Below are 110432 nucleotides of genomic sequence, written 5' to 3' on the forward strand. Positions count from 1 at the left end.
GACCGGTGGTGGCAGGTCCACACGTAACCCAGCGCGGTGCGATCCTGCCGACTGCGGGCTCCACCGTCGCCGAGTCCTTGGCCAAGAAGCAACGCCCCGCGCCCCGGGGTGCTGTCGAAGCTCGGGTTCTGGCTCAACTTCCGTGGTCTGCGCACGGTGAGCGACGATGTGGCGGTGCGGTCGGCGGCGGGAAGTTGCCTGCCGCTTTGGCGCGGCGGCTAGGCTGCGGAACGTGCTCGTGGCCGCTGCCGTCCTCCCCTGCCTGCCGTTGCTCGCGTTCGAGGCGGATGTGGGCGCGCCTGCGGCACCGGAGCGGCTGCGCGCGGCGTGCGAGGAGGCGGTGGCAGCCGTATTGGCCGAGGATCCCGAGATCGTGGCCGTGGTCGGCCCGAGTGTGCGATCTCTTCTTCACGACGAGGGCGCCCTGGGGAGCTCTCAGGACCTCGAGCTCCCCGTGGGCGTACGGCTCGGGCAGGGCCGGGCCACGGAGGCGCCGGTGAGCGGGCTGCCGATGGCGCTCAGCGTCGGTGCGTGGCTGTTGCAGCAGGCGGGCTGGAGTGGTCCGGTGCGTGCCTGCGAGCTGGACGACGCCCGGAGTTGGCCCACGAACGGCGAGGACGGCGTCAACCTGGCGGGGTGGGCGGACCGCGTCGGACTGCTGGTGATGGGGAACGGTCCGACCCGCGCCGGCGCGGACGGAGCCCGGCGCCCAGACCCGCGGGCCGAGGAGATCGACGCGGGCGTCGCCGCCGCACTGGCCAGCGGTGACGTGGACGGATTCTTCCCGAACATGGACGCGGGCCTTGCTCGTGCGCTGGGGGTATCGGGCCGCTCGCCCTGGCAGCTGCTGGACGGGGCCGACTGGGACCTGACCACCCACCGCCTCCTGTACGCCGAGACCGTGGACGGCGTCAGCTGCTTCGTGGCGACCTGGTCACCCTGAACCGCCGAGCTCGGTAACCCAGCGCTACCGGTCACGAAGGGTGAGTCAGAACACGAATCTCGTGAACATTCCGGCCAGGCCGCGGCCGCCAACTGCCTCCCGAACCGACGTCGAAGTGCTGCCCGTTCTCGTGAACAGAGCCACTGAGAGGGCCTGAGGAGACCGTGGAGGCCCCCGTCACCAAGAGGGGAGCGGGGGCGGGCCGGGATGGCGCAGCGGGGCTTACGGGCCCTCTGGAGCGGTGTCTGAGGCTCCCGTCTCATACAGGGCGCGGGCCTCGGCCACGGCACGCTGCCAGCTGCGCGCCACATCCCCGTGCCCTCGCGCCAGACGCGCAGCCGGCCCCCGACGGGGACCACCTCCCTCGCGCAGCGCGGCCAGCGCCACGCTCACCGCCTGGTCCCGCTGACTCCGGTCGGCGCTGTACCCGCCTTGGCCGTCTCCGGGCCTATGTCCCGCCGCACCCAGTCGGCCCGTGCCGGCCTCCTCCTGCCACGCCGCAGCTCAGGGCGCGTTCAGCCGGTAGGTCTGGCGGCTGTTGTTGCTGGCGCCGGGGCTGTTGATGTTGTTGTTGGTGGTGATGTTGTTGAACATCGGGATGAGGCCGTTGAGGTTGATCGGCAGGATCGAGCCGCCACCGCCTCCGTTGCCGCCGTCGCAGTCGCCTCCGGTGATCGTCGTCTGGTCGCTGTCCGAGACCGTTGCGCCTCCCCCTTGGGTGACCGTGACGGTGTTGGCGACGGAACACGGTGCGTCGGCGGCGACGTCGACGGTGACCTCGAATGTGGTGGAGGCATCGTCGGCGAGACCGAAGCCGTCGCAGTGGAGCGTCGTACCGCTGTTGGTGGCCTCGCAGGCGGACGCGAGGTCGCCTTGGATGTCCGCGACCGTGAGACCCGTGGGCAGGTTGTCCGTGAGCTCCAGCGGCGTGGCCGGCTCGTCGCCGCTGTTGGACACCGTGATGGTGTAGACGCCTTGCCCTCCGCGTGCGAAGTTCCCCGCGTGGCTCTTGTCGACACCCAGGATCGGTTGAGCATGGGCAGGCGTGGCCGAAAGGGCGAAGGGCAGCGCGACGCCCAGCCCCACCACCGTGCAGAGGGCAGACATCCGCCGCCTCAACCCGTGCCTCGTCATCTACGGTTTCTCCTGTCCGTGATGGTCCGCTGCGGTCAGGCTCCGGGAGCGGTGGAGGAGCCGACGTGGGGAATGTACTGACCGGAAATGACCTATTGGTCAGTAAGTCAAAGAGAAATTCCCATTTCACCCGATCGACCCGTTTGTATGCCTGGCATGTCCTGGCGTGCGTTCGCCCCGTCCCCGTCGCTGGGGCTTTCGAGGAAGCCCATTTCGACGCGCACCAAGGCGCGCGGCACGAGCACCTGGCCGGCGTCGAACGCGGGCGGCAGAGCTCGCCGCCGGAGTTGCTGCGGTTGGCCATCCCGATCACGGCCCGCGCCAAGGAGCTCCGGACGCTGCGCGAGGTGGGCAGGGCGATGTCAACGCGGAACTCGCGCGCTCTGACCGCGTACTCGGGCATTTCGGCTGCCCAGTCGAGTCCGAGAGCGGAGTTTGCCGGAGATCAGCTTGGCAGTCCAGCCGCTGGAAGCGGCCCTCCCAACTGCGCGAGTCATCCGGCCGTGTCAGTGGTTTCATCACCTCGTCCGCGTACGGAGCCAACACGATGACCTGCGCGAATCTGCTCATGCCCGAAGTGTCGGCGTACACCGCCCGCCAGAGCCCCTCGCGGCGGTTCTGACGCCTTTGAGCGGGGCCTGGCGGCGCTGACTCAGTACAAAGACCGCACGGGCGCGGTAGGGCATCAGCCGCTCCCACATCGAACGGATCGTGATCGACAGTGAGGAACACGCGATCAAGCTGGGGGTGTGGGTCATGAACCTCAAGGGGCGCAGGGCGAAACTGCCCGCCGACAAGCTGCGAGACACCGCAGCGTGCACTCGCCCGTCACCACGCTTTGAACGGCAGTGAACAACCAGGCCACATACGTGTGGGGGACCTCGCCGTTCGGCCGGAGCGTCCTCGTCCGCCTTTGCGGTCCGGGCAGGTATGGCGCCCGCCGCTCGAACTGGCCCGCCGCTCGAACCGGCCGGCACCCCTCAGGGCCGCGGCGCGCGCGACCGTGTCCGCGCTGACCGTACGGTCAGCGCGGACACGGCCCTGCAGCTCCTCAGGGAGGCGCACGGTCAGCCGGGTACCGGCCCCAGGCCGTTCGCGGCCTTCCCGGACGCCTCCGGCATGGCGGCCCCGGCCGCGGCGTTCACCGCCGCCGGGGCCCCTGTGCCCTCTGCCGCGCAACGGTTCCAGCCCTGGCCGACCGGAGCCCGCCTCGTCCGCGGCCGCGGACAGGGAGCTGCCGTCGGCGCACAGCGTGCCGACGTGGGCGTTGCCGGGCCCTGCGTCAGAAGGTCAGGTTCCAGGCGTCGATCTTGCCTGTGTCGGAGGCGGCGTTGTCGTTGACGCGCAGTTTCCAGGTGCCGTTCGCGACCTCCGAGGAGGCGTTCACGGTGTAGGTCTGGGCGATGTTGTCGGCGCTGCCGCCGGTGTGGTTGTGCAGCGTGTAGACGGTGCCGTCCGGCGCCACCAGGTCGACCTTCAGGTCACCGATGTAGGTGTGCTTGATGTCCACACCCACCTTGAGGGTGGCCGGGGCGTTGCCGGTCACGCCGGTGACGGCGATCGGGCTCTCCACGGTCGCGTTGTCGTTGACGGCGAAGTCCGCGAGATTCTCGAAGTACGCGCCGGGCGGCGGGGTGGTCGCGACGGCCTTGAGGGCGTCGACCTGTCCCTCGCCGAAGAACGAGTTGCTGGCCGTCGTGCCCGTGCAGCGGCTGTCCGAGGGGCAGGCGATGTCGTTGGCCTGGGCGGCCAGCTTGGCCCGGATCTCCGCCGGGGTGATGCCCGGGTTGGCGCTGGCGATGAGTGCCGCCACGCCGACCACGTGCGGGGTGGCCATCGAGGTGCCGCTCTTGCTGCCGTAGCCGCCGCCGGGGACGGTGGAGTACACGCTGCTGCCCGGCGCCGCGATGTCGATGACGCCCTGCCCGTAGTTGGAGAACGAGGCCTTGGTGACGCCCGTGCCGTTGGCCGCGACCGTGACCACGCCCGGCAGCTCGGTCGGGATGTCGAGGCAGGCGTTGGTGATGGTGCGGGTGACCGGCGTCGAGTCGTTCGGGCTCGCGGAGTCGGTCGTCTTGTGGGCGAGGTCGTAGTTCTCGTTGCCCGCGGCGGCGATCTGGAGGGAGCCCTTGCCCTCGGCGTACTCCTGGGCGCGCTTGACGCCCTCGATGATGGCGGCCTGGTCGATGTTGTCCGGGCAGTTGAACTGCCACGGGTCCGTGTAATAGCTGTTGTTGGTGACCTTGAAGCCGTGGTCACCGGCCCAGACGAAGCCGCAGATGGTGTTCTCGGCGAAGAAGAAGGCGTTGCCCGGCTCGGCGACCCGGACCGCGGCGATCTTCACCCCGGGGGCCACGCCGACGACGCCCTTGCCGTTCTTGGCCGCGGCGACGGTGCCCGCTACGTGGGTGCCGTGCGTGTCGACGTCCCGCCAGGCGCCGGCACGGGTGTCGGGCTTGCCGTAGGCGCAGGAGACCGAGTCGGTCGCGTCGAAGTTGGGCGCCAGGTCCTGGTGCCGGTCGTCCACACCGGTGTCCAGGATGCCGACCTTGACCGAGGCGGAGCCCGGGTTCACGGCCCAGGCCTGGTCGGCCTTGATCTGGCTCATGTCGGCCCGGACCGGTTCTCCGGCCGGCGTCGAGGCCTGGGCCGGATCGGCCGGGAGCGCCGGGTTGTAGGCGTCGGCCGGGACGTCCGAGGTGCGCGTGGCGCCGACCTGCTGCACGCCGGCGACGCCGCGCATGGTGGCGGCGAACCCGCTGGACGCCGAGTGGGCGACGATCACGCCGATGGCGTCGAAGTTCGAGAAGACGGTGCCGCCGTTGGCCGCGATCGCGGCACGGACCGCCGAGCTGTCACCGGGGGCGGTGATCACGAGGTAGGCACGCGTGCCGGCCACCCAGGTCGCACTCCGGGAAGCCGGCACGGCGGCCGGAGCGTGGGCCTTCGCGGCAGACGCGGTGGAGGGGGCTACGGGGAGCGTGCCCGCGAGGGCGCCCGGGGCGCCGAACGCGAGGACGGCGCCGAGCGTGGCCGCCAGCACCAGCGTGCGTCTAGGTCGGCCGGATATGGGGGGTATCAATGCGTCCTCCGGAGACGGCCCGGCCGCGCTGAGGGCACCGGCGGGGCCGTAAGAAACGAATGGTGGATGCAAGATGTCAGGTGCATGCTCCTGTACGGAAGTACCTTTCCGCGCAGGGACGTCATAGGGGCATGGCTGAAAAGAGACGCACTCCGGGCATCGAGGGGTCGAGACCCCTCGGGAACTGGGCGAAGCCGACCGCGCCCTGGCATACGCCGCCCACCTGGCGTCGGCCGTGCTGCCCGCACCAGAGCCGGACCCGACCCGAGGCGCTCCCCGGCCATCGCCGCCTCGAGGCCGTTCTGTACGAAGGGCCTGCGGCCCGCATCCGAAGTGATTGCGATCTTCGGCGCCGGCCCTGGTCTCGGCGCCTCCATCGCCCGACGCTTCGCCGCCGAAGGCTTCCGTGTCGCGCTGCTGGCGCGTCGCAAGGGCCCGCCTCGACGCCCTGGTCGACCAGCTCAGTGCCGAGGGCATCGACACGGCTCGCTTCACCGCCGACCTTTCCGCACCCAAGGAGATCCCCGCCCTGATCGAGGCCATCCGCGAGCGGTTCGGCCGGATCGACGTGGTCGAGTACGGCCCGGTCCCCAGCGTCCGGTTCACCCCGGCCGCCGAGCTGGACCCGGACACCCTGGCCGAGGGCATCCCGCGCCGCGTTCATCGGAGGCAGCTAGGCGGCAGAGGCGGCTGGCGCGTCGGAGCTGGTGGCCGCGTTCCCGGTCGTCGACCCGGCCGACCTCGCCGCGCTCTACTGGGACATGTACACCAAGCGCGACCACATCGAGGAGGTCCATCCAGCCCTTCAGGCCGGCTGACAGGCGGGCCCCTCGGCGGTGTGGACCGCACGTGCGGTCCACACCGCCGATCCATGCGATGGAGTTCTCACAAACGGTGGCATGCTCATCGTCGAGGCTGTCACCGAGGGCCTCAGAGAACCGACGCGCAGGGTATTGCGCAGCTCGTCTCTGCGAGTGCCTTCAGGCCCAGGCGACGGCGTCCTCGACGGATACGCGGGGCAGCCGGGGGAACCACGGGTCGGTACCGGGGTGACCGATATTGATCACCAAATGCGATCGCCAGCTGGTACCGGCGAAGAACTCCTCGTCCACGCCGCCCCTGTTGAAGCCCGCCATGGGACCGGCCGCGAGTCCTGCCGCGCGCACCGCGAGCAGGAAGACCCCGGTCTGCAGTGCTGAGTTGTAGGCGGCGATGCTCTCGCGCTTCTCGATCTGGTCGGCGAACGCGACTCGCAGCACCTCGCCGCGGGCCGGGAAGACAACCGGCATCTGTTCGTGGAAGTCGACGTCGTACGCCAGGACAGCCACGACCGGCGCACAGAGTGTCTTGGCCCTGTTGCCCTCGTCGAGGTGGGGGATCAGGCGTTCCTTCCCCTCGCGGGTGCGCACGAAGAGCACACGCAGAGGCTGACCGTTGGCGGCGCTCGGCGACCAGCGGGCGAGGTCCCAGATCAGGGCGAGTTCGTCGTCGTCAACGACTGTCGCGGCGAAGTTGTTCACGGTGCGGGCTTCGGTGAAGAGCAGCTTTTGCCCCGCGTCGTCGAGGACACCGGGGGAGTGCGGTACGCGGTCGATGATGCTCACGGGTTGTCTCCTGCGTAGTTGTGCGGATGGTGTGGTGCCGGTCGGGATCTCCGCCCTGGCGCCACGCGGCGGGGCGGGTGTTGCGGGCCGGGTGGCCACGGGTTCCCGTTGTTGTCGCCCGTGTCCCCGGGCTCCTGGCCGACGGTCATGTGGAGCGTGTCGACTGCCTTCGTCGCTCCGGGCCCAACAGGGCGTAGCGAGCGACCAGTTCGGGGCGGTCGAGTGCCGCCGTGCTGAGGGCCCGAGGACGTTCTGGAGTCGGCGATGCGCACGAGGTCCCGCGGCGCCCGCTGCCCGGCCTCGGCGGACCGTCAACGCTCCTTCGACTCGTGCAGAATGGCTCGGACCTGGAGCGCAGCGGTCTGTGGTGGTACGCCGGCGGCGACAAGGAACACGGTCGCAGCCGCCTCACCCGTGGGATCCGTCCAGGTGGATCCGGTGTTCTCCTCGGCGAGGGCCAGCATCAGTGCTTCCAGCGCCTGGGCGAGGACAGGCGAGGGGACGTGGCTTGCGAACACGCCTTCATACTGGCCTCGTCGTAGGGCCGCGACGGCTTCATCGCGGGCCGGTTCCAAGGCGGCGCGGATCGCCTCCTGCTTTCCCGGAGCGCGGCGCCCCAGGGAAATGAGCGTGCGGTACTGGTCTCCTACCGCCCATGCCGCCAGAACCATCCGTGCCATGGCCTCCAGCGGATCAGCACCGGGGATACGGGCTGCTGCGAACGCCTCGTGAAGCGCTTGGCCTGCTTCCTGCGTCAGCTCGGCTATCAGCGCTTGCCGGCTGGAGAAGTGTCCGTAGAGAGTGCGCCGCGTGACGCCGGCCGCCAGAGCGATGCTGTCGAGACTCGCGTCAGGGTTGTCCCGCAATTTCTGCCGAGCCGCCGTGAGAAGGCGACGGCGGTTCGAACGAGCAACCCTGTGCTGCGGAGGGCGGCCCAGGGTATCGGTCCTCTGCATGGTCACGTCTCCACGAGTTCTGGCTGCCGGAAACTGTGGGCGCCGGTGCTTCCTCGAGCGCCGGCGCCCACTCACGCCGCTCTGAGGTGGCCTGTTGTCCCGCTGACAGGCGTCAGGGGACGAGGATGAGGCGGATCGGGTCGCCGATCTTGTTCTCGAGACGGTTGACCGCGTCGGCGGCGTCGGCAAGCGGGATGTGGTCCGTGATGGACGGGGCAAGGTCGAGCCGGCCGGCCGCAGTCAGCCGGACCAGCTCCGAGACGGACTCGGGGGAGCCGCCGTAGTGGCCGCGTACCTGCTTCTGCATGTAGTTGAAGGTCAGGCCCTCGGTGATGGTGAGCGGCCTGGGGCTGATGCCGACCAGGATCAGGGAGCCGCTCAGGCCGAGCACGGAGGCGGCCTGCTCGCGGACGGCGGGCACGCCGGCGCAGTCGAAGGCGAAGTCCAGGCCCTTTCCGGCGGTGGCCGCGCGGACCTGGTCGGCGAAGTCCGCAGCGGCCGGGTCCAGGGCGTAGTCCGCGCCGAAGGCCAGAGCACGCTGGCGGGCGCTGGGCAGCGGGTCGACCGCGATGATCGGCGCGGCGCCTACCAGGCGGGCGAGGCGCACGTTGTGTGCGCCGACTCCGCCCACGCCCCACACGCCGACGGACTGGGCAGGACGGACGCCGGCGGTGGCGACGACGGCGGCGTAGGGGGTCGAAACCGCGTCGGGGATGATGGCGGCCTGGTCGAAGGGGAGGCTGTCGGGGATGGGGATGAGGGTGTCCTCGCGGGCGACGGTGTACTGAGCCCAGCCGCCGTCGTAGTCGATGCCGGCGGTCCGCATCTGGGTGCAAGGGCGGTGGCGCACGCAGCCGGCGCACTGACCGCAGGTCTTGCCCGCCTCCAGGGTGACGCGGGTGCCGGCGGGCAGGTCGCGCTTGAGGTCGGTGCCGAGCGTGTGGATCACCCCGGACATCTCGTGGCCGACGGTGATCACGTCGGAGGTGGCGAACAGCGGGACGAGTGAGCCGTCGATGAGGTGGACGTCGGAGAGACAGACTCCGGCGGCCTTGATCTCGATGAGGACCTCGCCCGGCCCGGGCACGGGGACGGGGACCTCCTCCACGACGAACTTCTTGCTGTCCAGGTGGAAGCGTCCGGCGAGCATGGTGTCCATGGGGATCTGCTTTCTGTGATGGGCACTCCTGTCGGCTCGGGCCGATGGGTGCCGTGTGGTGTCGGGCGGGCTTGTGGTGGCCGAGAGGCGTGCGGAGTGACGGGGACGGGAGCGGCCGCACGCCTCTTGGGACTGGGGGGGGCAGGCACGCGCCGGTCAGGCGAAGACGTCCTGCTGGTAGCGCTCGTCGGCTTCGAGCTGCGCGAGCCACTGCTGGGCGGTCTCGTCGTCGCTGCCGGTGCGCTGGCGGTAGATCGCTGCGAGGGCTTCGCGGACGGCGGGTGCCATACGGCGGCCGTCACCGCAGACATAGATGTGCGCGCCGTCCTCGATGGCCTGCCATACCGTGTCGGCGGCGCCCGCTATGGCGTTCTGCACGAATCGGGCCGGGTGGCCGGGCACCGCGGAGTAGGCGGTGTGGACCTGGGCGATCCCGGCCCGCTCCCAGTCCTGCATCTCCTGCCGGTAGAAGTAGTCGTGCTCCGGGTGGCGGCATCCGACGAAGACCTGGGACAGTCCGACCCGCGTGCCGTTCTCGTACTGCCAGGCCCGCTCCTCCAGGAAGCCGCGCAGCGGTGCGATGCCGGTGCCGGGACCGATGAGGATCAGCGGCGTGGCCGGGTCGGCCGGCGGGGCGAAGGCCGGGGAGGGCACGCGTACGTAGCCGTACACGACGTCCCCGGGCTCCAGGCCCGCGATGTAGGAGGAGCAGGTGCCGCGGTACTGGCCGTCGCCGGACAGGGCCGGGCCCTCCAGCAGGCCGACGGTCAGGCGCACGTGGCGCGGGTTGCCCAGGGGGGCGGAGGAGATGGAGTAGAAGCGGGGACGGATCGGCCCCGTCATCTCCAGGAACACCGCCAGCGGCAGCTCGATCGCCGGGAAGCGCTCCAGCAGGCTCAGGACCGAGATGCGCTTGCCGAGGACCTCCTTCTGGTAGCGCTCCTCGGCCTCCTCTGTGTCGGCCGTGTAGGCCTGGAGCTGCGGCCGGGTCCACGGGCACTGGGTGTACTCGGCGAGCACCTGAATCTGGGAGCGGGTGGCCACGTCCTGCAGCTCCAGGAACTCGGTGAGCAGTAGGCCGGCGGTGACGGGCGTGCCGACCGGCAGGTGGGTGCGGCCACCGGCCGGCTGGTCCAGGCGCAGGGCCTGGTCGCGGTCGACGCCGAGGCGGGTGAGGGCGCGGTCGACCAGGGCCGGCTCGTTCTTGGCGAAGACGGCCAGGTGGTTGCCGGTGTCGTAGGTGACACCCTCCGGGAGTTCGACGGTGATGGACTTCGCGGACGGGCGCGGCGGCTCGATGCTGAAGTCCCACAGGCCCGTCGCGTCGGCCACGAGCTCCTCGTTGGCCACCACCGTGACGGGGTAGGCCTGCTCGGAGACGATGGCGGGGCGCACGTCCGCCTCGGTGAGCAGCTGGACCTGGTAGCGCGGGCCGCTCGCCTCGGAGGTGTCGGCGGCGTACTCCTCGGCCAGGGTGGCCCACAGGGTGTTCATCCAGCGGGTGGCCATGCCGTCGAAGTCGCCGGCGGCATCCGCGATGCCCCGCTCGATGACCGGGGTCGCGCCGGCGGCCAGCAGACCTTCCTCGATCCGCTTCGGAAAGGCCTGGAAGGTGGCCACCCACTGTGTGTTGCCGGCGCCCAGCAGGGCGAACCGCACGTTCGACAGTGAGCCCTCGGGCAGTCCGGCGGCGAGCAGATCGTCGAAGCGCTGCGCGTTGTCGGGGGCCTTGCCGTTGTAGCTGGCGGCCACTACGGCGAGCAGGCCCTCGGTGGGCAGATCGTCGCCCAGCTCGTCCAGGCTCATCAGGGTGGTGCCGAAGCCGGAGCGCTCACCGCGGTCGGCGATGCTGCGCGCCAGGTCCTCGCACGCGCCCAGGCTGGAGCCGTATGCAACGGTGAGGCTCACGCCGACGCCACTGACCGCGGCCTGCGCCTGCATGTCGTCGGTCCGCAGGTCCGCGGCGCCGAAGACGGTCCGCTGGTGCTCCTGGCGGCGGCGGACGATCAGTTCGAAATTGCCGGGCTTGCGCGTCAGCGCCTCCTTGACGTCCATCTTGTAGTCGGCCGTGTCGGCGAACCTGAACTTCTGCAGCACCAGCGCCAGGGCAAGACGGGCCTCGGTGAGTGCGAACTGCCGGCCGATGCAGGCACGCAGGCCGTTGCCGAACGGCTTGTACGCGTGCGGGTGCTGCTTTGCGCGGTTCTCCGGCAGCCACCGGTCGATGTCGAACTCATCGGGCCGTTCCCACGCCTTGGGGTGAGTGTGCAGAGGCCCTTCGAGGATGTTGACCCGGGTGCCCTTCTTCAGCTGGTAGCGGCCGCCGATGACGGTGTCCTGCGACGGGGCCTTGCCGAATGCCGGGATGGGAGCCCACAGGCGCAGGGTCTCGTCCAGGATGCGCGGGATGACGTCCAGCTTCATGATCGTGTCGTAGTCCGGCACGGTGTCGCCGGGCAGTAGCCGGTCCACCTCCGCGTAGGCCTGGGCCAGGACGTGCGGGTTGCGCATCAGCGAGTACGTGGCGAACGACAGCAGGCCGCTGGTGGTCTCGTGACCGGCGATCAGGAACGTCAGCACCTGGTCGCGGACGTTGTCGTCGGCCAGCAGCTTGCCGGTGTCCGGGTCGGTGGCCTGAAGCATCAGCCCCAGCAGGTCTTCCTCACTGGTGCCGTTCCCCTCGCGACGCCCCTTGATCACGCTCTCGACCAGGTCCTGCATCTGCCGGATGTTGGCGCGGTACTTCTTGTCGTCCGCCTTGCGGAGCTTGGTCATCATCGGCAGCTCCTGGGAGCGCCGAAGCGACTCGATCAGCGACTCCAGCAGCGCGTTGAGGAACGGGTGCAGGTCCTCCTTGTCGAAGGACCGGAACCGGTAGCCGAACCCCGACAAGGCGATGGTGTCCAGCGTCAGGCGGGTGTAGTCGTCAGTGATCTTGACCGGCTGCCCCTCCCGGCGCTCCCACTTGCCCACCAGGTTCTGGGCGATCTCCAGCATCTGCCCGTAGTAGGCCTTCATGGCCCGCTGGCTGAACGCCGGCAGCAGGACACGGTGCGCCATGCCCCATTCCTCTTCGTGCTGGTGGGCCGTGAACAGGCCCGCGCCGGCGAAGTCCCGGACGTAGTGCAGCGGCGTCTTCTCGATCTGCTTGAAGAACCGCGTCTCGTCGGAAACCTCGGCCACCAGGTCCGGGTCGTAGACGAAGACCTGCTCGATACCGGCGATGTCCATGCCGTAGATGCCCTCGGGAAACTGCTTGGACAGCTCGCCGAAGTACTCCACCGGGTTGGTGGCGGGGATCTGCGGCGTGTGGCCGAGGAGGGGGATCCCGCGCGGAGACCGGATGGGGCGAAGGTCGTTCGCGGAGTGCGTGGTCATGGCTTGCTCCTTTGTGCGGAGAGGGAAGGGCAAGGGCGCCGGTGAATGCCGCGGTGACAGAACCATACGTTGTATGGAATTCGAACCGTACGCTGTACGGAAACCAGATCGCAAACCCGCCGCCGCGGGCGGCCGCCGCGACGAAGCACAGTTCCGTACGATGTATGGAACTGATACCGTACGTGGTATGGAAAAAGTGAGGCGTCCCCCGCGAGGGACAAGGAAGAGAGATGTCCCTCTGACCGAAGCCGGGATCTACGCAGCCGCGCTGCGGCTCATCGACGCGGACGGGGTCGAGGCGCTCACCATGCGCAAACTCGCCACCGCGCTCGATGCGAACCCGATGTCGCTGTACCACCATGTGCCGAACAAGGAAGCCGTGCTGCGCGGCGTCACGAGAACGGTCGGCGCCCAGTTCCGCACCGTCACATTGGAGAACGCCCCCTGGCAGGACCGCATCCGCCTGCTCGCCACGGATTTCCGGACGCTGGCACACCGTCACCCCAAGCTGCTGACCTACTCGTTCAGCCACCAGCCCGACTTCATCCAGCCCGACGACCCGTTCTGGAGTGCGCTCACCGCGATCGTGGCGGCTGCCGCCGTGCCGCAGTCCGAGGTTCCGGAGATCGCCGCGCTGATAGTCGCCGTCGTCATCGGTGTCCTCACCGCCGAACTCAACGGCTCACTCCACCAGTGGTCGAACCTCAAGCCCCCCGGCCCTGATACCGGCGAAGACCGGCCAGGGGACGCTGGCCCTGACCCGACGGACGCAGCCACTGCAGGCCCTGATCAGAACCGCATGTTCCACCTTGCGATGGACACGCTGATTGCGGGCCTGGAAAGCCGGCTCACTGCCCGTGACAGGCAGGACGCCGGCCACCGTTGAGTCCGTGGTCCTGAAGCGTCGTCGCCCGGGACTCGTCCGCCGCTGGGCGAGCGCAGGTTGCTGCGCCAGCCAGGAACCCCATCTCGGAAAGGGCCGTTTCGATGCAGGCGCTGCCGGTCGCGGTGTGCTGCGGCTGGGGCGAGCGACCGATCTGTGGCCAAGCCGGCGCCAGGTGTTCTGCACGCGATGGCCGTGCCGGCCTGGTACTACCGCCGCGCGCCGAATCGACTCGAGGGTGTACACCATCGGAGGGCATGCGCGCCCCGCGGGGCGCGCACCGAGCGGGCGCTGGCCCCGCTGCTGCAGCGGGTGCGGAGTATCCCCGGACAGGTGGCGTGATCGCCACGCCGCGCACATCAACCATTGGATGCGGAACGGCCGCGACCCCCTGTTCTGGCTGCACCGCGCCCGCTTCGGCTGGTCCCCGGCCGGCGACGCCGAAGAACTGATTCCCGGCGTGGCTGGTGTTGATCCTGCGCGGCATGCCAAGGGGACGCTCGCCGGGACTGCAGGAGGGCGTTGACGAGGAGCCGCACTCAGGCGTTGCGCAGATTCCGCTGGAGAGGCCCCCGCCGGGCGCGCCCGGCGATACCGTGGTGTTCAGACGACCTGGCATGCCCGTGGAGGCCCTTGGTGAGCGAACAGCCGAACACCACCGACGCCGCCCGGCAGCAGCTGGAACCCGCGGCCGCCGACGCAGTACGCGCCTACGCGGCCAAGACGCGGGCCGACGCCGACCGGTTCGCCGCCGTCCTGGAAGACATCGCCGCCAACGGGCTGCCCGCGGTGGAGACCTGCACTCCGTGGGAGGAACTGCGCGAGGCCCACCTCGCCCGCCTCACCGCCCAGCGGCAGGCCGTCGCCTGATGACACAGCCGCACGGCCCCCGCCGCGCACGCATCGCCTTCTCCGACGCAGCCGCCAAGCAGCTGGAGACCATCACCAGCGAGGCCGAACTCCACGCCCTGGACCGCGCCCTGGTCGTCATCTCCGTCGACCCCGACCTCGGCGACGCGATCCCCGGCGACACGACCGGCCCCCGGCTGCGCCAGTACACCGACGAACTCGAGGCCGTGCGCATCCTGTACTTCGTCACCGCGCTGCGCACCGTCGTGGTCGTCGCATACCTCGAGGTGTAGGCGTCACTTCGAGACGACCTGGACGCGATCGAGACCAAATAGGCCCAGCGCGGCAAGACCGTCGAGATCATCGGCCTCAACGACCCCAGTGCTGACCTCCACGGCAAGGTCATTGGCGAACTCACCAACCATTGACCTCACCCCCTGTGACGGCCGCCTGGGAGGCGTCACCACTCCTTGGGCGGCCAAACGCCGGGAGCAGGACCTGAGCTTTCGGACAATCCGGCCAACCGGCTCAGGGAATGGGCCCCAGCCTGCCAGGGGCAGCCCGCTGCTGCAGAAGCCCTGGCCATGGCTGCCGGGTAGTCCGGCAGGCACCTCTGGCTGGTCACATCGCCAGGTCTGTTCGTCGCCCCACTTGGTGGGGAGTCCGACGGAGTGCGGAGTGCCGACCAGCGCCGCGCCGATGTCGAGCCTCGATTCAGACTACAGATGCTCGCCGGGGATCAACCGGGTCGATCTCCAGGTCCTCGAATCGGCTCTCCAACGCCTCCAACCCGGCCTCCCGCCGGAAGTCCTTCTCCGCCTTGGTGATCGGCAGCAGCCACAGGATCCGGGCATGGGCGCCATCGCCCCACTCACAGATCTCGAACTCGGGGCCGAAGGGATAGGGCAGGCTCACCAGGTAGTGATCACAGTTCGAGTCGTCGAGCCAGGGTCTGCCGATCGGCACAGTGTGTCCGACATCGAGTCTTTGGTGGGCCGGCCCACAGTGGTAGTACGCGTTCATCGTGACGCTCTCCAGGTTGAGCCACTCGTCGCGCGGTGCCGCGCGGATGAACTCAGCTCCATGGCCGTCGCGCTGCGTGGATTCCCAGCATCCGGACGTCACGTACAGCCACCAATCGCCGGGGTGAGCCGGGTGGACCCGGAACACCCGAAATCCGGGCGCGCGGTCCTCGATCGGACCGTCGACCCCAGGGACCTCGTCGATGACTCGGCCCGGTAGCGTCTTGCGGAGATGATCGAGTACAACGGTGTTCGGCATCTGATCATCTTGCCTCAGACCCCCGGCACCCCAGCAGATGGGCTCCAGGGCCGGCAGTGACCACAATCCCCTCAGGGGTACGTTCACGTAGTTCCCCACCTGGTCTGCTGGCGTGGGGCCTGGAGCACAAGGGGCCGTCGGCTGGTCAGCGGCCTCTGGCAGACTTCGCCGCATGGGATTGTTCAAGCGGGCCAGGAAATCGGAGAGCTCTGCTCAGGGAGTGGATCCCGCGGACCTGAGCACGCTGCTCTTGCAGGGCGAAGACATCATCGACCAGCTGGCTCAGGCGCACGTGTCCTGGGGGCTGGGCTCGGCGGACCGCTGGGGTCTGGATCAGAGGACGGGGCTCATCACCTGGACCTTCCCCGAGAAGACCGCGACGGCGCCCGCGCAGATCCTGGCCAGCTTCAGCCCTTCGTCGGGCTCGTGGCTGTGGGCCTGGGCGAACGAGAGCATCCTGCCGGAGATGAGCCGCGACGCCCATACCGTTCGGGACTGGGCAGAAGCACATGGCCATCACGCTCTGACCCAACCTGAGGTCGGCGCCGACGAGCAGGCTGCGGCAACCCTCGCGGCTCTGGCTGTCCGTATCACCAGGGCAGCCGGCTTCTATCGGGGCCCGGGAGCCAACTCCGTCGCGATCATCACGTTCGGGCCGGTCACGCTGACCGCCGCGGATGGCAGCACGTCCACCTTCAGCATCGACATCGACTAGCGGAACCGGTGCCGCGATGCCATGACAGAGGTGTCGGGCTCACCCTGATGTGACCTGCGTCGGTCAGCCGTCCATCAGATCCGGGTAGGGACAGAGTTCCAGCGCGGAGGTCGGACGGTTGGCCCACTTCCACCAGTCGTGTTCGTCGGGGCAGTCCCAGACCACAGGCTCTCCTGGGCACCTTCCTGGCCAGCATGTCGGCGCGGAACTTCCCGGCGCCTGTGGTGACTTCGTGCGAGCAGGCCACCGCGAGGACGTAGCCGGTGCCACGTTCCTCCAGCGCGGCGGGCAGCCTCGGGTTGCCGCCGTAGACCTCGTCTCCCGCGACCCAGGCGGCCCCGTGGCCGGCGTCGAGGAATCGGGTGACCATGCGAGCGGCCAGCTCCGGCTTGGTCGCGAACTCCGTCTTGTCGCCAAGGCCGGCTGCCCGGCAGCGGTCGGGGTCGGAGGTCCAGGAACGTGGAACGTACAGTTCCCGGTCCGCCGCGGCGTGCCCGCGGGCGCCGGCGTAGACCAGATAGACGGCGACCTGGGCGTTCTCGATCCTGACCGCGGTGCCGGTGTACTGCCGCTGAGCACCGACAGTGTCGGTGCCCTTCTTCACGTCGCCGGTCTCGTCGACAACCAGGACTGCCTCGTCGTCGTGCAAATGCTCGACCACGTAGGCGCGCACCTCGTCGCGGACCTGGTCGGCGTCCCACTGGGGCCCGCCCGAGCAGGTGCCGCATGCCGTCCGGGGTTTTGTCCCCGGCCCACTCGGCGATGGTCCAGCAGTTCTTGCGCGGCAGGTCGGACAGCAGGCCGAGTACCAACTTCCGGGCCCGGCGCCGGGATTCCACCCGCGTGAACCGTCCCGCTATACGGTTCATCAGGCCCTCGAACGCTTCCTGCCAGCGGGCAGGGTCTACGCTGTGACCTACGGCCACCGCATGATCGTTTGTCTTCACACGCCGATGATCAACGGTGGCCGCGCCCGTCTCCACAGCGCGTCAGGGTCGCGCAGCGTCTGCCTGCCGTCCTGTATTTGGAGGACTTGTGCAACGTGGCGAAGTCTGGTGGGTTCAGTTCGACGAGCGGAGGTTGGTCGTACTGCTGTCGGGAGAGGACACGTCCGGGATCCGGGTGATGCAGGTCGTTGCTCCGGCGGGCGTCGACATCAGCGGTCTGGGCATCGAAGTGATGGTGGGCGCCGGTGAAGGGCTGCCGTTCGAAGGCGTGCTGCGGCTCGCGTTCCCGCGTCCAGGCTTCACCCCGTGCACGTGGCTGACCACTGTGTCCCGGGACGACCTGATAGAGCGGGAGGCCGTCCTGTCCTCCCTGAAGCTCAGCGAGATTGACGACGCCCTCCGACTCGCTGAACAAGCGCACGAGCGTACCCCGGCAACGACCGCGAAGCTCAGCGAGATACGGGTCGCCCTCCGTCTCGGTGAACTCGGGTAGACGAAGAAGGAGCCGACGCCCGTGACGGCGTGGGCGATCTCGGGCGAGATGATCCACGCTGGCCTCGGCGCCCCTCACCATCGAGATCACGATCTACGGCTGGAGTACCAGTTGTCACATGGGCAGGCTTGCTGTCGCTGTCGCTGTCGCTGTCGCTGTCGCTGTCGCTGTGGCCGAGGCGGCATGCGTTGGACTTGACCAGCTGAACACCGATGCCACCGAAGCTGGTTGAGACGGCCAGGGGTTGTCAGTGGCTGGTGACAGGATCACCGGCATGGCTTTCGTACGTACTACTCCGCCGCGGCCCGTGGACGTGACCGCGGTCTTCCCCGAGCTGGCGCCGTTGGCACGTCCTGCGATTCGGCTGCACCCTCGTCCCGGTTCGCCTTCGGTCGGGGAGAGCTCGGTCGGGGGGCCGTTGCTGTGGCCGGTGGAGGAGCCATGGCCGCACTGCGAAGCCTCGCACCTGCACCGTGACAGTGGCTTCCGTCAGTCGCCGGCCGAAGTGCGGCTCACAAGGCGCATGCGGGCCCGGTGGCACGGTGATCACGGTGGTCGTGGTGGGATGACGCCCGAGGAGGAGGCGGTCAAGGAACGGAACGCCGCGATGCTCGCGGAGCGACTCGACGCCGGCCCTCCGTTGCCCGCGGACTGCCCGGTCCCCATGCTGCCCGTGGCCCAGCTGTATCTACGCGACATACCCCTGCTGCGGCCGCCCGGACAGGCCGATCTGCTCCAGATTCTGTGGTGCCCCTACGACCACGTCCCGCATTGGAAGCCGTCGACCGCACTGTTCTGGCGGTCCGCCGCGGAGGTCGTCGACATCCTCGCCACCCCGCCCGAGCCGTACGAGGTGAACTATGAGGGCTATGTGCCGGAACCGTGCGTGCTGGCACCGGAAGCGATCACCGAGTACCCCGACAGCCTCGATCTGAGCCCGCAGATGCTGCTGATGGTGGAGGACTGGAGCAGATGGCAGGCAGCCGGCGCCGACGTGGACAGCTCCTACGCGGACTGTCCACGGGACTTCTATGACATCCATCTGGCAGACGCGCCCGGATGGAAGGTCGGCGGCTGGCCTCCATGGGGCCGCACCGACCCCAACCCCCGATGCTGCACTGTCTGTGATGTGCAGATGGTTCCACTGCTGACCATCGCCTCCGGCGAATGGGACGGCGGTGAGGGACACAGCTGGGCACCTTACGAAGAACAGGCCGCCGCCTACGCCGCCAACACCACCGGCCATTGCTGTGGCCAGGACCCCTCGCAGCCGACCAAGGCCGAAGTCGGCAGCACCGACAACATGCAGATCTACGTCTGCCCGACCTCTCCCGAGCATCCGCACACCGACCTGATCCAATGAGCTGTCGAGCCGCAACGCACCAGGCTCCTGTGCCGTTGGGGGAGGGGTTCGAAGTCTCAACCCGTCGGCACAGGAGCCTCGTTGGGTGCGGGTCCTGCCGCACTCGACCTGCCGCACGCGCTGGTTGAGTGGGTCACCATGCTCATCGTCACCCGTGAGAGTGACCGCCGCTGCAAGCTCCCACCGCACCAGCGCGCGCTGGTCGCCTTGGTGTACCTGCGCAAGCACGACACGCTCGCGCAGATCGCCGCCGGCTTCGGCATCCCGGTGGGTACCGCCCACGCCTACACTCACACGGGCCGGACCCATCACCTGACCGCGGCCCGCACCCACCGGATCATCCGGTCTGCGAACGCCAAGGCGTCCCGATCCTTACCGACCGCGCCTACATCGGTGCCGGACCGTGGGTCACCACACCGGTCAGACGCCCACCCGGTCGCGACCTGTCGCCAACCCAGCACACCGTCAACCGCGCGCTCTCGGCAGTACGGTCACGGGTCGAACGGGGCGTGGCCCGCCTGAAGTCCTGGCGGATCTTCCACCACGCGCGCTGTAGCCCGAATCGAATGTCGTCAATCACCGCTGCCGTCCTCACCCTGGAGCGGCAACTGAAATAGCTCAGCGATGTCCCCGTCCTCCGCCACTGAGCCTTTCCAACCTCGCACTGAAGCTGCGAGGTGGAGCGTCTGGACGAAAACCCCTTGCGGCCAAGGGTGGTGATCGCTCTACGGTTGCTGCCCGTGACCATGCAGATGCCCTACCAGCCACTTCCGATCGACCAGTCCGACGTGCGCTACATCCACGGACCCGATTCCGCTCTACAGCCGGGTGTGCCCGCTGGTGAGACGGTCGAGCTCGAGTGGAGGGGCAGCGAGATCTACCCGGGAACCTTCCGGAAGTTCTGGGTACACGTGCCTGCACAGTACGACCCAGCGGAACCGGCATCCTTGATGGTGTTCCAGGACGGATGGTGGTACCTGGACCCCGCAGGGGAGGTGCGCGGCGCGATCGTCCTGGACAAGCTCGTTCACCGTGGCGACATCCCCGTCACCATCGGCGTGTTCGTCGATCCTGGCGTCTTCCCCGATGCGGAGAACCCGAAGAACCGCAACAAGGAGTACGACGCCTTCGACGACCGGTACGTCACCTTCCTCCTCACCGAGATCATCCCGCAGGTTGCGGAGCGCTATACCATCGCCCATTCACCCGAAAGGTGGGGCATCTGCGGCGGGAGCAGCGGAGGCAACTGCGCCTTTACCGCCGCATGGCTGCGTCCGGACAAGTTCCGCCGCGTCATCGGATACCTGTCCAGCTTCGCGCAGATGCCGGACGGCAACCCCTACCCAGACCTCATCTCCCGCGTCCCCCGCAAGCCGCTGCGCATCTTCACGCAAAGCGGCCACCGCGACCTGCACTGGAATGAGCCACAGTGGAACTGGCTCGCCGAAAACCTGCGCGTGGCAGCCGCTCTCGCTGACGCGGGCTACGACTTCCGCCTTGTCCTGGGAGACGGCGGACACAGCCCCAACCACGGCGGCGTCCTGCTGCCGGACGCTCTGCGCTGGCTGTGGCGGCCCAACGAGGATTGATCGATACACACATCATCAGACCTGGCGCCGGCTGCGGTGAGGCGGGCTGCGCCCAGGGCCTCGGCGTAGGCGTGTGATGTCTGGCTCGTTGCCGATCCGCCAGCTCGGGCCTCTGGAACGCAACAGGCACGGGCTTCCAAGATCATGGAGTTCTCCACGCCCCATGACCCCCACCGACAGGTATGGGGCGGCGACGGCGCAAGCGTGGGACCGGCTGCATCCCCGGCTCACCCGCCGGGCGGCATGGGGCGATCACGAAGGGCCGCTGCCGATCATTGAGGGCACCGTTCCGCCTGTCGGTCGAGAAGCTGCCTAGCGGCGGTGTGAGCAAGCCCGTCTGGCTGTGGTGGCCGGGCACCGGCGCCGATCCCCAGGACGTCGACCGCTGTTGGCAGGCGTTCCTTCGCCGGTTCGACGTGGGGCACACCTTCCGACTGCTCAAGCAGACTCTCGGCTGGACCCGGCCCAAACTGCGGGACTCGCAGGCCGCGGACCGCTGGACCTGGCTCGTCCTGGCCGCGCACGCTCAGCTCCGCCGCGCCCGCCCGCCCGCGCGGGATCTGCGCCGGCCGTGGGAGCGGCCGGTGGAACCGAACAGACTCACCCCTGCCCGCGTCGCCCGCAGGTTCAGGAACCTGCGGGCAAATACCGGCACCCCAGCCGGTGCACCGAAACCGACCCGCCCCGGCCCCGGCAGGCCGCCCGGGTCAAAGAACCGACAGCCCGCCACCCGGTACGACGTCGGACGCGTCCTCGCCACTGGCGAGTCCTGTACGCGACCCGCACACCACAAGGTCGGCACCAAACCCCGACGCAGCTCAGAACCGAGTACAGCAGCGTGAATCTCCGGGCCGGCAGCATGGAGATCGTGCGACGATTCGTCGGCCAGCTGAGCCGCGAGGAGGGATGAAGGACGATGGAGTACATCAACCTGGACGCACAGGTCGGCAACCTGTCAGGCGTCATATCCCCGGCTCTGTACCTGGAGCATCTGCCCTCGCTGGCTGACGATCTGCCGATCGGGGCCCGGGGCTTCGCGACTGCCCCAGAACACTACGACTTCTCCAGCAAGCGGTGTGTGAAGGACCTGGAGGTCCAGCACGTCCGCGGTCTCGGAGCTGATGACCAGCAGATGGAGATCGAGTTCAGGCACAACTGCTGGAAGCACGACGAAGACCTGGTCATCAGCTACACAGGGGTGTCCAGCTTCGATGGCGGAAGCATCGGGGACAACGACTGGTCGACCGTCGGGACAGTAGTCCTCGACGAGGTTCTGCCCCACCAGAACGGTTGCAGTCACGAGATCGCGCTCTGGAACGGCTCGTTCACCATCGTATGCCGTGATCTCGTCGCGACCTGGACCGAGGCTGACTGCCCCGACAACTCATAGACCAACAAGTCCTCCTCACGCACAGCCAACCCGCTCGCCGAGGTTGAACGGCAAGCTAAGGGCGTTCAACTACCCCCGAAACTCGACCAACGGAAACCCTCTCATCACGGTTGCACAAGTCACTCAGTGCGGCGGCGACGTCAGGCGGGGAAGGCCGGTGGGGGAGGGGTCGGAGCTGGCGTGGCACGAGCGTGCGGGGTGGCCCCACCGGCCGGAGGCATCGAGGGCGACGTCGACGCCGGCTTCCACCACCAGCTCAGTTCCACCAGAAGTGACGTTCAGCGTCTCCCGGCTGCCCCGCCCGGCGGAGAACGACCAGCCCGTCCATGGATGACCGCGCCGCGCCGGGGCGAGCGGTCCGGCGATCGATTAGCTGCCGTATGGGCAAGGGTGGTGGTGCGGCCGGTGTGCCGCAGGAAGGCCATCGTCGCCGAAGAGACCGGTGGGAGCGGCCGGGGAGCCCACCGCGCCTACGACCGCCTGGTTCGTCTCGCAGACCTTGTACTTCCGCCACCCGCGCAGCGGAGCCGCTGGGCCGGGCACTGGACCCGGCGATGCAGCGGCGCAAGCCTCGTACAGAGGCCATGGACCGGCCCGAGGAGAGGCGGTCAGGCGTTCAACGCCTGCTCGACGGTGGGGTGGCACGGGATGAAGGTGTCGACGCCGATCATCTGCAGCAGACGGAGGACGGTCTCCTGGGCGCCGGCGATGCGCAGCCACCCTTGAGCCTGGCTCACTCGCAGGTGGGCGGTAATGAAGACGTTGATCCCGCTGGAGTCCATGAAGGTCACGCCGCTGAGATCCGCCACGATCCGCAGGGGCGGCGTCATGCCGTCCTCCAAGGTCAGCACCAGGCTGAGGGCGTCCTTGACGTTGTGGTCGATCTCAGCCGTCCTCGGCCTGGGCGGACTCCATCTGGTGCCCTTAACACTGCTTTCGAGGCCGATTGCCTCCCCGTCGGGCACACAGAAAATCTGTGCTGGCTGGAGTAGACATTGGGTGGCGGCATGGTTATGGTTTCTCTCGTAGCCCAGAGAGACAGCAGGGCCTGGCAGACACGAACTGCCGGGCAGCAGTACGTAGTTGCAGTTCGCAGGACGGTGCGGTGGTGGAGTTTCGAAGCCAGGGTTGTCGCAGGACGGCGACGGGGCTGACGACCGGACCGGGTGGCCCGCAGTGATCAGGGGCCGCCGTGAGCAGTGCCGCAGTGGCAGTACCCAGCAGTGCAGTCAGTGAGCGGTACCTCGGTGAAGGCGTCGGCTGCGGGCGCGCGCACCGGGAGGTTCGGCAGTGGGGTTCCAAGCCAGAGCAGACGCAGGACGGGCGAACGGGGCTGGCTGCCGAAGAGTGGCGCTGTGACAGGCCACGGAGCAGGTCGCATCACCAGCAGTGCGCAGGAGAGCAGTACCAGCATCGAGGGAATGAACGGAGGAAGTGGACGCCATCAGGATCGCCCGGGCGGAAGTATTGAGTCCGGGTACCGCAGGACATCGATAGTGAGGTGGTCTCCGGTCGAGCAACCGCGATCCCAGCATTCCCGGCAGCATTCCGGCCGGGTGTGCGGAGATAGAAGGCCGGCGCAGTAGAAGAGCCGGCAGATGGTGTAGCAGTTCCTTCGGGGCCCTGGCGGCAGTACGGCGCCAGGGCCCCTCCACGCGTTCCACAGAGAGGTGCAATGACTGTAGACGACACGTTCGGCCGTCTCGATGACGACGACTACCCCGCTTACACCATGGGCCGGGCCGCCGAGATACTCGGCACCACCCAGGGCTTCCTCCGCGCCATCGGCGAAGCCCGCCTCATCACCCCGCTGCGCTCCGCAGGCGGACACCGCCGCTACTCCCGCTACCAGCTGCGCATCGCCGCCCGCGCCAGGGAACTCGTCGACCACGGGACCCCCATCGAGGCCGCCTGCCGCATCATCATCCTCGAAGACCAGCTCGAAGAAGCCCAGCGCCTCAACGCCGAACACCGCCGCACCGCAACCCCGCACCCGGCCATCGTCTGACCCGCACTCTTCCGCCGAATTCAAGAATATGAGCGGATGATCGCCGAAGATGCCCAGCCGCCGGTACGCGGCGGGTGTTCGAGTCCCGTCCCGGCACTTTGCCCGACACCCTGCGTAAAACCGCGACGGATGCGTCAACACCGTCAGGTGGCTGCAAGGAGGATGGCGGTGAAGGCGGCGATGGTCGGAGCCGTTCTGGCCTACAACCTGAACACCTACGTGCTCGACGACAACGGCAACGAGAGCCAGCTGCGCGCCTGGAACGCCACCGAGGCGTACCGGCTGATCGACGGCGAGTGGCGCATCGTGCACTCCAACTGGGCGTTCGCCCAGACCGCGACAGGCGCGATCGCGTCCTGACCGGGGACTCCAAGCAAGCGACCGAAGGAGAGCGGTCGGCCCCGGCCCGCCCCTCGCTTCGGATGCGATCAAGGCCGTGGCGGCCGTGGGGATGTGTGCTTGTGCCGCACCCGCCTCACATGCCGGTCCTGGCTTCGCGGGCCGCGAAGGCGGCCGGGGCGAGACCGGTGTGGCCACGGAAGAAGCGGCCGAAGTTCGCGGGATCGGTGAACCCGAGATGGACGGCCACAGCCCGGGCGTCCCAACCGGCACCTCCCAGCAGGCGCCGCGCTTCGAGCAGCCGCCGCTCGTCGATGACCTCACGCACCCCCTTGCCGGTGGCGTCCCGGGCCGCGCGACTGAGGGTGCGAACCGAACAGCCGAGCAGCCCGGCATAGTCCGCGGCCCGGTGCAGTTCCCGGAAGTGCAGCTCCAAGGCGTCCACGAACCGTGCGTACGTGTCCCTGCGGCCCGTGCCGCCCACCGCCGCGCCGGTGGGGGTGACATCGGGGGAGTTGGCAAGGCGCAGCAGCAGCGATTCGAGCAGGCTGCGCCGCAGGGCGTGGTGGACATCGAGGCGACGCCGCCCCAGTGCACGGTGTTCGTCCAGGAGCTGGAGCGCCGTCTGCCCTAGCCAGGCCGCGTCATCGGGGTGCGGGCTCAGTACGGCAGGGGCCTCGTGCGCGGTGAGCGGGGCCAGCAGACGGGCGGCGTCGGACGTCAGCACGTCCGGTTCGAACAGGATGAACAAGCCGCGTGCGGCACCTGGCGGATGCCAGCACTGCGCATGCCCGGGACGCACCCACAGCCACTGGCCGCAGGCGACGGTCCGCGTGACGTGGTCGACATCGTGGAGCAACTCACCCTCGGTGACGAGGATCAGGTAATGGAAGGTGGCACGGCCCGGACGGGGCGGATTCCACGGCCAGTCGTCGTGCTCGGCAAAGAAGTCCTCGACGGTGCTCACCTCCAGGCCGTACGGAGTGCCGACCGGGGGCTGGAAACCGTACAGCGGAACCGTGGCCTGCTCGGCCTGCACGCTGCGTCCGACGCGCGGAGACCGCCTGGGGTGTCGCTTACCGACCATCACGTGTCCGCAGTTTACCGCCCCTCTTGCCTGCGTCGCTGGAAAGGATGGGGGCGTGCGTACGCGTCCTTGGCCGACGCCCCTGCCCGCCACCACCCGAGGAAGGAAAAGACTCTTGAACGGATCGACCCTGCAGACGTTCGCCGCCGAGTGTGCGGAGGAACTTCCCGGAGCGCAGTTGGAGCATCCCTTCGGCCCGGACTGGGAGGTCTTCAAGGTACGAGGCAAGGTGTTCATGCTGATGACCGAGGTCCCCGGGCGCCCCGTCGTGATCCTCAAGGCGGACCCCGACGAGGCCCACGCTCTCCGAGAACACAACAGCCACATCACCCCCGGCTACCACATGAACAAGAAGCACTGGATCACGCTGGAGGGCGGGACAGACGTCGACAAGAAGCTCGTCAGGGAACTCGTCACCGACTCCTACCTGCTCGTCGTCGCCCGTCTGCCCAAGGCCGAGCGGCCCGTCGACCCGCGCACCTACGGCACCAGCACGCAGGCGACCCGGTGAGCGCGGCCGGTGACCGCCTCCAGGACACCGCCCGCCAGGCGGCCCTCGTCCTCCCCGACGTCAGCCACGGATACCCCTTCACCCCCGGACTCGACGTGTACAAGGTCGCGGGCAAGGTGTTCCTGATCGTCACCGACGACCCGGAGGAACAGATCATCACGGTCAAGTGCGAGCCCGAGCACGCGCGGGTACTGGAGCGCGGATACGCCTCGATCGCCCCCGGCCGCTACCTCGACAAGAGGCACTGGATCTCGCTGGGGCCCGGGCCAGGCATCACGAAGCAGCTGATCAACGATGCCGTCGAGCACTCCTACGACCTAGTCGTCGACGGTCTGACACAGAGCGAGCGCCCGCCGCGAGCCCCGGGCCCGGACACGACCGCCAGGTGAACGCTGGCCGCGCCCCCCTCGGACACTGGCTGGCCTCAGGTCAGCCGGGCAGCTCTGGGAGCTGCTCGATGACGCAGCCTCGTCGACGGTCACCACTGGCTTCCACTATGACTCCAAGGGCAACCTCGAGTGGGCCCAGGGGCCGGTACCGCTAGGGAAGACGACGTACACCTACGACGAGCTGGGCCGCACCCAGATCGTCACCGACGCGCGCGGCGTCCCGTCGCTTACACCTACGACAACCTCGACCGCATCCGTACCGTCACCTCGCCGAACACGGTGAAGGTCGAGTACTGGTACGACGGCGACGGGAATCCGACCCAGCGCTCGGACGGCACAGGGACGGTCAAGTACGAGTTCGACCCGCTCCAGCGCGAGACGGTCCGCCACCTCCAGGACGGCTCCCAGACCCTGCGACTACACGGCGGCAGGCAACGTCGGCTACTACCCGGACACGCAGGGACTGCGGACGCGGTCCTGTTGGGCGTCGCGCTGTACGAGGTCGCCGTCCTCCTCCGACGGAGTGGACGAGGAAGAACAACACGCCGGCCACCGCCTACGCACGCTACGCACGGTGTGTCGAGGGGCGGCCGCCTGACGTGAAATGGAGCCTGGAGGCCAAGAGGGTCTCCGCGAGTCGGCCGACGTGAGCTGCGGCTTCTCACCAGGAATTTCGACACGTATGCGACAGGGCCACCCGCGAAATCCCGGTGACAGCCGGACAGCCCCGGAACCTCCCCATGATCCTCGGGGGGATTGTCCAGGGCCGCGCTGTGTCGCGTGAAACATGCTCTGAACAGCAAAAACGCCCTCCTGGAGGGAGGGCGGAGACTTGTGCCCCCGGCAGGACTCGAACCTGCGGCCAAGCGCTTAGAAGGCGCTTGGCGGGATCACCGGCGCATGCCCTCTGGCCTCGTGTTCTTCGGCTGACGACTGCGGACGTGAGGTGCCTTCGACACGCATTCGGCAGAGGGGCGCGCGACGCGTGTCGGCTGAAGCCGCACGCCCGGGGTATCCGCCTGAACATGCTTGCTCTGATTGCCTACCGCTCGTACCACGGCGCAACGACCGTGTGGGCCTTCGTCGTTGCCATCCTCATCGTGCTGGTGGCTGGTTGGTACGTCCGACGCCGAAGGTAGTCGCGACACCCGCAGGAATGCTTCCGCGGGTCCGGCAGGCCGCTATGGACGGTTGATCGGGATCTCGTAGACGATCTCGCAGTGAGCGGCGGGCACCACGATGTCCGCCGTCTCCACGGGCCGCCCCTCGTTGCTGTAGTACGTCCGCCGGATGTGCGTGACGAGCGCGGCCTTCTGAACGCCCAGTAGCGACGCCTCCTCGGCGGTCGCCTGCCGCGGCTCCGGCTGCTCCACGGCATGGCTGACGGTGATACCGATCGCGGCCATGCGGTTCACGACACCCGCCCCGGCGTGCGGCCCTCCCTCGGAGGGGACGACGAGAGTGCCGGTCGTGAGGTCGTACGGCTCCCAACTCGTCGACAGCTGCACGGGCTGCCGTCCGCCAGGAACTCGTACGTCGTAGGGACGCACAGCTCGCCCTCGGCGATGCCCAGCCGTGCCGCGATCTCCACCGGTGCCGGCACCTTGGCGTCGGTCCGGCTCTCCCAGTCCCCTTGTCTGCCGACAGCCTTCATGTCCGCACGGAAGTGTGACCCGTTTGGCTGTTCGCGCGCCGAAGAACGGACCACCCGCATGGGCTGGCGGGGCTCGGCGACGTACGTGCCTGATCCGGCGCGGCCCTCCAGCACGCCCTGGGAGATCAGCAACTCCTGCGCCCTGAGGGCCGGTCGCAGACCGGCCCCTGTGTAGTAGCGCGTGCGCGGCCCGCGCTGACCTCACGGCCGGCAGGGCAGCGGCAGGGAGCGCAGCGGTCAGACAGGGAGGAGGGAGTCGTCCTCGGTGCGGGCACCGGGCAGTTGGTGGCGTGCGGCGATGAGGGCGGCGTCGATGTCGCGGGTGCCGGTCGATACGCACAGGGTGTAGGCGACGTCGTCCATCCGCTGGCGTGCTTCAGCGCTGCCGTTCTCGGCGTGCAGGATGCGCAGGGTCTCGTACTGCTCGATGAGGTTCTTCAGTACGGCCGGGTGTGCCATGAGCATCGGGAGTCTCCCTGGTCGCCGCTCTCTTCGCATGGGTCATACACGCACCCGTCTGCCCCAAGGCGTTTCGGCCATTCCACCCGCTTTGGGCGGGCAGCCGGGGGCGGGCCCGGGGCGGCGGTTGGTGGTACGGAGCGGGTGTGAGGTGGCTGTGGGAGCCACTCGGCGGAGGAGGGGTTGGGGCGACAGCCTCTCGGCTCTTCGCCGACGACGGACGGCGAAGAGCCCGCCCACGGGCCATGTCATCTTTGTGTCACGTGGGCGTGTCTTGCGGTTCTGGTCATGATCCTCGACACCCTGAGGACGACCCTGGTGCCCCCAGCCAGCATGAGGGCGTTGAGCAACGTGTGGCCAGCGATTGCGGGACAACCCTTTAAGGTTCGCGACCATGGGCAGAGTCGACCTTGAGCACCGCCGTCGCACGTACGCCGGCTGGATACCGCCCACCGTCGCCGCACTCCTTCACGAGCATGGCCATCACGACGTCCTGCGCCAGGCGGCCACCCACGATGACTGGTTCTGTGCCCGCAGGCTTGCCGAAACCGCTTCCGCGTCCGGCCCGGAGGGACAGGCGACGGCGCTGGCATTGCTGGAGCCGTTCGCGGCCACCGGCTGGTGGCCTGCCGTCGACACGGTCGCCGGGCTGCTCACCGAGTGGGAGCAGCACGAGGAGGCCATTGTGTTGTCTGCGCAACGCGCTGACCTGCGATGGTCGGCCCTGGGGGCTGGATTCGAGGGATCGTTGCACCACGCGGTGAGTTGATCAAGCGCGAGCAGTGTAAGCAGCTGCGGGGTGGTGACGGTGCTCTCTGGTGACCGCCGGCTGAGCAATCACCAGAAGTCACCGCCTGGCCGCGCTACTCACCCTCGGGTGACCAGGCCAGAATGAAGCCTTATGAACGACGGATCGAGCTGGCCCGTGGACAAACTGAGCGCACTCCGCCTCGGTAGAAGGCTCGTTGCGGAAGTCCCAGCGTCGCGGCCGGGCCGCCGGGCATTTGTGGACGTCCGCCCCAACAGGAGCGAGCCCGACGTCCAAGCACAGGGCGATGGATGGGTGCGCAGCGACGCTGAACGCAGCTTCCGCCTTGAGCACTGGGAGTACGACCGCGATCGCATCGACGGCTTCGACTACGACATCGGAGCAGTCCTCATCGGGTCCGCTGACGCCACGGACGAGTCCGAACTGATCACTGTGCTCCATGCATGGGGCGCCCGGCCTGGCCTCTTCGTCTACCCCTGGGAGAGCGCGGACCCCAAGTAATACGACGGAGAAGCCGTCAGCTCGTGCAGACGATCAGCTGGCGTTGCCCGACCGAGCGTCTTGCGAGGGCGACTTCCGCTGGAGCAGTCCCCGCCGAGCCATCCGGCCCGTGGTGTTGAGATGACCTGGCATGCCAGTGGCCCTGGTGAGCGAACAGCCGAACTACGCCGGCGCCGCCCGGTAGCAGCTGGAACCCGCGGTCGCCGACGCAGTACGCGCCTACGCGGCCAAGACGCGGGCCGACGCCGACCGGTTCGCCGCCGTCCTGGAAGACATCGCCGCCAACGGGCTGCCCGCGGTGGAGACCTGCACTCCGTGGGAGGAACTGCGCGAGGCCCACCTCGCCCGCCTCACCGCCCAGCGGCAGGCCGTCGCCTGATGACGATGTCGCACGGCCCGCGCCGCGCCCGCATCGCCTTCTCCGACGCAGCCGCCAAGCAGCTGGAGACCATCACCAGCGAGGCCGAACTCCACGCCCTGGACCGCGCCCTGGTCGTCATCTCCGTCGACCCCGACCTCGGCGACGCGATCCCCGGCGACACGACCGGCCCCCGGCTGCGCCAGTACACCGACGAACTCGAGGCCGTGCGCATCCTGTACTTCGTCACCGCGCTGCGCACCGTCGTGGTCGTCGCGTACATCGAGGTGTAGGGCGCCCGCTTCCTCGAGACGACCTGGACCGCTCCTCAGCACATGGTCAGCTGCTCGTGTTCGGGCAGATCGAGGTCTGTGACCCGCCCCCCCGGCATCACCGCGGCAAGCTCCCGGGCCTCTTCGGAGCTCCGTGCGAAGACGTGCAGGCGCGCCAATGCGGGTGAGGAGGCGACCAGGCTGGGGCAGGGCATTACGACTGCGTACAGGGGCCGTTGCTTCCCCAGCGCGTACACCACCACCCCGTAGGCGTACTGCGACGACATCAGCGGCTTCTCCGTGATGTCCACGCGCAGGTTCGACTCGCGCCACGCATATTCGGCGACAGCCAGCGAACAGGTCGGTTCTCTGCTGCGGCGACAGCCGACCCCACCACGTCCTTGCCGTCTCCACGGCCTGCCGCTGCCCCTCTTCCTGCTCGGCCTGCACCTGGGCGAGACGCGCATCCTCCTGTGCCTTCTCCTTCCGGGCGGCCTGCCCGCGGCACTCAGTTCGGGTCGGCGTGCCCGGCCACCACGTCGACGGCGTGGCGGCGGTGTGCGGCGAAGAGGTCGAGCGCGGTTTCGGTGTCGCGGGAGCGCAGCGCGGTCACGAGCCCGTGGTGTTCGCGCGGGATGCAGCCGAGGTACCCGTCGGTGCTGAGGTTGATCCGGGTCAGCAGGAACAAGTGGACCTGGCACCGGATGCCGTCCCAGGCGTCGGCGAGGCGCTGGTGGCCGGCGGCGGCGAAGACGGCGTCGTGGAAGGCGATGTCCAGTCGCACCATCTCGTGGGCGTCCGTTGCGTGCTTCATGACCTCGGCTGCCTTGGCAAGGGACGCGAGGTCCTCGTCCGAGGCGCGCGTGATCACTTGGCGGACAGCCAGGTCTTCCAGTGCGCCACGCAGGCTGTCGAGCTCCGCGACATCCTCAGCAGACACCGTCGTCACTGTCGTCCCGCGGTGCCACGCGCAGTGCACCAGCCCCTCGCGCTCCAGGACGCGCAGTGCTTCCCGTACCGGGCCGCGGCTGACGTCCATCGTGGCGGACAGTTCCACCTCTCGGAGCTGGGCGCCGGGGGCGTAGACCCCGCTGAAGATGGCCTCCCGGATCCGGTCTGCGACCTCGTCCGACAGGCCACGGCGGCGGGCCGGGGACACCTTGCCGTGATCACTCATGTCTGATTTGCACCTCCTCAGGCTACGTCCTAATGTTAACATCAACGTGTTGTCTCATTGTTAACATTAGGACAATAAAGCGTTGGACCCACTCTCGGAAAGGCAGGACCGTGACTGTCCTCGACTCCCCGATCCCCCGGTTCCACCTGGCCGTGCCGGTCGATGACCTGTCCGCTGCGCGTCGCTTCTACGGCGACGTGCTGGGCCTGGAGCAGGGCCGCAGCGCGGACACCTGGGTGGACTGGAATCTGCACGGCCACCAGTTCGTCACGCATCTCGCACCGGAGCGCGCGCAGCGCGTACACAACCCGGTCGACGGTCACGACGTCCCGGTGCCGCACTTCGGGGTGATCCTTTCGATCCCCGAGTTCCAAGTCCTCGCCGACCGGCTGCGTGCGGCGGGCACCGAGTTCGTCATCGAGCCCTACGTCCGCTTCGAGGGCCGGCAGGGCGAGCAGCACACGATGTTCCTCCTCGACCCGGCCGGCAACGCCCTGGAGTTCAAGGCGTTCGCCGACGACTCCCAGGTGTTCGCCGCCTGACCGGCGGACACCGCACCCCCTCTACTCACCACTCGAAAGACGGGATGAACTCATGAAGGTATTCCAGATCGGCGCGGCCGGTGGAGTCGGCCGCCGCGTCACCCAACTCCTCGCCGCTCGCGGGGACTCGGTGACCGGCATGCATCGCGGGCCCGCTCAGGGCGAGAGCGTGCGAGAGGCCGGCGGGACACCGGTGATCGGTGATCTCATCACCGATGCGGTTGACGACCTTGCGCAGAAGATGAGGGGCCATGACGCGGTGGTCTTCTCGGCCGGCGCGCACGGCACCGGCATGGACAAGACGACGCTGATCGACGGCAAGGGCCTTCAGAAGGCCGCCGACGCGGCCGTGCTTGCCGGGGTGTCGCGGTTCGTCCTGGTCTCGGTGTTCCCCGACGCGCTGCGCGGCGGCGAGGCCGGTGAGGGCTTCGAGCACTACATCAAGGTCAAGAAGAGTGCCGACGTGTACCTGACGCGCACGGATCTCGACTGGCTGATCGTCCGTCCCGGAACCCTGCTGGACACCCCCGGCAGCGGCCGGGTCACCGCCGGGTCCGCTGTCGAGTACGGCGACGTGCACCGCGACGATGTCGCCGCGTTCATCGACGCCGCCCTGCACGAGCCGCGCCTGAGCCGCGTCATCGTCGAGCTGACCTCTGGCGACACCGCCGTTGCGGACGCGGTAGCCCGCCTGGCCGCCTGAGCCCGGCGCCCCCACTCACCCCTGCATCCCCCACCGGAGAAGGACAACCACCATGACTGCGATCGATTCCTACAGCCACGGCGTCTCCGGCGAGCGCGAGTTCGGCTTCGCCCAGGCCATCAAGGTCGACCACACGATCTACCAAGCCCTGGCTGTCCGACCGCTACCTGTCCGAGGACGAGAACGGCTGGCAGCCCGTCGCCCCCAGCCCGGTCGCCTACGACGGACTTGCTGTCCCGCACGAGCTGACCGTGGACGAGATCCGGCAGCTCGTACGTGACTTCGCCGACTCCGCCCAGCGCGCACTGGCCGCCGGCTTCCAGGTCGCCGAGGTCCACGGAGCCCACGGCTACCTGATCAACTCCTTCCTCTCCCCGGTGTCCAACCACCGCACCGACGCCTACGGCGGCAGCTTCGAGAACCGCATCCGCTTCGCCCTGGAAGTCGTCGACGCCGTCCGCGCCGTGTGGCCCGAGGACCTGCCGGTCTTCTTCCGAGCCTCGGCCACCGACTGGCTGACCGAGAACCCCGAGGACACCCGCAAGGGCTGGACCGGGGACGACACCGTCCGCCTCGCGAAGGAACTCCAAGCCCGCGGCGTCGACCTGCTCGACGTATCCACCGGCGGCATGGTCCGCGACGCCAAGATCGTCGCCGGACCGAACTACCAGGTTCCCTTCGCAGACCAGGCCCACAACCAGGCCGGTATCCCTACTGCCGCCGTCGGCATCATCACCGAGCCGCAGCAGGCCGAGGACGTCATCACCAGCGGGCAAGCCGACGCGGTCTTCCTCGGCCGCGAACTGCTCCGCAACCCCTACTGGGCCCAGCACGCCGCGCTCGCACTCGACACCGAGCCGACCTGGCCCGACCAGTACGCCTACGTCGTCAAGCGCCGCAAGCGCTGACCTCCCACCCGTACAGGCCCGGCCGCCACCCGCACACCACACCGACTTCCATGGCGGCCGCCACGGCCCCCGGTGGGAGGGTGCCCGCACCATCTGGGGGACTTCCTTGTCCGCTTCCTCTTCTGTCACCGCCCGCCGTCTGGCCGCCGCAGCCCTCGCCGCGTGTGCTCTGGCCGCGGTGGCGGCGCTGCCGGCCACCGCGGCCGACCACGCCCGTCCCAGCCGCCCGGTGGTGGAGATCTCGAAGGTGCAGTACGACTCCCGGTCAATCTGGCCGCCTGGACCCTGAGGGACGAGGCCGGCCACAAGTACACCTTCGACGGCTACCGCCTGGCCGGCCGCGCCACAGTGCGTATCCACACCGGTGAGGGCGGCGACACCCGCACCGACCTCTACCAGGACCGCCGCGCCTACGTGCGGAACAACGACCACGACACCGCGACCCTGCGCAACGACCACGGCCGCTTCATCGACGACCCGTCCTGGGGCCACCGCCCCGGCGGTGGCCCCAGGACCCACCCACCCTCCTGCGGGTGAGCGCCGCCCGGTGCTATGTGCCAGCCGCGCTGACTGCGGTACCTGCTCGTAGGCGAGGTGGGTCTCAGAGCGTTGCTCGGCCGGGTCCGCGGGCTGAGTGTGACCAACTGCAGCGCGGCCAGATTGTTGCGCCACCTGTTCAGCGGACGCCCGTGAGCACGATCCCGTCGTTGTGGACAGTGTGATGGTGCGAAGCGGACATGGTGGAGGCAAGGCTCTGCACGCTAGCCCGCAACCCAGGGGCGGCGGGTTCTACGAAGGGGATCAGCCTCGTCAGGCGCTGCGACTGTGGTTGGAATCAGCAGCTGCAGCCCGTCTGGGTATCAGTCCCAGCACCCGGACCCGCGCCGGGTGTGGCGACCCCATGCTGGGGTCGATCGGGCCCCGCCGTAGCCTGCGGTCATGACTGAGGCACCGCCCCTGACCCCGTCCGAAGCCGTCGAACTGCTGCTGGCCGGCAACGAGCGCTTTGTTGCGGGCGCCCCGCAGCATCCGAACCAGGACGCCGTGCGCCGCGCCGAGACCGCACCAGGACAGCGGCCGTTCGCGGTGCTCTTCGGCTGCTCCGACTCACGCCTTGCCGCAGAGATCATCTTCGATCGGGGCCTGGGCGACCTGTTCGTGGTCCGCACCGCAGGCCACGTGGCAGGGCCCGAGGTCCTGGGCAGCATCGAGTACGGCGTGAGCGTGTTGGACTGCGCGCTCGTTGTCGTGCTGGGCCACGATTCGTGCGGCGCCGTCGCCGCCACGCGGACTGCCCTGACCGACGGCCTGGGCACCGCCATCGGATACGTACGCGACGTGATCGAACGCGTCACACCCAGCGTCCTGGCCGCCCAGGCCGCCGGACTGACCTCGGATGACGACATCATCGCCGAGCACGTACGGAACACTGTCGACCTTCTTCTGGACCGCTCCCGAATCCTCGCCGACCAGGTCAGCAGTGGGCGGACCGCCGTTGTGGGCCTGTCCTACCGGCTGGCCGACGGCAGCGCCCGTCTCGTCACCACACGCGGTCTGCCAGTCGATGCGATCGTCCCCGGCTCCACCACCTGAGCAGCGCACAACCACCGACGAAGGCTGGTGTGCCGATCGATTCAGGGATGGGCAGCGGTACGTAGCCGCGTGAACCCGCGGAAGGGGTGAACTCCCGGTCCGGTATAGGGCGTGTGTGTCTGCTCGAGGCCAGGCTGTTCTGGCTTCCGGCGGGCAGAGTCTGCCGGCGCCCGGATCGTCTTGCCCCCGTATGTGCGCCAGGCGCCCCAGCTGCGGCTACCGCCCCCGCCCCACTCCCCGCGACGACGGGGCCCCGAGGCTTGACTGCCGTTTCTGAAGAAGTGTCGCTGTCACTGCTCCTCGGCGGGAGGGGGAGTGCGCAGCGCGATCATGGCGACGTCGTCGTCGTTGTCGCTGGGTCGGACCTGGTCCAGCAGGGAGTCGCAGAAGGAGTCCAGGGGCCGGTGGGCGAGGGCGGCTGCGTGTCGGCGCAGCCGGACCAGCCCGTGGTCGATGGAGCGCTGCGGAGATTCGACCAGTCCGTCGGTGTAGAGCAGGAGTGTGGCCCGGGGCGGCAGGACGGTGAGGGCATCGGGGCGGGCTCTGGTGACTCCGGTCCCCAGCAGCATGCCGTGGGCTTCGTCAAGGTAGCGGGCCTGGCCGTCGTGGGTGACGAGCAGGGGTGGCGGGTGGCCGGCGTTGCTCCAGTGCAGGCGCCACAGGGTGTCCTCGCCCAGGGTGAGCCTGGCAAGGATCATGGTCGCCATGGGGACCTCGGCTACGTGCATCACGGCTTCGTCGAGCCGGGTGATGACCGTGCTGGGGGCGGCCTCGGGGTGGGACCAGGCGAAGGCGCGGAGCATGTTGCGGACCTGCGCCATACCGGCTGCGGCGTCAAGATCGTGTCCCACGACATCACCGATGACCAATGCGTGCGCGTGGTCGGCCAGAGCGAAGGCGTCGTACCAGTCGCCTCCCACAGAGGAGGCGTCCGGAGCGGGCACGTACCGTGCGGTCATCTCCAGTCCGGGAAGGACGGGGAGCTGGGGCAGCAGGTGGCGTTGCATGGTTTCGGCGACTTTGCGCTGGCGCTGGTACAGGCGCGCGTTGTCCAGTGCCAGTCCTGCCCGGCGGGTGAGATCCTCCAGCAGCGGAAGATCGGCAGAGGTGAAGGCGTCGTGGCGTTGTGCGCGGCCCAGGGTCAGAGCGCCCAGTACGTCGCGCAGACCGCGAATGGGAGCGATGACGGCAGAGCGCATGCCCGTCTCGGTGAACAAGCGCTGCTGCTCGACCGCGATGCCTGAATCGGGCGGGCCCTGATACGTCGCGGGACCGGCGAGGGAGGAGGCTGCGCCACGTAGGGCCCGTGACAGGGGCATCGGCGATTCCTCCGGCACGGGAGGCATCGGGCCTTGCAGGTCGTCCCGCTCGACCAAAATGCCGTCTTTATGTGTGGCTACCAGAACGCGTCGTACCTCGTCCCGTTCGGTGAGGAGGTCGAACACTGCCCAGTCGGCCAGCCGCGGCACGGTCAGGGCGGCCAGCCTGTGCAGCGCCTCGTCCACGTCCAAAGTGGAGGTGAGCTGCGTGGTCGTCTCCGCCAGCAGGGCCAGGCGATCCAGCTCCGTCAGCGGTGCGGAATGCCGGTCATCGCTGGGATCGACGTTTTCCTGCTTCGGCTCGTACAGCATCGTCAGCGCACCCGTCACCCCCGGCCCGAGCGCATATGGCGTGACCAGCCAGAACAGCAGGACCAGAGTGCCGTCCCCGCGGGCGAACCACTCGGCGTCGCCATGCGTAGTCTCCCTCGCAAGAAGCGCCTTCCTTATCGGACAGCGCGTACGCGGCATCGAGTGGCCGTGCTTGTCCCGGTGCAGCAGGTCGTGGAAATCCTGGCCGATGAGCTCCGAGGGCTTCCTGGCCACCAAACTCCGGGCTGCGCTGTTGGCTGCGACGATGAGGCCATCGTCATCGACTGCCACGGCAGACGCCTGCAGGCTTTCCAGCGCTTCGTCGAGCAGGACGCCAGAGCGCGCCAGACGCCCGGACACGGCTATACCTTCCCTGCCGGGAGCGGCGGTGTCGTCCACGTCCCTCCTCCATTCAGACACGAATTCATCCGCCTACCCAGACCGGACCACACCATGCAAACAAGGGCACGCCGCTGTGAACCGCAGCAGCATCGGCAGCGACATGCTAGTGCCGCATCAGGCAACGTTTGCCCTGCGGTTCTGGGGTGGTCACTGCCATACTCAGGGGTATGGGGAGAGCTTTGAGCCGCACCCGATCGTGGGGGCAGGGTGATCTGACCGGTGGGCTGGTCGATCAGGTTTTCGCACAGGTGCGTCAGGCTGTGCCGGGTGTGATCATCGAGCGTCTGGCGGTCACGCGCGCCAGTGACGACGACAACGTGTACTTCCTGGGCGTCGGGGCGGTCCTGGACCGCGTCCAGTTCGATAGTGGTCCGGGCGGTCAGCCGCCGTTCTTGGTCGAGGCCGATCGTCGGGTGGTGACCTCGGACGTCGCCGATGCGGTAGCGGCTGTTTCCGCGGGGCTGGGGTCAGGCAACGTTGGTTCTGGCGACGATCTTCCGTAGGTGGTTGTCGTTTGGCGTGGCGGTTTCGCCAGATGATGTAGCGGCGGATCATGCTGCCCTGCTCCTTGTGGCTGGCGTGATCGGTGCCGTCGAGGGTGAAATACCGCAGGGCGGTGAACTGGGCCTCGATGCGGTTCAGCCAGGACGAGTTCGTTGGGGTGTAGGCGATCTCGACGTTGTTGGCGTCGGCCCAGTCCGCCACCCGGCGGCACCGTTTCGTGGTCAGGTGCGGTGAGTAGTTGTCACACACGATCGCGATGCGTTTCTCGGCCGGGTGCAAGGAGCGCAGGTAGCGGCAGAACTCCAGGAACTTCGAGCGATTCTTGGTCTTCTTGAGTCCGCCCGAGCGGTCGGGAACGGATTTGCTTGAGAAAGGGCCTGTCGAGACAGTACCGCTCAGGCAAGAACGCTGTACAACACACCGGCGGCACTCACTGCTCGGGGGAGGCGCGTGGACAACCTCCCCCTGACCGGGCACCTCGGCCCCGGTGGCAGAAACGAGCGAGGGCCAGTATCCATCTATCGCGACCAGCCACAGGTGTACGCCTGTGGTCCATGCCGCGTTGTTGGTGGTCGTCAGCCGTACAGCCACTGCTGCCATGCTTTGCGGCCGGCCAAGGCGGCGACGGGAATGCCCAGTTCGGTCAGCGCGCCGGGGTACATGCGCTCGTAGGCCGTGTTGTAGGTGCTGGCGAGGGCGGCGTCGCCGAGCAGCCACGGCGCGGGGGCGTGATCGAGGTCGAGCACGGCGAAGGCGCCTTCGTAGCCGATGCGGCCGTGGAGGAGGCCGCGCTCGAGCAGGGTGTGCCAGCCGCGTCCGACGCGCTCGACCTCGGTCATGCCCTTGGCGGTGTCGATGACGGACGCAACGTCGAACCGACGGGGTGGGATGCGGGCATACAGCTTCGCGATCACCCAGGGCAGGCCCAGGATCCGAAAGAGGTGTGTGCGATGGGCGCCGCCCGTTGAGACGTTGTAGAGCGGTCCGGCCGGTCCGTTGATGACGCCGAGGGAGATTTCGGGTGCCTCGGCAAGGTGGTGGCGGAGGAACGCGGCGAGCTGCTCGGGCTTGGTGGCGAGTAGTTCGCGGGTGGCGCGGGGTATCCAGCTCGGGCCGCGAGACGCCTCGGACCGGTCGAAGTCACCCCAGACCTCATCGATGGCGTGCACGATGGCGTCGGTACGCACCCAGGCGGCGCTCTCGCTGAATGCCCAGTAGTGCTTCCGCTGGCGGTTGTAGAGGTTGAAATACGGCGACTGCGGCGCACTCGTCTGGAGCTGGGTGGTGGCCGCACGCACCCGATCACTGATCTCGTGCTCGGGCCAGGCCCACTGGAGTTGGGTGATGGCGGCGACGGTGGCATCGAGCGCGGCACGGCCGGCATCGAAGGCGCGCAGGACATCCGCCCGACCGATACCGGGTACGTCACTGTCTGTGGCGGGGGCTTCTGGCCGTTCGCCGTGCAGGGTCAGGGTGATCTGTGGGTGGTGGCGGCTGGTGGCCTCGAACGACTGCAGGGCTTGCCCGAGAGCATCCGGGGTGGCACTCCAGCCGCGCACACAAAGCCCGTCGTCGCGGTGCGCGGTCAGGGCACCGTCGCTGTGCCACGCCGCTGCCCAGGTCCCGCCGGGCCGGTCGAGGTGCATGGTCCGGCGCGCGAGGTCGGCTTCAAGTCGCTGAAGGTCGCCGCGACACCGGGCACGGGCGAGCAGGCTCGGCGCGGGGCGCAGCACACCCGCCAGAAGCTCTTCGTCGAGCGGATACTCTGCGCGCTCGCTGTGCCATTCGTGCAGGAGTTCTCGTGCCTGGGTGATGCGGTGTGCGGCCTGCTGGGTGGCGTCGCGGAGCTCGTCGCCGTCGAGGTGGCCCTCGACGGCCGCCGCCGCATGCAGGCCAGCTGCGGCCACCACCTGGTCCCACAGGTACAGCTCGCCGGTGGACTCGTGCCACAGGTAGTCCTCGCGGGCGGACGTGTCCGAGTCCTGGGCCGTGGTGAGGGACCGTGCGATCTGGGCGCGTTCGGCGGGTGGCTGGCCGCGGCCGCGGCGTACGGCGAACTGCAGCAGGGTCGAGGTGAAGCGGCGGGCGAGGTGCGTGGGCCGGGGGTGGCCGTCCTTCGTGGTGCACGTCTTCCTGCGCGAAGCCGCGCACGTGGGGCATGTCCAGTCCAGTGCGCCCCAGTCGGCCGCCACGCATCGGTCCTCTCGTCGGCGATCTGCTGACCATCCTTGGCTGCGCACCCTTGTCGATTTCTACTGATCCACGAGGTAGGCCTTCTCCCCCATCATCAGCGGGGCGTCGACGGGGCCCTTGATGTAGGGGCCGCGCCAGATCACTCGGTGTTCCTGACGGCTGGGGTACCACTGCCTCACCTTGTGCATGCGCACCGGCCAGCGGTGGTGATACACCCGCTTTGCCTCCCCCGCCGGATCGGACGGCCGGGGCGAGGGCGCAGCGAGCCGGATCACCCGTACATCGGGGTCCCGTGGCACGGTGGCGTCACCGCTGCCGGAGGCCTCGCGAGCCCCGGTGGTCTGGGGCGGCGCAATGGCCGTGACACCCTGGGTGATCAGGCGGAAGAAGGCGAACATGTAGCGGGCCACGAAGTCGTCGTACGGATCATCGACGCGGCCGCCGTCCCATTCTCCGATCTCGGGAACTGGCTCGGCACGCCACTGGGAGGCCTGGGCACGTGCCTTCTGCATCCCGCGGTAGAGATCGGAGAGGTTCTCGAGCATCTCGGGACTCTCCTCTGCCAGGCACGCGTCGCCGCGCATCCCGTACATGCCGTCCGGCATCAGCGGCGGCAGTGGGCTGCGTGAGGCGCGCGCCTGGGAGACCGCCTGGCGCCATCCAGGCGGCTGTACCGGCCCGTCGCGGTCCATGAACGTCGTCACCTGCACGCCGGGGTACTGGGCGGCGGGCAGGATCTGGTGTTGGGTAATGAACTGCCAGCCGAACGCCTTGATGTCCGACAATGAGCCGGTGGGGTTGACGACCACGACCGGCTCGGGCAGCACCAGCAGCCCGGCGGGCACCAGGACGTCGCGGTCACGGTCCAGGGTGCTGACGTCGGCCGGCTCGAGAGTGGAGGTCGCCGCCATAACCGCGGCGTGCGCCGCCGGGGAGACGACAAGAACCTCCGCACGCCGCAGCAGTCTCCCGATCTGCTGGATCTCCCACTCAGCAGCCTCCCCGGCCGCCCGGGGCCACGGCGGTCGATGTCCCTGTTTGCCCAGCGTCATCGACCACGCCGCATCCCGTGCAATGCCCTCGGGCTTGTCCGCCATATCGGCAAGATCGCTGTTGAGTAGCACCGCGTACAGCTCGGTGACGACGTTGTTGATGTTTGAGGCGAGCATCGTCTGCACCCACGGGTTACCGGCCAGAGACCGCCTGGTCTGCTCCAGCAGGCGGCGCGCCGCCCAGGCAGCGCCGGCAGCCGTCCATTGCTCTGCCTTGTCCCTGCTCCGCTCCCTCTTGCCCCGGCTCGCCTTGCCCACCCGAGAACCTCCCCACCGCCACGGCCAGATACCGAAGCCGTACCCGACCCCCATGGGCAAGACACGACACGATCCAGCCGATGACTGGGTAATGTGCCGGTCGGACTCCGCAGGCCCTCCCGTGTGTCAGGAGAGGTAGAGCTCCTCCCAGCGGCCAGCCGTGATCGGCCCTGTCGACGACGGCTGAAAAGTGGACCAGGGGCGGCGCTTGAAAGTTGACCCCCTCTAGGGGTCTGGCTCGTTGAGCCAGGCCGGGAGGAGCGGTGATCAGCGTGGAGGACTGGGCGGAGATCCCTCGGCTTCACCGTGCCGAGCAGATGCCGGTTCGGACGATCGCAAGGAAGTTGGGGATCGCGAGGAACACTGTTCGCAGGGCGATCGCGGACGACGCGCCGCCGATGTACCAGCGGGCACCGAAAGACTCGATCGTGGACGCGGTCGAGCCGCAGATTCGTGAACTGCTCGAGCAGCGGCCGGAGATGCCGGCGATGGCGATCGCCGAGCGGATCGGCTGGGACCGGGGCCTGACGGTGCTCAAGGACAGGGTCCGGGACCTGCTGCCGGCCTATCGGCCTGCGGATCCGGCTTAGCGGCCGGCCTATGAGCCGGGCGAGATCGGCCAGTGCGACCTGTGGTTCCCGCCGGCCGACATCCCGCTCGGCTTTGGGCAGGTCGGGCGGCCGCCGGTGCTGGTCATGGTCGCGGGCTACTCATGATGGATCACCGCCCGGACGCTGCCGTCCAGGTCTGCGGCCGATGTGATCGCCGGGCACTGGCGGCTGCTGACCGAGCTGGGCGCCGTTCCCCGAGTGCCGGTCGGCTCCTGGCGGTCCGGCGGACCCCAACTCACCGATGACTTCGCTGTGTTCACCGGACTGCTCGGCGTCAGGTTCCTGCTCTGCAAGCCGCGGGATCCCGAGTCCAAGGGCCTGGTCGAGCGGGCCAATGGTATCTCGAGACGTCGTTCCTTCCCGGCCGGGTGTTCACCTCACCGGCCGACTTCAACGTCCAGCTCGCCGACCGGCTGACCAACGGCCTGACCTCAGGCGCCGGACATCGGCCAGGGGCGAGCGCCTCTTTGATCTTGTCCTCGGACACGTCCACGGGATCCGGAAAGAGTTCGGCAGGATCGCGGATCTTGTCGGGCCAGTGCTTCGCGTCTAGGGAGACGTGTCAGGGTCCAGGAGTGTCACACCGGTCGCCAACGCCGTTGAGGATTGACCGGGTTGCGGGTCGGGTAGGTCGTACGCGGCATCACAGGGCCCCCACCACAGGGCCGAAGAAAAAACCCCTCTTAATGTCAATCGGACGAGATTTTGGGACGTCCGAGAGGGGTTTCACTCCGCTTCGGCTCGCTGTGATATGCGGGCGACGAGTCAGAGGGCCCCCTGTGATCACTGTCCAGCTTCCTGTCGTGAACTGTCTCGTTGTGCTGCTAAGCCTGGCCGTCGGTCATTTGGTATACCGGCGCACCAATAGTGTGGAGTCAGCCGTGGCTGTCATTGCCGCGTGTGTGCTGATCTTCGCGTTCCTGTTCGGTCTGGGAGACGGTTCCACCCACTCAGCGCCGCCCGCAAGGCAACCCTGGACGGCGGCCACCCGGCCAGCCACGGGGCAGATGACGCCGTACGGCTTCAGGCCGACGTACACCGGGACACCCATGGCGAAGGCGGGTGTGCCGTGAGATGCCACGCTTTCCGCGCCGACCGCCACATCCCGAACGTGGTCCCGCCCAGCAGGTGCTGCACTTCCATCCTGGTCAGATAGCTGTGGCTCACGCCCATACCGCTGCTCCTCACCGTCCCCGGGCCGATGCGGCCCCAGGCCAGAACATGGGACAAACCAGCAGGTCGACGCCCGGAAAGCCCGTGCCGTTTCCCCACCCGCCTTGGCCGAGAAGGCGCTGTTGCCGAGGCCGGATCGCCCGACGACCGGCCGGGTACCGCGCCTGTGCCCGGTACGGTGCCCCCGAGCACAGGCGACGGCAGAAGGGGTGGAAGGTGACGGCAGGCCCAGTTCCACGGCGCGGAGATGTGCTCGGCTTCGGAGCGGCGGTCGTCCTCTGCCTGGCGGGCACGGGCCTGACCCTGTCGGAGTGATCGTCAGAAGAAGCCGAAGAAGCGAGCCCACCAGGTGGGCCGCTGAACATGCGAGGGCAGTCGGCTCGGCCCGTCGTAGTCGCTCTCCAGCAGTTCCTCGGCAACTACTACATAGCCGAGCTCGACCAACGCCCGGTTGACCTTGGCAAGGTCAGCGCCGTCCAGCTCGCCCTCGGACTGAGCTTCCTCCGTTCCGAGGAAGGCGCCCGGGTTGTCCGCGCAGACCAGCGCCAGTGAGCCGAACTTGCTCACGCAGACGACGATCCGGCTTCCGCATACGGTCGCGTCAGCCGGCACGACGACGCGTCCGTACTCGCTGGAGTCCTGGGTGTCCTGCTCATCCGTGCAGCGAGCTGAGAAGTCGCCTTCGAGTCGGGTCAGCAGACCACCGAAGCGGGCTGCGGTCTCGCCACGGTCGTAGTGCTGCGGCCACTCCAGCCGCTCCGGATCATCAAGCACGCGCAGTAACGCCAGCAGATCCGCTTCGCTCTCGGTCATGCGCTCATCTTGCCGAGCCAGCCACAGGCGGAGCGGCCGGGGTACCACCACTCTCCCCGTCCCCGACATCACCCATTCAAGTTCAGTAGCGGACGCCAAGGCCGCACGCACCGACGCCGAGCGAATCGCTGTGTCGAATGGGCTGTCAAATGCCCTTACGAAGCTGCTCGGCAAGGCCGACGATCGGCAGGCAGCGGTCAACGACGCTGCTGCCGAAGCGTGCCTTGCCCCAGTAGCGGCGCGCGGTGCCCTGTTCGTCTGTGTCGTACCCGCCTAGCAGTCCCGCGCCCACGGCCGCAGCTTCTCCGGGTTGCGGATCACCCAGATACGGGTGACGCGCCCGTCGGAGACGTCGAACGCGGCCACGGTCATCACGACACCGGACCGCTGGGCCACCAGGCCCGGCGCACCATTGACCGACCGTTCCAGGAGTTCGAGCCCGGGAGCCTTGTCGGCGATGGCGACCATGTACTCGGCGATACGCGCGCCGCCCTCGACGGGGCGCAGGGCGGTTCCGACCATGCCGCCGCCGTCGGCGGTCATCACGGCGGCCGGGTCGAGGAGAGCGACCAGGGTCGCGATGTCCTTGCTCTCCCACGCCTCCTTGACGTGCCTCACCACGTCGGCCCGGCCGGTTGCCGGCACCGGAGCGCCCGCGGGGCTCACCCGCCGCCGGGCCGAGGCCGCCAGCTGCTTGCAGGCCGCGGGGGTCCGACCGAGCACGTCGGCGATCTCGGCGAACGGGTACCGGAAGACGTCGTGCAGGACGAACGCCACCCGCTCGGCGGGCGTCATCGACTCCAGGACGACGAGGAAGGCCATGGCCACCGATTCGTCCAGGACGATCTGGTCGGCGGGGTCCGCGGGGCCGGTGGGACCGCCGCCCGCGTGTGCCCACTCGGTGCCGTCGGGCAGCGGCTCGGGCAGCCATGCGCCGACATAGCGTTCACGGCGGGCCCGCGCCGAGCCGAGCAGGTCCAGACAGATGCGGCCGGTCACCGTCGTCAGCCAGGCGCCGGGGGACAGGATCTCCTCCGGCCAACTCGGGCCGGAAGAGTGGGGCCGGTTCAAACCCTTAACGCCAGCAGGAAGAGGTCAGCCGTGGATGAGCAGGAAGAGGCAGCAGATGAGTACACCGAGGACCGCTTCGCGGAACTGGCCCGGTTCCTCTTCGCCCGCACGGACCCTCTATTGCTGATCCGCCCTGAGGCTCCTGACACGGACCGAGCTGTGCAGGCACTGAATGACACGGTGCGCGTACTGCTAGGCCAGGCGAGGGCGTTTCGGGAGTGGGGCAATGAGCCTGCCCTCGTAGGTACGTGGGACGCCCTCACCACCATCGCCCGGCAATGGCGACACCATCCAGACTTCCTCACCATCGGGGAATGGGAATGAGCCGACCGCACAACCCGGCACTGATGGCGCAGCTCACCCCCGTCATCCTTCATCCATCCCCCGATCACACCCCCAGGAGGGTTAAGGATTGGGCTAAGTTTCCGGCGACTTCGGTGCCGCCGATGGCCTCGGCGGTGTCGCACCCCGCCTTCCCCAGCCGCCGGCGAACTGCGCGGCCGTGCGGTTCGCCTGGCCGGAGAGCTCGGGGTGGCGGTGCAGGTCCCGGTAAAGGTCCTCCAGGTCGGGGACCGGGAGGACGGCGGTGAGGTCCAGCGCGGTGCGGGCCGCGGTGGAGGTCATGGAGGGCAATCTATGCCGGGGCCCGCTGTGGAACCTTTTCGGGGGCGGGGCCGTTCCCAGGGTGAGATCGATCAGACGAGTACCGAGGTGACGGCAATGGCACTGTTCGACCGGCTCAAGGACCAGGCCAAGAGCTTGCAGCAGCAGGCGCAGGGCGGGCGCGGCACGACCGGGGGGCATGGTCCGCAGAGCGGTTCGCGGACGGGCTCGCCCGGTGGATCCCGCGCCCAGCTGGTCGGCTTGCTAAAGAACCAGCTCGGCTCGATCAAGACCGAGCTGAAGAGCGGTGCCTACCGGGACGCGAGCATGGCGATGTGCGCGCTGGTCGCGGCGGCGGACGGCCATGTGGACGCGTCCGAGATGCAGCAGATGGAGTCGATGATCCTCAGCAACGAGGTGCTGCAGAACTTCCCGCCGGAGCAGCTGCGTCAGCGCTTCCACAAGCACGTGGAACAGCTCACCCGTAACTTCCCGCAGGGGAAGGCCGAGGTGATGCAGGACATCGCCAAGGCCGCCAAGAAGCCAACCGAGGCCCGCGCGGTGATCCAGACCGGCATCGTCATCGCCGGCGCCGACGGGCACTTCTCGCAGGCGGAGCAAATGGTCCTTCAGGAGGCTTGCGTGGCACTGGGGCTGAACCCCGCGGAGTTCCAGCTCTGACAGTTCGACAGCTCTGAGAGGGAAGCGGGTCGCCGACGCAGGGCGGGAGTGCGTCGACGGCCGCTGTCCGAGTCGTTGTCGAAGTACGGCTGGCACTTGGCCTGGAACGTGCTGCCGTTGTACGGCAAGGGGTCAGAACACCCGCGTCGGCGCTGCCTGCCAGGAGATTGGCCCGCTTCATCCCGCGCGGCCGCGGCCCCGGCCGGCGCGCGAGTTCAGGGGACCCGCGCTAAGCCTCGCCGACCCTGGTAGGCGGCCAGCGGGTCGCCAGCGATGGGGCCGGTCTGAAGGCAACCCCTATAACACCCCAATCGCGGTAGCGGTCATGTTGCGGCGGGGGCGTCACCTCCCGCCGCCAGATCACCGGCGTGCCGGGGAAACACCATGCGCACTCGACTCCTCACCCTCGTCACTGCCGCAGTCGCCTCCATGACGGTCCTGGCCGGCACCGCCTCGGCGGCCCCGGCGGACCTCAACGCCCCCTACGCCCGGGCTGCCGCCAAGGTTGGCGCGGACGGAACTCTCCTGGCCACCAAGAACGTCGCGTCATCGGAGCAGTTCAACGGGCAGCCCGCGGGCTACTACTGCGTGCGGGTCTCCGACCCCACCATCATCTGATGCCGGGGGGATGGTTGTAGCGGGCGGCGATCTCGCCCAGCGGGTGGACACACTGTCCGGAGGCGACCAGAGAGAGAATCTCGTGCAAAGTCCGCGCGGCGGGCCTGCGCGGGATTCGGCGGTCGAGCGGCGTACGCGTGGGGACCATCGCCGTGACCCAGTATTCGGGGGGCGGGGCCGAAGTCGACGACACGGTTGTCGCCGAGGTCTTCCAGCGACGCGGTGTGCCGCGCTCGGCCAGCGGATGGTCTGCCGCCACGGCGAGCACGCGGCCTCCGGTCAGCACGGTCGGGCCGACCGTGCTGACCGGTTCGGCCACCGGAAGCCACAGCACGTGCGCGTCGTGCTCTTCGGTGAGCAGCGCGGTGAACGGGTCGCTGCCAGCGATTCGGCCTGTGACATCCCGAGTCCGGTCAGCGGAGAGACGTGGGTCACACCGCGTCGTGTCACAGGCGGGAGGGCCGCCTCGTCTCGGGGGTGAAGGCATCGACGAACGTGGAGGAGCACACGATGGACGCGCGATTGAACTACTTCGCCAGCCCGACCGCCGGCAAGGCGCTCAAGTACTTCATGTCGGTCGGCCGGGTGCTGAAGGAATCGCCGCTGCCGGCTACGACGCAGGAGTTGGTAGCGCTACGCGTGAGCCAGATCAACGGCTGCGCGGTCTGCATCGACATGCACACCAAGGAAGCCGCCGCGGCCGGCGAGAGCCCGGTGCGGCTGAACTTGATCGCGGCTTGGCGGGAAGCAACGGTCTTCACCGAGGCTGAACGCGTCGCGCTCGCATTGGCGGAGCAGGGGACCCGGGTCGCGGACGCGGCCACCGGGGTCAGCGACGAGGTGTGGGCGCGTGCCGCCCAGCACTATGACGAGGAGCAACTCGCGGCCCTCGTGCTGCTGGTCTCGTTCATGAACACGGTGAACCGGCTGAACATCATCACCCAGCAGCCGGCCGGCGATTACCAGGTCGGCCAGTTCCACTGAACCCGCCACCGCACCCCGGCCGGGTCAGGCCTGCCGGGACCGGGACGCCATGCTCAAGGCCATGAGGTCGTCCGCGGGCGCGGGCGTTGTCAGGTCCGCTCACACATCGGATGGTCTTCGAAAGATGCCTCGTCGGCACGGGTCCGGCCGGGCACACAGACCGCAGAGGGGGAGTCGGCGTGGGCAAGGTCGAGGAGTTCGAAGAGCTGCGGCCGCTGCTGTTCTCGATCGCGTACCGGATCCTGGGCAGCGTGGGTGAGGCGGAGGACGCGGTACAGGAGACCTGGCTCCGCTACGACGCCTCGAGAACCCGGCCCGTGTCGGCCAAGGCGTTCTTGTCAGCCACGGTGAGCCGGATCGCGATCGACGTGCTGCGCTCCGCCCGGGTGCGGCGGGAGAAGTACGTCGGACCGTGGTTGCCCGAGCCGCTGCTGGACGATCCGTACGAGGACCCGGCCCGCGCGGCGGAGCTGGCCGACTCGGTGTCGATGGCGGCGCTGCTGCTCCTGGAGCGGCTCAGTCCGCTCGAGCGGTCGGTGTTCGTGCTGCGGGAGGTCTTCGCCTTCGGGTTCGCCGAGATCGCTGCCGCGGTGGGGCGCTCGGAGGCCGCGTGCCGACAGCTGCTCGTACGGGCACGCCGTCACATGCACGAGGGACGGCCCCGGTTCGAAGCGGACCGCCAGGAGCGGCAGGAGCTGGCGAGGCGGTTCTTCGAGGCACTGACGCAGGGAGACGTGGACGGACTGCAGAATCTGCTGTCCGCCGACGCCCAGCTCATCGGGGACGGCGGTGGCAAGGCACCGCAGCTGGCCAGGGCCGTCACCGGCGCCGAGAACGTGGCCAGGCTGCTCGCTACCGTATACCCGCTCATGGCCCGGATCGACATCACGTTCGAACCGCACGAGGTCAACGGCCAGCCGGGCGCGCTCTTCCGCGACCGCGACGGCAAAATCCTCCACATCCTCGCCCTCGACACACTCGACGGGCAGATCCAGACGATCCGCGCGGTCATCAACCCCGACAAGCTCAGCCACCTCGGCCCGGTCGCCGACGCCTGGGCCGTCGACCAGGAAGTGAAGCAGACCCGTAAAACCCAGTGATCTCCCGACCAGCCTGACAGGGCAGGACCGGAGGTTTCAGTGCCGCATGCCGATGACCCTGGCGCACGGCTCGCCCGTGACGTCTTCCCACGATACGAACCGTGATCATCCACCACGCAAGATCGCTTATCGACACACCCACTGGGGGTTCAGTCATGATCCTGATTACCGGAGCCACCGGCGTCGTCGGCCGGGAAACCGTCCGCCTCCTGGTCGAGGGGGGAGCGAAAGTCGCCGCGGTCACCCGCGACCCGCACGCCGAATTCCCCGCCGGTACACAGCTCGTCCACCCCACGAAGGTTCCCACCCTCGGCGGCGTGGAGGCCATTCTGCTCAGCCCGCGTGCTGCCGGATCCACCGCTGTCGACCTGTTGGCCCGCGCCCGCGAGACGGGCGCGGCAAGAGCAGTCGTGCTGTCCGCCGTCACCGTGCAGTACCCGGCTGGGCACGCACGCTTCCGGCAGCAGTTCCACGCTGCTGAGAAGGTCGTCCAGGGAAGCGGCCTGGACTGGACGATCCTGCGCTGCGCCGATTTCGCCGCCAACACCCTGGCGTGGGCCGGGCAGATCCAGGTGACCGGGACCGTCCGGGGGGCGTACCCGCACGCGAGGACCTCGACTGTCGACGAGCGGGACATCGCCGAGGTGGCCGCCCTTGCCCTGACTCACCCTCAGCACCACGGTCAGACCTACCTGCTTACCGGAGAGCAGGCGCTGAGCCAGCCGGAGAAGGTCGCCGCGCTCGGCGCGGCGCTCGACCGGTCACTGTCCTTCGTCGAGGCCGCACCGGACGAGATCCGCCGCGGCATGCTCGCCGCCGGCCTGCCCGACGAGGTGCCCGACCGGCTGCTCGGCTCGCTGGCCGACTACGCCCGCGAAGCCGGGCCCACCACCGACACCGTACGGCGGCTGCTGGGCCGCCCGGCACGTACGTACGCCACCTGGGCGAAGGACCACCGCGCCGCCTTCACTACAGGAGGAACCCGATGAAATGCCGTCCCTCCTGCATCAGTTGCTTGACGGTGGCCCGTCCGCGCACACCCGCAGGCCGGTCACAGGCGGAGCATTGCCTGACCTGTCGTGTAGACGAAGTCACCGTGTCAGACGTTATGCCTTGGCCTTGGGCCGCTTCCTCGACTGGGTGAGGGAGGTGCCATGCTCGCGCGGATCACCTCGTCACTGAGCCGGAGGGCTCGGAGCAGTTGAGCGCGATGAGGGGCGGGCAGGTCGCCGCTGCCGAACGCGCATGCGCGGACAAGTTCGCGGATCCCGCAGCGCCGACCCGGTGCACCCGCTGATCCACAGTCGCGGAGTGTCCGGCCGGCGTCGGGGGCCGGACAGCGCGAGAACCTAGATGGCGTCGCCGCAGCATGCCGAGCCGTTCGCGCCCAGACCACGCGTACTTGGCGAGGGCCACCCTCGACGAGCGGGCCAGCGCCTCGCGGAGCAGCTTGTAGGGCTTGGTCGCGACCTGGCCGTCCGGTTTACCAAACGCTCGATCAACCGGGACGTCCGCTACCTTCGCTGACGCGCCACGTTCGTGTCAGCAATGGGAGAGTCGTGCACGATGGCTGCGCGGCAGAGCGCGACCAGTTCCGATCGCCTAGTTGTGGCCCCGTGGTGGACGCGAAAACGCGTGGGCTGACTGCCTCCGAGGTGCGAGGATACGGCTCTTTCCCATGCGGAGGGCCTTTGTTCGTTTTCGTCTGTGCGAGGTGCGATGCCGAGCTGACCGTCCCGTTGTCCCAGGTCTCCCTTCCTGCCCACGCCCGTCAGAGTTACGGGAACGGGGTCCAGCTTCCGGTGCTCATGGAATCGGGGACGTTCGCCGTAGACCCGGACCCCTGGGGACGGCCGTGGCGGATGTGGGACGAGATCGATCCGGGCGAGGCGGAGGCACGCGGCATCTACGCGCCGGTTTACGCCTTGTCCGACAGCGCGCCCGACGCGACTGTCATCGCGCCCGGTGATATCCGCGGCACCCGACTGATCCCCGAGAAACGCGGCGGTGCCTGCTGTGGCCTCGACGGGGCTGATGGCCCCGACTTGGCCTGCGTGGCGTGCGGCCTGCCTGTGGCGACCAGGATCGACGACTGCTCGCTCTGGCAGGCACTGCGGCTCAGCTCAGATGCCGTGTACCGAGTCCTCCTTGACGGTGTCGACGCTGCGCCGCTCTCTTGGGAGGAGCTGACGGAGAAGGGGGAGGGCACGCCCCCGTTCGAGCAGATTGCCACGTGGAGAGGAGGACGGCTCGGGTCGAGCCACTACAGGTCGTGGAGTCCGCAATGGGAGGCGGCAGCTGGCCAGGCGCTCGCCCACCTACTGGTCGCCTCCGAAGGACAACCGGTGAGGTCCCGGCCGGTCTGACCGCGGACGTGTTCCAACGCGCGCTCGACGCCCTGCTGCCCGCGGGCCCGCCGAAGCGGCGCGCTGTCCTGGCGGGACCGGGACGGCCCGCTCCCGATGCGGGCGTCGGCATTCTCCTGGTACCGGTCCATCCGCAGGCGGGTCAGACCTGGACCCCAGCCAGCCCGGCTGCATCGGCATACCCGGTGCCGCTGCCGCTGGGAGTGTGGCTGTGGTTGGCTTTCTCCCCGCCGTACTTGCCGGTTCCCGCGTCGGGCGGCATGCCCCGGGACGTCCTCCGCGACGACCCGCTCCCGCCGCACCCCAATTACCTGTTCCGGGCCGACCGGGGAACGTTCCAGCACACCCTGGTCCGGCTACCCGCTGTTCGCAGCCCGTGTGCTGCGCGAGATCCTTGCGGACCTCGCGCAGCACACGTCCGCTGGCCTTTTCTAGCGCCATCGAGACCGAAGTCGAGGAAGGCGCCAAGTATCTTCCTCAACTTGAGTTTTAACATCGACCTTGAGATCGCTGCCGCCCTGGGTGCTGCGTCCAGCGTCTTTCGCCCGGACGAGCGTCAGGGCATCCGTCGTTCGAGGATCTGGGCTTCGAGGTCGGCGATGCGCCGGTCGGCGAAGCGGAGGTTGGAGCGGGCTCCTTCAAGGCGTTCCTCGAGCTTGCGGTGTTCCTGACTGAGCTGGTGGACGCGCTGTCTGAGGGTGGTGTTTTCGGTGCGGAGTGTCTGAGCGGAGTGTCTGAGCGGAGTCTCCGGGGACCATCGTCTCGGCGTCGCGGGCCCGGCCCATGAGTTCCGCGATGCGTTCACGCTGGGCAAGGACTTCCCTCTGTGCCCGATTCAGTTCGTTCTCGGCGTTGAGGGCCCGCTCTCGCCAGGTTGCTTCGACGCGGTCGTGTTCTTCGAGGCTTGTCCGGTCACGGCTGCTGCGGCTGTCGGCGACCGCTTGGCGGACAAGTGCGCGGGCGCTGTTGTTCTCGTAGCAGAAGGTGGCGGAGACACCGGCCCGCTGTGCGATAGCCCGGACACTGAGGCGGCCGCCTTCGCGGCGGAGCTGGGCGATAGCGGTTTTCATCCCGTCGAGTTTCTGCTCGGTCAGTTGCCTGCGGGCCGCGATGGCGGCCTCGGGTGCGGTCGGCTTCACGGGGTGGTCTGCTCTTCCTCGGCGTCGTGTCGGCTCAGCTCCTGGGCGGGGAAGGCGGTGGCCCAGACGCGTCCGAAGTAGTCCTGAGGCCGGCGAAGGTCCAGGGAGAGCGCGTCGTCGAGGAGGCCGACGGCGTCGAGAGCTTTCTCCAGGCCGGCGATGGCTTGGGCGGTGGGTTCGAAGATGTCGTGGAGGAAATCGGCCGTCGTGCTGTCCGGGGCGCGTTCGGCGAGCGCGTGCCATTGTTCGCGTTTGCGGTGCCAGTAGAGGAGGTCGGCGCCGGACAGGACGAACTTGTCGCAGTTGTGGCAGTTCAGGTTCCAGGGGCAGGAGTCCCCGTTGATGGCGGGCTGGAACGTGCAGAAGCCCCCGTCGGCTGGCGTGGAGGTACGGGCGAGATCAATCGCCAGTCCTGCCGCTTCCTCGGGCGTCATGGGTCGGCCTGAGGACAGGAGTATGCCGGGCTCGCTGGCCCCGGGGTCGGTGACCCAGACGGCATGCAGGGCCTGTTCGAGCCGCGGGTCGGTGTTCGCGAGGTGGACGTAGTGCTCGGCCATCGTGTCCGAGACCTGGCCCAGGTAGCGCTTGACGTGAGCGAGGTTCGCTCCCTTTTTGATCAGGGAGCGGATCGAGTGGTTCTCGGTGGCGGACTGGACGTGGATCGGGACGGTGACGAGGCCGAAGCTGATGGTGCCGTGCCGGACCAGATGGTTCGGGGCATGGCCTACCTCCGCGACAGGCCCCGAGCAGGAACAGCCTACGAAGGGTGCGCGGTGCCCGCACCAGCTGGTCATGGCGGGGGAGTCGGGGGTTCGGCCGGCTGCTGTGTCTGTGCCGCGGGATCCGGTGGTGGGGGAGCACTGACTTGCCGGATGCGGGCGATGTAGTCCAGGCCCCTCGTGTAGTCCTCGGCTTGGCAGGCCTTGCCGAGGAGGGTGTCTTCGTGGCGGCGTCGCATGGCTTCTGTGCGGGCGGTGGTGCAGGTGGTGACGAGGGTGGTGATGGCTGCGGCGGCGGTCGGAAGCAGGAGCGGGGCCACGATCCACCAGGGGGCGTTGGCGAGGGCCGAGGTTCCGGCGGCGAGGCCGGAGAGAAGGCTGGGCAGTGTCGGGGTGTTCATGGTCGGCTCCTGGCGGGGTGCGGTGAGCAGGGCGTGGGTGTGTCACCGCTTGTGGTGGTGGCGGGGGACAGCACCGGATGCGGCAGCGGGCGTGGCAGGCATGGTGGCGGGGGCGGATGGTTAGCCGCGCAACCCCGCTCGGTGGGCAGCACTTTCGCTTGCTGTGCAGGCGTATTCGATAGCTGCGAGCTGCAGCTTCCTGGCCGCACGGGATCTTGAATCCGTGTTCTGTGACGGATGGGGGAGTCGGTGACCTGCCAGCGGGGCCGGCGTCGAAAGCAGACGCGGGGACGGCGGCGCCTTAAGCCCTCACGCGGGGTCTAGTGAGTCGATTGCATGCCGGTTCGTGAGGGCGGGGTGCATCTTCCACCGGGGCCGGCTTAGCTCCGCAACCCCGTCTTTCCAGCTGTGGCGGGCGGTGCCGGGGGTGTCGCTTGGCAAGGAAATCGAACAAGCGATCTAATGCTGGTATGGACGGCACCGACTTCCCCGACGACCTTCTGCAGGCACAGCAGGCCTGGAACGCGACCTACCGCGCGCTCGCCGCGCCCCGGCCCCGCAACGTCACGGCGCTGCGCCGCCGTCTGCTCCGGCTGTCCGTACGCCTGTGGTGGCACCCGTACTGGACGCATGGACCGGCAGGCCGGGAAGAGCTGCGCCGCCGGGGCCGCGTTCTGGAGCGGCAGCGGTGAACCGGCGGCCGCAGCACCTGACGGCGCGGGAGGAAGAGATCCTCCGCGCGATCCGCCACTCCATCCGGGACCGCGGCGAGGCGCTGTCGGTGCGGGAGCTGGCGCGCGAGCTCGGCCTGCGCAGCCCGGCGTCGGTGGCCTATCACCTGGCCAACCTCGAGGAGCGCGGCGCACTGATCCGCGACGGACGCAGCTGGCAGAGCTGCCGCCTGACCGGCTGACGGGAACGGCGCACGGGACGCGAGGCGGTAAGTGTTGCGGTTACGCACCTTTGGGGCGGACGACGGCAAGGCGGGTACCGCAGTACTCGCCCTGTCGATGCCCGGACGCGCGCCACCGACAGCCGTCAGTCGAACAGCCGCGTGGCCTCCTGCGGAGAGCCGTGAGGCGCGGTAGGCCCTGTCGTCCACGGGGGACGGCAGGGCCCGGCGAAGGGAACTCGCCAGGGGGAGCGCGTCCTGCCGGCTGCTTCCCTGGCGCGTCCTGCCTCACAGCTTGAGGAACAGCATCACGAGCCCGGCCACGGCCACGGCGACGGGCAGGGCCGGGGTCGCTGCCGGGTACGCCACGGAGATCAGGCCGGCGAGCGCCGCTGCGATGACGATGAGGGGGACGTTGCTGCGGCCGGTAGGCATTAGTCCTCCTGGTGTCGGAAAGAAGTCCTCCCTTCCCGGACAGGACGGGGCAGTCGTGACGGTGGCGGAGCGACGGCTAGGTCTGCAAGTCCTGCGGCGCAGGGCGTTTACGGCACGACAAAGCCCTCACCGAGACGGCGAGGGCGGGTTGTCGGCGCCACCGATCAGAGCTGCTGGATCTGCAAGCCGTGGAGTCACGGCCTCTACCTGGTTATGGGGCGGAGAGAGCCATTTGTGAGGGTCGACCAGCAGATTGGTTCCGACCGTGTCCCTCGGATTCCGAGAGGGGGCTGGAAGCATGGCCGTCGGCACCCCTGGCGACGCTCGCTCCGCTACGGATCCGGCGAGTTGATTGCCCGGATGAATCGAAGAGAGCCGTGCGGTTGCAGTCAGTGGCTGCGCAATCGGCCCGGTCGCCGATTGCGCAGGACCGGGCGGTGGGCGCCGGCCGTGCTCAGCCGGCTGTCCTGCGTAGTCGGCAGGGTGGTGGCCGGGCACTCCTCTTCTGGCTCTCTGCGCAATGGTCTGCGCAATGCGCTGACCTGCGGTGATCGGGCCTGTGGTCGGGTCCCGGATCGTGGTTGGGCCTGTGGTCCGGGGCATTGCGCAGACCACGAACAGATGCGCAATCGCCTGCTGCACATCACGGGGTTCCCTGCCAGTGCAAAGCAAGTGACAGGGTCACGGGCCGCTTTGGCCGCCCGACGAACAAGACGGCATGGCGCATGATCAACACCCTGTGCTCCGTGGCAGTCTGCGGGCCAGCAGCATGACGTGGAGCCGGAGGTACACCGCTCGTGGCGGCGAACATCAACCCCACCGTCAGGAGACGCCGTCTGGGAGCCGAGCTGCGCCGGCTCCGCCAGGCCAGTGGTTTGAAGGGCACGGAATTGGCCGAGCGGCTCATGGTCTCCCAGCCCAAGATCAGCCACTTGGAGAACGGTCGCCGCGCCATCAGCCCTCGTGATGTGCGCGACCTGTGCGCGCTCTACGGGGTGACGGACCAGCAGGTCATCGACTCGCTGATGGAGATGGCCAGGGAATCCGGACAGCAGGGCTGGTGGCACGCCTACATGCCCGGGACTACGAACGGCTCGTCCAGCACTCAGAAACCCTGATCACCTGGGCCGCAATCACCCTCATGTCCAGGCGCCTCGCCCGGAAAGGCGCAACCCCCAGCCGGCCGCGGAAACCGAGCCGGCAAACGGCTGATCGCGGTAGCGAGGACGAGATGTCGTTCGATGCCAGGAGCCAGGCACGGGCGCTGATGCCTCAGCTAGCGAGCAGGGCCTGCATCCACTGGTCTTCGCGTTGCTCGATGTATTCGGCGTCGTTTCGCCAAGCGTCGCCGTGGCCTTCAGCCCACAGCCTTGCCCAGGGCTGGGCTCCTTGGGCTGCCTGGTCGCGCAGGAAGTCGTGCATGGAACGCGTACGGCGCCCCAGTAGAGGCACCAACCGACGGCGTTCGGACTCAGCCAGACCGTAGGCGTCGGCGAAGACTCGCAGTCGGTCCGCCGCGTCCGGGCTCTGCCAGTCCGGATGCGCGGACAGCGGGATGAACCCGTGAATGGCGTATGCGACATCCCACAGGCGCGAGCCGGGACCTGCAGCGTCCCAGTCGATGAAGGCCCACCGCGCCTCGTCTGCGACCACGAGGTTCCAGGGGGCCAGGTCGTTATGGGCGATGATGTCACTGCCCTCAGCGGGGATCAGCGTCTGCCACCGCGCATCGGAGGGCGCCGTGAAGTCCTGCACGGCGTCGTGGAAGTCCCGGATCAGCCGTGCCACGCGAGCCAGTTGTCGAGCGGGTTCCATCAGCGAGAACCGGTCGGGCCAGACCACATCTCCCGGCATGAAGGTCAGGACCTCACGCCCCTGATCGTCAATGCCGAGCGGACGAGGCGCCGCGCCGAATCCCACCTCGTGCAGGTGGGCAAGCAGGGCATGCACAGCGGGAGTCCATGGTCCGGTCGGACGGCGAACGGTGTCCCCGACGCGAACGACACCATCACTGACGTTGCCACCGGACAAAGGCTGTTCATCATCGTTCCGCATCGAACCAGTGTGTCGGATCAGCTCGTCATGATCACCCCATTAGGGGGAGCGTCAGAGTCGGGACGGAGGTTAAAGAACAAGCTGAAGGTCTCTATGGCACCAGCTGGTCCATCCAACCAACCCGTTGTTCCGGGTCCCGTAGAGGGCGCCACACAGCCGCGGTGGGCCCGTGCTGGAGCAGGTCGGTCATCGGGGCGGCCAGCACGGTCACCGCACGCAGGAAGCGGGCCACCGCGGGGTGGACGTCAGCGGCGTGGAGTGCTCGGAGACGGGTGTCGATGCCGGAGGGGCCGGTGCCGTCCAGGACGAACAGCAGCCGTGGGAAGAGCGGATAGTGCCGCCGCCATTCCTCCTGGACCTCCTGGACCGGCTCCATCGTGCGGCGCCGGCCGACCGGCACGGGGGTGTAGTGGTGGAGGCGGGCGTATGCGCGGAGTTTGGCGGCGAGGCGTTCGGGGCCCATGGTCGCCGGTGGGAGCGGCGAGGCCGTCATCCCGGACGCGCTGATCTACTACCAGCGCGAGCGCCGGAACGGTGGCGGGGGTGACTGGTCGATGCTGCGGGCGTTCCTCGATGCGGCACCGCGCGTCGACCGAGCGCACCAGCCGGCTCCGACCACACCACCAACCATCAGGACCCGACCACGGTCACAGTGCGACAACACCGCCCCTGACCACGCCGATATCCCCGCCGGTATCCCCGCCCACAGCAGCACCTGCACCGGCGGCCTCGCGCCATCACCGCAGCTCACCACGGCAAGAACCGTGCCACCCGTACCGGCGACGCACGCGACTGAGCCTCCGCCAACTTGAAGTTCCAGGTCAAAGTGCTGGCGTGCTGGTCTGTCGGGTGTTCGCGCTGGTCGTGGGCGGGAGCCTGCGGAGTAGATCATCTGGCGGGGTGTCTCGGGGCGGATCAAGCGCGTCGGGACAAGCTATGAGCGTGAGAGGTAGCGATAAGACAGGGTGGAGGGATGCCTGAATCGTTCTTGCCCGGGGGTTTCGTCAATGCGGTCGCTCGAGTCGGGGACACGGTGCGCCGCCCGGCTTCGGCGAAGTTCGTGGTTGATCTGCTGAGGTTGCTTGAAGCCAGTGGCTGGGGTGGTGCTCCGCGGTATCTCGGTGTGGACGACGAGGGCCGGGAAGTCCTCAGTTACCTCGATGGCCACGTGGCATGGGAGCCGCGACAACCTGCTGCTGTGTCATCGGAGGAGAGTCTGGTGACGGTCGCCCGGCTCGCGCGTGAGTTCCATGACCTGACGGCCGGTACCCCGCTGGCCGGAGATCAAGAGGTCGTGTGTCACAACGACCTGTCGCCCAAGAACACTGTCTATCAGCTGTCCAGTGGCGAGCTTCGGCCAGTGGCATTCATCGACTGGGACCTTGCGGCACCGGGCGCGCGGATCCACGACATCGCTCATGTCTGCTGGCAGTACCTCGCTCTGGGCCCTTCGGTCACCGACGTTGAGAAGGCGGCCCGACGGATGAGGCTGATCGTTGACAGCTACGAGTTGTCTGACCGGCAACGCCTCGTATCCACGATCCTGTGGTGGCAGGACCGGTGCTGGCGGGGCATCGAGACCCAGGCCGATGCGGGTGACCTCGCCATGGCCCGGCTTCGTGAAGCAGGGGCGGTGCGGCAAGTTCAGTCGGCCTATCAGTGGGTTTCAGATCATCGAGATGCATTGGAACGCTCAGTGCAGTGAGCGCGTGGGTAACGGCCGAGGTCGGTTCGCCGGTTCCTTCCCGTGGTGGTCGGACGGCCTTGATGCGGCCCTGCGTGTACGGCCGAGCGCACCAGCCGGCCCCGACCACACCACCTGCGCCGACACCCCCGGGCGGCATCTCCACAGGTCACCACGGCATTCCTATGTCCACGTGAACGAGTCGGCAATGGAGTAGTCACATGATCAGCTGGCCAGCAACAATCCTTGCTGGCCTCGGCCACCGGGCCGCGTGGTCGTCGCTCTGAACGGCTGACAGCGCTGGGCCCCGTCGTTTGGATCAGGCCGTGGGGTGGCGGCGGGCGCGGAGCCAGTGGACACCCTTCACGGCGTAGACAGCGGTCAGGAGCGGGAAGCCTGCGAGGCCGAGCCAGAACCAGGATTCCCCCACCATGAAACTCAGCAGCATGCCGCCGAAGAGCAGCAGGGAGCCGACGACCTCCAGCAGGTCAAGGCGCGCCTTGAAACGCAGCGCGGAGTTGGCTTCCCGCAGTCGATGGATGACGGGGAAGAGACAGAGGACCTGCCAGAAGAACACAACGAGAAAGAGCCAGACGAACCAGCCGGGTATGCCCACGGCGCGCACTCTATCGGCCGCCTGGAACCCTCCGGGGGAAGATCCAAAAGAAGCACCCTAGCTAGGTGAGCGGCCCGCGAGCCAGACCGTGATCCGCTCTTTGAACTCGCGGTTGACGTAGGGACTGTCGCGAAGAGTGACCTGTTCCAGGTACTGCAGGATGTTCTCCGAGCGGTCCGGGTGGCGCACCGCGAACACGTCGACGCCCCTCTCGCCCGTCGAGGCAATGATGTACACGCTGCTGTCGAGAGCCATCAGGGCGAAGCCCGGGTGGCCCGCGTGTATGCCGAGGAACGCCGATGCCGCGCCCCGGCCCATGATGTCCCAGTGGTCCAGGAGCCGGACCCGGGTCCAGAGTGCCGGTGCGGCGCTGTCGCCGTGCAGGTTGTGCAGAGCGGCTCGGTGCGTGCGGGTGCCCTGTGGAAGCTGGACGAGGAACTCACGCCGGTCATCGAGAAGGCCCGAGGAGACGGCGAGGTCGTACCAGTCTTCATTGAGCCGCTCGACGAGCCGTGGGGTGTCGTACCGGTGGGAGAAGGCGCCGGCCACGTCCTCGGCACGATAACCGGCGACGAACGGCATCGTGCCGTCCGGAACGGCGTCCGGGATCACCTCAAGGCCGGCCCGCCGCAGCGGCCGGTACACCTTGCGGTCGCGCTCCTGGGTACCCACCGGTCACTGTTTACCAGGCCAGCGCGCCACGAATCCTCCGGCCCGTCGCTTCCCCGTTTCCAGCCTCACGGATCGGACCGGCGTCCGGATCAGCCGAACCTAGCGGGCAGGATGCTGTGAGCCTGAGATCTCGCACGAGGGGTCTTCGCAGTGCGTGATGTACACCCCTTGTATCAGCCTCTCGAGGCGGTGGCCGGAGAAAGACGAGAGACCGCGGTGCCCACCGACCAGCAGGGCCCGACCACGGCCACGGTGCGACAACACCGCCCCCGACCGGGCCGATATCCCCCGCCGACAACCCCGCTCTCAGCGGCACGTGCACTCGTGGCCTCGCGCCTGCATCACTGCAGGTCACCACAGCATTTTCAGCGTGGTCGGCACCCCGACATCGTCCTCAGCACACCCCAACGCCCCGGTCCAGGAACAGAAAAAAGAGAAGCGGGAAGGGGCGGGTGGGTGGGCGCGCGGTCGGGGGATCGGGGCGGCTGGAGGTTGGTTGCGCGTCGGCGGGGGCTTCCGCGCACGGTCCTAGAGCGGCGCCGAGCGGGCCTAGAGGGCCCATGGCGACCGCCCCCGCCAGCCAGTGGCGCAGCGGGGCTCACATGCCCTCTGGAGCACGCCACAAAGTGTTACCGGCTTCCCTGAAGGGTGTTGCACAAGGCCATGTTCGGGCAGGTCAGGGCCCGTGATCGCGGACTTCTGGTCATGATGCGAGCGCGAGGTTGTGCATGAGGGCGACGGCCTGGACCGCGTGGTGGAGGCCGTCGCCGCGCTGCCGGCAGTCACGGAGGATCTTGTAGTTCTTCATGCGGCCGATCACATGCTCCACCCGTGCACGCACCTTGCGGTGGGCGGCATTGTCGTCCTCCTCGCCTGGCAGCAGAGGCCGGTGCGGGCGTTTGCGGTGCGGCACGACCATCCCGCAGTTGAGGTAGGCGCCGTCGCCCAGGACGGACGCCCTGGGAGTGCTCGGCCAACCCTGAGGCCCGCCAGGCGTGCGCGTCCGCGGTGGTGCCCGGCACCGGGCGTGCGGCGGCGATCACAAGGCGGGTGTCGGCATCCACGATGACCTGCACGTTCGCGGAGAACCGGTAGTTGCGTGACGATGAGCCGACGTTCCGGTCGCGGACCGGGACCAGGGTGCCGTCCACAATCCACAACCGGTCCGCCGCATCGGACTGGCGGCAGACGGGCTCGAGCGCCAGCAGCGGACCAAGCCGCTGGATGACACGGCACACCGTGGAGGAAGAGACGCCGAACAGCGGGCCCAGTTGCCGCATGGTCAGGTTGGTGCGGTAGTACACCGCGACCATCAGCACCCGCTCGGCCAGCGGCAGCGACCATGGCCGGCCCGCAGCGTGCCATTGCCGCCCCGCTCCCGCACCACCTTCAACAGACCCGAGAACTGTGTCACCCGCAGCCCCGTGAATGTCGCCACCCACACCCGCTCAGCACGTAAAACCCCAGCCATACAAGGGAGATGCCCAGCTCGGAGTCTGTGCAACACCCTTTAGCCTAGGGAGTACGCACCCGGGTACAGGTTGCATCAGCGTTAGGTGCGAGGCGGATCTCCAGATAGATCGTCCCTGTTCCATGTTTGGTAGACCGGTCGCGAGTCAGTCCGGTCAGGATCATGACTCTGAATAGCCCGAAGTGCCCGCTCGTGTGTGTCACCTAGGGAGTCACGCACACGAATTCTTACGTCCAAACCGTTAATCCGCGTGACACTTTCGCGCGAGAAGGCGGCGATCAAGAATCCAGCGGCTGGCTTCGAAGCAGGGACGAGAGGGATTCCGCGGCCGAGAGAGGAGAGGTGATAGTCACTCTGGTCAGCGAAGCCAAGGGCAGCGAGGTGGCGTCTGAATTGGTACTCGTCCATCCATGTTGGGCTTGAGGGGTGCGGTTCGGAGCGCGTGTTTATGGCGTAGGCGATTGATTCGAGCACCGCTGGCCCGGGCCCGCCATTGTGAACGTACACTTCGCGAGCCCCTTGTTGCTGAGGGAGAGCATTAGAAAACGCCGGCTCGTCGCTGTAGCCAATTGTCGGCCGGAAGGTTTTCTCCAGCTGGAGCCGGACAAGGATCAGTCCCGCGAGGACGCCCAATAGACCAGCTGCTGGATCGACCTCCAACAACTGAAGACGCCAAGGCCAAGCATTGCGTGCGGCTTCAGAAAGATTCTTCCGAATGCTCTCCCATAGTAAGTCGCAGACCAGAATCGCCATCAGCACCGCAGGCAGTCGGACCAGAGTTTTGGATCTGTTGAGCAGCCGCTGTTGGCCGTATTCGCTACTTTGTGAGCGGTGGCGCATGGGTCGTGGGTACACCTCGGCCTCCCCTGAGTACCTGCTGCGGATCTGCTTACCCAACGGTTGTTGTCCCGCACGATGAGGCTTCCCGAAGAGTCTCGGGCCTAAAGGCTGTTCGGTAACCGCTGATTGCGGCAGGCACCGAGCTGTCTCCTTGTGCCGGGCACCACTGAGCGGTGCAGGCGTTGCCAGTGGGCGAGGGCACACTGACGGCATGAGCGCCTCTTCGTCCACCGCAGCCGACGCGTCCCACCCCTCTCCTGTCTGGGTGGAGTCGACGGGCGGACCATTGATCGTCATCCCCGGGTCCGCGCTTTCTGCATGGCGCAGGGGACGGAGACCGCGTCCGTCGAGGCGGAGGGTGATCGTGCGGCCGGCGAGAGCGAATCCGACCGGTAGCGGCCGCCGTCCAGGCTGACGAGTCCGTCGCGATGGACCTTGCGGTCGACCTCGACGGGTTCGCCGGCGGTGAGGATCGCCGTGCCGCTGCGAGCCCTGGGCAGAGCCGCGGGTGCGGGCTCGGGACCGGCCGGCCGGGCGCCGTAGCACGTAGTCAGGTAGGCGAGATCCTGTGGCCGCAGCCGGGATGGGACCGTGGTGACGAGGTGCCTGTCGAGGAGGAAGTGGACGCTGCGGTGATTCGCCCAGATTGTCTGGGTCCTGCCGGCCAGTGCCTGGTGGATGAAGGTCTGAGCGGTCCAGTGTGGCCGACCTGAATGCAGAGGGCACGCCCAGTTTCACGCAGGCTGCGTACAACGGGTAGTACAGCCGGTCGGTCTCTCGGAGTGCGACCAGTGCTGGCCAATGTACCGACAGTTCTGGCCTGAAGCTGCTGCTCATGTGCGGCCGGCCAGGCAACTGCATTGTGCTGCGCGCCACGCCCAGGTTGCTGGGAAGTCGGGGAATCGGGTTCCGCCCGGTGTGCCCGAGCCGGGATGGGAGCTCGGAGGCCGGGGCCGGTAGGGGTACGTGAGGGAATCCTTGCAACCCATACCGCTATGGGGCGCCTGGTCGGCTTCTTCAGGAGGGGAGGGCGGCCCGGAGCGTGGCATACGTCGGCATGAGGTCGTCCAGGCCGACGATGTGCAGGAGCCGTTGTATAGGTGCGGGAACGTTGGCCAGGCGGAGCCAGCCGTCGCTGTCCTGCGCGGCATGGTGGGCGTAGACGAGGAAGGAGATGCCGCTGCAGTCCATGAACGTGACGTGTTCGAAGTCGATGACCGTGCAGGGTGCGCATTTCTCGCCTGCGCCGCTGTCGAACGCCCAGCCCACGAAGGGCACGCTGCTGCGGTCGATCTCCCCGCTCAGCGTCAGGACGTGCACGCCTGCAGGGGTGGTGCGCTGGGAGACGGACAGGGGGGATACGTCCATGGGACCACCTCGTTCTTCCTCCGGAGATCCATGCAACGGAGTCGGTGTCCTCCCCCACGCAAGCGCATGAGCGGTTGCAGCGTCAACAAAATCCGGGTTCGTATACCGCGCCGCACCGCACCGCACCGCTCCAGGGGAAAGCGGAGCCGGTGAACCGGGCCGTCGGGTCCTCACCTTGCGGGGGCGTTCCCCGTTGATCAAGGACGCGAGGGCCTGCCCGACGATGACGCGTCTGCTGGGTGGCCAGGCCGGAAGCACGGTGGCCGGCGCCCGCGGCCAACAGCACCCGTGCAACCCGACTGGTGGCCGAAGCAGCCGTCGACCGCGTCCCCGACAAGGCCAGCCCCGCCGCCATCGGCCGCGCTTCGTGATCCCACGCGCTCGAGTGCAGTCGGCCGGGGTGAGGTCCTGGGGTGTGGCTGGGGTCCGGTGGTTGGAGGGCAGGTTCCGCTGCTTCACCGGGCCCCAGCTATGGGGTCTGGTGCCCGGGAAGGTGTTGGTTACACGGTTTGTCGGAAGGGACGTCCTGAAGTGAGACATGCCTGTGGGCCCCCGAGTGTCCCCGGGGGCCCACAGGCCGGCTGCTGTTGGCTGGGTTACCAGCGATACCAGCGGCCCTTGCGGCCACCGGTGTCCGCGCTGCGCATGACGAAGCCCAGCAGCCAGACAACCAGCACGATCACGGCGATCCACCACAGCGCCTTCAGCGCGAAGCCCGCGCCGAAGAGGATCAGAGCCAGCAGAAGGACGAGAAGCAGGGGAACCATAGTTATCAACCTCCGCTGCTCCTGATGCCCGGCGAATCGAAGAGCACACTGCTGATACACCTGGTTTCTTCACCACTCTTGCGGGCACTGGAACCGGATTCTCTACCGGCGCGGCACGCAGATGACGGTGACGTTCACGCCCCGTCAGGCTGCTGCTGGCGGTTCCACAGCGCCGCCAGGTCGTCTTCCGTCAGCTGGCTGGAGCCCCAGGTGGGGGCCATGGTTGTGTCCCAGGCACATCTGCCGTCAGCATCACCCCGGTGGCGAAGTGGGTGGCGCAGGTATAGACGGTCTGCCGGGTGCCCTGCGCGTTCAGGTGCCGCCTGAAGCGCCACTTGATGTCCCCGTCGGGGACCTGGACGACGTCGTCGAGCATGTCGAGCATGAGCTGCCCCCACGCCTCACGGTCCCCGACCGGGAGGCTGTCGAGGTCGGCGAGGACCGCCTGGCGGTCGGCCCTCCGGCAGCGCACTGAGGATGAATCATGCGCGCCACCAGGTGCGCGCGGGTGCTGGTGGCGGGGCCTGCGGCAGCAGCGGAATCGAGTGCAGCCGCCCAGGCCGACGAGGTCGGTGTCGATCTCACTGGGCGGGGCGGCGACCGCGGCGGCGAACTCGTAGTAGCGCACCGGTTCGTCGTTCAGCGAGATGCCGGGCATGCCAGCGGCGCGGAAGAGGTAGTCGAGCACGGCGGCACCGGAACGCAGCTGGTCGAAGAGGAAGTCCCAGTCGCGCCGGGTCATGCCGATCGGCGTCCACGACTCCGCCGCTGCGAAGGAAATCCTCTTCCGTCTCCGCCGGGTGCGCGGGCTCCAGCTTCCGCCGGAGGCGTTCCCGGACGTGTCGGAGAAGCGGGTCGGCGGCCTGGCGGGCGCGAGCGCCGAAGGAGTACCCCTCGGACCTGCGGGCGGCGGCCGGGCCGGCGCACCGCGCCCGAGGCGGAAGACGCCCGATCGGCGTCGGAGGGTGCGGCCTGGGCGACGTCGCCGGGTGAGGGCCGGCGGACCGCACCCAGGGGTCATGCGGGTCCCAACTTCTGCGAACGCCAGGGTGGCATTAACGCTCCGAAGCGGCCCCACTCTTCCGGTCCGAACTGGCGCCAATTCGACGGCTGGAGGGGTGGAGTTCCGGCTTGGAACGGCCCCGGGTTCCGGCCTGGGCTGGCCCCGACTGGTGGTTGCGCGATGCAGCTTGTGACTAGGCAGCCCTCTCGGCTATCTGCTGAAGGCGAAGTGGCGAGTGCGAGGCTTCGCCGGTGCCTAGGTTGTGCGTATGGAGATCGTTGAGCTGTTGCCAGAACTGCATCTGCTCCGTTTCCACGTCGGGCAGGCATATCTGTGGCGCGACGCGGATGGGCTCACGTTGATCGACTCTGGGGTTGCGGGGGCTGGTCCGGCAATCGCCGATGCGATTCTGAATGTCGGCTCGAAGCCCGGGGACCTGCGGCGTGTTGTGCTCACTCACTTTCATGAGGACCATGCTGGCGGTGCTGCCGAGATCGCTGCGTGGGGTGGGGTCGAGGTGTTCGCGCACCGTTTGGAGGCCGGGGTGATCCGTGGGGAGTCACCGGCTCCGCCGCCGGTCTTCGCGGATGCTCCGGACTGGGAACGTGCCTTGTTCGAGAGCAAGCCGGAGCTGCCACCGGCACCGGCGGTGCCGGTGGACCACGAGGTGGATGATCGAGATGTGCTTCCCTTCGGTGGCGGGGCTCACGTGGTGGCTGCGCCGGGTCATACTCCGGGCAGCACGGCGCTGCATCTCCCAGCCTTCGGGGTGCTCTTCCTGGGCGACGCTGCAGCGAACGTGGGAGGCAAGACCATGGTTGGCGTGTTCAACACAGACCGGGCTCGTGCGCTGGAATCCTTCCGGACCCTGAGCCGACTGGATGCGGAGGTGGCCTGCTTCGGCCACGGCGAGGCGATCGTGGGATCCGCCTCGACAGCTTTGCGTGCTGCGGCACCGTCCTAGAGCGACAGGCCAGCAGGCGGCGGGACAACGGTGGATCACTTGGTTGCGCGTTGCTGCCTGGCTTTGCCCTCGCCCGCTACAGCGTGAACGCCTGGCGCATGCTTGCCCCCGAGGTCCACCCGGCGCCGAAGTCCACCAAGTGGCTGTGTCTGTTTCTTCGGGAGTCGTTTGATGGTGACTTCGGGAGTCACCCAGGGAGGCGTCGGCTTGATCAATGTCAGTGACTTTTGATGTCGCTCGGCTAAGGCGTGTCCGGCGGATCATGCTGCGATCGGCACGGTAAAGCAGGCCATCGCACTACGATCACGGGATGTTCGAGTACCACGGTTGGCTCACGGTCAGGGAGACCGCAGCTGATGACGACGATGAGGCCCGTCTGCGGCAGATCGTCGATGAGCTTCGGCTTCGCATCGCCCAGATGGACAGCCCGTACTTGCTTGACCTCAGGTGGATGAACGGCGAGCCGTTCATCCACCTCGGCGGCCACTCCAATCACCGCCCCTCGCCGGATGTTGTCGAACTGTTCGAGCATGTGGCAGTGGTTGCCCCTGGTTCCTACGGGCTCCTCCACATTCGCGATGACGAAGAACCGGACCACGAAAACGAGGTACGCGTGCTCAGGCCCGTTCGGGGCGTGGTCACGCAGCACACGGAGGCGCTGTTGTCTCCGTGTATCCCGACAGTGGAAGATCCCTGCATCGACTGAGGCGTCTCCCGGCAAATCATTGTTGGAGCCAGAGTCGGATTGCGGCTAGGGCGACGGTGCCGTGGAAGACGTAGGCCCGCTTGTCGTAGCGGGTCGCGACGGCGCGAAGGCTCTTCAGGCGGTTGATCGTCCGCTCGACTTCGTTGCGGCGCTTGTACTGCTCGTTGTCGAAGCCGGCGGGGCGTCCGCTTCCGCTGCCACGGCGCCGACGGTTGGCCCTCTGGTCCTTCGGCTCGGGAATGGTGTGCTTGATATGGCGTCTGCGCAGGTAGCGGCGGTTCCTGCGGGAGGAGTACGCCTAATGAGACCTGTGCAACATGAAGTACGCAGGTCACGGGTCTGGTGTGCGGGGCGGGCGGGGTACTCGCGCTGGTCGTCGGCGGGTGTCCAAGGTGAAGATCGTCTGACCCTTCGTCAGGGCCGTTGTCGGGTTCTGCTGCGCCGAACGCCACGCTCGCTCGTGTCCGCTCTCGATCGGTCGTGCGCACGGCCGAGTATGCCGACACACATGGCAGGGGCCGATGTGGCGAAGTGATGTCGGACAGTGTCGAAATCGACTGGCTGCGCGCCTAAGGATGGAGGGCTTTTCGTTGGCCTGTGGCGGCGGAACATACGATCGCGTCAAGGAGTCGGTGGCGCTTGACGGCGTGGGTGAAGTCCGGGGCGACAGCCGTTCCGTGGATGAGATCGTCCCGAATCGCGGCGTAGCCGAGCCAGGTAGTTCGAGTCTCAGCGACGGTCCTACGGAGCGAGGAGGTCGTCGGGGGAGCTGATCTGCTTGGGCAGAAAGGCGTCTGCGTCGGACGACGCTGGACCGATGGCCCAAGAGGTGGGCCAGATGGTGAGGACAAGCCGGGGGCTCAGCTCTGCCGTGTTCGGCTTCGTAGACGATGCTTGCAGTTCGTCCAGTGCCGGCTGGGGGATGACCAGCCGTTCGCTACAGTCGACTTCGAACTTTCTTGATCAGATCCGCCTGTCACTCGCACTCCTTCGCGGAGCCACTCATGCCAGCGGTTAGTGCCCTTGCCCTTCCCGACGGGCGATCGCACATTTGAACTGGCGGCGGACGAAGTCGACCATGCCGACGTGGGCGGCGACCCAGGGGCTCCTGCTCGTGGCGAAGCCCATGATCAGCGTGGCGAACCCGTTCTCGCCGATGGACTCCACGATGACCGGGACGTTCTTCTCGAAGAGTGGCATCTCGCGGATGAAGTGCTTCCCCGTGTGCTTCCCCCCTCCGCCCCCCACACGCCCGAGACCAGGAAGAAGGGATAGGAACGGACGGAAGGCGGGGCGGGCGGCGCCGCAGGGGACCGAGCCCGCCATATTTGCGCTCTCGTGTCAGTCGTCGCTGTCACACTGCAACCATCCCCAACCCTCAGGTCGTCGCCTCGGTGGACCAGGTCGAAGGTCACGAAGTGCGCCGGCCACTCCCGCGCCGCCTGAGCGGCAGGCGCCCCGCGGCGGGCGAGCCGCTGCTGCAGCCGCTCGAACGCCAGCCGGTCCCGCTCCCACACCACCGGCTCGTCATCCAGCCCAGTGTTCTCCGGCAGCTGCGCCAGGGCCGCCGCCCGGATTTCGGGGAACGAGGCCGTCATGTCCGTGCCGCGCCGTGAGCGCAGCAGCACCCGCCCGCCCGCGTACACGGCGAGTTGGGCGCGGTAGCCGTCCCACTTCGGTTATGCGCTGTTGAGCTGTCCGCGGGATGTCGTCCGGCGCCATGTCGATCACTGGATGGCGGGTGAAGTGCACCCGCCATCCAGTGATCGACATGGCGGGCGCACTTCACCCGCCGAGCTGATGTGGCCGCGGGATGCGTGTGCCCGAGGGGCAGCCGTTCCTGATCAGGCCGGTCGGCATGTACGACGTCGAGTCGAACCGGTACTTCTCGGTGTGGCCGGCGTCGTCGCCGTGGAACACACAGGCCGCGCACCCCGGGATCTGCCTTCAGCGGGGCGGGGCGGACGTTCCCCGGACGACAAGACGGGGGGTGATGACTTGTTCCCCGGCGGGGATCTCCGCGCCCTCCAGGCGTGCGACGGCCCGCCCGACGGCGAGCCCGGCGAGGCGTGCGATGTCCTGTCCGACGGTGGTGAGGTCGATGTGGGCCAGGCGGGCCAGATGGCTGTCGTCGAACCCGACGACGGAGATGTCTCCGGGGACCGCGACGCCGGAGCGGAGGAAGAGGTCGAGTACGCCGGTCGCGCAGCGGTCGTTGAAGGCCAGTACGGCGGTGGGGCGCGGGCGAGTGGCCGACAGGATTCGGGCGGCCTCGGCGCCTTCCTCCTCAGTGAGACCGCCGGGGAGAATGCGGATGTAGTCGCCCAGGCCGTGGCGGTTCATGGCGGTGCGGTAGCCGCGGCGCCGGTCGGCTGCGCCCGGTGCCCGGCCGCCGTCGATGTGGGCGATGTCGCGGTGGCCCAGAGCGACGAGGTGGTCCACCGCCTGGCGGGCTCCCTCGTCGTCGGCGGTCCGTACGACCTCCAGGCCCGGGACGGACGGCCGCAGCCGGCGGGCCACGGAGACGACCGGCAGTTGCCCGGCGAGTTTCGCCAGCCGCGCGGCGGGGGCCTGCGGGCCGAGCAGGATCAGCGCCTCGCAGCGGTCGTCGAGCAGCGTCTCGACGGCGCGCTGCTCGCCGCGCCCGGCGGCCACTGCACTCAGCGCGATCTGGTACCCGGCCGGTTCGGCCGCCGCGTAGATGCCCTCCACCAGGTCGGAGTGGAACGGATGCTGGAGGCCGAACTGCACCCCGAGCAGATGGGAGCGGTGGCTGCGGAGCAGCCGGGCCCGGGCGTCGGGTCGGTAACCGATCTCCCGCGCGGCCTGAAGGACGCGCTCGCGGGTGGCCTCGCCGGCCCCCTTCGCGCCGCGCATCACGATGGAGACCAGCGCCGTGGACACCCCTGCCCGTGACGCCACGTCGGCGAGCGTCGGTCGCTTTCCGTTGGGGACCGCTGGGGTCGCCGGCAACCTGTCCTCCCTGGTCGGAGTCGTCTCCTACGGAGTCGACTATAGAACGTTCTAGCTTTCACAGGCCACCGGAGCCTTGACAGGGGAGGGCGACAGCTGGCGTACTGCTGCTCCACGGAGTTCTAGAACGTTCTAGTTCCTTGAACGTTCTAGTCCGAAGTCACGGAGAGAGGTACGTGGCGATGTACACACTGGCGGCCTGCGCCGAGATGGTCTTCCTGGATCTGCCGATCGACGAGCGGGCACGGCGCATCCATGACGCCGGTTTCCAGGTCGAGATCTGGGACTGGACCCGGCACGACCTTGCCGCTCTGGCCCGGACCCCGGCCGACTTCTCCTCCATGACCGGCTACATCCGCGGCAGTCTGACCGACGAGGAGGGCGCGGCCGAACTCCTGAGCACCGCCGAGGAGTCGCTCAAGGCGGCCGAGCAACTGGGCTGCCCTCGCCTGAACCTGCACGGCACCGGACTGGACGGCCAGGGCCTGCCGGTGGTGCCGGTGACCGGTGAGGTCACCGGAGAGATGTGGATCGCCGCCCACCGCACGCTCACCCGCCTCGCCGAGCTGGGCGAGAGCGCCGGGGTCGTCTTCACCCTGGAGAACCTCAACACCGCCGTCGACCACCCCGGGGTGCCGTTCGCGACGGCCGCCGACACCCTGGCCCTGGTCGCGGCCGTGGACCGGCCCGGGCTGCGGATGAATCTGGACCTCTACCACGCCCAGATCGGCGAGGGGAATCTGATCGAGCTGGTCCGCAGGGCCCATGCCCTGGGCCTGATCGGCGAGATCCAGGTGGCCGACGTCCCCGGCCGCCGCGAACCAGGAACCGGGGAGATCAACTACCCAGCCGTCGCCCGCGCCCTGGCGGGCCTCGGCTACGAGGGCACGGTCGCGATGGAGGCGTGGGCCTCCAGCGACAGCGAGCTCGCTCTGGAGCGCTTCCGCTCCGCCTTCACCGTCTGACTGTCTCCACAGCCTGTACCTACCCTGACGACGACGTACGGAGCACCCGCATGACCACCCAGCAGCCTCTCGCCGTCGGCCTCCTCGGCGCCGGACGGATGGGTTCGTTCCACGCCGAGACCCTCGCCCACCGCCTCCCGGGCGTCCGGCTCGTCGCCATCGCCGACCCCACCCCGGGCGCCGCGCGGAGCCTGGGCGACCGGCTCGGCTGCGCCACCGCCTACACCGACATCGGTGAACTGCTCGCCGACCCGCACATCGACGCGGTGGTGATCGCCACCCCGGCCCGTACCCACGCCGACCTGGTCGAGGCGGCCGCCAAGGCGGGCAAGGCGGTCTACTGCGAGAAGCCGATGGCGGTCACCCTCGCCGAGGCCGACCGCGCCATCGCGGCCGCCGCGGATGCGGGCGTGCCCCTCCAGGTGGGCTTCAACCGCCGCTACGACGCGGGCTTCAGGGCCGCCCACGAGAAGATCGCCGCCGGCGCCATCGGCACACCGCAGCTGTTGCGCTCGCTCACCCGCGACCCCGCTCTGGCCGACCCGGCCCGCATACCGCCGTGGACGATCTTCCTGGAGACCCTCATCCATGACTTCGACGTCCTGCGCCACCTCAATCCCGGTGCCGAACCCGTCGAGGTCTTCGCCATGGCGGACGCCCTGATCCGCCCCGACTTCAAGGACCGCGGCCTGCTCGACACCGCCGTTGTCACCGTCCGCTTCGACAACGGCGCCCTCGCCACCGCCGAGGCCAGCTTCCAGGCCGTCTACGGCTATGACGTACGCGCCGAGGTCCTCGGCTCGGCCGGGATGCTCACCATGGGCGACGTCCGCCGCACCCACCTGACCGCATACGGCCCGGACGGCGTCGCCGCCGAGTGCGTCGCCTATGACCAGCACCTCTTCCACGACGCCTATGTGGCCGAACTCGCCGACTTCACCGACAGCGTCCGCACCGAGCGCACCCCCTCCGCCACCGGCGAGGACGCACGCGCTGCCCTGGCCATTGCCCTCGCCGCCATCCAGTCCGTCACCACCGGCGGTCCCGTCCGCGTCGACAAGCTCCAAGACCTGTGAAACACGGGTCTTCGGCCGCAGCGCGGACCCCGGCGCCGTGCGACAAGTACGGGGTGACGGCCAGGTCAGTCCAACATGCGACACCCCCGCTGCTCGAGTGCGGCGCGGGTGTCGGTGACTTGTAGACGTCTGAAGAGGGTGAGCCGACGGACAGGGCAATGACGGAGGCGATCAGTCCACCGACCCCGACACCGACGAGTGCGGCGATCCGTGCGAGTGGGCCAGCCGCCCTTCATCGTCCTGACTTGGGCCATGGACAACGGGCAATGGCAAACCCTGTCCATGACTTCGGTTCCGCGGCCCACCCAGCGGGCAGGACAGGGCTGTCCACGGCCACTGTGAGCATCGGCTCGGGCAAGGACCACACGTTACTCTGGGCCGCGGGCGCCGGCAGGACATCTTCACCGGGCCGCTCGACACCAGCAGGCCCTACATCACCTTCTATCCACAGGGTTAGTGATGAGCGAACAGGAAATCTCGGCCGCAGTCCTGGCAGTCTCGGGCATCTATGCGGTGGTCCGTCTGCCTAACCGCGTGTATCCGGCACTGGCTGTACAGGGAGACTCCCTGAAGGTCCTTCAGGAGGCCGTCGACGAACTGGCCGAAATCTGAGTTCAGGAGACCTCGAAGACGCGGGTTTCGTCCTCACACAGATCCACGAGACGGTCGGGTCGATGCTGTCGACATATGAATCGGTTGCGAGCGAGGTCGGATTCGACCTCCCCTACGTGCGCTGACACAGGATCCGCCAGTCACGGATGCCTCGCCGGACTCCTTCCAGCGAGGCATCCGCGGCTTTCGGCGACGGTGGTGTGGAAAGGGGACACGTTTGGGTGGCCCGCCCTGATCAGATCCAAGGTCTCCTGCTCCTCGGGGGTCCGCTCGGGTGCCTCGCGGTCGAGGTGAAGGCGCTCGGCCGCTGCGGCGAGGACGCGGCGCTGGAGCCGGATGTCGTCCGGGGAGTTGATCCTGAGCGCCGTATGCCTGTCGTGCGGACGGGCTGGGCGGAGTCGGCAGGAGCACTCTGGCCGCACCCTGGGCCGTCGGACCGGCTCCAGCGCCGTCAGCGGAATCGTCAACGAATGACTACCCGCCGCCCCTGCACTGATTGAAGAGGCGCCTTCCTGCCGCAGCCGTTCACTGTGGATGTCATTCGCGCTGTTCAGGGCCTCGGCTGTGTGGTCCAGGCGGTCCAGCTCAGCATCCGCCTGGGTGGCGTCGCCGTGGGCAAAAAGATCTCCGACCCGTCTTCGCAGGCCGTTTCACGCGTCGGTGCCTGCGGCCTGGACCACTGCGGTGCCACCAGCCAGTGCCAGGGCCGTCAACGACTCGACCAGCATGTGATCACCGCTCTCCGCAGGTGGGCCATGTCCTGGTCTCTCATCTCGGGCGGCCGGGCATGTCACCAGCCCACACATCCAGCGAAGCCCACACCTTCCGATGCCGCAAACGCGCTGATTGCCCGCTGCGCACCCGTCTACGGAACCAGCGGGTCCATCCCGCCGACCCGCCGCTCGGGGTGCCATACAGCTGCGGCGGGTCCGTGCTGGAGCAGGTCGGTCATCGACGCGACCAGCACCGTCACCTCCCGCAGGAGGAGCGCCACTGCGAGGTCCACGTCAGCCGCGTGCAGCGCACGCACCCGGCTGTCGACGCCGGCGGGGCCGGTGTCGTCCAGGACGAACAGCAGCCGCGGGAAGAGCGGGTGGTGCCACCGCCACTCCTCCGGGACCGCCTCCACTGTGCGGCGCCGGCCGACGGGTGCAGGAGCGTAGTGGTGGAGCCGGGCGTAGGCGCGGAGTTTGGCGGCGAGGCGTTCGGGGCCCATAGTCGCCCGGTCGACCTCGAGGAACGTCCGCAGCATCCAACCCCCGCCACTGTCCCGGCTCCGCTGGTAGTACAGCAGCGCGTCCGGGATGACCGCCTCGCCGCCTCCGATGGGGTGGCACTGAGCGCACCAGCCGGCCCCGACCACACCACCGACCACCAGGGCCCCACCACGGTCACAGTGCGACAACACCGCCCCCGACCGGGCCGATATCCCCGCCCACAGCGGCACGTGCCCCGTAGCCTCACACCTGCATCACCGCAGGTCACCAAGACGTTGCAGCGTGGTTGGGACCTCGACATCCCCCCCAGCACACCCCAATCCCCTGTCCAGGAACAGAAAGAAGAAGCAGGAAGGGACGGGCGGGTGGGCGCGCGGTCGGGGGATCGGGGCGGCTGGGTTTGGTTGCGCGTCGGCGGGGCCTCCGCGCGCGCCACACCCATAGCTCCCGAGACAGCATCAGACGGCCGCAGAGCGCCGACGGGACGGAGCACCAGGAAGGCACCGCTCGGTTTCGGCTGTGCTCGGTCAGCCCCGGCCGTTCTCCATCCCTTCCGTGAGCAGATTGCTCGGGCCTGCGAGCGAGCGGTGCATCAACTGCCTGAAGCAGTGGCGAGACATCGCGACCCGCTACGAGAAGCCGACCCTCTGCCTCACCGGACTTCCCATCGCTGAAATCTTCCTCTGGCCCGCCCGGTGATCCAAAGAGAATCGGCTAGGCGCGCGAGCGACGCCACAGACGACCCTTCCGGTCGGCTGACTCCTCGCTTTCCTGGGGAGCAGGCGGCTCATGGACCTCGACGAGTTCGGCAACTGACACGCGGAAGGACTCCCGGATGTCGCCGTACTCTGAGCGAAGAACCACCCTGAGTACACGCTCGGGGGTTCGGTAGATCTCGCGGGCGCATGCCGTCCGCGAGCCTGGGACGCGCTCGTGCGTCCGGGCGGCCTGGAGTGCAGCATCCCACGCCTCTTCAGCGCCCCCGTCGATGGGAATCGTCTTGCTGACAACGAATTCGCTCTCGATGCTGTCAGTCTCCTCAATGAGAACGAACCATTCTTTGGACGCGCTCAACTTGCCCTCCAGTGCTGACGGTTCGCCGTGGTCGGAGTCAATATCGCCCAGGTCCGCGGCTGCTGGAAGCCAGCACTCTTCCTGCGGTCAGATAGCCAGGGGCGCAACGGTAGGAGGCATCGGGGCCCGACCACCGGCCTGAGGGAGCTGGTGCGCCGTACGCATCTGACAGGCATACAGCCGCGGGCACATCCAGGAACAGGAAAGAAGAGAAACGAGAAGGGACGGGTGGGTGGGCGCGCGGTCGGGGGATCGGGGCGGCTGGAGGTGGGTTGCGCGTAGGCGGGGCCTCCGCACCTCCACGCACAGCCTCGGCGGCCGTGGACGACCGCCACCAACACCCAAAAAGTGACCCAACCGGCCGGAGAGGGCGCAGCGGGGCCTACAGGCCCTCTGCAGCGGCTCCTGAGGCCTCCGCTTCACACAAGGCACGAGCCTCGGCCACGGCACGCCCGCGTCCTGGCCCCTTCCAGTCCCGAACCAGGTCTTCTCGCTGAGCGCCGTGGCCAGCCAGACGGGCCAACCACGACGCTCAGTCATAGGCGCCGATACTGCACTCGTCCGCGTTCCTGCCGGCAAGAGGGCTTCGGCGGGGTTGGTGGTGCCGTTATCGGCCTCGCTGTCAGAGAAGACAAGCTCAGGGACGCACGCCCGGCTCGTTCACGGCAGCCGCGAACCTCTGCACGGCTGAGACGCTGATCAGGGTTTCCTCTGTCGTGACCTTGGAGTCGATCATTCCGCCGACGAGCATCATCGTGCGTTCACCCCGGTACTCGTAGGTTTCTGGATCGAGGAGCAGCTCGTCCCGGCGGTGGGTCTCCCTGGTGAACGGGTTGTCGTCCGAGGGGTGGACGGCCAGGGCAGGCCTGCCCATCGCGTCCTCGACGAGCTGCGGACGGACCACCACGCCGGGGATCGTTTTGAGCGCGCGGAAGAGTGACAGGCGGACCCCGGACGGAATGGTGTCCGTGCTGGAGAACGTGTACTGGATCCGCTGGTAATCGCCCCCGAGGCGGGACACCTCACGGAGGGACCGCAGCAGCTGCTGCGGCTCGCTCGGCAGTTTCTCCACCTTCTGACGCAGCTTCTTCGGCGATTCGGTGTTCGCCTCGCCGATCACCGAATCCAAGGCGCCGTCTGGCAGCATGCGGCGGCTCTTGCCACTGCCGTACTGCGTCCAGGTCTCCTGCGTGAACTCGCTGTATGCCGGGGCGCCCTTCTCGGGAACGGGATTGAGGTCGTCGCGGAAGTTGAGTGTCGACTGCCGCGTCAGGATCTTCTCGTAGAGCCACTGACCGTCGGTGGGTTCGGGAGACGTGGTGTGCTCGGCCTCCACCTGGTGGGTGTCGGTCGTCGGCGCCACCTGCGCCACCTGCGCCACCAGCACTGCCGCCACCGCCACCCCGGCGGCAGCGCCCGCCGCGGCGAGCTTCCAGTCGGCCCGTGGCCAAAAGCGGCGGCGCTGCCTCCGTTCGGCGGCGGCTTCCAGCAGCCTCTGCCGCCCAGGCGCCAGCCGTTCCCGGTCAGCAGCGGGCGCGTCCGGCCGGAAGTTCTTCAGCGTCGTCATCTCATCCATGGCCAGCCTCCGGGGCGAAATCCTGCACGAGAGTGGGGTCGTCGCCCAGCGCGGAGCGCACCTTCCTGCGCGCCCGGTTGAGTCGGGACCGGACGGTGCCGACCGGGATGCCGAGCGCCTCGGCGACCTCCTGATAGCTGAGGTCCGCCCATGCGACGAGGAGCAGTACGTGCCGGTCGCCGCCGGACAGCGAGGCGAGCGCGCTAGCGAGGAGGCGGTGGGCGGCCTGCGCGGTGACCCGGTCGTCCGCGTGATCGACCCAGGACTCGGTGACCGAGTCGTGGCCGGTGCGGGCGAGCGCCCTCAGGGCGCGCTCCTCGGTACGGCGCTGCTTGCTGATCAGGTTGGCGGCGATGCCGTAGAACCAGGGCCGGGCGTTCGTGCGGGTCAGGTCGTAGCGCGAGCGGGCCCGAAACGCCGCGAGGAAGATGTCGGCCGTAAGGTCGTCGGCGGCCGCGTCGCCGAGCCTCCGCATGACGTAGCGGTGGACATCGGCGGCGTACCGGTTGTACAACACGGCGAAGACCTCGGGCCGCCACAGGGACTGGGCAATGGCGGACGAGTCATCGTGCTGGTGCTCGTGGTCGTCGTGCCCGACGTCCGGTGGGCCGGTCACGGGGTCTCCGTCTCTGACGTATATGGTCACACTCTCTGTTCCCCGGTGGGACCCGCCGAGTTCACGCCGGATGTCGTGTCTATGCCAGGGCTGGTCGCTCAAAGAGCGTTTTATCCCAGCAGGGCTGTGTGGTAACTCGGCCGACGAAGCCGCTTGGGTCAGGTGATCGCGCGTGTAACGATCGTGTCGTGTGGGCCCGTTGGCCTGCGGTTGCAGGTGGGATCGTCTGTAGAGGCAAGAAGGGGTGGTGCCGGGAATGGTCAATCGGGGGAACAGCGCGGCTGCTGCTCAGCAACGGTGGTGAGGCCGCGCTGGAGCTGATCGTGGAGCCCTGGGCGGAAACGCACCAGATTCTCCCGAAGCAGACGTGGGTCGTTGTTACCCACTCGCCTGCAGCAGATGGATCATGGTCCGGGACTCTGCGCGGGGATGAACCGTTCCAGGTCGACCATCGGCCCGAATCGGTCACGGTGTGGGTCAACGGCAACTGCTTCCACCTCAGCGACATGGAGGGGAACGTGATCGACTCGGCCGACTGGCAGTGCCCCACTCGGAGTTCTGCCTCCTGACTTGGGTCTCAGGAGTAGCGCCAGTTCGGTGTGGATTCGTGGGTGAGCCGTCGGCTTATGAGGTCGACCATGGCCACCTTGATCATGGCTTCGGAGCGGTGGGGGTGGGTTTCGTAGTCGCGGGCGAGGCGGCGGTGGTTCATGAGCCAGCCGAAGGTCCGCTCGACGACCCATCGTCGCGGAATCACCTTGAAGCCCTTTTGGGCGGGGTCGCGGTGGGTGACTTCGACATCGATGCCGAGGCGGGCGCCGTGGTCGATGACCTTGGTGCGGTAGCCGGTGTCGGCCCAGGCTTTGGTGATGTGGGGGTGGCCTTCGGCGTCCGACGTCCTGTCCTCCCACGGTGACGCCCGGCAGGATCTCCGTTCCGGTCTCGTCGCGCAGCAGCTCGCGCACGGCGGCGTAGTGGCGTTGCCAGCCGGCCGGCCAGGCGGGGTTCCAGTCCGGGTCGATCGCCTCGAGCGCGGCTGCCCATTCCGGGTGCCCGTCCAGGGCACCGGGCCGTCGAAGATTCGCCAGCCACATCCCCAACGGCCGGTCCAGCACCGCGGCCGTCCGCGGAGCACAGAGGGTCCAGTGATCCGTGTAATACGCCTTCGCGGCCGCCAGATTCTCCTGGAACCGTTCGTCGGCCGGGGACCAAACCATGCCGAGCTGTTCGAGCCGTCGGGCGCGCTGGCCGGTGTCGCGGGTCGTTCTTTCTGCGTAGTGCGGGTGTTCTGGGCTGGTGGTTTCTCAGTTGTAGCGGTTCGTTTCGTGTTGCTGGGGGGGGGGCGGTTGGTGGCCTGGTGGTGGGGGCTGCGGGCTTCTGGCCTGGGGGTCGTGCAGGTTGCCTGGGTGGCTTGCAGGTTGATTGGGCCGTTACTTGAGAAGCGGCGTGCGGGCCTCGGGCTGGGGGGTGGTCATGTGGTGGTGCCGGAGTCTGAGGGCGGGGTCTGGCCGGTGGTGGGGCGGTGCTCGCGGAGGGCTTGCACGATGTTGGCCTGGTGCTCGTCGGCGGGGCCGTTCCCGGCGGAGGCGTGGGTGAAGGGCTCGAGGTGTGTGTAGAGGTCGTCGAAGCCTCCGAGGCTCAACCGGCCCCGGAGGCTTGTCCCTTGCTCCCCGGGCCCGTTCAACGAACGGGCCCCGCCAGCGTCACGCCACGGCGGCCTGCTTCGCCAGCGCCGCGAGCGGGGAGCGCCGGCCTTTCTCGCAGCTGCTCCCAGTCGACATCGGTCCGCGCGGCGAGCGCGTCGACGGATGCCGTGGTGTAGAGCGCGACGTCGACGGCCCCGGCCCGGGAGGTGCCGAAACGCACCTCGATCGACTCGGCGGGCCTGATCCACTTCAGGCGCAGCATCCAGTCGAATTCGACCCTGCGGACCCCGAGCCGCTCGGCTGCCTGCTCCGGTCCGAGCGGGGTATCGGCGGCGACCAGCTCCGCCAGGTCCTCGCGCCGGCAGACCTCCGCGACCTGGCCGGGGTGTACCAGCGAGCCGTCGGGGTTGGGGTATCGAGGTAAGCCCAAAAGGGGCCGCGGGATGATCTTGAGGCTGCGGGATCCCTGCGGTCGGTGCGACATCCAAGACGCACCCACCTCTGTCTCCAGGGGCAAGGTGACTGTCTGCGTTACTCATGCCAGCGGGGGCCTGACCGCACCCTGGTGCACAGACAGTGCTTCCCGTACAACGAATCATGGCCAACCGTCTGGAGCCCGACGACCTGTCACCGCCGGAAGAATGGAGCGCTCCTGAGCGCCGTCTGTGGGCCGCTTTCCGCGACGGCAGCATGTTGGACCTTCGTACAGGAGTGGCGACAGGCGACGCGCCGGCGGGTGGGGCAGAGTGGGGCCCAGAGCGGCAAATCAGAGCCCACGTAATCGCGCTCCTGCTTCTCGATGGCCCGCCCGCCACTCCCGGGAAGGTTCGTGCGCTTCGTGTTTCGGGCGCACGAGTGACGGGTGAACTCGACCTCACGTCAGCGACCATCGACTGCGAGATCGACTTTGATGCCTGTTCCTTCTCCGATGTTCTGAGCCTTCGGCATGCTGCGACTCTCGCCATCTACCTGCAGGGGTCGCATCTGCCTGAGCTCAGCGCGGAAGCCCTGCACTGTCCAAGCCTCGACATGCGCGACGCGGTCGTCGAGGGGAACGTATGGATCCAGGCGAGCGATTTCACGGTCGACCTCAACCTTGATCGTGCGAAGGTTGGCGGTTGGATCAACGGCAACGTCCTCACGATCGGGACATGGTTCAACGGCCGATTCGGCTTGTCCGTAGGCAAGTGGCTCTCACTGGCCAGCGCCCGGATCGGAGGTGTCGACCTGCGCCAAGCCGATATCGGACTTTCCGGAGGCACCGAAGAGGCACTTGGCGCCCATCTGCTGGCATGTGACACCTTCTGGGCCTCGGACATTCGGGTGGCACACGGCATCATCCTGAGCGGCGCACAGATCAATGGCGAAGCAGTTCTGTCGAAGGCCGTTGTGTACGGAGCTCCCGCGGGCAAGCCCGCAATCCGGCTCGATGAGATCCACGCGCGACGCCTGGAGATCGATACCGCAAGAGAGGACGCGGAGTCCGTCTCGCTGCGGGGAGCCACCATTGGCAAGCTGATTGACCGTCCTCAAGGAGGTCCGCTCCTTGAAATGGACGCGCTCACCTACGCGCGACTCGAACCGCTCCCGCCTCGTTCGACCCGCATGCGCCTCGCCTGGCTCAACGAGAGCCTCGGTGACCGGTACATGCCTCAGCCCTACGAGCAACTGGCGGCAGCCTATCGAGTCCTCGGCCGTGACAGCGAAGCCCGCAGCGTCCTGCGGGCGAAGTACCGCCACCACCGCTCAACTCTTCCGTGGACAACCAAGATCTGGGACTGGCTGCAAGATGTTGTCGCAGGCTATGGCTACCGCCCCGCCCTGGCCGGTGGGTGGCTCGTCGCCCTCACACTCCTCGGCACACTCGTCTTCAGCATCAACGAGCCACAGCCCTCCGAACCAGGCCGCGGCCCGGCCTTCAACCCCACTGTCTACACACTCGACCTATTGCTGCCCATCATTGACTTCGGTCAGGAAAAGGCGTTCGTGTCGGCGAGCGGACAACAGTGGTTCGCCTATGTCCTCATTGCCTTGGGATGGATACTCGCCACCACGCTTGTCGCTGGCCTCACCCGTGTGCTGGGGCGCTCCTGATACAAGTGACCCGTCGGTGGGTTCTCGCGGTTCACCGACGGCGGCGGGCTGCCGGGTCACGCCCGGCGACGTGCGCGGCGACCGCGTCGACGCCGGGCCGGGCGTACCGCTCCAGAGACCGTACGGAGGCGTGGCGAGAGCGGGCCAGCAGCATCGGTGTTGAGGTGCCGTCTTCCGCGTCGTGGGTGAGGGCGCTGTGGCGGAGTCGGTGGAGTGTCCAGCCGTCCAGGTCCTCGATGTCCTCGGGTGAGGCGAGGGGGTTGGCCAGCAGGCGGGTGTTCTCCTCGAAGATCTCCTCAGCCCGGCGGTAGGAGAGCCGGGCCCGGCCGGTCTCCGGGCACACGTCGAGCGTGGGTTTTCCGGCCGGGGCCTTGCGGTCGGCGAGGAACAGCGGGCCGCGGGTAGGTCGGGCGATGAGTCTGGGCAGCAGCTGGGCGGTGCCAGACTGCCAGTGCACTACGTCGCTACGCAGGGTCTGCGGGCGAAGTACAGACCCGTGCCGTCGTCTGTGGCGGCCCTGCGTCAGGTCTGCCGATGCCCGGACACCGTCCAGCGGACTCGCTGGCCGGGGTCGTGGACGGGACGCCACACGGGTGCGGAGGGGCCGTGCTGGAGCAGGTCGGCCAGCGGCGCCACGAGCACGGGGACGTCGTACGGAAAGCGGGCCAGCAGCCCGGCCCCCGCGCGCAGGGCGCTGACCCGGTTCTCGACACCGGCCGGTCCGGTGCTGTCCAGGACGAACAGGACGAACAGGACGCGCGGGAAGAGCGGGTAGCGCCGACGCCACTCCTCAACCGCCGCCTCCTGGACGGTCGGCCGGCGCCCCGGGACCGCAGGTACGTAGCGGTGGAGGCGCTCGTACGCGGTCAGCTTGGCGGCGAGTCGTTCGGGACCCATCGTGGCCCGGTCGACTTCCACGAAAGCCCGCAGCATCGACCCGTTGTCCCCGTCGACGGGACCGCGCCGGTAGTACAGGAGCGCGTCGGGGATGACGGCCTCGCCGCTCCCGATCGGGTGGTGGACCTCGAAGATCCAGTCCAGCGGCCGGAACAGGTCGCCGTGACGTCGGGCGTCCTCGAGGAAGGCGAGGGCGGTCTCGGTCAGTGTGTGGCCGGCCTTCAGCCGTACGGCGGTCGGATCGGACACCGTCCTGGAGGGACGGTGCCCGCGCATCTCGGGCCACTCGCATACGAGTTGCACGCCGTAAGCGGTGGGGAACCACCCCCGCATCCGTCCGGCCTGCGGCAGGGTGATGCGGTCGACCAGCCCCTCACCGCGCAGTCTGGCCAGCCTGAGCCTGGTCTGCTCGGTGGTGGCCATCCGGTACTGCGTCAGCACCGCCAGCGCCAGCCGGTCTCCGCTGCCCGCGTCCACGCCGATCATCACGGATCTGCTCCCTTCCCGTCCGGTGCGGCGCCGTCCTTGCCGGGCGCCGCGCGTACCGGTCACAGCAGCACCCGGCCCCCACCAGAACCCCGACCACGAAGGCCCGACCACGGTCACGACGCGAGAACGCCTCCGTGGACCAGGCCGGTATCCCCGCCGACAACCCGGCCGACAACCGTCTGCACCTTCAGCCGCGCCTGCCTGCGAACCTGCAGGTCACCATGCTGGTCTGGCCGTGGTCGGGAGGACGACATCCCCTCTGCGCCCCCGAGTCCACGCCCCACAGCAGGAAGAAGAATGAAGTGGGTGGGACAGGTCCCGAGCGACGGGCGAGGGGATCGGGCGCCGCTGGTGTTGCTCGCGCGCGACGGCGGGGCCGCGCGCGACGCCGTCCAGGTGGGGCGATCGTGATTATGGCTCACCAGGGGCGCAGTTCTCTAACGGTGGATCGGGCACACGGGCCCCACTGATTGGTCTGGAAGGTATGCCGTTCGTTCTTCTGAGGTGAGGTCGCGTTTGACGGCGTGGCAGATCCTCTGGCTCGCCGCGGGGGGTTGGGGGAGGACAACGTTCCAGAGGCGCGCTGTCTTGTCGGCGCTGCCGCTGGCGAGGGTGTGTCCGTTGGGGGTGAAGGTCACCGACCACACCGTGGCAGTGTGGTCGAGGAGGGTGGTGCGGGTCTTGCCGGTGGTGACGTCCCAGAGTCGTACGGTGGCGTCGTTGCTGGCGGTGGCGAGGGTGTGTCCGTCGGGGCTGAAGGCCACTGACGACACCGCGTCTGCTTGCTTGGGCAGGGTGGTGCGGGTCTCGCCGGTGGTGACGTCCCATAGCCGACGGTCTTGTCGGCGCTGGCGGTGGGGCGCGGGTCTATCCGGTGAGGCCGAGGAGCAGATGGTCTGGGACGTTCTTGACGGCGCGGCCAGCAACCCGTGGGGCTTCCTGCAGTGGGACGCCGACGACCCCGAGGCCCAGGACGTACGGATCACCGACGCAGTCGACGTCCTGGCCCCGCTGTGCGATGCGATCGGGGAGGAAGGCGAGCTCGTCCTCGCGTCCCGCCGCTACGCGATGTCCGGCGACCATCGTGCCCTGCAGGGCACCGTCCTATGACCGCTGCTGATGAGCGCGGCCGGGGGACGCCGACTACTGCCGCTGCCTGGCCAACTGGATCGCCTCAACCGCACCCTTGCCGTTTCTGACCGCAACTACGTGCTCGACGACGGCCAGGCGGGCTTGGCCTATGACGAGCTCTTCGAGCGCTACCTGGAGTCGGACGATGTGGTCGTGCCTCCGGCGCCGCGCATCGTGGCTTACGTGGAAGCTCTCGTAGCGCGATACCCGGACGACAGCGATCGCAGTGGCGTATGGGCGTCACCGCCGGTCACCGATGAGGCATCGGGCCCGATCGTGTACCTGCTGATGTCCTACGGCGAGGCTGAGGAAGTGTCTGAGTACGCCGCTGCGCTGGCTCGCGAGCACGGACTCGTCTGCTTCGATCCGCAGGAAGAGCGTCTGCGGCCGTGAGCCGGCTGTTCTTTCAGCGGGCGGACCAGAGGAAGATGGCCGCGATGAGGAGTCCGGCGCGGTGGCCGGGCGGCCGGGGGTTCGACCTCGCGCTGCTGGTATCGGGCGCCCACCAGCGCCACGCCGCTGCCGTCATCGCCCCGCTGGAAACCCTGGGGCAGGACTGCGACCAAGCCGTGCAGCGGCTGCTGCACTTCGGCGGTGTGCAGCGCCGCACGACCCCGGGCCGCGGAGATGGCCGGGGTGCTGGTCTACGACCCCTACGCCCACCACCCCGACGAGGTGAGCGAGGACCTCGCAGCCGCGCGCTCCCTCGTCGGCCAGGGCGGCCGGGTGGACCGAGGCGGCGCCCTTCGTCGTTCTGTTCATGACCGGGGTTGCAGCATGCGGTAGATGAGGTTGCGTGTCGCTCGTCCACGCGGTGGTCGTGGTGGGCCGGGTCCTGGAGTGCGAGGGGCCAGTGGAAGGTGCCGGCGACGAAGGCGAGTGTTCCGTTGTCGTGTTCGCACAGGCTGGTGTTCTGTTCATGACCGGGGTTGCAGCATGCGGTTGATGAGGTTGCGTGTCGCTCGTCCACGCGGTGGTCGTGGTGGGCCGGGTCCTGGAGTGCGAGGGGCCAGTGGAAGGTGCCGGCGACGAAGGCGAGTGTTCCGTTGTCGTGTTCGCACAGGCTGGTGTTCTGGATGCGGCGGCCGCGCCCGCCTCCGGGGCCGAAGCTGTCGCCGTAGGGGAACTCCGAAAGGAGCGTCCGGCCAGCGCCTGTCGGGACCGGCATCCTGTCGTCGTAGCCGTCGGCTTCGCCGTCGACCAGGTCGTGTATCTCCTCGCCGTCCTTGAGGCCGGTGCCAGCCCAGAACCAGTGGTCCGGCTCGCGCACGACCAGGGGCGCGGGTTCGGACAGGATGCCGTTGTACTGCACGCCCAGCAGCCCTTGTTCGGCACGGCCGTGCTTCTTGCCGTGCGTGTGGTCCTTCAGGTCGCGCCAGCGGTCGGTGGGACCGTGTTCGTCCGGTGCGGGATCCTCGGTCTGCTTGTAGCAGACGACGGGGCCGGGAACCCGTGCCGAGGCCGTCGACTGGCTGGACGCGAATCGGCCCGGGCCCCCTTCGGGCCTCATTCTGAAACGATCAGTAAGGCGGCGTCGTGCCGAACGGCCGTCGCGGGAGCGTCACAGCTCGGCTGGATCCGGCGCGTGCAGTCCGCGTGACGACCAGCGCACCAGCGAGGGTGCCCCTGGGGGCTTGTTTTGCTCTACTGGGCGGGGCAACGGAAGCTGCTGGCGAGCGGTGTGCGCACGTCCGGTACGGTCAACGCGGTGGTGTCGGCGCCAGCCTTCTGGGCGGCAGCCATCACGGTGGCGATGTCGCCCGTGGCCAGTGTCTCGGCGGGGCACTGCCGGCACTCTCCTTGCGGCTTGTGCCCTGGCTGAGCGTCAACGAGCGCCCGGACGTGGCCGAAGGCGTCCAGAGCCCGGTCGACCCGCACCGCGTACCACGTCCCCCGCTGCTGCTGCGCTGAGAGGCCGGTTGCGACCTGGGGATGCACGGGCAGGTCCACCTGTTCGTTCACGCAACGGACGAGGACGACCTGGTCGAGGTAGTCACACCGGTCGGGCCCGGGCCGATTCGCGTCCAGCCAGTCGACGGCCTCGGCACGGGTTCCCGGCCCCCACAGATACTCGGACGGGAAGACGGTCGTCGCGGCCCGGGCGTCGAATTCCATCAGGCCCGGGTCGTCCACCACGGCACGCACCAGGATGTAGGCCAGCGGCTCCTCGTCCTGCACCGAAGCCAGATGTTCGGCCAGACTGGCGAGGATCGTGTGCCCGCTCTTGCTCCAGCCGATGGCGATGATGTCCCGCTTCAGCGGCGCCGGGTACAGCCGTCCGCCCGGGGTGGGCTGCCCCCACAGGTGGTTGATGAGCTCGGCGAGGTCGGACAGGGTGCGGGCGGCGTCCACCGGGGAGTTCAGATGGTAGGAGCCGTGCGCGGCCATGTTGCGCATCTCCCTCTGGACCGGCTCCAGGCTTCGGGGGCGCTGCCCACGGAGCAGACCTTCGCGACGCGCCCACCGCAGCAGCCCGCCGAGCATCCCGTTGAAGTGCTCCCAGTCCCCGGCAGCGCCCATCCGGATCTCGGTGCCCTTCACGTTCCGGAACTGCTCGTGGAAGGCCGGGTAACTGGTCATGGCGACCTGGTGTTCCCGGCCCCGGCGGTCGCGCACGTCAACGATGCGATCCTGGTAGCGAGCCACGAAGCGGTCCCGCAGGGCCTGCTCGAAGGTGAGACGGGCCGCGTCCTCGACCAGGGAGAAAAGCTCGTAGCACAGCACCCCGTGGCTGAACCCGGCCCGCAGCTGCTCGAACTTGTTCCGCGTCGATTCGGCGACCTCGTCCGCCAGCTCCAGCCGGGCGACCACCCGCTGCTGGAACTCCGCCGAGTCCTCCGCATGCAGCCGGCCGAGGCCCCACGGGGTGAAGCGCAGCGTCCGCTCGTCGACCGCCTGCAACTGCTCGAGCGTCTTGATCTCCATACTGGGCCGTGCCTGCCTTCCTGATACGGCTGTCGGTCAACCAGCCAGGATTGGCTCAAACCCCGGATACCGCAACCGAATTGACCCCGATCCTGACATCCACACCAGCCGTTCCCTCCGCGAAGGGCTGCGTGAGCGCAACCGTGGTGGCGCGCCCACACCCAAATGACCGCCCACATCGCCGAGCAGCAGGCGGCCTCGCCGCCAGGGGGACCGGCTGGGGCGTTGATCGCACATGCCGGGCCGGGGGCGCCGGGGCAAGGGCAACGCGGTCGCCGGGCTGGGCAAGGAACACGGAATCAAGTGAAGTTCACGCGGGTTCTCGAGACGTACCGCGGGCGAATCAGCGAGCGCACGAGGTTCTCGACCACGGGCAGATTCCGCCAGCTGAGCCGGGAACCTGCCCGAGAGGGCGGGAATCCGGAAGTCGCGCGTCAGCCAATCCACGCCTCGCCGTGTCGATGCCGGTCCAACCCCACAGCTGAGAACTCGTCTTCGCCGGCGGTTGCCACTACGCCCAACCGCCGCAGCGCTTGAGAGATCGGACTGCCGGCCGGCGGGAAGGGCTGGCCCTCCTCCACATGGAGCGGGCCCAGCACGATGGTGCCGCCCTCCCACACGGCAGCCCGCTGCTCGCCCACGCCGCCGAAGTACTCAGCTTCCACGTAGGCCACCGGCCCACCAACTGACCAGGCAGCGAGGGCCTTCTCGAACCCTCCTGGCAACCGCCAGAACCCCAACGCGCCTACGCCGCTGCCGACGACGGAATCGAACAAGATGTCCGTCATCGGCATCAGCGACAGGCCCTGTCCGATCGACGCCAGCCGAGCGGCAGGTAGCTTCCGCGCCACACCCCGCAGCGCCTCCCCTTCAGCGATCACTGCGTGCAGGTCGTAACCCATTCCAACACCCCCTCCAGATCGGAGGCCCCATCTTGTCCCAGACGGCGAAGGCGAACCCGCGCGGCACTCCCTCTCAGGACCACCACACCCCCAGCCGGTTCTCGCCGGAGCACCGTCCCAATCACCTCTAACATCCACCCGCCGCCGGGCTCTCGTGGTCTGCTCGAGGACGCGGGTCCACCGGGAGGCGAGGCGGCTGCCTGCACCCTGGCCGCTCCCGCCCACGTACGGCCCCCAGTGGGGCCCGGTTGCCCGGGAGCCGGGCGGTTGCAATCGACGAAAGGCGTCAAGTCAGCGTCGCAGTCCGGGACCGACGCGCTCGTAGGTGCAGCGCTTGGTGACCGGGTTCAGGACGGCGACTTTCAGCGGGCTCTGAGTGGCCGCCTTGATACGGGAGAGCCAGGCCTGCCCGGGGACCAGGATCGTCAGATCCGCAGGCCACCCGGCGAATGCCGAGGGCTCCGGGCAGACCACACCGGCCAGTTGGAACGCGCTGCCCTTGCGCGGACGGCTGTAGAGGAGCAGTCCGTTTCCGTGGGCGGGGCTCTGGGCGCCGCACTCGACGGCCTTGCCGGAGGTGGAGCGCACCATGTGCATGAACGCGGGCCACAGTTCGGCGTCCATGCCCGCGTGCTCGAAGAAGGCCGTCAGCCGCTCCTGCTCCGCCCGCTGTTCCCTCGCCTGGTCCTCAGCGGCCTGTCGGCGGTCCTCGGCGGCCAGCCTGCGCTGTTCGGCGGCAGCGGCCCGCTGCTCCGCGGCCTGCCGGCGTTGTTCGGCGGCGGCCGCCTGCAGGATGGCTTCGGCGTCGGCCTCCAGCCGGGCCCGGTCGATGGCCAGTTGGACGTAGGAGCGGGCGGTCCACCACACCGTGGCGTCCGGGCCGGTATGGGGATGCACCCGTCCCTGAAGAATCCACCGGATCGCATCGACGAGGGAGCAGGAGACATGGGTCCACGCCGCCTTCGTCCTCAGCGTGTGCGGCGCCGCCCAGGTGTAGCGCGCCATGCCATGGCGCACCGTCCATGCGTCTCCGCGGTTCCTGGGGGGCGCTACCCGCAGGGAGGGCACGCCGCGCTCCCACGGCCGCTTCTCCACCGCAATCCAGCACACCGCCACACCGTCCGCCGCGTAGCGATCGGTCCGCATCTGCGCGTCCTGCGGCGTCATCGGTGACAGCTGCGCCTCCAGCGCCATGAACGGCCGGTCCTGCCGGTCGAAGACCAGCACGTCGGCACGCCAGGTCCGGGCCTTGTTGCCGACCTCCAGCTCGGCTCTGAAGCCCGCTGCCCGGGCGGCGGTGGCCAGCTCCAGCTTCAGCAGGTGATGCTCGGGCGACTCGTTCGCCAGCGCGCAGTCGCGGGGCCGCACCTGGTGGTAGAAGTGCCTGGCACGGTGGGGGGAGATGCGCGCGAACACCCTTCCCCGGCACTCCGGACACGCCAGCTCCAGCCCTTTCACGCGGTGGACGTCCGCCCAGGACCGGCCGCACCCGAGATCGTCCGCCGACGCATCCAGCCGGCCCCAGTCCGCGTGCACGGCGGTGTACCCCATCGGCCCCCCAACCTGTGCCCCGACAAGGACAGCATCCCCTGTGCCCGCAATGGCGATACACCCGGTTTCCAGGGCACGGCAGGAAGAAGACCGAGACTCTGGGAAGCGTGGTCTGCGTGGCACGCTGTGACGAATCGAGGAGAGGAACACCTCAGGTTGGTGGCCGGCCAGGTGTCTACAGGGTGGCTGACCACCGGCCGCGTGAGAGCGTGGTCTGTCCGTCGGGGGTGATCGTGACGCGAGCCCGGTCACCGGCAGTTCCCCGCCGATGATGAGACGGTCGAGGACATCGGTCAGCAGGTCCCACAGGCGGCGGGGACCGCCTTGGTGGACCGTCGGCAGGGCACGGGACTTCGCGGCGCTGGCGCGAGCCCAGGAGCCGTCGGGGTGGACCTGCTTCAGCCGAACCGGGGCTAGGGCGTGTATCGGAAGTGGATCTTGGGCGTGGAATGATCTTGGTTCGTGGCACGTGGAGATCTGACGGATGCGCAGTGGGCGGTGCTGGAACCGCTGCTGCCGAAGGGCAAGAAGCCGGGCCGGCCGCCGACATGGCCCCGGCGGCAGCTGATCGACGGCATACGGTGGCGGACCCGGACTGGGACGCCATGGCGGGATGTCCCAGAGCGGTACGGGCCCTGGGGGCGGGTGTATGACCTGTTCCGCCGCTGGCAGCGGGACGGCACCTGGCAGTGGATCTTCACCGCCCTGCAGACTCGGGCCGACGCCGAGGGTCTGATCACCTGGGACATCAACGTCGACTCCACAGTCTGCCGGGCCCATCAGCACGCCGCCGGGGCGAGAAAAAGGGGGACCTGCAGAAGGAACCGCCCGGCGGCCTTGCCGCCGAGCCGGACGACCACGGCCTTGGACGCTCGCGCGGCGGCCTGACCACCAAGCTCCACCTGGCCGTCGAGCAAGGACAGAAGCCCATGTCGATCGTGATCACAGCAGGGCAGCGCGGGGACTCCCCACAGTTCGAGCCCGTCCTGGACAAGGTCCGCGTGCCCCGCATCGGGCCGGGCAGGCCCCGCACCCGGCCCAATCGTGTGCGCGCGGACAAGGCGTACGCCTCCCGCAAGAACCGCGCCTACCTGCGCCGCCGCAGCATCCGCTGCACTATCCCGGACAAGGCCGACCAAGCCCGCAAGCGCAAGAAGCTCGGCTTTCGTGGCGGCCGGCCGCCGAAGTTCGACAAGACCGACTACCGCGAGCGCCACGCGGTCGAGTGCGGGATCAACCGCCTCAAGAGACACCGGGCCGTGGCCACGCGGTACGACAAGCTCGCGGTCCGCTACGAGGCGACCGTCCTGGTTGCGGCCTTCCACGAGTGGCTGTGACCAGCACGGTCACAAAGCGACTAATCGTCGAGTTCGGTGAAGAGGGTCAACTGAAGAGCGCCCGGTGCCTCGAGCCGGGAGTTCAGGGAGTTCCACGGCGTGCGCGTCGGTTCGGCGACCACCTGGGCTCCGGCTGCGGCCAGCTTCGATGTGGTGGCGACGGAGTCGTCAACCTGGAAGGCGACCCGGACGTGGCCGGCTACTCGCCGCCCGACCTCGACTTGGTCGATGAAGGCAGCGTGGTTTGGGTCGGTCAGCTCCAAGGTGGCTCGGCCGGCGTCCAGGATGGTGACTCGTCCGTCGGGAGAGGTGAACGCGCCGCGTTCACTCAGGCCGAGGACGTCGCGGTAAAAGTGCAGCGCCGCATCGTAGTCGGCTGCCGTGACCACTAAGCGGAGTTCGCGGACGGCGGGTTCGTCGGACATGTCGGCTCCTAGGAGATCTTGGGTACCGACTCGTCAACCCCGTCCTGGACCGGACAATTCCCGTGCCGCACCGGTTGGATGACCTCACACCGGCTACGGCATGCCCGCGCTGGTTGTAGCCGTTAGCGAGTCGGTGTTACCAGTGCTTCCGATACACGCCCTAGAGCCTGTCCGGGCGATCTTGTCTGGTGGTTTCTAGTGGCCGAGAGAGCCGATGAAGCGGTCCAGCCGTGAGACGACTTGCCGCAATACGTCAACGGATCCCGTGGCGTCGTTCGCGAGCTCCAGTGCGTGATCCGCTGAGGGAACTTCCAGGGTGCCATCTGCTGACCACAGCCGATGGCGCTCATAGGCCGTCTTCCACGGCCCGAACCGCTCAGGCAGATCCCGCCACTGCACCCCGGTCCGCACCCGGTGCAAAATCCCGTCGATCACCTGTCGGTGATCCCCCCACCGGCCACAACGACAACGCCCATTGCTGACCGGCAGGAACGGCTCAAGCCGCTCCCACTCGGCATCCGTCAGATCACCTCGCCCCATGTCCCGAACAACGATCCGACACGACGCCAGTCACATGATCAGCTGGCTAGTAGCCTGCGGCCATGCCCGATCCCTCCCCCTTCGCCATGCCCACTCGCTTCGATGGTGCCCCTGACCGTGTCGCAGTCGTCGTTCCGGGCGTCGGTTACTCGCCCGCCAGGCCACTGCTGCACTTCGCTCGCGGCGTGCTCCTCCAGCGCGGCTGGACGGTCCAGGAGTTGTGGTGGCAGATCCCAGATGACTTCTCGCAGTTCACCGTGGACGACCGGATCGCGTGGGTGGAGCGGCATGTCACCCAGGCCATCGACGCCGAGGCAGGGGCCTGTCGCCTCCTTGTCGGCAAGTCCTTGGGCTCACTCGCCTGCGGCATCGCAGCCGAGCGAAACATCGCAGCGGCCTGGCTCACTCCTGTCCTGACCATCGACCATGTGGCCCGTGCTCTCCAGCGAGCCCAAGCGCCGACCCTCCTCATCGGCGGCAGCGCCGACAAGTTGTGGGACTCACGGATCGCCGAGTCCCTACGACATGACGTCCTGGAAGTTCCCTCGGCGGATCACGCACTGGAGCTCGCGGACGACGCCACGGGATCCGTTGACGTATTGCGGCAAGTCGTCTCACGGCTGGACCGCTTCATCGGTTCTCTCGGCCACTAGAAACCACCAGCCAAGATCGCCCGGACAGGCTCTAGCCGGGACAACCACTCACATCGAGACCGTCCCCCTCGACATCGACCCGGCTGCCCTCACCCAGCGATAGTCGGCAGAGCAGCTGGTACGGATCATTCGGCGGGTGTCCAGGGCGGGTCCGGGGTGATGTTGATGACGCCGCAGTACCTCTTCCTAGCAGGACCAGGACAACGCTGGTAGCGGCCCCGACACGGCTGCTCGTTGATCGGGCATGAGCGCCCAGGTGCAGAGGAAGCGCGGTGACAAGCCCAGCCAGCCTCATGAGGCAGGCCCGCACCGTGTGGCCTGGTGGGCGGTGTCGAAGACGTTGATGCCGAGGGGGCCCACACCCCTACGGCTCCGAGGATCCATGGCGTCGACCCTGACTACGCGTTCCTGACCTAGGGGCCGGTTACGCGATCAGGGCCACCACCATGGCGATCAGTCCGATCGCTATCAGCGCCACAACGATCCTGAACACCGGGGAACAGCGGGCCTGGGCCTGGCCCCTGCCCGGCGGAGAGGCCCAGTGGCTCCGCATCGCACACGAGGTGACCGCCGGCCAGAACTGGCCCTGTTACCTGGGTCCTGCCGAATCCCTCCCGCTGGCCGTCACGTCCGGGCGTACCCCCATCCGCCAGGTGCAGCTGCCCGCCACCTCGGTCGGCTGCCCGACCGCGGTGGCGGGCAGCGCCGTCTCACCGCAGGCCACTGCCACGACCGGCGCGGAGTCGTGATCCCGCACGGGGAGGGTCTCGTGACCGTCCACCCCACCGCGGTCGGTCGGCTGACCGCCACCTTGCGGATGGAACAGACAGTGCTCGACCGCCACCCACGGTGTGCCGTCGTGCTCGCCTGTGGCAGCGGCCTGGGTCTCGGCCTGCTCCTCGGACCGAAGGCGGCTTCACTCCTTCGGCTGCGCCTGTGCTGTGCGCAGGTAGTCCAGGCCGGCGTGATCCGTCACGTCGGAGTCACCGCTCAGACGGTGTACCACGGTCCAGCGCCCGTCCGGGACGGCGCCGGCGAAGACGGATGCCGTGCCTGTCGCTCCGTTGTGCCAGACCACGGGCAGCGGTCCCGTGCGTTGCCATCCGAGCCCCGGGTCTCCAAGTGAACGATCGAGCACGAGAGCCGTCAGCACGCGTGCCAGCGTGCGGGGAGTCGCCCACAGGCCGCCGGCGGGCAGGACTGCGCCGGTCATGGTCCACGGTTTCACCGTGCGGCCGAACCACCTGGTCGGCAGCAGCCGGCTGTGCTGCGGCGGTGTGGCGCTCATGGCGTGCGGCGGCAGGCCAAGGGGTGACAACACGAGTCCGGCGACGAGTTCCTCGTACTCCTGCCCGCTTGCCGCTGCCAGCGCCGCGCCGAGCACGGCATAGCCGAGGTTGGAGTACTCCTGGCGTTGTCCCGCGGGGGCGACGGCGAGCAGGTCGAGGCCGGCGAGCAGCTCGCGCAGCCGGTCGGCGGTGAACGTCCGGTACGGGTCACGGCGGGACGTGCCAGGGGGAAGCCGGGGCAGACCTGAGGTGTGCTCCGCCAGATGACGCAGGGTGATCCCGGTTCCGGCCGGGGCGCCGAGCCATCGCTCGACGGGGTCGTCAGGCGTCAGCACCCCTTGTCCGGCCAGTTGTTGGAGGATGGTTCCGGTGATGACCTTGGTGAAGGACCCGACCTCCACGTATTTGTCGGGGTCGTGTGCGCCGGTGACAATCGGATTCTCGTCGGCGCTGCCGAGGATGCAGGTGGGGACGGTGCGCATGGCTGTCAGTTCGCTGTCTGGGGAACGGGGGCATCGACTGTGCGGTCGCTGTCCGGCGCGCCCCCCTCGGTGACGGTCCGGACGCCTCCGGGCTGTTTCGGCGTCCAGCGTGCTGTGATGCTGCGTGCCGTCCGGCGTGCACGGGCCAGGGCCGACGAGAGGAAGATCAGGTCGCAGGCGATCATCGTCAGGGCGAACGCGGTGAGTCCCATGAACACGCCGATGGACACATGGAAGGCGATGGATGCCGCCGCCGTCCACGGGCGCAGCCTCGCCACCAGGATCCCCATCGGGAAGTACACGAGGAACAAGGTGGTGCTGTAGGTGCCGAGGAAGACGAGGACGTCGTTGTCGTAGACCAGGCTGGACCATCCCGGCAGCTCGAACTCGGGAACGCGCATGATGTAGAAGAGCGCAGTGCCGTCCTGCCACACCTCTCCCTGCACCTTGTACAGACCGCTCACCACGTACACGAGGCACATCTGCAGGGCGATCGCAGCCACGCCGAGATTATGCAGGGGGACGCGGAGGCAGCGCAGGCCTTCGGGGAGTCGTCTCGTGACGCGCTGGGCGAGTCCGCTCGAGAAGGAGAAGTGCCGGTAGCAGTCGGTCAGCAGCAGCATCGGGATGACGAGTTGAGCGAGGTTGTCCCCGCCGTCCAGGAATGCCGACTGCCGCTCGTAGAGCGACCACAGCAGCACTCCGTGCGCCGCGAGGACCATCCGGCCCCCCACGCCGAAGGTGACGGCCACAGCGGCGAACAGCCCGAGGTGGAAGACCACCTCGAACCAGGCGTGGGAGGTGGTCCACGCGTAGAGGCTGAAGCTGCCCTTCTCTTTGATCTCTTCGACGAAGAGGTGGTGGGGCAGGACCGAGTCGGCTCCTGGGCCGAACAGGTAGCTCCGGTCGCTGTAGTGGCTCACGTAGTACATGAGGCCGACGAAGCCCAGCAGCGCGCGGGTCCCCGACACGCCCAGCGCGGCGATGGGGCGACTGGCGGCGGCGTCGATCGCTTCCTTGATCCTCATCGAAGGTCCACCGCCTTCTTCCACGGCAAGTCGTAGAGGTCCACTTTGCTCTTCGCCTCGGCGTTCTTCCGCTGCGACCAGGGAGGCAACGTCTTGATGTACATGCGTACCTGGACAGCGGTCGGCCCTGTGCCGTCGGGGCAGACGTCGTGCATCCGGGTCAGCGAGAAACGGGACAGCGATCGCTCGGCGTCTTCGTGCTGACTCTTTTCGTACGGAGTCAGAGGAATGACGTGATCACGCTTTCCGTCTTTTGCTGGCGAGTCCTCGGTATTCTTCTCCTCCTCTTTCTGACGGAGTCGCAGCAGCAGGTCGTCAGAATCGTTCAGCTGATTTATCCCGTTGCTTACGAGGCGTACTGTGCGGGAGGGGAAGAATCGGTCTTCCTGGGTCTCCTTGATCAGGGGTCCGGTCACGTCGTAGAAATCTGTGACGGAACCGTCGGAACACTTTGCGCGAGCTATTATCCCTTCGTCGTCCTTTGTCGGATTCGGAGCGAAGAGACTCCAGTTCTGTGTGAAATACGGCTCCAGGTAGCCGCTGATGAGCCCGTGCAGCCTGATTTTGGCGGGGCTGAGCGGCGCCTGGGAGAACGCCGCAAGAAAGAAATGGGCGCCCAGGAGGGCGGCACCAGTCAGCAGTGCCGCCCTCTGGATGCGCCGATGGCGCGCGATCACCTGTCGAAAGCGGTCGCCGCAGCGGAGGCGCCGTCGACGGACACCTTCGCAGGCGCGCTGAACAGGCTGAAGTTGTTGGCCACCTCGGACGCCTGGTGTGCGACGGAGCCGGCGGCGGCCCGTGCGTGCACGGTGGCGCGAGCGGCGGCCCGCCCGGCCGCCGCGGCAGCCCGCGCGCCGGCGGCGGCGCGCGGGGCCACCGGAGCGCCCTCGCTTGCAGCCTGGGTGCTCAGGCTCACGTCAGCCTGCTGCGGGGTGGAGGCCTGGGCCGAACCCTGCATCGACACCGTCAGGAGCGTGCCCGCGACGGCCACACCGAAGACGACTGCGGCATTCTTCTTCTTCATTGTTTCCCCTCTTTTTCTGGTCGTCCGGGGAAGACGACGGCGTGCCGGAAATGTTGGTCAGACATTCCCGACCGCTCGCCCCCGTGAGCTGACCAGGTTTTCCGACGGAGACGGAGAATGTTCGCGACGTGCGCCCCGTATGCCCGCTTGCATCTGCAAGTGAGCCCTCATGCCCGCCGCGATTCCTGATGATCTTATGGAGATCATCAAGGCCATCTCAAGGAGTGATCATGTGGTGATCATCACAGCGCCGTGTTCGCGCGCCTTCGCCCCTGAGTGGTTCGCGCGCTATTCGGTTCCCTGGGGGCTGCAATCGGTCAGCGATTGACCTGAATCCGTTGAACGGTGAAATGGTAGCGTTCCGGCCCTGAACGCTCACGGAGGATGTATGGAACCAGATGCGATCGTGGTGGGAACCGGGCCCAACGGCCTGGCGGCAGCGGTCACTCTCGGACGCGCGGGACTCAAAGTCGCACTGTACGAGGCCCGGGAAACCATCGGCGGCGGGCTGCGGACGGAGTCGCTCTTCGACTCCGAGATCGAACACGACCTGTGTTCCGCGGTTCACCCCATGGCCGTGGCGTCCCCCTTCTTCCGTCGGTTCGACCTGGCGTCCCGGGGGGTGACGATGCTGTCCACGCCCGTCAGCTACGCCCACCCTCTCAAAGACGGCCGCGCCGGCCTCGCCTACCGGGACCTGGAGGCGACCTGTGAGCACCTCGGCCCGGACGGCGAACGTTGGCGCCGCCTCATGCAGCCGTTGCTCGAACGTTCCCAAGAGCTGGTCGACTTCATCCTCTCCGGACAACGAAGCCTTCCCCGCAGCCTCTCGGTCCCCGCGCTGCTGGCTTCCCGCATGCTGGTGCACGGCACCGCGTTGGCGCCCCGCCACTTCAGCACCGAAGAGGCCCGCTCCCTCCTCACCGGGGTGGCGGCCCACGCGGTGGGCAGGCTGCCGTCCCTGGCCTCGGGCGCGGTCGCCGTGCTTCTCGGACACCTCGCGCACGCCGGCGGCTGGCCGGTGCCCGAGAGCGGAAGCGCCCGCATCGCCGACGCGCTCGCCGCCGACATCGTCGCCTGCGGCGGAACCTTCCACACCAGCCATCACGTGACCCGCCTCGAGGAGCTCCCCCGTGCCAAGGCGGTGCTGCTCGACGTGAGCCCCAAGGCGTTCGCCCGGATCGCCGCCGATCGGCTGCCCCTCCGCTACCGGCGAGGCCTCGCCCGGTTCCGGTACGGGCCCGCGGCGGCGAAGGTCGACTTTCTCGTCTCCGAGCCGATCCCCTGGGCCAATCCCGCCGTAGGACAGGCCGCCACCGTCCACCTGGGCGGGACCCAGGCAGAGATGTACCGGGCCGAGACAGCGGCGGCGGCCGGCATCCGGCCCGAGGAGCCGTTCGTCCTGCTGGTCGACCCGGCCGCGGCCGACCCCGGCCGCGCCAGAGCCGGACGACGTCCCGTATGGGCCTATGCCCACGTCCCCAACGGTGACGCCGTCGACCCGGCCGCGACGGTCACTGCGTGCATCGAGCGCTATGCGCCGGGATTCACCGACACGGTCATCCACCGGCGGGGGATCAGCGGCGCACAGTACGAGGAGTACAACCCGAATTACGTGGGGGGAGACATCGGCGGGGGAGCCATGACCCTCTGGCAGTCCCTCATGCGTCCCGTGCCCCGCTTCGATCCGTACCGCACCCCGCTGCACGGTGTGTACCTGTGCTCGGCGTCAACGCCGCCCGGACCGAGCGTCCACGGCATGTCGGGACACCTTGCCGCGCTGTCCGCCCTTCGCCGCGAGTTCGGCGTACACGCTGCTCCGGACATCGGACCGCGGTGAGCCGTCCGCACGCGACCCGCCCGCGCAGAGCGCTGCTCACCCCGCGCTCTCCGCCACCTCGTCCGCGGACGTGTCGGGGAAGATCAGCCGCACCCCGCCGCCGATCACCAGGAAGCAGGACAGCAGGAGGGCGAAGTGCATGAACTTCGCGGCACCCTCCCAGTCGGACGAAGGCCCCAGGACCAACCAGAAGGCGAGAGCCATCCCCGCCAACACCACCGTCACGCCAAGCAACCGACGCACTCCATGATCCCTTCTCAAAATGACCTTCAGGCAACCGTCCTACTCTACGCACCGGTAACTACGGCTCGGCGCACGGCAGATGAGCAGCTGGCCGAATCGCGCCGCACGCAGGCGCGGCGCCACCCTCATGAAGGCCGCGCGGGGCGGGGGAGAGCCCCCGCCCCTGCGAGCGGGCGACGCCGTATCCCTGCCCGCGCCGCGCCGGTCGACGAACGCAGCACGCGCCCCAGTTGGCCGAACCTCGGTCACCAGGCCGGTACACGACCAACGCGTCCGTGCTTTCGGACATCGCCGTAACACGTCCGCTTCGAGCGCATGGATCGTCGAAGCCGAAACGGCGGAAGCCCCGCTGTGACTCCTCGTTGTCCAACCTCTGCCGATCCGGCGCCCTCGACGGCCACCGAGACCGAGCTCGAGGAGATCGACCCGCACTGGCCCGGATTCAGCAACAACCCCGGCCCGGTCGAGCGCCGTGAAAGGTCAGTAGTCGAGGTCGCGGTAGTCGATGTCGTTGAGAGTGACGTCGGAGAGTCCTGTGGCGCGGCCTCCGCCGTCTTGAGCAGATCTCCTTGAACCCTTCGGCGATGATCTGGCGCATTTCCTGGTCGTTGGCGCCCTGGTCACGGGCGTCGAAGAGGCGTTCTGGTCACGCCTTGGGCGGCCGCGTGGAGCCTGCGGCCTGAGGTGCGTAGGCCGGGGCGAGGTGCACGGTGAGGCGTCGGAAGCGTTCGTCGTCGGTGGTGCCGACCGGTGCGGTGTACCCGAACCGGGCCCTCGTCTCCACGGTGATCCCGGCCGCGGACAGATCCGCCGGAGCGCGGCGTGGGCCTATTGCGGTTTCGTCATCGTGGCGGGTACGGCGGCCGGGCTTCTCCACGACGACAGGCAAGCCCAGATCCGCACCTGGACCGCCTCACCGATCGCCTGGATCAGCAGCTGATCTGGGTGGCTGCCTTCCTGTCGGCTCTGCTCTCGCTGAGCGCACTGACCTATCACCTGGTGGAGCTGCCGGGGCAGCGCCTGGCCCGTCGGCTGTTGGCTCGTGAGTCCGGTCCGCCCACTGGGAACGGACCGGTCGTCCCAGAGACGCCGAAGGAGTATGAGGCGGCTGCTCGCAGGGGACGCCATCGTCTGGTCTCAGGACGGCAACAGCCGACGGTCGCGGTACCGGCGGACAGCCAGAAGTCCTAGCAGCCTCAAGCCATCGTGGTGAGAGCATTCCGCGAACAGGGCCAGCCGGTCGTGCAATCGGCTCGTCACGTTCGGGAGTGCATCGCCTCAGCCGATACCTGACCGGTCGCGCCCTGCTCAAAGGCGTGCGACCGGTCAATCCCTGGCGCGGGCCGGGCCAGTAGTGGCCGGAGAACCACTGCAGCTGCATGAACAGGTCGAGGTGATGGTGGTGGTAGGAGAGCGGGGCGATGCGGTGGGTGTTGCAGTAGAAGGAGAGCCAGCGGGTGTTGCGCAGCCGCGGGTAGTAGTTGGCGATCGTGGTCAGGCCGCCGTCCCACAGCTTGAGCGCGAGTTCGTTGTGGGTGTGCTGGTAGTAGTCCCACACACCGAACAGGGCGAAGATCATGCCGTTGAAGGTGTAGTCCGACGTGCCCGGCGCGTCGATGGGGTATTTCTGGATCCAGAAATAGCCCGCGCTGTCCTTGTTGACCACCCACGGTTTGGCGTCGTCGGCGCGCAGCAGTGAGGCGAACGCGCCGTCGGCCGCGGCCAGGTACTGGGGGCAGGTCTTCGCGTATCCGTAGGAAGCAAACGGGGTGGCGGTAGCGGCCGTCGTCGACGGCAGTGTCCGCGAGGACTCCACCACGACCTCGGGGTGGCCAGGGCCGAACTCCAGCTCGCCGCGCTGCCCCAGCCGGCGCTGAAGCGGCATCCGTGCCACGGGTGGTCGGCATGGGCGGGGCGCACGTGGGTTCCCAGGTCGCGCCGGGCGGCGGAGGGAAGCGGGGCGGTGCGGGCGATCAGCCGGAGTCGGCCGGAGGCGCCGAGAACAGCTTCGGGCGTGGTCCGGGCTCACTGGTGGACCCGGTATTCGAGGGTTGCAGCATTCGCCGTAGAGCGAGCAGTTCCGTACCCGGCGGTCACGTCAGCGGTGACAAGGTGTAAAGCTCTCGCCGCAACGGGCGCTGTCTGCGCGAAGACGCCGGATCAAGAAGAACCGGCCTCTTGCGATGGACTCGCGACGGACGCCCGCGCTCCGGTGCGGTCCTTCGCCTTCTGCCACCGCGCCGTACGGCCCCCTCCCGCAGCGGCAGTAACCGCGCGGCAGAAGGCTCACCCGGCGCTACAAGGTTCACGGCGCCGGTAGGGCACCGATCTGCTGCATCACCCCGAGGAGGTCGGGCTGGCCCCGTTCGCCGACGATCCGGCCGTCGGCCAGGTAGTAGAAGTTCATGGCCTGCACCGAGATCTTGTTGCCGCTCGCCGGGATCCCGAAGAAGTCCCCGTCGTGGGTTCCCCGCATGGTGAACCGCGCGGCCATGGTGTCGCCTTCGGTGACCGTCTCCTCCAGCGTCCACTGGACGTCGGGGAAGGCGCTGCGCATCATCCCGATGACTTCCAAGTACCCATCGGGCCCCCGCAGTGGTTCCGGGTGGCTTGGCGCGTGGAAGACCGCGTCCGGAGAAATGACCTCGCGGGCGAGATCCTCGTTGCCCGTGTTGATGAACTCGACGAAACGGTTCATCACTGACTTGGCGGACTGCGATGGCATCTTGCTGTGCCTCTCCAGAGACGTTTGGGCTGGCACCTGCGAGCGTAACATCGAATCGATGTTCACATCGATTCGATGTTCGCGTGAGAAGATGGACTCATGCTGGAACTCGCGATACTCGGCTTCCTCGCCGAGGGACCCCTGCCTGGACACGAGCTGCGCCACCGCGTCTCACAGCTGACCGGCTATACGCGGCCGGTCAGTGACGGCAGCCTGTATCCGGCGATCAATCGCCTGACCAGGGCGGGCTTGATCGAGCGGCGCGCCGACCCGGCCGCGGGGGCGGCCCGGTACGTGCTCAGCCTGACCGCGGCCGGGCGGGCCGACATGCTGCAGCGCCTGCGCAAGCCCGCCGACCACGAGATCACCGACTTCACCCGGTTCTACGTCGTCCTGGCATTCCTCTCCCACCTGCCCGACGTGGCCGAACAACACGCGGTGCTGCGCAGACGGCTGGAGTTCCTGGAAGAACCGGCGAGCTTCTTCTACGACAACGAGCGGCCCCTGCGTGCCGAGGAGGTCGCCGACCCCTACCGGCGGGGCATGCTGCTCACCGCCCGCGCCACCAGTCGCGCCGAACGGACCTGGCTGCGCGAGACCCTCGGGGAAGAACCGCCCGCATTCGACACCGCATGCACCGACAGCGATCCGCACGCGCCCGCCGCTCCCGCGAGCTGACTGTCCACGGAGGTACCCCCATGCTTGCATCCTGGTACGACGACCAGGGCCCCGCCGCCGATGTCCTGCACGTCGGTGAACTCCCTGATCCCGTCCCCGGCCCCGGCGAGGTCCGTGTCCGCGTCACGGTCTCGGGCGTCAACCCCGGCGACACCAAGAAGCGGCGTGGCTGGCTCGGCTCGTCCATGCCCTTCCCGCGGGTGATCCCGCACAGCGACGGCGCCGGAGTCATCGACGCGGTGGGTGCCGGAGTCGACGTCCACCGCGTCGGGCAACGGGTCTGGGTGTACGGCGCCCAGTCCTACCGCCCCTTCGGCACCGCCGCCCAGTACACCGTCGTACCCGACCACCAGGCCGCACCCCTGCCCGACCACCTCAGTGACGAGTTGGGCGCGGGCCTCGGCATCCCCGGCATCACCGCCCACCGCACCGTCTTCGCCGACGGCCCGGTCGACGGCCAACTGGTCCTGGTCCACGGAGTTCTCGGCGGCGTCGGCTCCCTGGCCGCCCAGCTCGCCCACTGGGCCGGCGCCACCGTGATCGCCACCGTCCGCCGCACCGCGGACCTCGACCGCGTCGACCCGGCCGTCGCCCACACCATCGCCCTGGACACTGGCGAGCCCGCCGCGGCCATCCGCTCGTACGCGCCACGGGGCGTCGACCGGATCATCGAGGTCGCGCTGTCCGACAACGCCGATCTCGACAACGCCGTCGCCGCCAACAACGCCGTCATCGCCGCCTACGCCACCCGCGCGGACCGCACCGAGATCCCCTTCTGGCCTCTGCTGTTCGACAACGTCACCCTGCGGCTGCTCGGCAGCGACGACTTCCCCGCCGAGGCCAAGCGCCAGGCCGCCCGCGACCTCACCTCCGCCGCCGCCGTCGGCGCCCTCACGGTCGCCGTCGGCGACCGTCACCCGCTGGACGACATCGCCAAGGCCCACGACCGCGTCGACGCCGGCGGTGGCCACGGCCGCATCCTGCTCACCATCCCCCAATAGCGCAGACTCGGAACACTGCGGCCCGGATGGCGCTGGGTCCGCGGTGGCGTGCGCGGCGTTGCAGCTCGCCGAAGGGCAGCCGCCCTTCGTGGGGCACGACGAGCTCGGCGTCCAGGGACCAGGTCCTCGCTCGCGAGGGCGGCGGCCTGGGCGATGTCCGGGAACGCGGGGGTCAGGTCAGAGCTCTGCCGGGACTGCACTCGAACCAGGTCGGCGCGCGCGAACACGATGGCCCTGAACCCGTCCGCTTCTGCTCGTAGTGCAGCGATCCGGGCAGCATGCCGTCGGGCGGCAGTACAGGCCGGGGCCTCGGCGAGCATCGGCTCAATCGAAGGAGTCAGGACCACACGCCACACCTACGCCCTACCGCTCCGGTCGGCGCGCCGAGCGGACCCGTATGGTCGCTGACGTCCCCGGCCAGGGATGGCACAGTGGCGGCATGTGCGGCCGTTACGTTTCCACCCGCAGCCCCCAGGACCTCGCCCCGCTCTTCCACGTCGCCGACCCGCCTCCCGAGGAGACGCTCGCACCGAGCTGGAACGTCGCCCCCACCGACAACGTGTGGGCCGTCCTCGAGCAAGCTCCCCTCGACAGCGATAGTGCCAGTGCCAACGACGCCCGAGTCCGGCGGGAGCTTCGGCCGCTGCGCTGGGGGCTGGTGCCGTCCTGGGCCAAGGACGTCAAGATCGGCTCCCGCATGATCAACGCACGGGTGGAGACCGTGCACGAAAAGCCCGCCTACCGCCGCGCGTTCACGCGCCGCCGCTGCCTGCTGCCCGCCGACGGCTTCTACGAGTGGGAACAGATCAAGGACCCCGGCACCGGCAAAACCCGCAAGCAGCCCTACTTCATCCACCCCGAAGACGACCAACTGATGGCCCTCGCCGGACTGTACGAATACTGGCGCGACCCAGCCGTCAAACACGACGATCCGGACGCCTGGCTGATCACCTGCACCATCATCACCACAGAAGCCACCGACGCAGCCGGACGCGTCCACCCCCGCATGCCTCTCGCCCTCACCCCCGACCACTACGACACATGGCTCGACCCCACCCACCAGGATCCCCACGACCTGCGCGCCCTCCTCGGCCAGCCCGCCGGCGGCCACCTCGACGCACGCCCCGTCTCCACCTTGGTCAACAACGTTCGCAACAACAGCCCTCACCTCGTCGACGAGGCCACCAGTTAGTGCTTTGACCGCATAGGTTCGCCGAGTTGATGGTCATGGCGGTTGGATGTGCGGTGACGCCCGATCCGACCGCTGGAGGCGCCGTGGCCGAGCCTGTACGAATGCGCAGACGACCAACCAGGAGGGGCAACGGCTGCAGCAGATCGTGCGCCGTGGCAGCACGAGTTCGGTGCACTATCGGCGCGCGATGATGTTGCTGGCCTCTGGGGCGGACGCCGCCTCAAAAAGCCGCAGCTTGCCCCAACCTGGCGAACCTACGCGGTCACAGGACTAGGGTCCGTCTTCAAAGATCGTTAGGTGATGGATCATGGTGGGGTGATACGACGCCATGAACTCACCGACCACGAATGGGAGATACTGGCGGGTGGCGCTGTGGTCGGCGTAGCGGACGGTGCAGGTCAGCCCGGCGGTGATCTGGCCGGAGTCTGGCCGTCACCTCCGCGCCCTCCGCCGACCTGGTCAAGCGCTCCCTGGCCCGCGGCTTCGCCGAGGACGTCATCGCCTTCGCCAAGCTCGAGGTTAGGGTGCGCGGCACGCGCATGGCCGCGGAGGCGGGCCCGCAACTCGGTGGCCGCTGTGGCGTTCGCCGCGGCACGAGGGTCTCCGTTCGCCGCCTGCACGATCCCGCCTCCCGCACGTACTACGAGTTCACCAGGACACCGTCATCCGTCCGGTCCAGGGAAATTCCGCTGCGAGCCAGGTGCCCAGGTCGGCGAGTCCACCCAGTGACTCGGGGCGAGTGACAGCGAACCATGCCAGGCACGTCGTCAGGACGGCGAGCGCGAAGCGGGCGGCGTTGACGGGGTTGGACCATCCTCGTGGGGTTCTGTAGTCCGTCACTGTTCTGCGTCCGCTCCAGCCGCGGCGGCGGGTGTGTTCACGGCCGGTGCTGCGTGGAGACATCGACACACTCGCCGGTGCGAGGGCCGCGGCTCCGGCGCAGACCGCGAGGGCCCAGCCGTGCAGGGCCTCGGGGCGGCTCAGTCCGTAGACGCACGCGCCGACGGCGAGAGCCGCGGCGCCCAGCATGCCCCGTCGACCGACCTTGCTCGGCAAGGGCCGTCCGCGGCGGACCGCTGTCCGGAAGACGGTTCCCAGCAAGGTGATGGTCAGTGCCGTGTACGCCCCTTGCTTCCAATCCGGGGGTGGCGAGTCGGACCTGTGAGCTTCTCCCAGGGCTACGGCCGCGACCGCAGCGCACAGCGGCAGGCCCGCGATAATCAGGACCCGTACTATCCTGACCAGTTCGGACACCAGCCGCCCCACGCCCGTGGCCACGGCAACAGCAAGCAGGGCGGACAGCTCCGCAAGAGCAATCGCCAAGGCCGTAACGCGGAAATGTGGTTCCAAACTCGGGTCGAGAAACAGCTCCGAGTAGATACCCGGGTCGCTGCGCTTGCGCCCCACGCGGGCGGCGTGAAGTCGGAGTGAGCCGGGGAGGCCGTGCGCTGCCGCGAGGGACAGTAAGTGGTTGGATCTGAATCGGCCACTGCGGTCCTCGACGTGGACGAGACGGTCGATAAGTGCGCGGCGCCGATCGTCAGGCACGGAGCCGTCGCGGATGGCGGCGACCACGGCGTCCTGCCACCACGAGTCTTGGCCGACGTCGTAGTGCTCGGAAGTCGTCAGCAGTGCCACTCTCATCTCGGGAAGGAGGCCGGCTTCGTTGAGGAGCGAGGCGATCGCCTGGCGTTTGTTGCTCCTGGCCACGAACTCCGCCGCCTTGAGGCGTACTTGGTGGCCGGCCCGGCGGTCGCGCGCGAGGGTGTCGGCGACGGCCACGGTGCGTGGGTCGTGCTGCAGCCTGATGATGATGTCCAGCCGCTCCTTCGGGGGGACGCGGGAGTCCTCGGCCGCGTTGAGCAGCAGATCCGTCTCCGACCGTGCCTCCTGCAAACGCCACGCTGCCTTGACCCGCAGCGACATGGGCAGACCCTGATCGGTGGCCAATGCTCTGAGCGCGTCCCGTGCGTGGTCCGACGTTCGAGCGTACGCCCAGGACCCGCCGCCGAGCGCCTGGAGTGCCGCGTGGACAGCGGCGCCGTGGGGTGGCTCTCTCACCATGTCGGAGAGGACTTCCGCGCCCCGCGGGTCGGAGAGCTTGTCGAGATACTGGGCGACGGTGATGCGCTGGCCGTAGGGAAACTGCCGGTCGAAGGCGCGGGCCACGAGTTCTTCGGGGACGGAGGGCGCACCGAGGCGAGCGGCTGCGGCGGTCGCCTTCAGCAGGCGGTCGGTGTCAGTTTGGGGATCGCGGATGGCCTGGCGTACGAGTTCGGCGCCCCGCTCGTCCCCTCGCCGCGCCAGTTCCTCGGCCGCCTCCAGGGCCAACGCGGGCTCTGCGGTGGCCAAAGTGTGCATGGCTGTCATCCCACGCGGGTCACCCAGGTCCGCGAGCGTCTGTGCGGCGGCGATTTGCTGGTGTGGCTCGACCGCCGACATGGCCTGCTCAGTGAGGATGTCGCCGCCTCGCCGGTCTCCCATATGGGACAGGGCTGCCGAGGCATCGAGATCGCCGCGGGACGCGACCCGGACCAGCGCCTCGGCGGCGCTCACTCGGGCCGCCTCGTCCAGCCGCGCGCCGTCGGCCACGATGGTGGCGATGAACTTCGCCCCGTCGGTCGTGGGGGCGATCTGGCGAAGCACCTTTGACAGCTGCGGCTGGTGTCGGGCGTGCCATTCCTCGACGAGGAAGCGAGTCAGTGAGTCCGCGCCGGGCGTCAGGACGCCGATCCGGGCTCCGCCCCAGTTCACCGCGCGGAGCGGGATCCCGAAGACGCGCCGGAACTCCGCTTTGCTGCGCGGTGTGTCGGCAGCGATGGCCTGAGCTGTGAGGTATTCCTCGAAGGTCTGATGGACGAATACGAAGTCGGAGTCGCTTTCCACCAGCAGCCCGCTGGTGCGCAGGAGTTCGGGCGTCAGCTCTCTCATCAGCGCTTCCCACTCCTGCACCGGCGTACGCGGTGGGCGGAGGTCCTCGGAGCAGGCCCACCGGGTGACCAGGTCGACGGCGGTACTGCGGTCGCCGTCATGCCGAGCGAGCGCCAGTTTCCGCAAGAACTCCGGGAGCTGACTGGGGAGGTGTTGCACAGCTTTCTCGACGTCAGGGCTGTGGGTACGCTGTTTCAGCATGGCGTCGATCTGCTGCTTGAGTCCGGTGCCGGGGCGCGCCGGGACTCGGTCCTGTACATGCCTCACGAAGGCGCGGTATGCGGCTGCGCGGCCCGGAGGCAGTGCCGCGTCGCGGTCCAGGGAGTAGAGCTGGCACAGCATGGAGGCCATGAGCGGGTTACGCGCGGGGTCGGTCAGCCCGGCGGCGCGGAGTTCGGCGGTGAAGCGTTCCGCCGAGGACCTCCAGTCGTCTACATCGAGGGCTTTGAGCCACTTCTCGGCGAAGCCGACAAGGTCGCGTGGTTCGAAGGGCATGAGCTCGAAGCGTCGGCCCTGCTCGGGGGGCAGATCGCCATCAGGCAGGGGACGCGTGGCCACCAGGCACACGGAGACGCGGTGGTGTGGATCGTCGGCGCGCATCGTCCGTATCCGTCGTAGTACTTCCCGCCGGCGCTCGGGATCGTTGATCTCGTCCAGACCGTCGACCATGATCAGCCAGCGTGCCCCCGGCGCAGGCGGGCGCGCGAACCAGCTGACGGGCCACGGTTTCCCGGCATGCCACTCCCCAGCCAGTTCGACCCGCAGTCCGGCCGCGAGGGCCTCGGGGAGCCCTTTCTCACCCTTCCTGTCGAGGTCCAGCGCATGCACCCGCACCGGCACGAGCGCGGGCCGGTCCTGCTGCTCCCAGCCTCCGGCCAGTTCACGCACGGCGGCGCGGAGCAAACTGGACTTGCCCGATCCCGGGGCCCCCACCAGTACGACGTCCTCATCGAGCCCGAAGAGCTCCTCGGCCGGCACCCGCACCTGATCCGGCACGGACGTGTCCGAAGGCGTACCGCCCTGGGCAGGATCCGCAGCACGCGCCAGGGCGCTCGCCTGTCGGCGCACGAACACGCTCGACAGGGGGATGGCCGTAGGGACTTTCTTGAGCAGCGGATACGGCTGTGTCTCGGCAGCCTTCGCCGCCAATACGACGTACTTGCGCAGCAGTGGGCCGGGAAAACCCCACCCCCCGGCCGCGACCTGGTCGTCGGTCAGTGCACTGAGCCAGTCGCCGCGCAGGTTCTCGTTGCCCGCCGCCTGCGGGCAGCGGCTGAGGATCTGCGGGACCGGAATCATGTGGGCGCTGCCCCCGTGGTCGGACGTGCACAGCATCCCGCAGACCGCCCCGGTACGACGGTTGATCACACCGCTCCCGCTGAACCCCTCGCGCACCGGAGTGCCCCAACCGCGGGGCAGCTCAGGGGCTCCCGGCCGGGTGCTGCGCAGCGACGTCCCTTCATAGCGGGAGGTCGCGGACTGCCCGGCGGAAAAGGGCGAGTCAGCGGGGTGGCCGTACGCCCACAGCGCGTCGCCGATCGCCAACGCGTCGGACATGAGCACCGGTCTGACGCGGCCGGCCCCCTTGCCCACGACGCGTAGCACCACTAGGTCGAGACCGTTGTCGCGATCCCACACATAGGAGCCAGGGACCGGCTCCAGAGTCAGCCGCATGTCCAGGGCCACCACCTGGCCGTCCAGCCGTTCGGGCAGTGCATCGGCGCTTTTGGCCACCACATGAGCGCAGGTCACCACCAGATCCGGCGCCACGACGAACCCCGTGCCCTTGAGGCGTCCGCGGATGCTGACCGTCGCGGACTTGAGCAGGCCCTCCCAACTGTCCGCGGCGACCGTCACGGTGCGGTCTGCTCCTCCCACTCCAACTCGACCGTGAAGGCCGACGAGGCGCGTGCTTTGCCCACGACCGCCACGACGGATCCCGATTCCAGGGCGAATTCGCAGCCGAACTGCACGCGCGTGCGCGTCGCATGCGCCTCGCGCAGTCGGCCGACGACAGCCCGGGTCACCCCCATCAATCCGTCCAGGGCATCCTCGAGACGCTGACGGCCTCCGCCGATCTCGTGTTCCGTCCCCGAACGGTGACCGACCTCGTGCACGGCCACATAGACCGTCAGGCCGTCCACCTCCATGGGCACCAACCGCTCCGCCACCGGAACGGGCCGCGCTTCCTCGACGAACTCGCTCACGTCACCCCCCACTACTCCGCGTGCGTACCGGCCAGCACACGCACCGTAGCGGCAAATCCGCCCGAAGGCAGCCTAGTTGGCCCAACACGCCCTCCGCTGGTCAGCGAGGTTGCTAGACGGAACGAAGGCGACCCGGCCGCCGGAAGATCACGGCTTTGCGGGGCGTGAGGGGTCGCCATGCTCGCCCCGGCCCTCGGGCTGACCGTGCGGCAGATCGTCCACGCTGCCCGCACGCAGGCCGCGCCGGCCTCGGGACACCGCGTGGCGGCGGTGCCGGACAAGGAGGACGACGCCCCGTGACGACGCCCTTCGAGCCGCCGGTCCGCCGGCCAGTCCGGCCCCCGTGCGCCCCGGGCGCAAGCTGGGGCCGATCGCGGAGAACGTGGGCAGCGCCCACCGCGCCTGGCTGGAGCCGATGCGGGAGACGTATCTGCGCAGCGGTCTGACGCTGAGCGAGCTCAGCCTGCGGGTTCTGCTCGCCAAGTCGAAGATCTCCGAGCTGCTGCGCGGAACCGGACTGTATCCGCGCTGGGAGATCGTCCTCAGACCTTCGTCGGCGTACTGGTCGGGGTGAGCGGCTTCCTGGGTTCGGTCAGCCAGTTGCTGCGGGACAAGTTCGTCGGAGTCCCCCGATGGAAACCCCGCAGCGCCCTGATCCTCGCGCCTGCGTCCTGCAGCTGACCGACACCAACGACGGCGCACACTTTGGTGGCAGTACGCCGCCGGAGCCGGCCAGGCCGTCGCCGCGTACTGCCTCTGCTTGCACCACCTGGCCCTGGGCGAGAACGACACGGCCGACTGGTGGCACCGCCAGACCGACGACGCCCAGCCCGCGCCAGGCCTCCCCGCCCAGGGAACACCGCCCGAACCCGGAACCCCCGGAGCCCTGGCGGGCGGCCGAACACCGGGTCACCGGCAACTCCACCACCACGATCCTGCGAGTCCTTCGCCACCTCGCGAAATACACCGCCCGGCCCCGCCCCGCCGCCGTCACCCCGCTCATGACCTACGTCCCCACTGCCGTCGCCGTCGGCTACTTCTGCCAGCGCGAGACGGAACTTCACATGCCCGGCCCCGACTTCGCCCGCCGAATCAGCACCCTGCTCGCATCAGCCGCAAACCGGCCCGACGTCTACACCACCCTCCCCGCCCGCCCAGGACCCCGCGCACGCCCCATGCCCAACACAGGCCAACCCGCACCGACCCCCTCCGCCGGCAAGCCCACCGAAGAGGTGAACCCGCAGCTGGGAGGCCAGGCCCGTACACGCAGGATGGCCGTCTTGGGCCGGGCACAGCAATTGCGCGGGCGCTGCCCGGATCTCGGGGAACGACGGCGTCATGTCGGCGCCGCGGTGGGAGCGCAGCAGGACGCGGCCGTCGGCGTAGCGGGCGAGCTGGTCGCGGTAGCCGTCCCACTTCGGCTCACCCGCCCACCCCGGCAGCAGCGCAGGGCCGGACGCAGGGGCGGCGAGCATCCCGGCAGTCCACGTCACGGCCCATGCCTTCCACCCAGCCCGCCCGTCGGCAAACCGAGTGCGCGTACGCACCCGACCACCGGTCCGACCACGGCAGGTCAGCGCACAACACCTCGCCGGGGGCGGTGTGCTGAGCTCCTGGCGCGTCCAGGCAGCGCAAGCCGGACACGGGGCTGCCCGGATCCCGTGTCGTACGGTCTGGTGTCGCGGCCGCCCACCGTCCGCAACGGATCTCACCGATACCGGCGGTGCCGCCGGTACGGCCGGAAGATCTGAACCAACACCGGGAATCAGGCCGCGATGAGCTCCTGCTCGCGGTCCGGCGTCTTGACCTTGGGCTTCTTGTTCGGCAGCGAGAGCCGGAAGACCTTGTGCCACGCGGAGAACACCTGCTTGGGCAGCGGCCCGGTGACGTACTCCAGCTCGTACTTCTCGAACAACGCGCGCACCTTCACCGCGACCTCGGCGTACCGGTTGCTCGGCAGGTCCGGGAACAGGTGGTGCTCGATCTGGTGCGACAGGTTGCCGGTCATGAAGTGCATGGCCCTGCTGCCGCTGATGTTCGCCGAGCCCATCATCTGGCGCAGGTACCACTGGCCGCGCGTCTCGCCCCTGATCGACCGGCGCTCGAAGACCTGCACGCCCTCGGGGAAGTGCCCGCACATGATCACCGAGTGGGTCCAGAGGTTGCGGACCAGGTTTGCGGTGAACGTGGCTGCGAGCGTGGTGAGGAACGACGGGCCCGACAGCAGCGGGTGGATCACGTAGTCCTTGAGCACCTGCTTGCGGA

109 protein-coding genes, 1 tRNA gene and 19 pseudogenes (2 of these 129 cut by a window edge) are annotated in these 110432 nt (G+C 68.5%); 59 read left to right on the plus strand and 70 right to left on the minus strand.

What is annotated here, in order from left to right; translation table 11 throughout:
* Nucleotides 1-27, plus strand: the 3' portion of a protein-coding gene (locus OG736_RS43280; protein ID WP_327187367.1) for a hypothetical protein. The gene continues 372 nt to the left of window position 1, outside the view; 27 of the gene's 399 nt are visible here — the last part of the coding sequence; its start codon lies off the left edge, out of view; it ends in the stop codon at nt 25-27.
* A 205-nt stretch (nt 28-232) separates the two neighbouring features.
* A complete protein-coding gene (locus OG736_RS43285; RefSeq protein ID WP_327187368.1) occupies nt 233-943 on the plus strand; it encodes a class III extradiol ring-cleavage dioxygenase family protein in 711 nt (236 codons plus the stop codon).
* A gap of 504 nt (nt 944-1447) precedes the next feature.
* Here OG736_RS43285 and OG736_RS43290 read toward each other — a convergent pair.
* From OG736_RS43290 to OG736_RS43315, 6 genes are all read right to left on the minus strand, one after another.
* Nucleotides 1448-2050 (minus strand): DUF7933 domain-containing protein, encoded by a 603-nt coding sequence (locus OG736_RS43290; protein ID WP_327187369.1) that lies wholly within the window; start codon nt 2048-2050, stop codon nt 1448-1450.
* Between the two features lie 1309 nt (nt 2051-3359).
* On the minus strand, nt 3360-5120 hold the full coding sequence (locus OG736_RS43295) for a S8 family peptidase (RefSeq protein ID WP_327187370.1): 1761 nt from the start codon (nt 5118-5120) through the stop codon (nt 3360-3362).
* A gap of 1019 nt (nt 5121-6139) precedes the next feature.
* On the minus strand, nt 6140-6763 hold the full coding sequence (locus tag OG736_RS43300) for a malonic semialdehyde reductase (protein WP_327187371.1): 624 nt from the start codon (nt 6761-6763) through the stop codon (nt 6140-6142).
* A gap of 311 nt (nt 6764-7074) precedes the next feature.
* Entirely contained in the window at nt 7075-7719 is a 645-nt protein-coding gene (locus OG736_RS43305) for a TetR/AcrR family transcriptional regulator (protein WP_327187372.1), read from the minus strand.
* A 112-nt stretch (nt 7720-7831) separates the two neighbouring features.
* Nucleotides 7832-8878 (minus strand): zinc-binding dehydrogenase, encoded by a 1047-nt coding sequence (locus OG736_RS43310; RefSeq protein WP_327187373.1) that lies wholly within the window; start codon nt 8876-8878, stop codon nt 7832-7834.
* Between the two features lie 156 nt (nt 8879-9034).
* Complete coding sequence (locus OG736_RS43315; RefSeq protein WP_327187374.1) at nt 9035-12256, minus strand: bifunctional cytochrome P450/NADPH--P450 reductase; 3222 nt, start codon at nt 12254-12256, stop codon at nt 9035-9037.
* Nucleotides 12257-12329: 73 nt separating this feature from the next.
* Here OG736_RS43315 and OG736_RS43320 point away from each other — a divergent pair, with 73 nt between their 5' ends.
* The 3 genes from OG736_RS43320 to OG736_RS43330 all read left to right on the plus strand — a co-directional run bounded on the left by OG736_RS43320 (nt 12330) and on the right by OG736_RS43330 (nt 14281).
* Entirely contained in the window at nt 12330-13142 is an 813-nt protein-coding gene (locus OG736_RS43320; RefSeq protein WP_327187375.1) for a TetR/AcrR family transcriptional regulator, read from the plus strand.
* A 633-nt stretch (nt 13143-13775) separates the two neighbouring features.
* Nucleotides 13776-14009, plus strand: coding sequence for a hypothetical protein (locus tag OG736_RS43325; protein WP_327187376.1), 234 nt, complete (start codon nt 13776-13778; stop codon nt 14007-14009).
* Nucleotides 14009-14281, plus strand: coding sequence for a hypothetical protein (locus OG736_RS43330; RefSeq protein WP_327187377.1), 273 nt, complete (start codon nt 14009-14011; stop codon nt 14279-14281). The genes OG736_RS43325 and OG736_RS43330 overlap by 1 nt, the downstream gene beginning before the upstream one ends.
* Nucleotides 14282-14284: 3 nt before the next feature.
* On the opposite strand, the gene OG736_RS43335 is transcribed toward OG736_RS43330, so the two are convergent.
* Entirely contained in the window at nt 14285-14413 is a 129-nt protein-coding gene (locus OG736_RS43335; RefSeq protein ID WP_327187894.1) for a hypothetical protein, read from the minus strand.
* Between the two features lie 289 nt (nt 14414-14702).
* Complete coding sequence (locus OG736_RS43340; RefSeq protein ID WP_327187378.1) at nt 14703-15269, minus strand: suppressor of fused domain protein; 567 nt, start codon at nt 15267-15269, stop codon at nt 14703-14705.
* A gap of 172 nt (nt 15270-15441) precedes the next feature.
* On the opposite strand from OG736_RS43340, the gene OG736_RS43345 reads away from it, so the two are divergent.
* The gene (locus OG736_RS43345) at nt 15442-15984 is read left to right on the plus strand and encodes a DUF6882 domain-containing protein (RefSeq protein ID WP_327187379.1); all 543 of its coding nucleotides are present in this window, start codon (nt 15442-15444) and stop codon (nt 15982-15984) included.
* A gap of 166 nt (nt 15985-16150) precedes the next feature.
* Here the strand turns inward: OG736_RS43345 and OG736_RS43350 are convergent.
* Nucleotides 16151-16853, minus strand: a pseudogene (locus tag OG736_RS43350) (IS701 family transposase); the annotation flags it as partial.
* A 166-nt stretch (nt 16854-17019) separates the two neighbouring features.
* Between OG736_RS43350 and OG736_RS43355 the strand changes: the two are divergent.
* The 6 genes and pseudogenes from OG736_RS43355 (at nt 17020) to OG736_RS43380 (ending at nt 21766) form a co-directional block, all read left to right on the plus strand.
* A complete protein-coding gene (locus OG736_RS43355) occupies nt 17020-17424 on the plus strand; it encodes a type II toxin-antitoxin system PemK/MazF family toxin (protein ID WP_327187380.1) in 405 nt (134 codons plus the stop codon).
* 274 nt (nt 17425-17698) lie between these two features.
* Complete coding sequence (locus tag OG736_RS43360) at nt 17699-18787, plus strand: hypothetical protein (RefSeq protein WP_327187381.1); 1089 nt, start codon at nt 17699-17701, stop codon at nt 18785-18787.
* Between the two features lie 138 nt (nt 18788-18925).
* Nucleotides 18926-19404: pseudogene (locus tag OG736_RS43365) on the plus strand (transposase family protein).
* Nucleotides 19405-19533: 129 nt separating this feature from the next.
* Entirely contained in the window at nt 19534-20376 is an 843-nt protein-coding gene (locus tag OG736_RS43370; RefSeq protein ID WP_327187870.1) for an alpha/beta hydrolase, read from the plus strand.
* A gap of 124 nt (nt 20377-20500) precedes the next feature.
* Nucleotides 20501-21218: pseudogene (locus OG736_RS43375) on the plus strand (NF041680 family putative transposase); the annotation flags it as partial.
* Nucleotides 21219-21292: 74 nt separating this feature from the next.
* Nucleotides 21293-21766, plus strand: a complete 474-nt coding sequence (locus tag OG736_RS43380) for a hypothetical protein (protein ID WP_327187382.1) — start codon at nt 21293-21295, stop codon at nt 21764-21766.
* 608 nt (nt 21767-22374) lie between these two features.
* On the opposite strand, the gene OG736_RS43385 is transcribed toward OG736_RS43380, so the two are convergent.
* Nucleotides 22375-22713 carry an STAS domain-containing protein gene (locus OG736_RS43385; RefSeq protein ID WP_327187871.1) on the minus strand — a complete coding sequence of 113 codons (339 nt, stop codon included), beginning with the start codon at nt 22711-22713 and terminating at the stop codon, nt 22375-22377.
* Between the two features lie 728 nt (nt 22714-23441).
* Between OG736_RS43385 and OG736_RS43390 the strand changes: the two genes are divergently transcribed.
* Together OG736_RS43390 and OG736_RS43395 are read left to right on the plus strand one after the other, a co-directional pair.
* Nucleotides 23442-23774 carry a helix-turn-helix domain-containing protein gene (locus OG736_RS43390; RefSeq protein WP_327187383.1) on the plus strand — a complete coding sequence of 111 codons (333 nt, stop codon included), beginning with the start codon at nt 23442-23444 and terminating at the stop codon, nt 23772-23774.
* 168 nt (nt 23775-23942) lie between these two features.
* Nucleotides 23943-24134 (plus strand): hypothetical protein, encoded by a 192-nt coding sequence (locus OG736_RS43395; RefSeq protein WP_327187384.1) that lies wholly within the window; start codon nt 23943-23945, stop codon nt 24132-24134.
* Between the two features lie 115 nt (nt 24135-24249).
* Here the strand turns inward: OG736_RS43395 and OG736_RS43400 are convergent, their stop codons facing one another.
* Nucleotides 24250-25203 carry a helix-turn-helix domain-containing protein gene (locus tag OG736_RS43400; protein WP_442817145.1) on the minus strand — a complete coding sequence of 318 codons (954 nt, stop codon included), beginning with the start codon at nt 25201-25203 and terminating at the stop codon, nt 24250-24252.
* Nucleotides 25204-25315: 112 nt separating this feature from the next.
* Between OG736_RS43400 and OG736_RS43405 the strand changes: the two genes are divergently transcribed.
* Both OG736_RS43405 and OG736_RS43410 read left to right on the plus strand, forming a co-directional pair.
* On the plus strand, nt 25316-25711 hold the full coding sequence (locus OG736_RS43405) for an MmcQ/YjbR family DNA-binding protein (RefSeq protein WP_327187385.1): 396 nt from the start codon (nt 25316-25318) through the stop codon (nt 25709-25711).
* On the plus strand, nt 25708-26100 hold the full coding sequence (locus tag OG736_RS43410; RefSeq protein ID WP_327187386.1) for an MmcQ/YjbR family DNA-binding protein: 393 nt from the start codon (nt 25708-25710) through the stop codon (nt 26098-26100). The genes OG736_RS43405 and OG736_RS43410 overlap by 4 nt, the downstream gene beginning before the upstream one ends.
* Before the next feature lie 835 nt (nt 26101-26935).
* On the opposite strand, the gene OG736_RS43420 is transcribed toward OG736_RS43410, so the two are convergent.
* From OG736_RS43420 to OG736_RS43430, 3 genes and pseudogenes are all read right to left on the minus strand, one after another.
* Nucleotides 26936-27012 (minus strand) — tRNA-Arg (locus OG736_RS43420).
* 269 nt (nt 27013-27281) lie between these two features.
* Nucleotides 27282-27913 (minus strand): annotated as a pseudogene (locus tag OG736_RS43425) (GntR family transcriptional regulator).
* Nucleotides 27914-27991: 78 nt separating this feature from the next.
* On the minus strand, nt 27992-28219 hold the full coding sequence (locus OG736_RS43430; RefSeq protein ID WP_327187388.1) for a DUF5133 domain-containing protein: 228 nt from the start codon (nt 28217-28219) through the stop codon (nt 27992-27994).
* Between the two features lie 388 nt (nt 28220-28607).
* On the opposite strand from OG736_RS43430, the gene OG736_RS43435 reads away from it, so the two are divergent.
* The 4 genes from OG736_RS43435 to OG736_RS43450 all read left to right on the plus strand — a co-directional run bounded on the left by OG736_RS43435 (nt 28608) and on the right by OG736_RS43450 (nt 30134).
* Entirely contained in the window at nt 28608-28982 is a 375-nt protein-coding gene (locus tag OG736_RS43435; protein WP_327187389.1) for a hypothetical protein, read from the plus strand.
* 294 nt (nt 28983-29276) lie between these two features.
* Nucleotides 29277-29483 (plus strand): hypothetical protein, encoded by a 207-nt coding sequence (locus OG736_RS43440; RefSeq protein WP_327187390.1) that lies wholly within the window; start codon nt 29277-29279, stop codon nt 29481-29483.
* Nucleotides 29484-29670: 187 nt separating this feature from the next.
* Nucleotides 29671-29862 (plus strand): hypothetical protein, encoded by a 192-nt coding sequence (locus tag OG736_RS43445; RefSeq protein WP_327187873.1) that lies wholly within the window; start codon nt 29671-29673, stop codon nt 29860-29862.
* Nucleotides 29862-30134: a hypothetical protein gene (locus tag OG736_RS43450; protein ID WP_327187391.1), complete on the plus strand. Its 273-nt coding sequence runs from the start codon at nt 29862-29864 to the stop codon at nt 30132-30134. Before OG736_RS43445 ends, OG736_RS43450 begins: the two co-directional genes overlap by 1 nt.
* Before the next feature lie 35 nt (nt 30135-30169).
* Here OG736_RS43450 and OG736_RS43455 read toward each other — a convergent pair whose 3' ends face one another.
* Complete coding sequence (locus tag OG736_RS43455) at nt 30170-30424, minus strand: hypothetical protein (RefSeq protein WP_327187392.1); 255 nt, start codon at nt 30422-30424, stop codon at nt 30170-30172.
* Nucleotides 30425-30621: 197 nt separating this feature from the next.
* Complete coding sequence (locus tag OG736_RS43460) at nt 30622-31290, minus strand: GntR family transcriptional regulator (RefSeq protein ID WP_327187393.1); 669 nt, start codon at nt 31288-31290, stop codon at nt 30622-30624.
* A gap of 110 nt (nt 31291-31400) precedes the next feature.
* Here OG736_RS43460 and OG736_RS43465 point away from each other — a divergent pair, with 110 nt between their 5' ends.
* From OG736_RS43465 to OG736_RS43485, 5 genes and pseudogenes are all read left to right on the plus strand, one after another.
* Entirely contained in the window at nt 31401-31832 is a 432-nt protein-coding gene (locus OG736_RS43465; protein WP_327187394.1) for a VOC family protein, read from the plus strand.
* Nucleotides 31833-31884: 52 nt separating this feature from the next.
* Nucleotides 31885-32535, plus strand: coding sequence for an NAD(P)H-binding protein (locus OG736_RS43470; RefSeq protein ID WP_327187395.1), 651 nt, complete (start codon nt 31885-31887; stop codon nt 32533-32535).
* A gap of 143 nt (nt 32536-32678) precedes the next feature.
* Nucleotides 32679-33443, plus strand: a pseudogene (locus tag OG736_RS43475) (oxidoreductase); the annotation flags it as partial.
* Nucleotides 33444-33549: 106 nt separating this feature from the next.
* Nucleotides 33550-33980 (plus strand): annotated as a pseudogene (locus OG736_RS43480) (lamin tail domain-containing protein).
* Nucleotides 33981-34382: 402 nt separating this feature from the next.
* Nucleotides 34383-35036 (plus strand): carbonic anhydrase, encoded by a 654-nt coding sequence (locus tag OG736_RS43485; RefSeq protein WP_327187396.1) that lies wholly within the window; start codon nt 34383-34385, stop codon nt 35034-35036.
* A gap of 290 nt (nt 35037-35326) precedes the next feature.
* Here OG736_RS43485 and OG736_RS43490 read toward each other — a convergent pair whose 3' ends face one another.
* Nucleotides 35327-37066, minus strand: a complete 1740-nt coding sequence (locus tag OG736_RS43490; protein WP_442817146.1) for a SpoIIE family protein phosphatase — start codon at nt 37064-37066, stop codon at nt 35327-35329.
* A 182-nt stretch (nt 37067-37248) separates the two neighbouring features.
* Here OG736_RS43490 and OG736_RS43495 point away from each other — a divergent pair, with 182 nt between their 5' ends.
* Nucleotides 37249-37572: a hypothetical protein gene (locus OG736_RS43495; RefSeq protein ID WP_327187397.1), complete on the plus strand. Its 324-nt coding sequence runs from the start codon at nt 37249-37251 to the stop codon at nt 37570-37572.
* Here the strand turns inward: OG736_RS43495 and OG736_RS43500 are convergent.
* From OG736_RS43500 to OG736_RS43510, 3 genes and pseudogenes are all read right to left on the minus strand, one after another.
* Nucleotides 37537-37915, minus strand: a pseudogene (locus OG736_RS43500) (transposase); the annotation flags it as partial. The gene OG736_RS43495 and the pseudogene OG736_RS43500 overlap by 36 nt on opposite strands.
* Nucleotides 37916-38148: 233 nt before the next feature.
* Nucleotides 38149-39765, minus strand: coding sequence for a hypothetical protein (locus OG736_RS43505; protein ID WP_327187398.1), 1617 nt, complete (start codon nt 39763-39765; stop codon nt 38149-38151).
* A 60-nt stretch (nt 39766-39825) separates the two neighbouring features.
* Nucleotides 39826-41076: a hypothetical protein gene (locus tag OG736_RS43510; protein ID WP_327187399.1), complete on the minus strand. Its 1251-nt coding sequence runs from the start codon at nt 41074-41076 to the stop codon at nt 39826-39828.
* A gap of 263 nt (nt 41077-41339) precedes the next feature.
* Here OG736_RS43510 and OG736_RS43515 point away from each other — a divergent pair, with 263 nt between their 5' ends.
* Both OG736_RS43515 and OG736_RS43520 read left to right on the plus strand, forming a co-directional pair.
* A complete protein-coding gene (locus OG736_RS43515; RefSeq protein WP_327187400.1) occupies nt 41340-41666 on the plus strand; it encodes a helix-turn-helix domain-containing protein in 327 nt (108 codons plus the stop codon).
* A gap of 902 nt (nt 41667-42568) precedes the next feature.
* Nucleotides 42569-42760, plus strand: a complete 192-nt coding sequence (locus OG736_RS43520; protein ID WP_327187401.1) for a hypothetical protein — start codon at nt 42569-42571, stop codon at nt 42758-42760.
* 418 nt (nt 42761-43178) lie between these two features.
* Here OG736_RS43520 and OG736_RS43525 read toward each other — a convergent pair whose 3' ends face one another.
* From OG736_RS43525 to OG736_RS43535, 3 genes are all read right to left on the minus strand, one after another.
* Entirely contained in the window at nt 43179-43673 is a 495-nt protein-coding gene (locus tag OG736_RS43525) for a hypothetical protein (RefSeq protein ID WP_327187402.1), read from the minus strand.
* A 145-nt stretch (nt 43674-43818) separates the two neighbouring features.
* Nucleotides 43819-43965: a hypothetical protein gene (locus OG736_RS43530; protein WP_327187403.1), complete on the minus strand. Its 147-nt coding sequence runs from the start codon at nt 43963-43965 to the stop codon at nt 43819-43821.
* Entirely contained in the window at nt 43947-44744 is a 798-nt protein-coding gene (locus OG736_RS43535) for a sigma factor-like helix-turn-helix DNA-binding protein (RefSeq protein ID WP_327187404.1), read from the minus strand. Before OG736_RS43535 ends, OG736_RS43530 begins: the two co-directional genes overlap by 19 nt.
* Before the next feature lie 30 nt (nt 44745-44774).
* Between OG736_RS43535 and OG736_RS43540 the strand changes: the two genes are divergently transcribed.
* The gene (locus OG736_RS43540) at nt 44775-45068 is read left to right on the plus strand and encodes a hypothetical protein (protein ID WP_327187405.1); all 294 of its coding nucleotides are present in this window, start codon (nt 44775-44777) and stop codon (nt 45066-45068) included.
* A 93-nt stretch (nt 45069-45161) separates the two neighbouring features.
* On the opposite strand, the gene OG736_RS43545 is transcribed toward OG736_RS43540, so the two are convergent.
* Nucleotides 45162-45368 carry a hypothetical protein gene (locus tag OG736_RS43545; protein WP_327187406.1) on the minus strand — a complete coding sequence of 69 codons (207 nt, stop codon included), beginning with the start codon at nt 45366-45368 and terminating at the stop codon, nt 45162-45164.
* Between the two features lie 96 nt (nt 45369-45464).
* On the opposite strand from OG736_RS43545, the gene OG736_RS43550 reads away from it, so the two are divergent.
* Nucleotides 45465-46028, plus strand: a complete 564-nt coding sequence (locus OG736_RS43550; protein WP_327187407.1) for a tellurite resistance TerB family protein — start codon at nt 45465-45467, stop codon at nt 46026-46028.
* 384 nt (nt 46029-46412) lie between these two features.
* On the plus strand, nt 46413-46646 hold the full coding sequence (locus tag OG736_RS43555) for a hypothetical protein (RefSeq protein ID WP_327187408.1): 234 nt from the start codon (nt 46413-46415) through the stop codon (nt 46644-46646).
* On the opposite strand, the gene OG736_RS43560 is transcribed toward OG736_RS43555, so the two are convergent.
* Nucleotides 46639-46980, minus strand: coding sequence for a hypothetical protein (locus OG736_RS43560; protein ID WP_327187409.1), 342 nt, complete (start codon nt 46978-46980; stop codon nt 46639-46641). The two genes, OG736_RS43555 and OG736_RS43560, sit on opposite strands and share 8 nt — an antisense overlap.
* Nucleotides 46981-47156: 176 nt before the next feature.
* Between OG736_RS43560 and OG736_RS43565 the strand changes: the two genes are divergently transcribed.
* From OG736_RS43565 to OG736_RS43575, 3 genes are all read left to right on the plus strand, one after another.
* A complete protein-coding gene (locus OG736_RS43565) occupies nt 47157-47630 on the plus strand; it encodes a carboxymuconolactone decarboxylase family protein (RefSeq protein WP_327187410.1) in 474 nt (157 codons plus the stop codon).
* Between the two features lie 179 nt (nt 47631-47809).
* Complete coding sequence (locus tag OG736_RS43570; protein WP_327187411.1) at nt 47810-48730, plus strand: RNA polymerase sigma-70 factor; 921 nt, start codon at nt 47810-47812, stop codon at nt 48728-48730.
* 155 nt (nt 48731-48885) lie between these two features.
* Nucleotides 48886-49719 carry an NAD(P)H-binding protein gene (locus tag OG736_RS43575; RefSeq protein WP_327187412.1) on the plus strand — a complete coding sequence of 278 codons (834 nt, stop codon included), beginning with the start codon at nt 48886-48888 and terminating at the stop codon, nt 49717-49719.
* Between the two features lie 367 nt (nt 49720-50086).
* On the opposite strand, the pseudogene OG736_RS43580 reads toward OG736_RS43575, so the two are convergent.
* Nucleotides 50087-50212, minus strand: a pseudogene (locus OG736_RS43580) (Ku protein); the annotation flags it as partial.
* A gap of 209 nt (nt 50213-50421) precedes the next feature.
* Between OG736_RS43580 and OG736_RS43585 the strand changes: the two are divergent.
* A pseudogene (locus OG736_RS43585) lies at nt 50422-51531 on the plus strand (hypothetical protein).
* A gap of 203 nt (nt 51532-51734) precedes the next feature.
* Here the strand turns inward: OG736_RS43585 and OG736_RS43590 are convergent.
* The 3 genes from OG736_RS43590 to OG736_RS43600 are packed head-to-tail and all read right to left on the minus strand — an operon-like array spanning nt 51735 to nt 53355.
* Nucleotides 51735-52235 carry a DUF6262 family protein gene (locus tag OG736_RS43590; RefSeq protein WP_327187413.1) on the minus strand — a complete coding sequence of 167 codons (501 nt, stop codon included), beginning with the start codon at nt 52233-52235 and terminating at the stop codon, nt 51735-51737.
* Complete coding sequence (locus OG736_RS43595) at nt 52232-53029, minus strand: hypothetical protein (protein ID WP_327187414.1); 798 nt, start codon at nt 53027-53029, stop codon at nt 52232-52234. Before OG736_RS43595 ends, OG736_RS43590 begins: the two co-directional genes overlap by 4 nt.
* Nucleotides 53026-53355, minus strand: a complete 330-nt coding sequence (locus tag OG736_RS43600) for a hypothetical protein (RefSeq protein WP_327187415.1) — start codon at nt 53353-53355, stop codon at nt 53026-53028. The genes OG736_RS43595 and OG736_RS43600 overlap by 4 nt, the downstream gene beginning before the upstream one ends.
* Before the next feature lie 470 nt (nt 53356-53825).
* Between OG736_RS43600 and OG736_RS43605 the strand changes: the two genes are divergently transcribed.
* On the plus strand, nt 53826-54047 hold the full coding sequence (locus OG736_RS43605) for a DUF8825 domain-containing protein (RefSeq protein ID WP_327187416.1): 222 nt from the start codon (nt 53826-53828) through the stop codon (nt 54045-54047).
* Entirely contained in the window at nt 54044-54268 is a 225-nt protein-coding gene (locus OG736_RS43610) for a LexA family protein (protein WP_327187417.1), read from the plus strand. The genes OG736_RS43605 and OG736_RS43610 overlap by 4 nt, the downstream gene beginning before the upstream one ends.
* A 267-nt stretch (nt 54269-54535) precedes the next feature.
* On the opposite strand, the gene OG736_RS43615 is transcribed toward OG736_RS43610, so the two are convergent.
* Nucleotides 54536-54682: a hypothetical protein gene (locus OG736_RS43615; RefSeq protein WP_327187418.1), complete on the minus strand. Its 147-nt coding sequence runs from the start codon at nt 54680-54682 to the stop codon at nt 54536-54538.
* A 797-nt stretch (nt 54683-55479) separates the two neighbouring features.
* On the opposite strand from OG736_RS43615, the pseudogene OG736_RS43620 reads away from it, so the two are divergent.
* Nucleotides 55480-55755 (plus strand): annotated as a pseudogene (locus tag OG736_RS43620) (helix-turn-helix domain-containing protein); the annotation flags it as partial.
* Between the two features lie 199 nt (nt 55756-55954).
* On the opposite strand, the gene OG736_RS43630 reads toward OG736_RS43620, so the two are convergent.
* Both OG736_RS43630 and OG736_RS43635 read right to left on the minus strand, forming a co-directional pair.
* Nucleotides 55955-56737: a phosphotransferase enzyme family protein gene (locus OG736_RS43630; RefSeq protein WP_327187419.1), complete on the minus strand. Its 783-nt coding sequence runs from the start codon at nt 56735-56737 to the stop codon at nt 55955-55957.
* Nucleotides 56738-56828: 91 nt separating this feature from the next.
* Complete coding sequence (locus tag OG736_RS43635) at nt 56829-57230, minus strand: hypothetical protein (protein ID WP_327187420.1); 402 nt, start codon at nt 57228-57230, stop codon at nt 56829-56831.
* A gap of 480 nt (nt 57231-57710) precedes the next feature.
* On the opposite strand from OG736_RS43635, the gene OG736_RS43640 reads away from it, so the two are divergent.
* Entirely contained in the window at nt 57711-58442 is a 732-nt protein-coding gene (locus tag OG736_RS43640) for a phosphotransferase (RefSeq protein ID WP_327187421.1), read from the plus strand.
* A gap of 298 nt (nt 58443-58740) precedes the next feature.
* Here the strand turns inward: OG736_RS43640 and OG736_RS43645 are convergent, their stop codons facing one another.
* The 6 genes and pseudogenes from OG736_RS43645 to OG736_RS43670 form a co-directional block, all read right to left on the minus strand.
* Nucleotides 58741-59037, minus strand: a complete 297-nt coding sequence (locus tag OG736_RS43645; protein ID WP_327187422.1) for a hypothetical protein — start codon at nt 59035-59037, stop codon at nt 58741-58743.
* Nucleotides 59038-59094: 57 nt separating this feature from the next.
* Nucleotides 59095-59709 carry a hypothetical protein gene (locus OG736_RS43650; RefSeq protein ID WP_327187423.1) on the minus strand — a complete coding sequence of 205 codons (615 nt, stop codon included), beginning with the start codon at nt 59707-59709 and terminating at the stop codon, nt 59095-59097.
* 703 nt (nt 59710-60412) lie between these two features.
* Nucleotides 60413-61180: pseudogene (locus tag OG736_RS43655) on the minus strand (transposase family protein).
* Between the two features lie 1857 nt (nt 61181-63037).
* Nucleotides 63038-63388 (minus strand): STAS domain-containing protein, encoded by a 351-nt coding sequence (locus OG736_RS43660; protein WP_327187424.1) that lies wholly within the window; start codon nt 63386-63388, stop codon nt 63038-63040.
* Between the two features lie 596 nt (nt 63389-63984).
* Nucleotides 63985-64155 carry a DUF5670 family protein gene (locus OG736_RS43665; RefSeq protein ID WP_030933194.1) on the minus strand — a complete coding sequence of 57 codons (171 nt, stop codon included), beginning with the start codon at nt 64153-64155 and terminating at the stop codon, nt 63985-63987.
* Between the two features lie 190 nt (nt 64156-64345).
* Nucleotides 64346-64897, minus strand: coding sequence for a hypothetical protein (locus tag OG736_RS43670; protein WP_327187425.1), 552 nt, complete (start codon nt 64895-64897; stop codon nt 64346-64348).
* Between the two features lie 529 nt (nt 64898-65426).
* On the opposite strand from OG736_RS43670, the gene OG736_RS43675 reads away from it, so the two are divergent.
* Both OG736_RS43675 and OG736_RS43680 read left to right on the plus strand, forming a co-directional pair.
* Nucleotides 65427-66122, plus strand: coding sequence for an MBL fold metallo-hydrolase (locus OG736_RS43675; protein ID WP_327187426.1), 696 nt, complete (start codon nt 65427-65429; stop codon nt 66120-66122).
* A 310-nt stretch (nt 66123-66432) separates the two neighbouring features.
* The gene (locus OG736_RS43680; RefSeq protein WP_327187427.1) at nt 66433-66828 is read left to right on the plus strand and encodes an Imm7 family immunity protein; all 396 of its coding nucleotides are present in this window, start codon (nt 66433-66435) and stop codon (nt 66826-66828) included.
* Between the two features lie 16 nt (nt 66829-66844).
* Here the strand turns inward: OG736_RS43680 and OG736_RS43685 are convergent.
* The 4 genes and pseudogenes from OG736_RS43685 to OG736_RS43700 all read right to left on the minus strand — a co-directional run.
* A pseudogene (locus OG736_RS43685) lies at nt 66845-67126 on the minus strand (IS5/IS1182 family transposase); the annotation flags it as partial.
* Between the two features lie 716 nt (nt 67127-67842).
* Nucleotides 67843-68028, minus strand: a complete 186-nt coding sequence (locus OG736_RS43690; protein WP_327187428.1) for a hypothetical protein — start codon at nt 68026-68028, stop codon at nt 67843-67845.
* Nucleotides 67959-68492: pseudogene (locus tag OG736_RS43695) on the minus strand (ATP-dependent DNA ligase); the annotation flags it as partial. The gene OG736_RS43690 and the pseudogene OG736_RS43695, both read right to left, overlap by 70 nt.
* Nucleotides 68493-68775: 283 nt before the next feature.
* Complete coding sequence (locus OG736_RS43700; protein ID WP_327187429.1) at nt 68776-69801, minus strand: LacI family DNA-binding transcriptional regulator; 1026 nt, start codon at nt 69799-69801, stop codon at nt 68776-68778.
* A gap of 182 nt (nt 69802-69983) precedes the next feature.
* Here OG736_RS43700 and OG736_RS43705 point away from each other — a divergent pair, with 182 nt between their 5' ends.
* The 3 genes from OG736_RS43705 (at nt 69984) to OG736_RS43715 (ending at nt 72454) form a co-directional block, all read left to right on the plus strand.
* Nucleotides 69984-70766: a TIM barrel protein gene (locus tag OG736_RS43705; protein ID WP_031143643.1), complete on the plus strand. Its 783-nt coding sequence runs from the start codon at nt 69984-69986 to the stop codon at nt 70764-70766.
* Nucleotides 70767-70816: 50 nt separating this feature from the next.
* A complete protein-coding gene (locus OG736_RS43710) occupies nt 70817-71842 on the plus strand; it encodes a Gfo/Idh/MocA family oxidoreductase (RefSeq protein WP_327187430.1) in 1026 nt (341 codons plus the stop codon).
* Nucleotides 71843-72301: 459 nt separating this feature from the next.
* Nucleotides 72302-72454 (plus strand): DUF6959 family protein, encoded by a 153-nt coding sequence (locus OG736_RS43715; protein ID WP_327187431.1) that lies wholly within the window; start codon nt 72302-72304, stop codon nt 72452-72454.
* 865 nt (nt 72455-73319) lie between these two features.
* Here OG736_RS43715 and OG736_RS43720 read toward each other — a convergent pair.
* Nucleotides 73320-73829 (minus strand): replication-relaxation family protein, encoded by a 510-nt coding sequence (locus OG736_RS43720; protein ID WP_327187432.1) that lies wholly within the window; start codon nt 73827-73829, stop codon nt 73320-73322.
* 397 nt (nt 73830-74226) lie between these two features.
* Between OG736_RS43720 and OG736_RS43725 the strand changes: the two genes are divergently transcribed.
* Complete coding sequence (locus OG736_RS43725; RefSeq protein WP_327187433.1) at nt 74227-74370, plus strand: hypothetical protein; 144 nt, start codon at nt 74227-74229, stop codon at nt 74368-74370.
* 15 nt (nt 74371-74385) lie between these two features.
* Here OG736_RS43725 and OG736_RS43730 read toward each other — a convergent pair whose 3' ends face one another.
* The 7 genes and pseudogenes from OG736_RS43730 to OG736_RS43760 form a co-directional block, all read right to left on the minus strand.
* Complete coding sequence (locus OG736_RS43730; protein ID WP_327187434.1) at nt 74386-74745, minus strand: hypothetical protein; 360 nt, start codon at nt 74743-74745, stop codon at nt 74386-74388.
* A gap of 637 nt (nt 74746-75382) precedes the next feature.
* Nucleotides 75383-76321 (minus strand): CU044_5270 family protein, encoded by a 939-nt coding sequence (locus OG736_RS43735; RefSeq protein WP_327187435.1) that lies wholly within the window; start codon nt 76319-76321, stop codon nt 75383-75385.
* Nucleotides 76314-76937, minus strand: coding sequence for an RNA polymerase sigma factor (locus OG736_RS43740; protein WP_327187436.1), 624 nt, complete (start codon nt 76935-76937; stop codon nt 76314-76316). The genes OG736_RS43735 and OG736_RS43740 overlap by 8 nt, the downstream gene beginning before the upstream one ends.
* A 577-nt stretch (nt 76938-77514) precedes the next feature.
* Nucleotides 77515-77826 (minus strand): annotated as a pseudogene (locus OG736_RS43745) (transposase); the annotation flags it as partial.
* A gap of 139 nt (nt 77827-77965) precedes the next feature.
* Nucleotides 77966-78154: pseudogene (locus OG736_RS47395) on the minus strand (helicase associated domain-containing protein); the annotation flags it as partial.
* A 254-nt stretch (nt 78155-78408) separates the two neighbouring features.
* Nucleotides 78409-78579 (minus strand): hypothetical protein, encoded by a 171-nt coding sequence (locus OG736_RS43755; RefSeq protein WP_327187437.1) that lies wholly within the window; start codon nt 78577-78579, stop codon nt 78409-78411.
* Nucleotides 78580-78640: 61 nt separating this feature from the next.
* A pseudogene (locus tag OG736_RS43760) lies at nt 78641-78992 on the minus strand (hypothetical protein); the annotation flags it as partial.
* Nucleotides 78993-79180: 188 nt separating this feature from the next.
* Here OG736_RS43760 and OG736_RS43765 point away from each other — a divergent pair.
* Complete coding sequence (locus OG736_RS43765; protein ID WP_327187438.1) at nt 79181-80677, plus strand: hypothetical protein; 1497 nt, start codon at nt 79181-79183, stop codon at nt 80675-80677.
* A 31-nt stretch (nt 80678-80708) separates the two neighbouring features.
* On the opposite strand, the gene OG736_RS43770 is transcribed toward OG736_RS43765, so the two are convergent.
* The 3 genes from OG736_RS43770 to OG736_RS43780 all read right to left on the minus strand — a co-directional run bounded on the left by OG736_RS43770 (nt 80709) and on the right by OG736_RS43780 (nt 83049).
* Nucleotides 80709-81134: a site-specific integrase gene (locus OG736_RS43770; protein ID WP_327187439.1), complete on the minus strand. Its 426-nt coding sequence runs from the start codon at nt 81132-81134 to the stop codon at nt 80709-80711.
* A gap of 65 nt (nt 81135-81199) precedes the next feature.
* Nucleotides 81200-82060: a replication-relaxation family protein gene (locus tag OG736_RS43775; protein ID WP_327187875.1), complete on the minus strand. Its 861-nt coding sequence runs from the start codon at nt 82058-82060 to the stop codon at nt 81200-81202.
* 440 nt (nt 82061-82500) lie between these two features.
* Nucleotides 82501-83049: a WD40 repeat domain-containing protein gene (locus tag OG736_RS43780; protein WP_327187440.1), complete on the minus strand. Its 549-nt coding sequence runs from the start codon at nt 83047-83049 to the stop codon at nt 82501-82503.
* Here OG736_RS43780 and OG736_RS43785 point away from each other — a divergent pair.
* The 3 genes from OG736_RS43785 to OG736_RS43795 all read left to right on the plus strand — a co-directional run bounded on the left by OG736_RS43785 (nt 82955) and on the right by OG736_RS43795 (nt 83980).
* On the plus strand, nt 82955-83173 hold the full coding sequence (locus OG736_RS43785) for a hypothetical protein (protein ID WP_327187895.1): 219 nt from the start codon (nt 82955-82957) through the stop codon (nt 83171-83173). The two genes, OG736_RS43780 and OG736_RS43785, sit on opposite strands and share 95 nt — an antisense overlap.
* 9 nt (nt 83174-83182) lie before the next feature.
* Complete coding sequence (locus tag OG736_RS43790; RefSeq protein ID WP_327187441.1) at nt 83183-83587, plus strand: hypothetical protein; 405 nt, start codon at nt 83183-83185, stop codon at nt 83585-83587.
* Nucleotides 83588-83788: 201 nt separating this feature from the next.
* Nucleotides 83789-83980 carry a hypothetical protein gene (locus OG736_RS43795; RefSeq protein ID WP_327187896.1) on the plus strand — a complete coding sequence of 64 codons (192 nt, stop codon included), beginning with the start codon at nt 83789-83791 and terminating at the stop codon, nt 83978-83980.
* Between the two features lie 259 nt (nt 83981-84239).
* Here the strand turns inward: OG736_RS43795 and OG736_RS43800 are convergent.
* The 4 genes and pseudogenes from OG736_RS43800 to OG736_RS43815 all read right to left on the minus strand — a co-directional run.
* Nucleotides 84240-84704 (minus strand): annotated as a pseudogene (locus OG736_RS43800) (N,N-dimethylformamidase beta subunit family domain-containing protein); the annotation flags it as partial.
* A gap of 134 nt (nt 84705-84838) precedes the next feature.
* Nucleotides 84839-86119 (minus strand): hypothetical protein, encoded by a 1281-nt coding sequence (locus OG736_RS43805; protein ID WP_327187442.1) that lies wholly within the window; start codon nt 86117-86119, stop codon nt 84839-84841.
* A 434-nt stretch (nt 86120-86553) separates the two neighbouring features.
* A complete protein-coding gene (locus OG736_RS43810) occupies nt 86554-87021 on the minus strand; it encodes a hypothetical protein (RefSeq protein WP_327187443.1) in 468 nt (155 codons plus the stop codon).
* Nucleotides 87022-87312: 291 nt separating this feature from the next.
* On the minus strand, nt 87313-88572 hold the full coding sequence (locus OG736_RS43815) for a competence protein CoiA (RefSeq protein ID WP_327187444.1): 1260 nt from the start codon (nt 88570-88572) through the stop codon (nt 87313-87315).
* A gap of 462 nt (nt 88573-89034) precedes the next feature.
* Between OG736_RS43815 and OG736_RS43820 the strand changes: the two genes are divergently transcribed.
* Nucleotides 89035-89909 (plus strand): IS5 family transposase gene (locus OG736_RS43820; protein WP_442817147.1). Its coding sequence is split into 2 segments (ribosomal slippage): nt 89035-89401 and nt 89401-89909, totalling 876 coding nucleotides; the frame shifts between segments, so codons are not numbered across the junction.
* Nucleotides 89910-89929: 20 nt separating this feature from the next.
* Here the strand turns inward: OG736_RS43820 and OG736_RS43825 are convergent.
* Entirely contained in the window at nt 89930-90334 is a 405-nt protein-coding gene (locus tag OG736_RS43825) for a VOC family protein (RefSeq protein WP_327187446.1), read from the minus strand.
* Between the two features lie 312 nt (nt 90335-90646).
* Nucleotides 90647-90874 (minus strand): annotated as a pseudogene (locus tag OG736_RS43830) (transposase); the annotation flags it as partial.
* Between the two features lie 62 nt (nt 90875-90936).
* Between OG736_RS43830 and OG736_RS43835 the strand changes: the two are divergent.
* Together OG736_RS43835 and OG736_RS43840 are read left to right on the plus strand one after the other, a co-directional pair.
* Complete coding sequence (locus OG736_RS43835; RefSeq protein ID WP_327187447.1) at nt 90937-91527, plus strand: alpha/beta fold hydrolase; 591 nt, start codon at nt 90937-90939, stop codon at nt 91525-91527.
* A 446-nt stretch (nt 91528-91973) separates the two neighbouring features.
* On the plus strand, nt 91974-92276 hold the full coding sequence (locus OG736_RS43840; RefSeq protein WP_327187448.1) for a hypothetical protein: 303 nt from the start codon (nt 91974-91976) through the stop codon (nt 92274-92276).
* 167 nt (nt 92277-92443) lie between these two features.
* On the opposite strand, the gene OG736_RS43845 is transcribed toward OG736_RS43840, so the two are convergent.
* The 4 genes from OG736_RS43845 to OG736_RS43860 are packed head-to-tail and all read right to left on the minus strand — an operon-like array spanning nt 92444 to nt 95350.
* Nucleotides 92444-93298: a serine hydrolase domain-containing protein gene (locus OG736_RS43845; protein WP_327187449.1), complete on the minus strand. Its 855-nt coding sequence runs from the start codon at nt 93296-93298 to the stop codon at nt 92444-92446.
* A gap of 5 nt (nt 93299-93303) precedes the next feature.
* On the minus strand, nt 93304-94326 hold the full coding sequence (locus OG736_RS43850; protein WP_327187450.1) for an HTTM domain-containing protein: 1023 nt from the start codon (nt 94324-94326) through the stop codon (nt 93304-93306).
* Nucleotides 94323-95003 carry a DUF5819 family protein gene (locus OG736_RS43855; RefSeq protein ID WP_327187451.1) on the minus strand — a complete coding sequence of 227 codons (681 nt, stop codon included), beginning with the start codon at nt 95001-95003 and terminating at the stop codon, nt 94323-94325. The genes OG736_RS43850 and OG736_RS43855 overlap by 4 nt, the downstream gene beginning before the upstream one ends.
* Entirely contained in the window at nt 95000-95350 is a 351-nt protein-coding gene (locus tag OG736_RS43860) for a hypothetical protein (RefSeq protein WP_020132562.1), read from the minus strand. Before OG736_RS43860 ends, OG736_RS43855 begins: the two co-directional genes overlap by 4 nt.
* 169 nt (nt 95351-95519) lie before the next feature.
* Between OG736_RS43860 and OG736_RS43865 the strand changes: the two genes are divergently transcribed.
* Both OG736_RS43865 and OG736_RS43870 read left to right on the plus strand, forming a co-directional pair.
* Nucleotides 95520-95678: a hypothetical protein gene (locus OG736_RS43865; protein ID WP_327187452.1), complete on the plus strand. Its 159-nt coding sequence runs from the start codon at nt 95520-95522 to the stop codon at nt 95676-95678.
* A gap of 60 nt (nt 95679-95738) precedes the next feature.
* Nucleotides 95739-97190 carry a phytoene desaturase family protein gene (locus tag OG736_RS43870; protein ID WP_327187453.1) on the plus strand — a complete coding sequence of 484 codons (1452 nt, stop codon included), beginning with the start codon at nt 95739-95741 and terminating at the stop codon, nt 97188-97190.
* 36 nt (nt 97191-97226) lie between these two features.
* On the opposite strand, the gene OG736_RS43875 is transcribed toward OG736_RS43870, so the two are convergent.
* From OG736_RS43875 to OG736_RS43890, 4 genes and pseudogenes are all read right to left on the minus strand, one after another.
* Entirely contained in the window at nt 97227-97433 is a 207-nt protein-coding gene (locus tag OG736_RS43875) for a hypothetical protein (RefSeq protein WP_327187454.1), read from the minus strand.
* Nucleotides 97434-97913: 480 nt separating this feature from the next.
* Nucleotides 97914-98313 (minus strand): annotated as a pseudogene (gene tpg, locus OG736_RS43880) (telomere-protecting terminal protein Tpg); the annotation flags it as partial.
* Nucleotides 98314-98346: 33 nt separating this feature from the next.
* On the minus strand, nt 98347-99318 hold the full coding sequence (locus OG736_RS43885; protein WP_327187876.1) for a D-glucuronyl C5-epimerase family protein: 972 nt from the start codon (nt 99316-99318) through the stop codon (nt 98347-98349).
* Nucleotides 99319-99738: 420 nt separating this feature from the next.
* Nucleotides 99739-100158 carry an ester cyclase gene (locus OG736_RS43890; RefSeq protein ID WP_327187455.1) on the minus strand — a complete coding sequence of 140 codons (420 nt, stop codon included), beginning with the start codon at nt 100156-100158 and terminating at the stop codon, nt 99739-99741.
* A gap of 99 nt (nt 100159-100257) precedes the next feature.
* Between OG736_RS43890 and OG736_RS43895 the strand changes: the two genes are divergently transcribed.
* The 3 genes from OG736_RS43895 to OG736_RS43905 all read left to right on the plus strand — a co-directional run bounded on the left by OG736_RS43895 (nt 100258) and on the right by OG736_RS43905 (nt 103029).
* Nucleotides 100258-100836, plus strand: a complete 579-nt coding sequence (locus OG736_RS43895) for a PadR family transcriptional regulator (RefSeq protein ID WP_327187456.1) — start codon at nt 100258-100260, stop codon at nt 100834-100836.
* Between the two features lie 20 nt (nt 100837-100856).
* On the plus strand, nt 100857-101837 hold the full coding sequence (locus tag OG736_RS43900) for an NADPH:quinone reductase (RefSeq protein ID WP_327187457.1): 981 nt from the start codon (nt 100857-100859) through the stop codon (nt 101835-101837).
* Nucleotides 101838-102276: 439 nt separating this feature from the next.
* On the plus strand, nt 102277-103029 hold the full coding sequence (locus OG736_RS43905) for an SOS response-associated peptidase (protein WP_327187458.1): 753 nt from the start codon (nt 102277-102279) through the stop codon (nt 103027-103029).
* Nucleotides 103030-103677: 648 nt separating this feature from the next.
* On the opposite strand, the gene OG736_RS43915 is transcribed toward OG736_RS43905, so the two are convergent.
* Both OG736_RS43915 and OG736_RS43920 read right to left on the minus strand, forming a co-directional pair.
* Nucleotides 103678-107817: a trypsin-like peptidase domain-containing protein gene (locus tag OG736_RS43915; RefSeq protein ID WP_327187459.1), complete on the minus strand. Its 4140-nt coding sequence runs from the start codon at nt 107815-107817 to the stop codon at nt 103678-103680.
* Nucleotides 107814-108167 (minus strand): CU044_2847 family protein, encoded by a 354-nt coding sequence (locus OG736_RS43920; RefSeq protein WP_327187460.1) that lies wholly within the window; start codon nt 108165-108167, stop codon nt 107814-107816. Before OG736_RS43920 ends, OG736_RS43915 begins: the two co-directional genes overlap by 4 nt.
* Nucleotides 108168-108344: 177 nt before the next feature.
* Between OG736_RS43920 and OG736_RS43925 the strand changes: the two genes are divergently transcribed.
* Both OG736_RS43925 and OG736_RS43930 read left to right on the plus strand, forming a co-directional pair.
* The gene (locus tag OG736_RS43925) at nt 108345-108467 is read left to right on the plus strand and encodes a hypothetical protein (protein ID WP_327187461.1); all 123 of its coding nucleotides are present in this window, start codon (nt 108345-108347) and stop codon (nt 108465-108467) included.
* Between the two features lie 43 nt (nt 108468-108510).
* Entirely contained in the window at nt 108511-108741 is a 231-nt protein-coding gene (locus OG736_RS43930; protein WP_327187462.1) for a hypothetical protein, read from the plus strand.
* A gap of 1191 nt (nt 108742-109932) precedes the next feature.
* Here OG736_RS43930 and OG736_RS43935 read toward each other — a convergent pair.
* A protein-coding gene (locus tag OG736_RS43935) for a fatty acid desaturase family protein (RefSeq protein WP_327187463.1) crosses the window boundary here: on the minus strand, nt 109933-110432 show its 3' portion. It continues 619 nt past the right edge of the window; 500 of the gene's 1119 nt are visible here — the last part of the coding sequence; its start codon lies off the right edge, out of view; its stop codon occupies nt 109933-109935.

The sequence above is a fragment of the Streptomyces sp. NBC_01334 genome (assembly GCF_035983595.1).
GTDB lineage: Bacteria > Actinomycetota > Actinomycetes > Streptomycetales > Streptomycetaceae > Streptomyces > Streptomyces coriariae.

Excerpts from the sequence above, each read along its gene's own strand:
- OG736_RS43290 (WP_327187369.1), bottom strand. The coding sequence starts at position 2,050 with ATGTCTGCCCTCTGCACGGTGGTGGGGCTGGGCGTCGCGCTGCCCTTC.
- OG736_RS43305 (WP_327187372.1), bottom strand. The coding sequence starts at position 7,719 with ATGCAGAGGACCGATACCCTGGGCCGCCCTCCGCAGCACAGGGTTGCT.
- OG736_RS43310 (WP_327187373.1), bottom strand. The coding sequence starts at position 8,878 with ATGGACACCATGCTCGCCGGACGCTTCCACCTGGACAGCAAGAAGTTC.
- OG736_RS43315 (WP_327187374.1), bottom strand. The coding sequence starts at position 12,256 with ATGACCACGCACTCCGCGAACGACCTTCGCCCCATCCGGTCTCCGCGC.
- OG736_RS43320 (WP_327187375.1), top strand. The coding sequence starts at position 12,330 with ATGGAATTCGAACCGTACGCTGTACGGAAACCAGATCGCAAACCCGCC.
- OG736_RS43330 (WP_327187377.1), top strand. The coding sequence starts at position 14,009 with ATGACACAGCCGCACGGCCCCCGCCGCGCACGCATCGCCTTCTCCGAC.
- OG736_RS43335 (WP_327187894.1), bottom strand. The coding sequence starts at position 14,413 with ATGGTTGGTGAGTTCGCCAATGACCTTGCCGTGGAGGTCAGCACTGGG.
- OG736_RS43340 (WP_327187378.1), bottom strand. The coding sequence starts at position 15,269 with ATGCCGAACACCGTTGTACTCGATCATCTCCGCAAGACGCTACCGGGC.
- OG736_RS43345 (WP_327187379.1), top strand. The coding sequence starts at position 15,442 with ATGGGATTGTTCAAGCGGGCCAGGAAATCGGAGAGCTCTGCTCAGGGA.
- OG736_RS43360 (WP_327187381.1), top strand. The coding sequence starts at position 17,699 with ATGGCTTTCGTACGTACTACTCCGCCGCGGCCCGTGGACGTGACCGCG.
- OG736_RS43370 (WP_327187870.1), top strand. The coding sequence starts at position 19,534 with ATGCAGATGCCCTACCAGCCACTTCCGATCGACCAGTCCGACGTGCGC.
- OG736_RS43380 (WP_327187382.1), top strand. The coding sequence starts at position 21,293 with ATGGAGTACATCAACCTGGACGCACAGGTCGGCAACCTGTCAGGCGTC.
- OG736_RS43390 (WP_327187383.1), top strand. The coding sequence starts at position 23,442 with ATGACTGTAGACGACACGTTCGGCCGTCTCGATGACGACGACTACCCC.
- OG736_RS43430 (WP_327187388.1), bottom strand. The coding sequence starts at position 28,219 with ATGCTCATGGCACACCCGGCCGTACTGAAGAACCTCATCGAGCAGTAC.
- OG736_RS43435 (WP_327187389.1), top strand. The coding sequence starts at position 28,608 with ATGGGCAGAGTCGACCTTGAGCACCGCCGTCGCACGTACGCCGGCTGG.
- OG736_RS43450 (WP_327187391.1), top strand. The coding sequence starts at position 29,862 with ATGACGATGTCGCACGGCCCGCGCCGCGCCCGCATCGCCTTCTCCGAC.
- OG736_RS43460 (WP_327187393.1), bottom strand. The coding sequence starts at position 31,290 with ATGAGTGATCACGGCAAGGTGTCCCCGGCCCGCCGCCGTGGCCTGTCG.
- OG736_RS43470 (WP_327187395.1), top strand. The coding sequence starts at position 31,885 with ATGAAGGTATTCCAGATCGGCGCGGCCGGTGGAGTCGGCCGCCGCGTC.
- OG736_RS43485 (WP_327187396.1), top strand. The coding sequence starts at position 34,383 with ATGACTGAGGCACCGCCCCTGACCCCGTCCGAAGCCGTCGAACTGCTG.
- OG736_RS43525 (WP_327187402.1), bottom strand. The coding sequence starts at position 43,673 with ATGACCGAGAGCGAAGCGGATCTGCTGGCGTTACTGCGCGTGCTTGAT.
- OG736_RS43545 (WP_327187406.1), bottom strand. The coding sequence starts at position 45,368 with ATGACCTCCACCGCGGCCCGCACCGCGCTGGACCTCACCGCCGTCCTC.
- OG736_RS43550 (WP_327187407.1), top strand. The coding sequence starts at position 45,465 with ATGGCACTGTTCGACCGGCTCAAGGACCAGGCCAAGAGCTTGCAGCAG.
- OG736_RS43555 (WP_327187408.1), top strand. The coding sequence starts at position 46,413 with ATGCGCACTCGACTCCTCACCCTCGTCACTGCCGCAGTCGCCTCCATG.
- OG736_RS43565 (WP_327187410.1), top strand. The coding sequence starts at position 47,157 with ATGGACGCGCGATTGAACTACTTCGCCAGCCCGACCGCCGGCAAGGCG.
- OG736_RS43575 (WP_327187412.1), top strand. The coding sequence starts at position 48,886 with ATGATCCTGATTACCGGAGCCACCGGCGTCGTCGGCCGGGAAACCGTC.
- OG736_RS43595 (WP_327187414.1), bottom strand. The coding sequence starts at position 53,029 with ATGACCAGCTGGTGCGGGCACCGCGCACCCTTCGTAGGCTGTTCCTGC.
- OG736_RS43600 (WP_327187415.1), bottom strand. The coding sequence starts at position 53,355 with ATGAACACCCCGACACTGCCCAGCCTTCTCTCCGGCCTCGCCGCCGGA.
- OG736_RS43605 (WP_327187416.1), top strand. The coding sequence starts at position 53,826 with ATGGACGGCACCGACTTCCCCGACGACCTTCTGCAGGCACAGCAGGCC.
- OG736_RS43615 (WP_327187418.1), bottom strand. The coding sequence starts at position 54,682 with ATGCCTACCGGCCGCAGCAACGTCCCCCTCATCGTCATCGCAGCGGCG.
- OG736_RS43630 (WP_327187419.1), bottom strand. The coding sequence starts at position 56,737 with ATGCGGAACGATGATGAACAGCCTTTGTCCGGTGGCAACGTCAGTGAT.
- OG736_RS43635 (WP_327187420.1), bottom strand. The coding sequence starts at position 57,230 with ATGACGGCCTCGCCGCTCCCACCGGCGACCATGGGCCCCGAACGCCTC.
- OG736_RS43640 (WP_327187421.1), top strand. The coding sequence starts at position 57,711 with ATGCCTGAATCGTTCTTGCCCGGGGGTTTCGTCAATGCGGTCGCTCGA.
- OG736_RS43660 (WP_327187424.1), bottom strand. The coding sequence starts at position 63,388 with ATGGACGTATCCCCCCTGTCCGTCTCCCAGCGCACCACCCCTGCAGGC.
- OG736_RS43665 (WP_030933194.1), bottom strand. The coding sequence starts at position 64,155 with ATGGTTCCCCTGCTTCTCGTCCTTCTGCTGGCTCTGATCCTCTTCGGC.
- OG736_RS43670 (WP_327187425.1), bottom strand. The coding sequence starts at position 64,897 with ATGACCCGGCGCGACTGGGACTTCCTCTTCGACCAGCTGCGTTCCGGT.
- OG736_RS43675 (WP_327187426.1), top strand. The coding sequence starts at position 65,427 with ATGGAGATCGTTGAGCTGTTGCCAGAACTGCATCTGCTCCGTTTCCAC.
- OG736_RS43680 (WP_327187427.1), top strand. The coding sequence starts at position 66,433 with ATGTTCGAGTACCACGGTTGGCTCACGGTCAGGGAGACCGCAGCTGAT.
- OG736_RS43690 (WP_327187428.1), bottom strand. The coding sequence starts at position 68,028 with ATGCCACTCTTCGAGAAGAACGTCCCGGTCATCGTGGAGTCCATCGGC.
- OG736_RS43705 (WP_031143643.1), top strand. The coding sequence starts at position 69,984 with ATGTACACACTGGCGGCCTGCGCCGAGATGGTCTTCCTGGATCTGCCG.
- OG736_RS43710 (WP_327187430.1), top strand. The coding sequence starts at position 70,817 with ATGACCACCCAGCAGCCTCTCGCCGTCGGCCTCCTCGGCGCCGGACGG.
- OG736_RS43715 (WP_327187431.1), top strand. The coding sequence starts at position 72,302 with ATGAGCGAACAGGAAATCTCGGCCGCAGTCCTGGCAGTCTCGGGCATC.
- OG736_RS43735 (WP_327187435.1), bottom strand. The coding sequence starts at position 76,321 with ATGGATGAGATGACGACGCTGAAGAACTTCCGGCCGGACGCGCCCGCT.
- OG736_RS43765 (WP_327187438.1), top strand. The coding sequence starts at position 79,181 with ATGGCCAACCGTCTGGAGCCCGACGACCTGTCACCGCCGGAAGAATGG.
- OG736_RS43775 (WP_327187875.1), bottom strand. The coding sequence starts at position 82,060 with ATGATCGGCGTGGACGCGGGCAGCGGAGACCGGCTGGCGCTGGCGGTG.
- OG736_RS43785 (WP_327187895.1), top strand. The coding sequence starts at position 82,955 with ATGGTCTGGGACGTTCTTGACGGCGCGGCCAGCAACCCGTGGGGCTTC.
- OG736_RS43790 (WP_327187441.1), top strand. The coding sequence starts at position 83,183 with ATGAGCGCGGCCGGGGGACGCCGACTACTGCCGCTGCCTGGCCAACTG.
- OG736_RS43805 (WP_327187442.1), bottom strand. The coding sequence starts at position 86,119 with ATGGAGATCAAGACGCTCGAGCAGTTGCAGGCGGTCGACGAGCGGACG.
- OG736_RS43810 (WP_327187443.1), bottom strand. The coding sequence starts at position 87,021 with ATGGGTTACGACCTGCACGCAGTGATCGCTGAAGGGGAGGCGCTGCGG.
- OG736_RS43815 (WP_327187444.1), bottom strand. The coding sequence starts at position 88,572 with ATGGGGTACACCGCCGTGCACGCGGACTGGGGCCGGCTGGATGCGTCG.
- OG736_RS43825 (WP_327187446.1), bottom strand. The coding sequence starts at position 90,334 with ATGTCCGACGAACCCGCCGTCCGCGAACTCCGCTTAGTGGTCACGGCA.
- OG736_RS43835 (WP_327187447.1), top strand. The coding sequence starts at position 90,937 with ATGCCCGATCCCTCCCCCTTCGCCATGCCCACTCGCTTCGATGGTGCC.
- OG736_RS43840 (WP_327187448.1), top strand. The coding sequence starts at position 91,974 with ATGGCGATCAGTCCGATCGCTATCAGCGCCACAACGATCCTGAACACC.
- OG736_RS43845 (WP_327187449.1), bottom strand. The coding sequence starts at position 93,298 with ATGCGCACCGTCCCCACCTGCATCCTCGGCAGCGCCGACGAGAATCCG.
- OG736_RS43850 (WP_327187450.1), bottom strand. The coding sequence starts at position 94,326 with ATGAGGATCAAGGAAGCGATCGACGCCGCCGCCAGTCGCCCCATCGCC.
- OG736_RS43860 (WP_020132562.1), bottom strand. The coding sequence starts at position 95,350 with ATGAAGAAGAAGAATGCCGCAGTCGTCTTCGGTGTGGCCGTCGCGGGC.
- OG736_RS43865 (WP_327187452.1), top strand. The coding sequence starts at position 95,520 with ATGCCCGCCGCGATTCCTGATGATCTTATGGAGATCATCAAGGCCATC.
- OG736_RS43870 (WP_327187453.1), top strand. The coding sequence starts at position 95,739 with ATGGAACCAGATGCGATCGTGGTGGGAACCGGGCCCAACGGCCTGGCG.
- OG736_RS43885 (WP_327187876.1), bottom strand. The coding sequence starts at position 99,318 with ATGCCGCTTCAGCGCCGGCTGGGGCAGCGCGGCGAGCTGGAGTTCGGC.
- OG736_RS43890 (WP_327187455.1), bottom strand. The coding sequence starts at position 100,158 with ATGCCATCGCAGTCCGCCAAGTCAGTGATGAACCGTTTCGTCGAGTTC.
- OG736_RS43895 (WP_327187456.1), top strand. The coding sequence starts at position 100,258 with ATGCTGGAACTCGCGATACTCGGCTTCCTCGCCGAGGGACCCCTGCCT.
- OG736_RS43900 (WP_327187457.1), top strand. The coding sequence starts at position 100,857 with ATGCTTGCATCCTGGTACGACGACCAGGGCCCCGCCGCCGATGTCCTG.
- OG736_RS43905 (WP_327187458.1), top strand. The coding sequence starts at position 102,277 with ATGTGCGGCCGTTACGTTTCCACCCGCAGCCCCCAGGACCTCGCCCCG.
- OG736_RS43925 (WP_327187461.1), top strand. The coding sequence starts at position 108,345 with ATGCTCGCCCCGGCCCTCGGGCTGACCGTGCGGCAGATCGTCCACGCT.